Below are 115,033 nucleotides of genomic sequence, written 5' to 3'. Positions count from 1 at the left end.
AGGCCGGGCCGATCGGCGAGCGGCTGGAGCGGCAGGCGCGGGGACTGGAGATCGTGGTCGAGGTGGTCGGCACGCTCGACATCGCCGACGCCACCGTGCGGACCGCCATCCTGGAACGGGTCGGCGAGGTGCTCGGCGGCGTCAACCGCGCCCGCGCCACGCTGGACGCCCGGCGCGGGGAGCTGCTGGCCGGTGAGGGCAGGGCCGCCTTCGCCGCCGAGTACGCCCTGCTGGGGCAGGCGATCACCGGGGCGCTGGCGATGTCCGACACCCCCGAGCGCTGCGACGAGCAGCTGGGCCGGCTGATGCTCCAGCTGGAGAACCTGGAGTCGCGCTTCACCGAGTTCGACGACTTCCTGGGGCAGCTGTCCTCGAAACGGGAGGACGTCTACGAGGCGTTCTCCTCGCGCCGCCAGGCGCTGCTCGACGAACGGGCCCGCCGCGCCGACCGGCTGTCCGACTCCGCGACCCGGATCCTGTCGAGCGTACGGCGCCGCCTGGCCGGGCTGAAGTCGCTGGACGAGGTCAACACCTACTTCGGGTCCGACCCGATGGTGCTCAAGCTCAAGGGCGTGGTCGGGGAACTGCGCGCGCTGGGCGACCAGGTCCGCGCCGAGGAGCTCGAAGGCCGGGTCAAGTCCGCCCGTCAGGAGGCGGGCCGCGCCCTGCGCGACCGGCTCGACCTCTACACCGACGGCGGTGAGACCATCCGGCTCGGCCGCCATCTGTTCGCGGTCAACACCCAGCCGGCCGACCTGACCCTGGTCCCGCACGAAGGCCGGATGGCGTTCGCCGTCACCGGGACCGACTACCGCTCCCCGGTGCTCGACGCGGCCTTCGAGGAGACCCGGCCGTTCTGGAACCAGCTGACGGTCTCGGAGTCGCCGGAGGTCTACCGGGGCGAGCACCTGGCCGCCGCCATCCTGGCCGCCGCCGAGTCCGGCACCCTGAAACTGGGCGAGCGACAGGTCTCCCTGGACGCGCTGCACGAGGCGGCGGTGGCCGACGGGGAGCTGCTGGAGATCGTCCGCCGGGTGGCGGAGACCCGCTACGACGAGGGCTACGAGCGGGGCGTCCACGACCACGACGCCACCGCGATCCTGCAGGCGGCGCTCCGGCTGCACGCGGGCGCGGGCCTGCTCCGCTACCCGCCGGCGGCGCGGGCCGCCGCCCAGCTCTTCTGGACCTACGGCACCGACGAGGCCGCCCGCGCGACCTGGACCACCCGGGCCACCTCGCTGGCCCGGGCCCGGACCCTGTTCGGCCGGGTGGAGGCGGTACGGGAGACCCGTGCCGCCCTCGGCTCCGCGATCGCGTCCTTCAGCCGGGCTCTCCACGACCGTCCGGAGAGCCCGGCGGGCGCGCTCGCCGTGGCCGCCGCGAGCACGGCCGGGGCGCCCCAGACGGCCGGGACCCGCGCGCGGGAGGATGAGGGCGTCTTCGAACTGGCCGGGGAGTATCTCTTCGAGGAACTGGCCGGCAAGCCGTTCGGGTTCGTGACGAGCGCGGGGGCACGGGCGCTGCTCGACCGGTTCGACCGGGCGCTCGGCCCCGCGCGCCGGGAGTTCGAGGAGGACCTGCGAGCGCTCGGCGACGACCTCTCCGGGCGTCACCGCCTGGCCGAGGCATGGCTGTCCGCCTTTGACCTCTCGGCTGACCTCTCGACGCCGGACTCCGGGCCGGACTCGGCATCGGCCCCCGGATCGGCGGAGCTGGTGGAGGCTGTCGCCGTACTGCTCTGCGAGGTGGCGCGGCACGACTCGTCCGCGGCGCTGACCGCCACGGTCGAGGGGCTGCTCGGCGCGCACCCCCGGATCTCCGGGCGCGCGATCCGGCTACGGCTGGACGAGTTCCTGGCCAGGACCCGGCACTTCCGCGACCACCGCGTCCCCGCGTACCGCGCCTACCAGAAGCGGCGCAACGAGCTGGTCGCGGCCGAGCGGACGCGGCTGCGTCTTGAGGAGTTCCAGCCGAAGGTGATGACCGCCTTCGTCCGCAACCAGCTGCTCGACGAGGTCTACCTGCCGCTGATCGGCGACAACCTGGCCAAGCAACTCGGCGCGGCCGGGGATGCCAGGCGGACCGACCAGATGGGCATGCTGCTGCTCATCTCCCCGCCCGGCTACGGCAAGACCACCCTGATGGAGTACGTGGCCAACCGGCTGGGGCTGATCTTCGTCAAGGTCAACGGCCCTGCCCTGGGCCACCTGGTGACCTCGGTGGACCCGGCGCAGGCGCCCGACGCGACGGCACGGCAGGAGATCGAGAAGATCTCCTTCGCGCTGGAGATGGGCAACAACGTGCTGCTCTACCTGGACGACATCCAGCACACCTCCCCGGAGCTGCTGCAGAAGTTCATCTCGCTCTGCGACGGCCAGCGCCGGATGGAGGGCGTCTGGGAGGGCCGGACCCGCACCTACGACCTGCGTGGCAAGCGCTTCGCGGTCTGCATGGCGGGCAACCCGTACACCGAGTCCGGCAAGCGCTTCCGCATCCCCGACATGCTCGCCAACCGCGCCGACGTGTGGAACCTCGGTGACGTGCTGTCCGGCCGGGACGAGCTGTTCGCGCTGAGCTACATCGACAACGCGCTGACCTCCAACCCGGTGCTGTCCCCGCTCTCCACCCGCGACCGCGGCGACATCCGCCTGCTGGTACGGCTGGCGCGGGGCGAGGAGGGGGTCCGGGCCGACCAGCTCTCCCACCCGTACTCCTCGGTGGAGCTGGAACAGGTCCTCGCGGTGCTCCGCAGGCTGCTCCGGATCCAGAAGGTGGTGCTGGCCAACAACCAGGCGTACATCGCCTCGGCCGCCCAGTCTGACGCCTCGCGGACCGAGCCTCCCTACCAGCTCCAGGGCTCGTACCGGAACATGAACAAGCTCGCGGCCCGGGTCGTCCCGGTGATGAACGACGCCGAACTGGAGGCGGTGATCGACGACCACTACCTCGGCGAGGCCCAGACCCTCACCTCGGGGGCAGAGGCCAACCTGCTCAAACTCGCCGAGCTACGCGGCACCCTGACCGCCGGGCAGGCCGCCCGATGGACCGAGGTGAAGGCCGCCTACCTGCGCTCCCAGGCCCTCGGCGGCGCCGAGGACGACCCGATGACCCGCGCGGTCGGCGCGGTCGGCCTCCTCGCCGACCGGGTGAGCACCGCCATCGAACACGCCGCCGACCGGCTCTCCCCCGAACCGTGAAACCCGGTCACGGAGGCCAAGGGCGGCAAGGAACACTCTGGTGGCCCTCGCCCGCCCGGCCCCGTGACCGGTACCCGGTCGAGCTCGCCCCGCCGGCCACCGACGTCCGCCACCACCTGCGGCAGGTCTCCGGTGGCAACGGCGCCGACCACGAGGTCGACGTCACGCTGTCACCCGGCTGATCGACTCCGCCCGATGGCTGTCATCGCCGTCACCTGGGAATGACCAGGTCATGGCTAACGAACCAAAGGTAAGGGTGCGCCGGGTCTACGAGGAGCCGGAAGCCTCCGACGGTGCCCGGGTGCTGGTCGATCGGGTCTGGCCGCGCGGGCTGTCCAAGGAGAAGGCACATCTTCAGGAGTGGTGCAAGGCGGTGGCGCCCTCGACCGAGTTGCGCAAGTGGTACGGCCACGACCCGGCTCGGTTCGAGGAGTTCGGCCGCCGCTACCGGGCCGAGCTGAAGGACCCCGAGCGGGCCACCGCGCTGGAGCACCTGCGGGAGCTGGCGAGTCAGCGAACGGTGACGCTCCTGACCGCGACCAGGCAGGCCGACATCAGCGAGGCCGTGGTCCTCGCCGACCTGCTGCGGAGTTGACCGCGGCGTCCCACGTGAGCCTGGCACCGAGGGGAGCGCGCGGCCGGGTGAGTACCGCCATCGGGCACACCGCCGACCGCCTCTCCCCCGTGAGCTGTCAGCCAGGCGCGAGCAGGGTGAAGTCGGTGCGACCGGAGGCGACTCCGTTGACCTGGACTTCGACCGCGTGGGTGCCGGGGTGGTAGCGCCTGGTGGTGATCTCGCGGAACGAGTGGTCGCGCGAGAGATCGATGGTGTCGCCGGGTGCGAGGGTCCTGGTGGTGAGCTTGAAGGTCTTGCCGCTCTGGCTCCCGTTCGCCTTCCTGTGGTGAACGATGTAGTCGATCGCGAGCCGCACCGGCTCCTGCCCGGGGTTGGTGACGGAGACGGTGAATCTCAGCGTGCCGCCGAACGGCACGGTGGTGCCGGCGAGCTTCGGACCCACGATCTCGACAACCGTGCCCGGGGTGAACCCCATCAGTTCCAGTGCGCCGGGATGGCCTTTCTTGATCAGCGTCCGCAGTCCGTGCCGAACGACTCTCCGCGTGTTGCCGTCCGGATCGGCCAGCCAGGCGGCGGCGGTCTCGATCACCAGGTCGGGCCGCTCCCTGCTGAGGTCGTTGAGATGGTTGGCGACCGAGCGTCGTACGTACTCGCTCTCGTCCCGGTACAGGGCGCTGATGACCGGCACGGTCGACCGGGGGTTCGCGAGGATGGCCGGAACCCGCTTGGCCCAGGGCAGGAAGGCCCGGGTCCCCTCGGTCGCGAGACGGCGGACGTGCTCATCGGGATGAGCGGTCCAGTCGATGATCCGTGCCATCGCGCGATCGAGATCGCGTTCGAGCAGCAGGCGGATGGCGAACTCGGAGGTCAGGCGTGGAGTGAGCTCCGCGAGCGCGTCAAGGGCGTCATCGAACGCCTCGCCGCTCCCGTCCTCGATCGCCTTGGTGGCGACAGCACCGCTCACCGGCCAGATCAGCCAGCCGCTGAAGGGATGTCTCCCGTTCAGCGCGGCCCGGACCGTGCCCGCGAAGGACCCGTAGTCTCCGGGCAGGTCCCGCAGCAGGGCGTCACGCAGCAGGTCGGCACGCTCGCGCAGGGACAGGGGGCCGAGTTCGGAGGTCGCCGCTCGAAGTGCCGTGAGCCGGGCGTCCGGCACGACCGCCCCGACCGCCCGGGCCAGTGCGCGGGCGGTGTCGGGTCCGATGAGCTCGTCGGCGAAGGGCATGTGTGTTCTCCAATGGGACGTCATGGCGGCGGGCCCGCCGCCGCGATGGGGCACGGAGGTCCCTCCTGCTCGTCGTGCGGCCCCGCACGACGAGCAGGAGAGGCCGGGGCTTCCCGGGAGCGCCGCGAGTCGTGGATCCGCCGCCCCGGCCGGGAGGCCGCGTGATGGCACGGCCGTCTTCGGGGCGGATGCCCGGCGTCGGCCGGCTCACCTGCCGGAGGGGCGGGCGCGGATGTGCAGGCGTTCGCCCTGGGGGCCGAACAGGCTGAGTATCTCGGCGGGTTCCGGGCCGGGACTGCTGAACGCGTGCGGGATGTGGGTGTCGAACTCCGCGACCTCTCCGGGCATCAGGACGATCTTCTTCTCACCGAGCGACAGGCTCAGCCGCCCGGACAGGACGTAGAGCCACTCGTAGCCCTCGTGGACCCGCTGTTCCGGCCCGCAGCCGGGCCGGCTCGCCGGAATGATCATCTTGTACGCCTGCAGCCCGCCGGGCCTGCGGGTCAGCGGGATGAACGTCATGCCCTCACGGGTGATCGCGCGCTGGTGGACGCGCGGATCGCCGGTCTCCGGCGCGCCGACGAGCTCGTCCAGGGGGAGCTGGTGGGCTCGGGCCAGCAGGAGCAGGAGTTCCAGGGTGGGACGACGCTGGCCGGACTCCAGGCGGGACAGGGTGCTGACCGAGATCCCGGTGGCCTCGGAGAGCTGCGCCAGGGTCGCGCCGCGCTGCCGGCGCAGTGCCCGCAGGCGCGGGCCTACCGCGTCGATGGCCCTGTCGAGGGCCTCGTCCGGAGGGAGGGCGTCGTCGTTCATGCCATCTATTTGCCATCCCGGCAAAGGCATTTGTCAAATCCGCCACCTTGGGCGGATAGTCCAGCGACGAGACGGCCGCCGTGATCCCACTCCGGCCGTACCACGAGCGAAGGAGAGCACACGGTGGAGGAGAAGTACGACGTGGTGGTGGTCGGCGGCGGCGCGGCCGGTCTCAGCGGGGCTCTGACCCTGGGCCGGGCGCGCCGCTCGGTGCTGGTGGTCGACGCCGGTGCCCCGCGCAACGCCCCGGCCGGGCATGTGCACAACTACCTGGGCCGCGAGGGCACGCCCCCCGGCGAGCTGCTGGCCGTCGGCCGCGCCGAGGTGACCGGCTACGGCGGTGAGATCGTGACCGGCACCGTCACCTCGGTCCATCGGCTGGAGGGCGACGACGGCTTTCGCGTGCTGCTCGCCGACGGCCGACAGGTACGGGCTCGGCGGCTGCTGGTGACCACCGGCCTGGTGGACGAGCTGCCCGACGTTCCGGGGCTGGCCGAGCGATGGGGACGCGACGTCCTGCACTGCCCGTACTGTCACGGCTGGGAGGTCCGCGACCAGGCGATCGGCGTCCTGGCCGACAGCCCGATGGCCGCGCACCAGGCCCTGCTGTTCCGGCAGTGGAGTGAGCGGGTGACCCTGTTCCTGCACACCGCCGCCAAGCCCACCGATGAGGAGTACGAGCAGCTGGCCGCCCGGGGCGTCACCCTGGTGGAAGGCGAGGTCGCCGCCCTGGAGACGACCGGCGACCGGCTCGACGGCGTCCGGATGCGTTCGGGAGAGCTCGTCCCCTGCCAGGCCGTGGTGGTCGCGCCGCGCTTCACCGCCCGGGCCGACGTGCTCGCCTCCCTCGGGCTGGAGCCGGTCCCGCAGCTGGTCGGCGGCCACGTCGTCGGCAGCCACGTGCCCGCCGATCCCACCGGGGCCACCGCGGTGCCCGGGGTGTGGGTGGCCGGCAACGTGGCGGACCTGCGCGCCCAGGTGATCGTCTCCGCCGCCTCGGCACTGAACACCGCCGCGGCCATCAACGCCGACCTCATCGCCGAGGACACCCGCCACGCCGTCGCCGCTCACCGCCGGCGGCCCGAGTCCCTCTCCGGCCACGCCGAACGGGTGCCTGACGACCGGCACGGCCCCGCCACCGCGGCAGCACCGGACGCTCACCGGCACACCGACCAGGACGCCCTGGTCGAGGGCATGTTCAGCGAGCAGGCCTGGGAGGAGCGCTACCGTTCCCGTGACGCGGTCTGGAGTGGCCGGCCCAACCCCCAGCTCGTGGCCGAGACCGCCGACCTGCCCCCCGGCACGGCGCTCGACGTCGGTTGCGGCGAGGGGGCCGACGCCCTCTGGCTGGCCGAACGCGGCTGGCGGGTCACGGCGGCGGACTTCGCCACCGTCGCCCTGCGGCGCGGCGCCGAACACGCCGAGGCCCTCGGCGCGGAGGTGGCCGGGCGGATCGACTGGGTGCACGCCGACCTGACCGGCTGGGCACCCGATGAGGGCCGCTTCGACCTGGTCACCGCCCATTTCATGCACCTGCCGAAGGAGCAGCGCGAGGCACTGCACACCCGGCTGGCCGCCGCGGTGGCCCCCGGCGGGACTTTGCTCATCGTCGGCCACCACTTCTCGGACCTGGAGACCACGATGCCCCGGCTCAACGTGCCCGAGATGTTCTTCACCGCCGAGGAGGTCGCGCACTCCCTCGACCCCGACCTGTGGGACATCCTCGTCACCGACACCAGACCGCGCCTCGCCGACGACCCCGAGGGCCGCCAGGTCACCATCCACGACGCCATCCTGCGAGCCCGCAGGCGCCCGTGACCGGCCGCCCCGGTCACCGCTCGGGAAGCCTCGGGTCGGCGGACATCGCCTCGCGCGGCGACCGCGTCCCGAGGGCCGTCGGCCAGAGGGACCGCGAAACCCTCCCCCGGGCAGGTGAGGGGGTGCCCGGTTGCCAGGTCGTCGCCGGATGTCGAATACGGTGAGCAGGTGTCGGTCGGCGACCGGGTCGAGCAAAAGCTAAGGAAAGCAGTGAAGCTTCTTCATTCAGGGAAGGTCCGCGACGTCTACGAGGACCGCGGGGACATCATCCTCGTGGCGTCCGACCGGGTGTCGGTGTACGACGTGATCCTGCCCACGCCCATCCCCGACAAGGGGAAGATCCTCACTCGGCTCTCGCTCTGGTGGTTCGAGCAACTCGCCGACATCGTGCCCAACCACGTGATCTCGGCGACCGACGTACCCGCCGAGTTCGCGGGCCGTGCGGTGCGGTGCAGGAAGCTGGAGATGGCGAAGGTCGAGTGCGTCGCGCGCGGCTACCTGACCGGCGGCGGGCTGAAGGAGTACCTGGCGCACGGGTCGGTCTCGGGCGTGCCGCTGCCGCCCGGCCTGCTGGACGGCTCCAAGCTGCCCGAGCCGATCTTCACCCCGTCCACCAAGGCGCCGCTGGGGCAGCACGACGAGCCCATCTCCTTCGACGAGGTGGTCGCCCTGGAGGGCGCCGAGGTCGCCGAGGAGTTCCGGCGGATCACGCTGGAGATCTACCGGCGAGGCTCCGAACTCGCCGCGGAGCGGGGCGTCATCATCGCCGACACCAAGATCGAGCTGGGCTGGGACTCCGAGGGCACTCTCGTGCTCGGCGACGAGGTGCTGACCTCCGACTCCTCCCGTTTCTGGCCCGCCGACCGGTGGGAGCCCGGCCACGCGCAGTTCTCCTTCGACAAGCAGTACGTGCGTGACTGGGCGACCGGCACGGGCTGGGACAAGAAGGAGCCTGCCCCGGAGGTCCCCGCCGAGGTCGTGGAGGTCACCAGGGCACGCTACATCGAGGCGTACGAACGCATCACCGGCAGAACCTGGTAGGAGCCCGGCCCGGACCCGCCACATCGAGGCGTACGAACTCCGACTCCCCGACGCCCGGGTAGGCGGCCTGAGTCCCCTACAGGGAGAGTTTCCTCTCGACCGCGGCGCCCACGATGGTCGGTTCCACCGGGGCGGAACCGGTGGGCGCCCCGAAGTCGGCCACGATGCAGGTGATGTTGTCGGGGCCGCCGCCCCGGTTGGCGAGGTCGATGAGCCAGCGAGCCGCCTCGTCGGGATCGGAGATCTCGGTCAGCGTGTTGAACAGGGTCTCGGGGCCGACCACGGCGGTCAGGCCGTCGGAGCAGAGCAGGTAGCGGTCCTCCGGGTAGGCCTCGCGCAGCGACAGGTCCAGTTCGCCGTCGCCGGTGCCCTCAAGGACCCGCAGCACCATTGACCGGCGCGGGTGCTCGGCGGCCTGCTCAGGGGTGATCCGTCCCTCGTCCACCAGCGACTGGACCAGGGTGTGGTCATGGGTGATCTGGTAGAGGGCGCCGTCGCGCAGCATGTAGGCCCGGGAGTCTCCGACATGGGCCAGGGCGAAGGTGGCGCCGTCCCAGAGCATGGCGGTCAGGGTGGTGCCCATGCCGCGCAGCGTGGGATCCTGCTCGCTCATGTCGCGCAGTGTGTGGTTGACGTCCCTGGCGGCGCCCTTGAGCGCGGCGAGCAGGTCGACACCGTCGGCGGGAAGGGTGCCGTCCAGTGCCGCCATGGCGGTGACGGCAAGTGAGCTGGCGACCTCTCCACCCGCATGACCACCCATGCCGTCCGCTATGGCGAGCAGGCGCGCGCTCGCGTAGCCCGAATCCTCGTTCGCCTCACGGCGGACCCCCACGTCGGAGCGGGCCGCGTAGCGCAGTGCCAGTGGTTGGTTCAGTGCCATGAAGGCAGTAAATCATTGGTTGAAGCACTTCACAAGCAAAGACGTTGTAGACCGTTGCGGCACAGTCAACTACTGTGGCCCAACATGGAGGAGTCCCAGGAGATCACCGTGAACGCGGGCGACATCGCCCGGCTTGCCGGGGTCGGCAGGGCAGCGGTGAGCAACTGGCGCCGCCGCCACGAGGACTTTCCCCAGCCGGTGGGCGGTACCGCCTCCAGCCCACTGTTCTCGCTGCCGGAGATCGCCGGGTGGCTGCGCGCGAACGGCAAGTCCTTCGAGGTCTCGCTCGGCGACCTGGTCTGGCAGCGGATGCGCACCTCGGTCGACGACCTCAGACTGGGCGAACTGGTGGCCAAGGTCGGCGCCTTCCTGCTGTTCCTGCGCCGCGAGCCCACCGCCTGGCGTGATCATGGTACGAAGTCTCTCACCCGGATGGCAGAGGTGACGACCGATCTCCCCGGCTCCGCCGATCTCCGCCTGGACGATCTGGCCCTCGTCCGGCTGGTCGCCGAGCTGGCCGCCGAACGTGACCCGCTGGAGGTCTTCGAGTTCCTGTGCGAGCGCTACGTCGAGGCGCACTCCCGCCAGCTCTCGGTCACCAGGGACGATGTGGCCGAGCTCATGGTCCGGCTGGTGGTGCGGGAGGGGGACGTCGTCCTGGACCCGGCATGCGGTGTCGGAACGCTGCTGCTGGGCGCGGACAGCTCGACGGCCCGGCGGGGAAGCGCTTCGAACGGCGGGAAGACCATCCTGATGGGGCAGGAGATCAACGAGACGAACGCGCTGCTCAGCGCGGTTCGGGTGCTGCTGCGCGGGACCGAGGCGCGGATCGTCGCCGGTGATTCGCTCCGCGAGGACGGCCTGGCCGGTGACGTGGCCGACGCCGTGGTCTGCGACCCGCCGTTCAACGAGCGGGTCTGGGGGCACGAGGAGCTCGCCGGTGACCCGCGCTGGGAGTACGGCCTGCCGCCGCGCGGTGAGTCCGAGCTCGCCTGGGTGCAGCACTGTCTCGCCCGCGTGCGGCCGGGCGGCCTGGTGGCGATCCTGATGCCCACCGCCGCCGCCAGCCGTCGTCCGGGCAAGCGGATCCGCGGCAACCTGCTCCGGGCGGGGGCGCTGCGGGCCGTGGTGACGCTGGCGCCCGGCGGCCCCGACCTGTGGATACTCCGCAGGCCCGACGGTGGGCGTCCACCGTCCCAGCTGCTGGTGGTGGACGCCGGCGAGGACCTGTCGGTCGTGGAGCCCGCCTGGCGCGCGTACCTGGAGAACCCCGAGGCCGAGCCGTCCGGCGAGGGCCGCACGGTGCGCATCATCGACCTGCTCGACGACGAGGTCGACCTCGCCCCGGCCAGGCACCGCCCGCAGCACAGCGGCCTCGACTTCCCGCGCGACTTCACCGAGACCCTGGCCGGCTTCATGGGTGCCTCGGCCACGCTGTCGGAGGCCGCTCCCGCCCTGGAGTTGCTCGCCGAACGGCAGGACCTGCCGACCACCACGGTCGGCGAGCTGGCCAAGGCGGGGCTGATCACGATCCTGCAGGCGCCGCCGAGGATGTCGGCGGACGAGGGCCCTCTCCCGGTGCTGACCGCCGACGACACCGCGGCGGGCGCCTCACCCTCCGGCCGTACCACCCTCGACCCGGCACTGATCATGATCAGGCCCGGCGACGTGGTGACCACGGTGCTCGGCGCGGTCAGGGTGATCACCCAGAGCGGCGCGGCGCTCGGCCCGCAGCTCACGCTGTACCGGGTCGACCCGCAGCGGCTCGACTCCGGGTTCCTGGCCGGTTTCCTGCGCTCGGCCGACGCGGCCAGGGTCCATCCCTCATCCAGCCGCCTCGACGTGCGGCGGGCGAGGGTGCCCATGCTGCCGCTGTCCGACCAGCGGATGTACGGAACGGCCTTCCGCGAACTGTTCGAACTGGAGGACAGACTGCGCGAGACGAGGGCACTGGGGGAAACGCTGATCCGGCTAGGCTTTGACGGACTGGTCGACGGCCATCTCCGGCCATGCGACCAAGGGGCGTGATGCCCGCGCTTCCAGGGGAGGGTCGATGGTCATCGGCGACCGATACGTACTCGACGACCTCCCTCTCGGCCAGGGGGGCATGGGGGCCGTCTACGGCGGCCATGACAGGCATCTCGACCGCAGGGTGGCCGTCAAGTTCCTGAGGTTCCTCACCGGCCCCGACGAGGAGCTGAAGCGGCGTTTCCTGCGCGAGGCCCGCATCCTGGCCAGGCTGGAGCACCCCGGGGCACCGGTCCTCTACGACTTCGGCACCTTCGACCAGCGGCTGTTCCAGGTGATGCAGTTCATCGAGGGCGTCACCGTGGCCGACCTGGTCAGCGAGCACGGACCGCTCCCGGTGCCCTGGGCCGCGGCGATCGCCGCCCAGGCCTGCGCGGTGCTGACCGCGGCCCACGCGCTGTCCGTCTGCCATCGCGACCTGAAGCCGACCAACCTGATGCTCTGCCCCGACGGGAGCGTCAAGGTCCTCGACTTCGGCCTGGCCGTGCTCCGCGAGGCCGACTCGACGCAGTTCACCCGGGTCGGCCAGATTCTCGGCACCCCGTCGTACATGGCACCCGAGCAGATCCAGCGCGGCCTGTCCGGTCCCCGCAGCGACCTCTACGCCCTCGGGTGCGTGATCCACGAGATGCTGACCGGCCGCCAGCTGTTCACCGGCCCCACCGAGTACGCCGTGTTCGAGCGCCAGGTGAAGGAGCGCCCGCCCGAGGTTCCGGGGGTCCCCGCCGAGCTGAACCGCCTCCTCGCCGACCTGCTGGAGAAGGACCCGGAGAACCGCCCCGCGGGCGCCGACGTCCTCTACGAGCGGCTGCAGCCCTTCGCGGTGGACCTGCCGATGCTGCCGGGCTTCCTGCACCCGTCGTCGGTGCCGAGCCCGGGCCGGATGTACGCGCGAATGGTCGGCCGGGTCCTGGCCTGACGGCCCCTGCCCGGCGGTCACCGCGCGACCGTCCCGGCGGGGCGTGTCCTAGCGGTCGGCGGTCTCCCGGCTGGCCTCCGGTGGCCGGAGGCCTGCCCGCCGGAGCGTCCCGGGCGAGGGCTGCGGCCTCGATCAGCCCGGCGTCGGCGAGGCGGCCGAGCTCGCCGTAGAGCCGGCTCCGGGTGGCGGGCCGGAGGTTGGCGAGCGAGACAGCGAAGACCTTCATCGGGTCGTATCCGCTCGCCGGCCCCTCGGAGAGCAGGCCGGGCGGCGCACGTCGAAAGCTTACGGCCTCTTCCGACGTTCTTCTATTGACATGTCGCTCATGGGAGCTTTCTTTCGACATATCACCAGTGGAAGATCCAGGAGGGATCATGACCCCGTCCTATCTGCAGGGTGACCTCGCCCCGGTTCCCGACGAGATCGACGTCCACGATCTGACCGTCGAAGGGCTCCTCCCCGCCGAGCTGAGCGGACGCTACTTCCGCAACGGCCCCAACCCGCTGCCGGGGCAGGACCCCGGCCACTGGTTCGCCGGCCCCGGCATGATCCACGGTGTCCGCCTGCGCGACGGCCGCGCCGAGTGGTACCGCAACCGGTGGACCCGGACCACCCAGTTCACCGGCGACGCCCGGTTCCTGGGCCCCGACGGCATCGACCTGACCGCCGTCAGCGCCAACACCAGCGTGGTCCGGCACTCCGATCGGCTCTTCGCCCTGGTCGAGAACGGCCTGCCGTACGAGATCACCCCCGAGCTGGGCACCATCGGCGCCTGCGACTTCGGCGGCAGGCTGACCACGGCCATGACCGCCCACCCCAAGGAGGACCCACGCACCGGGGAACTGCTCTTCTTCGGCTACGGCTTCTTCCCCCCGTACCTCACCTACCACCGCCTGTCCGCCGGCGGCGAGCTGGTCGAGAGCCGGGAGATCGAGGTCCCGGGGCCGACCATGATGCACGACTTCGCGATCACCGAGAACCACGTGGTCTGGCTGGACCTGCCGGTGGTCTTCGATCTGGAGATGACGGACCACGGCATCCCCTACCGGTGGGACGACGCCTACGGCGCCCGGCTCGGCGTGATGGGACGCGCCGACGGGAAGACGCGCTGGTTCGACGTCGACCCCTGCTACGTCTTCCACGTCGGCAACGCCCACGAGGACGCCCTGGGCCGGATCGTCCTCGACGCGATCCGCTACACCCCCGGCAGCTTCCAGAGCGTGTGGGAGAGGGTCGGCAGCGGGGTGGACGAGGTCCCCGGCCCCGGCGCCGCGGGAAACCCGGAGCGGGGAGCGACCCTGCACCGGTGGACGCTCGACGCCAGGAGCGGTCTCGCCAAGGAGGAGCGGCTCGACGACCGCGCCGTCGAGTTCCCCACGATCAGCGGGGCGCGCACCGGACTTTCCAGCCGCTACCTGTACACCGTGACCGAGAAGGCGATCGTCAAGTACGACACGGAGACCGGCGCGAACGACGTCAGGGAGACCGGCGGTGCGACGGGCGAGGCGGTGTTCGTCCCGGCCGAGGGCGAGCGCGCCGAGGACGACGGCTGGCTGATGGCGGTCGTCACCTCGAAAGGCGACTCGGCACTGTGGGTGCTGGACGCCGGCACGCTGGAGTCCGTGGCGACGGTGCGGCTGCCACGCCGGGTGCCCACCGGCTTCCACGGCTCCTGGTTCGCCGACGCCTGACCGCCGCCACGGTGCCCCGTGACCGGCGATCGGGGAGAATACGCCCCGTGGAAGGGCGATGGGTCGAGGTGGCGGACCGGGTGCTGGTGCGGCGGTACGCCGAGCTGGACCTGTCGGTGGGGCTGGTCGTGGGCGACGGCGGCTGCCTGGTGGTCGACACGCGGGGAGACGAGCGGCAGGGGGCCGAGCTGGTCTCGGAGGTCAGGCGGGTGACATCCGCCCCGTGGGCGGTGGCGATCACCCACTCGCACTTCGACCACAGCTTCGGCACCCGGCCCTTCCTCGACTGCCCCGTCTGGGCGCACGAGGGCTGCCGGACCGACCTGGCCGACAACGGCGGCCGGGCCAGGGACGAGTGGGCACACCACTACCGGGATCGGGGGCGTGCGGACATCGCCGACGACATCGCGAGCACCGAGATCGTACTGCCGGACCACCTGGTGGCCGGCCGGGCGGAGCTGGTCGTCGGCGGTCGCCCGGTAGTCCTGGCCCACCTCGGCCGCGGCCACTCCGGCAACGACCTGGTCGTCCACGTGCCGGACGCCGGCGTGGTCTTCGCCGGGGACCTGGTGGAGAACGGCGCCCCGCCCGCCTACGAGGACGCCTATCCCCTCGAATGGCCGGCCACCCTCGCCGGGCTGCTCGACCTCCTCGGCGACAGCGGCGGCAGCAGCGGCGGCAGCGGCGGCAGCGGCGGCAGCGGCGTCGTCGTCCCCGGCCACGGCGACCCGGTCGACCGCGCCTTCGCCGCCGCCCAGCACGCGGAGATCACCGCCCTGGCCCGCCTGTGCGAGCGGGTGGCGGCGGGCCTGCTCTCCCCCGCCGACGCCGTGCGCCTGTCGCCGTACCCGGAGGAGACCACCAGGACCGCCCTCGGCCGCCCCTGTTGAGCGCGGCTCAGATCTCCTCCCGGAGCCCGGCCGTCGGGTCGAGCTGGCGCGGCTGGTTCGCGATCCTCGGGTGATGCAGGTCGAAGGCCGGCCGCTCCGAGCGGATGGTCGGGATCGAGGTGAAGTTGTGCCGGGGCGGCGGGCAGGAGGTGGCCCACTCCAGTGAGTTTCCGAACCCCCACGGGTCGTCCACGGTCACCCGCCGGGCATGGCGCGCGGTGTGCCAGAGGTTGTAGAGGAACGGCAGCGTGGAGGCGCCGAGCAAAAACGCGCCGAGCGAGGAGATCAGGTTGAGCGTGGTGAACCCGTCGATCGGGCTGTAGTCGCCGTAGCGGCGCGGCATGCCCTGCGCGCCCAGCCAGTGCTGGACCAGGAAGGTGGCCTGGAAGCCGATGAACAGCATCCAGAAGTGCAGCTTGCCCAGCCCTTCGTGCAGCATCTTGCCGGTCATCTTCGGCCACCAGAAGTAGAAACCCGCGAACATCGCGAACACCACGGTGCCGAAGACCACGTAGTGGAAGTGCGCGACCACGAAGTACGAGTCGTGCACCTGGAAGTCGAGCGGCGGGGAGGCCAGGATGACCCCGGTCAGCCCGCCGAGCAGGAAGGTGACCAGGAAACCGACGGCGAACATCATCGGTGATTCCATCGATATGTGCCCGCGCCACATGGTGCCGGCCCAGTTGAAGAACTTCACCCCCGTCGGGATGGCTATCAGGAACGACATGAAGGAGAAGAAGGGCAGCAGCACCTGTCCGGTGGTGAACATGTGGTGCGCCCACACGGTCATCGACAGCCCCGCGATGGCGATGGTCGCGCCGACCAGGCCGATGTAGCCGAAGATCGGCTTGCGGCTGAAGACGGGGATCACCTCGCTGATGATGCCGAAGAACGGCAGCGCGATGATGTAGACCTCCGGGTGGCCGAAGAACCAGAACAGGTGCTGCCAGAGCAGCGCTCCCCCGGTCTGCGGATCGTAGACGTGGGCGCCGTGCCTGCGGCTGGCCTCCAGCGCGAGCAGCGCGGCGGACAGCACCGGGAAGGCCATCAGCACCAGCAGGCCGGTCAGCAGCACGTTCCAGGTGAAGATCGGCATGCGGAACATCGTCATTCCGGGGGCCCGCATGCAGATGATCGTGGTGATGAAGTTGACCGAGCCGAGGATCGTGCCGAGACCGGCCATCACCAGGCCCACGATCCACAGGTCACCGCCGACCTGCGGGGAGTGGGGCGCCGTGGAGAGCGGCGCGTACGACGTCCAGCCGAAGTCGGCGGCGCCGCCGGTGGTGAGGAAACCGAAGATGACGATGACGCCGCCGAAGAGGAAGAGCCAGTAGCTCACCATGTTGAGCCGAGGGAACGCCACGTCCGGCGATCCGATCTGCAGCGGCATGATCACGTTGGCGAACCCGGCGAACAGCGGGGTCGCGAACAGCAGCAGCATGGCCCCGCCGTGCATGGTGAACATCTGGTTGTACCGCTCCAGGCTCACCACCTGCATGCCCGGCTGGATGAGCTCCGCCCGGATGATCATGGCCATGAGCCCGGCGAGCACGAAGAAGACGAACGCGGTGATCATGTACAGGTACCCGATCACCTTGTGGTCGGTGCTGGTCAGCCAGTTCACGACCAGTGAGCCCGGCACTCGGTTGCGCGGCGCCAGCGGTGAGGTCAGCGGCTCCTCACTTGACTGCTCGGAGGTCGTCACAGCCCACCCCCTCGGAAACCGGCTCGTCCATGAACCGGCCCATCCTCGAACCGGCGCGGCATCCGATCCCCGCCGCCTTCCATCCCGCCATCCCCAGGAAAAGTCACTCCCACTCGCTCCCTTCCGCCATCTTGCCCGCGCGCTGACCTGGCGATTAATCGCCCTCATCCGGACCTCGCCGGCCCGGGTGGGCGGCATGGGACGCCCCGCCGTGCTTGACCCGGGAGTGAAAAGGGCACTCCGCTGGAATACGGAGCGTCGAAAGGAACACCTCATGGCCCAGCGACAGCGAGTCGTCGTGATCGGAGGAGGGTTCGCGGGCTTCACCGCGGTTCGCACCCTTTCCAGGATGGCGAAGGGCGCGATCGAGATCGTCCTGATCAACCCGACCGACTACTTCCTCTACCTGCCGCTGCTGCCCGAGGTCGCGGCGGGGATCCTCGACCCGCGCAAGGTGGCGATCCCGCTGGCCGGAAACCACCCCGGCGTGCGGCATCTGCTCGCCACCGCGGACACCGTCGACATCGAGGCACGCCGCCTGAGGTGCACGGACGCCGAGGGCAACCCCCGCGAGCTGAGCTACGACCGCCTGGTGATCGCGGTCGGCAGCGTCAACAAGCTGCTCCCCATACCCGGTGTCGCCGAGCACGCCCACGGTTTCCGCAGCATCGCCGAGGCCCTCTACCTGCGCGACCACCTGATCCGCCAGATCGAACTGGCCGCCACCTCCTCCTCCCCCGAGGAGCGCAGGGCCCGATGCACCTTCGTGGTCGTGGGCGCCGGGTACACCGGTACCGAGGTGGCGGCCCAGGGACAGTTGCTCACCCTCGACATCCTCAGGAGGCTGCCGGAGCTGCGTGACCAGCCGGTCCGCTGGATCCTCGCCGACGTCGCCCCGCGCATCCTCCCCGAACTCGACGAGCGCCTGTCGCGGACCGCGCACCGAACGCTGTCGGAGCGGGGCGTGGAGATCCGCACCGGTACGAGCGTGGCCGAGGCGACGGCGAACGGCGTCGAACTCTCCGACGGGGAGTTCGTGGCGACCCGGTCGCTGATCTGGTGCGTCGGCGTGCGCCCCGACCCGATGGTGGAGTCACTGGGGCTGCCGACCGAGAAGGGGCGGCTGCTCGTCGACGAATACCTGCGGGTGCCGGGACACCCGGAGATCTACGCCTGCGGCGACGCGGCCGCGGTGCCGGACCTCACCCGCCCCGGCCGGTACACCGCGATGACCGCCCAGCACGCCGGCCGCCAGGGCAGACGTGCCGCCCGCAACATCGCCGCCTCGTACGGTCGCGGACGGCTCCGGCCGTACCGGCACAACGACCTGGGGTTCGCCGTCGACCTGGGCGGGGTCGCCGCCGCCGCGGACCCGCTGGGCGTGCCGCTGTCCGGCATGGTCGCCAAGGCGGTGACCCGGGGTTACCACCTGCTGGCCGTCCCGCACGGCCGGGCGCGCATCGCCGGAAGCTGGCTGCTGGACCTCGTGCTGCCCCGCCAGACCGTCCAGCTGGGCATGGTCAGCGGCGCGGAGGTCCCGCTCACCTCCACCACCCCCGAGCGCCCGCACGGAGTGAGCGCCCCGGAGCCCGAGCCGGCGAGGCGAGCCTGAGCGGATGAAGCGTAAAGGACGGCGAAATCTTCGACCCTCTCGGCGATGCCACACCGAAGCGGGGTAAGGGGCCGGGTATGGCAGAAATCGGTTACACGATGATGTGCGAGCAGACACCCGCCAGGCAGCTGGTCGAGGACGTCGCCACGGCCGAGCGGGTCGGCTTCGACTACGCGGTCATCTCCGACCACTACTTCCCGTGGCTGGAGGAGATGGGGCACTCCCCGTACGCCTGGTCGGTGCTCGGCGCGGCCGCGCAGGCCACCGCGCGACTGCCCCTGATGACGTACGTGACCTGCCCGATCATGCGCTACCACCCGGCGGTGGTGGCGCAGAAGGCGGCGACCATGGGAGTGCTGAGCGAGGGCCGCTTCACGCTGGGGCTGGGCGCGGGGGAGAACCTCAACGAGCACGTGATCGGGGAGGGCTGGCCGTCGGCCGACACCCGGCACCTGATGTTCAGGGAGGCCATACAGATCATCAGGGAGCTGTTCGAGGGCGAGTACGTCAACTATCGTGGCGAGTTCTTCGACGTCGACTCGGCCAAGCTGTTCGACCTGCCCGAGCAGCCCGTCCCGCTGGCGATCGCCGCCTCTGGCGGCCGTTCGGGGAACATCGCCGCCGAGTACGGGGACGCGCTGGTCGCGATCGACCCCGACGCGGACCTGGTGCGCGTGTTCGCCGACGCGGGCGGCGCGGGCAAGCCCGTCTACGGCCAGCTCGCGATCTGCTACGACCCCGACGTGGCGGCCGCCACGGAGCGGGCGCACCGGCTGTGGCGCTGGTCGGCGGCCGGCTGGAAGGTCATGGCCGAGCTCCCCGGGCCCGTCAACTTCGCCGCCGGCGCCCAGACCGTGCGACCGGAGGACATCACGGCGAAGGTGCCGTGCGGTCCCGACGTGGACGCCGTGGTGGAGGCGGTGCGCGCCTACACCGACGCCGGTTTCACGCACGTCGCCCTGGTCCAGATCGGCCACGAGCACCAGGGCATGTTCTTCGACTGGTCCGAGAAGGAACTGCTTCCCGCCCTGAGCCGCCTCTAGTGGCTCCCGGCGGGAAACGGGCGAGATGGTCCGGAGGCCGGGTCGATCCTCCCTTCGCGGGGAGCGACGGCCAGGCGGTTCCGCAGGAGCGCACAGGGAAGGTTCACCCGGGTGAATGACGTGTGGGATCTGGCGGTCGTCGGCGGTGGGCCCGCGGGGGCGGCGGCCGCGCTGCGCGCGAGGCAGCTCCGGCCTGACGCGCGGGTGCTCCTGCTCGATCGGGCCGACTTCCCCCGCGACAAGGCCTGCGGCGACGGCATCGCCGCCCACTGCCGTGACGAACTCGCCCTGCTGGGCATCCCCGACCTCATCGCCGACCACCGGCCGGCGCGGCGCCTGGCGGTGGTCTCCCCCGGCGGCGCGCGTGTCTCGGCCACCTCCGCCCGGCCCAACCATGTCGTTCCCCGCCGGGTCTTCGACGCCCGCCTCGTCGACGCCGCCCGTGCCCGCGGTGTCGAGGTCCGCCGCCACCACGTCCGCTCGCTCGCCGTCCTCGACGACCGCATCGTCCTCGACGGCACCGTCACCGCCCGCGCCGTCGTCGCCGCCGACGGGGCCAACTCGACGATGCGGCGCCTCATCGGCGTCTCCCCCGCCCCCGACAGGCACACCGCGATCGCCGTACGCGGCTACGCCGACGTACCCGCCGACGACGACGTGCAGTCCATCTTCATGCAGCAGGACGGATGGCCCGCGTACGCGTGGTCGTTCCCCATCGGCGACGGCACCGCCAACATCGGCTTCGGGATGCTCCTGCCCAGGCTGCGCGCCACCGGCCTGCCGGGCCGCGAGGTGCTGCACGGCCGGCTCGCCGAACTGCTGCCCCAGCTGAGCCCCCACGACCTGCGCGCCCACCACCTGCCCCTGTCCCCGGGGCGGCCGAGGCCGGGCTCCGGGCGGGTGATGCTCGCCGGCGACGCCGCCGGTCTCATCAACCCGCTCACCGGCGAGGGCATCTACTACGCCCTGGTCTCCGGCCGCCTCGCCGGCGAGGCGGCCGTGCGGGCCGCCGCCGATCCGCTGCCCGCCTACCGGCGCGAGCTGAGGAAGGCACTCGGACGGCACCTGCGCACCACGGACGTGCTCGCCCTCGCCGCCCAGTCACCCGGCTTCATCGACGCGGCGATCGACACGGCCGCCCGCCGCAAGGAGGTGTTCGACCTGCTGGTCGACGTGGGCCTCGGCGCGGGCACCGTACCGCTCCCGCTGGCACTGGCCGTGGTCCGCCGCTGGATCGCGAGCGGCGTCCGACGGCGCTGAACACCGCACACGCACGCTCCCCAGGTGACGGCACGGCGGTTTCTCCCGGCCACCTGAGAACCACCGGTCAACGACGCCGATCCGCGCCTCGTGGTCCTCATCGCGGTTAGAGGAAAGGGAGCGAGGAACGGCGGGACTCCGCCGTTCCTCGCGGGATCACCCGCCGGCGATCACCTTGTCCGAGCCCAGCGCCTCGGCGCGGGTCTTGAGGGTGGTACGGAGCGACGTGGCGTCGGCCTCGACCTTGGCGGTGTCGGCGCCCTCGTTCAGCCGGTAGGACTTCACGATGTCGTCGAGCAGCGTGGCGGCGGCTCCGCCTCCCAGGAGCCTCTGGTACAGGTTCCGGTACTGCTCCTCGTAGACCTTCTTGAAGGCGGGCGCCTTCAGGAACCTGTCTTTCAAGACGTGGCCCATCCGCGGCCCGCCCATCGGGCTGATCTGACGCGCGCCGCCCTCCCGGCTGACACCGCCCTGACCGGCACCGTCCTGACCGGCACCGTCCTGACCGGCACCGTCCTGTGGCTGCCCGCCTCGCGTCGGCTGAACCTGCGGCTGCCCGCTCCCGGTCGGCCGGGACTGGGACCGCGACTCCTGGGCCGGCTGAGCCTGGGACCCCGCCTCCTGCGTCGGGCCGCCCCTGCCGAACCCCATGCCGATCGTGTCGTTCGGTCCCGCCGTGGCGTTGCCGTTGAAGGCGAAGTTGAGGTCCCAGGCGATGACGGTGAACTTCTTGTCGTCCAGGTCGTACCACAGGTAGTAGTTACGCCCGGGACCGCTCATGTCGTCGAAGTTGACCGTCAGGTTCTGCAGGACGAGATAGCGGGCGAAGGACTCCACGTCCACCCGGTCGGCCAGCCCGGCGGCGAACTCCTCGTCGGAGGCCTGCTCCACCCACTTGACCAGGTCGATGATCGGCTGCAGGTCCTTACCTCCCACCTTGTTGACCTGCTTGAAGTCGGTGCCGTAGGCGGTCTGGTCCTCCCCCTTGTAGCTGAAGCCGCTTGAGGCGAGCGACTTGTACAGCACGCCGTCGCCGAGCCGCTCCGCGTATCCCTCGTCGAGATACTCCACCAGCAGACGTGGAGCCGAGGAGCGGCCGTTGACCGTGAACGAGCTGTAGGTGTACCGCTGGGTCGGCTCGCCGGCCGCGCCGACCAGCGAGATCGCCAGTGCCTCGTTCAGCAGGGTCGGGGACTGCCCGGTCGCGGGACGCACGGCCATCTGCGAGTGCCCCTGGTAGCGGCGCCCCTCCACGAACTCGTCGAAGCTGATCAGCCAGGGCAGGTTCTCGGGTTCCTCCGCCTTGAGCGCGGTCATGGCACCGCCCGGACCCCGCCCCAGCCCGCCACCCTCCGCACCGCCGTCCGGCGGCTGGAAGCCCTCCGGGGGTTGGAAGCCCTCCGGGGGTTGGAAGCCCTCGGGAGGTTGGAAGCCCTCCGGAGGCTGGAAGTTCCCCGGGCGCCCGCCGCCGGGGCCGCCGCCCCGCTCCCCGGTGCGGGACTTGCCGTTCCAGGTGAGCCCCCTCAACGTGGAGTTGCCCTTCAGCCGGATGCCCACGCTCGGCAGGGTGGTCCCGTCGATGACCAGGTCGGCCTCGACGTACTTCTTCTCCCCCTCCTTGAAGTACTCCTCCAGCATGTCCCGGTAGGCCCCGTCCTTGAACGTGATCTGGACGCTGTGCGAGACCGCGGTGTCGAAGATGTCCTGGTTGCCCGCGATGTCCTGGGTGACCGTCCGCGCCGCGGCGACCTGCCCGGTGGTGACGTAGGGCCGGATCGTCCCGGTGCCGAAGCCCGCACCCACCACCAGCAGGAACACGGCGAAGACGGCGACCACCCTCCAGTGGTGCCGGAGCCTGACCGGAATCCGGTGCCGCAGCCGCGGCCGGTTCTTGGGAATGGTCATGGCCGCCTACAGGTCGGTCTGGTCGTACCCGGTCAGGACCGTGACCGGCTGGCCGCTGTTGCGCTCCCGCAGGGCCGCGATCAGGTTCGAGGGCTCGCCACCCTTCTTGATCTTGACCGTGTACATCAGCTCGGTCAGCGCGCCACCGCGGATCGACTCCATGCTCACCAGTTCGAACTCGTCGGTGTGCCGGATCAGCACGTCCTGGATCGTGTGGGTGTAGTCCTCGTCCGAGGGCACCTGAACCTTGACCACCTGGCGCTGGACGTTCAGGTGGAACCAGTTGAAGCGATTCATGATCATGATGACCAGCGAGATCGCCACGGCGGCGACGGCGGCCAGGACGTAGAAGCGGGTGCCCACGGCCATGCCGACGGCCATCACCAGGAAGATGAAACCGACGTCCCGGGTCTCCTTGATCGCATTGCGGAACCGGACCACGGAGAGCGCGCCGACCAGCGCGAACGCGCGCGCGATGTTGGAACCGACGACCAGCATGATCAGCGAGATGATCATGCCGAGGATGACCAGCGTCTGGACGTAGGACTGGCTGTAGGAGACGTTGCGGTGCGTCGCCCGGTACACCCAGCCGATCATCACGCTGAGCACGAACGACAGCGACATCGCGATGGCGATGTCCATCACGCTGAAGGTGCCGGACAGGTCCTGGAAATCGAAGTTCATGGGGGTTACGCCTCCATCAGGCGGAGTGGGGGTCATGGTCGGGGACGTGGAAGATCGACCGAGGGGCCCGGCCGAAGGCCTCCACGCTCTGGCAGTACTTGGAGACCCGCACCACCTGCAGGTTCCGTTTGGCGGTCAGATCGGTGAGCCAGTAGGGAACCCGCTCGTTCGCCTTGACCTCGATGATCGATTTGGTGGGCGGGACGATGAACCGGTTCTGGGCGTCGGCGCCAATGTGGAAGTCCCGGTCGCGGCCCCGTACGCGCTGGTCGAAGGTGACCCGGAGGCCGACGTCGGCGTCCCGGCCCACATAGGCGTGCCGCTGGTAGCCGGTCATCGCGGTGGCCCGCAGGTCGAGCCTGCAGACCAGGTCCAGAACCTCCTCGACGAAGGGCCGCTCCGCCTCGGTGTGCTCGACCGGCTCGCGCCCGTCGCACAACCGCAGCGCGTCGGCGTACGGCAGGCAGACCCGGCGCTTCTGGGTGACCCGGTTGACCCGCTGCTTGATCTCGACGAACACCGGAGTGTCCGCGGTGACCTTGAAACGGTCGCCGTAGTGCCTGATCCGCAGCTTCCGCCGGAACTTCAGGCCCTCGATCTTCTCCCAGTAGAAGCGGAGCCCGCGGGTGTCGTAGTAGACACTCCAGATGCCGTACCCCTCGTCCCCGCTGTGCGCGTCACGGTCGAGCCGCCGCTCCATCTCGTCCCGGAGCCCGTCCACCAGACCGGTGTCGACCAGATACTTGATCTCGTAGCGGTTGAACGCGTGCAGCCTGCTCGGCGCACGCAGCGCGTGCCCGGAATCGGGCACCCGCCCGTCCCCGCCACCGTCCCCGGGATCCGCGGGGCTGTCCGCGATCGCGGACGACCTGCGAAGTCTGCGCAGCATGTTGCTCCATTCGAGAGAGCGTCGGCGGACATGTCATGGTGCGAACCCGGGAGCGAGGTGTCCGAGCCCCCGGCGCGGGACGCTCCGGACGCGCGCGTCCCGCGAGCGGCGGTCCGCACGGCGAGGCCGCCCGGCCTGAGTGTCCCGGACGGCGGCTCACGGATGTCGGGCCCGTCACCGGCGACCGGCGCCTTCGCCGCGACCGAACCGTTCATGACGTCGTTCTACGTGCCCTCGATGAGAGTCGTCTGAGAAGCGTGTCAACTTCCATTCATCCGGCGGACGAACGGCGGTAACCCGTCGTTAAACGCGGACCGCGAAAGGGGCCGGTCCTCGCCCCGCGACGGATACTCGGTCGCCATGTTTCATCTGGGGATTTCCATCTATCATCACAAAACTTGTGACTCTAATTCACAATATGTTTCACTGTGTTACAGCGCAGTGGCACCTCTTTACTTCCCCCATACCGAGGAGAGTGCGTTGAGTCAGCCCTCCAGTACCGAATTCACCGGAAACCCCGATGTCGTCAGGCTGTCGGCGAGCCTGCTCGACCGCCGGGACGGTGACTGCGGAGACTTCGCGGCGGTCAAGGCTCGCCCGAAACTGTGGCCGCGGGTCTCCGAAAGGCGCAGGTACGCGCCCTGGGAGACCTTTCCGCTCGGCCTGGTGATGGGCGTGCTCGACGCTGTCGAGTTCGAGGGCACCCCGATCGACGAGGCGCTGCCGAGGGTCCTCGGAAACGCCCGCGACACCGTGCATCCGGGAGTCGCCAACTGGATCGAGCACGCCTGCCACACCTACCTGGAGGTCTCCGAGAGCCTGGCCGCCACACTCGCCTCCGAGGGGGTGGAGCTCCGGCCCGAGCACCGGCCGCGGATCGTCCAGGGCGGCCGGTCCCCCGCGGAGATGCGGTCCCTCACCGTGTGGGGCCGGTGGTACGGCTCACCGGACGGTACGACGGTGGAGTTCCGGCGGATGCGCCTGCGCCGCCCCCTGGGCGGCACGGATGTTCCGTCCACCCAGGCGATGGCGTACGTGGCGGCGGTCGGCAAGCAGGTGACGGAGCCGTCGGAGCTGCATCGCGCCATCCCCGTCCCGGTGCGGCCCGTTCCCGCCCCCCGGCGAGTACGGGTGGTCGAGGTCGGGTTGACCACCGGCACGGAGCAGGTCCTTGTCGACACGGCGGATCTGGAGGGGATCCGCGGCGCCTACGCCTCGAACGTCAGACCCGCGACGGCCCGGCTGCTGGCCGGTGGCGGCCGGGCCCCGGGCCGGGACTGCGCCGAGTGCAAGGCACGGACCTCCTGCGGGGACCTCGCACACGCCCCCGGCCTGCTCGGCCTCGACGACCGGGGCACGCACCTGCGGACATGGTCGATCACGACGTCCCGCTACTACCAAGTCTGCCCGGCACAGGCTCACCTGCGAGAGCTCCGGCTGCCCGGCGACCGGGAGACGAGCCCGGCCGCCGAGCGCGGCCGGCACGCGCACGCGTGGCTTGAGGCCGCGCACACCCGTGGCAGGCCCTGCACCCTGGCGGACCTGCCGGAGTCGGGCGCCGATGACTGCGGCATCGCCGACGAGTTGATGGAGCGCCAGGAGTACCACCGGGCCCGGCCGTACCTGCTCCGGCATCTGACGGTATGCCCACTGCGCGGTCCGGGCGAGGTCACCGAGATCAGACCCGAGCCGAAGGTCGCCGCGTACGACGCGCGGGCCGATGTGCTGGTGCTCGCCCACCCGGATCTCCTCCGCCGGGTGGACGGACGCCTCGTCTACCGCGAGCAGAAGACGTCGGCCGTGCCGCGCGGCATCACCGTGGGAAACGCGTTGGAGATGGTCCCCCAGCTCGCCCTGGCGGTCCGCCTGATCGCCGCCGGCGTCTTCGGGGACACCGACGGGCTGGTCGAGCTGGAGCAGCTCACCCCGGACTCCGCCGAGGTGCTCACCTTCGACGCGACCGACCCGGCGACCGTCTCGACCGCCCAGGCGGTCGTCCTCGATCGGGTCCGGTCCTGGCATCGCGATGTCGTCTTCCGTGCCACCCCGGGAGCCTGGTGCCGGTTCTGCCCGGTGTCCCGCTGGTGCCCGGACGCCTCGGGTTCCGGCCTACCCGCGGTGGACGATCTCACCTTCGATCCCCTCACCGGGGAGGTCCTGGCGAGCCCCGGCCGGCTGGACGGTCACCTCGAAGCGCTCGCGGCCATCCTCGCCGACCCCGAACCCGACGACGAACCTCCGTTCTGAGCCGCTGGAGAGCAACGCCAGGAGGCCCCTGGGGCGTGTCCTGTGGATCTCCCTGTCGCGGGGAGATCCACAGGACACACCCCAGCGAGCGAGCAGGTCGATCACGCCCGTGGTGCCCTCATCGCCGTGGCCGTCAGCGAGGCGGCACTCCATCAGGGCCACGGCGACCGCGTGGAGGCCGGGGGCGTACGTCTGCGGAATCGACGAGGCGATACGGGATTACGAGCCGTAGTGGCTCCCCACGCCGGCGGTCCCGCCGCACCCCCCGTCCCCGGGAGTCACCGGTCGTCGAGTCGTTTCCTGGCCTGCGCCTCCCGCATGGCGTCCTCGATGCCGGCCTCCCGGGAGGCGTCGGCCATGCCCCGCCGTACCACGAGATCCTGACGGTGCGCGTCCAGGTCGTCGCGGTTGCGGCGGCGCCGCTTGGTCCGGCGCAGTTGGGTGTCGTGCGCGTCCGCCCGGTCGGACAGCAGCACCGCCAGCCGGAGGTCGTACATGGTCGGGCGGCTGAGCAGCTTGGTCAGCACCGGTGAGCAGTCGATAAGCAGGAACAGCAGGGTCAGGAAGATGTGCCCGAGCAGCACCGCCGGCTTCTCCGCCGAGAGTACGTTCAGCGTCTCGATCTTCTTCAGTAGGTCCGGCCTGGACGGACGATTACGCTGCTGCCGGGCGACCTCCTTCTCGGCCGCGGCGACCACGGCGGCGTCATAGTCCTTGCCGGAGTCACGCGCGGTGTCGGTGAGCCGCGCGATCTCCTCGTTCAGCGCGGCACGCCTGGCGTACATCTGCTGGATGCCGCTGCTCTGCTCGTAGTCTTCGGCCTCCCGGGTCAGCCGCGCGCATCGCGGCCCCTCCCCTACCAGGCCGGAGAACCCGCTCTCCGAGCCGCCCGCGCCCGCGCACTCCAGCCTGGCCAGCCGCTGTTTTCCGGTCCAGATGCCCTCGGTCCGCTTGATCGTGGTCTCCAGGCGGCCCAGCTCGCGCTGCTTGGTCGTCAGTGAGCCGGTGTCGTTCGGGGCGGCGACGGGCAGCCGGTAGTTCTCGCAGGCGATCGAGACGGCCCCGGGGGCCCCGGCGGGCGAATGGCAGGACAGGTACGCGCTGAGCAGGTCCTTGTCCGCCTTCTGCTGGTCCTCCCCGATCCGCTGGACGATGGTGGGCTCGAACACCCTGATGGTCAGCGGCTCCGCGATGATCACACCGACCACGGCCGAGATGAGGAGACGGGGAAGCAGCAGCCGCCTGCGGCCCCGCCCGGTCACCCCGTTGAGGCTGATGACCAGCCAGGAGTCGAGGATGCCGATGAGCACGCCCCACACCAGGGCCAGACCGGCGATCACCGGCCAGGGGGCGTCGAAGACGTCGAAGACGGCGTATCCCATCGACACCGCCGCCATCGCCGCAGTGGCCACGACGAGCGCGCCCTGCCGGGTGTACTTGGGCCGCTCCTCCGGAACCCTGTCCATGAGGTCCTCGTCCACCCCGACCACCGCGCGCAGGATCCTGCCCGCGCCCCTGCCGCGACCGCGGCCGGACGGCGGGATGTCGATCGGGCCCGTGACGGGATCGGCCGTGTCAATCGCCAAAGTCGTCCACCGCCAGTCCCTCGTGGTCCTCCGGCTCCGGCCGCCGGGGCCGGTCCCGCGGCGCCTCCGCGTCACCGGCGCCGGTCTCTGTCCCGCCCCGCTGCAGCGCGGCCCGCTCCCCGGTCCCGTCCGGGGCGCGGCCGATCGGCCGACGGTTGGCGGTGATGTCGCTCATCAGCTGCTTCATGAACTGGTCGAGCGGCATGTCGCTCCCGTGGCCCTGCTGGGTCAGCAGGCGCAGCACCTCCAGCTGCGCCTCGGCCTCGCGGTCCTCCAACTCGACCTTCCGGTGCCACTCCCGGTCCGCCCGCTCCAACCGCCACGCCCGTTCCCGGCTCTGTTGCTCCCGGTCGGCCAGCTCCCTCGTCTCCTGGGCCGCCTGCTGCGCCCTGAACCTCTCCGCGCTCTCCTCGTGCCGCCGCCGCCGCTCGCCGTCGGACCTGGCGAGCTGCTCGGACGCGGTCAGCTCGCCTTGTACGCGGGCCATCGCCTCCAGCTTCTCCGGGCCGTCCAGTCCCCTGCTCAGCGCCTCCACCTCCTCCAGGTCGAATGCACGCTGGCGGCGGTCGCGCAGCCTGCGCTGCGCGTCGTCCTCGTGCTGCCGCTCCCAGGTGAAGCGCTCCTCATCGACCTGCCGTTCCCGGCCGGCGCGCGTCCTGTCGTCCTCCAGGTCACGCTTGAGGGGTTCCAGGCGTCGCGTGTTCTCCAGCCGGGCCTCCTCCAGTTCGAGCTCCAGGCGCTCGATGTACTGGCGGTCCCTGATCCGCTCCTCCTCGGCCTGCAGCGCCTGCTCCCGCTCCTTGCGCGCCTTCTCCTCCTGCCGCCGCTCCTCGCGGAGCTCGTCGGGCGTCAGCAGTTCGAGGCCGCTCAGTTCGAGGTACATGCCGGGCACCACCAGCGGCCTGATCCGGCAGTAGTCGGAGAGCACGTCCAGCGCGTCGTCCTTGGCCGCCACGGCCCGCGTCACCTCGAAGGCCGCGCCCGCCCGCTGGAGCGCCTGGCATCCGGCGATGTACACCTCCAGCCGTCTCCGCATGTCCTCCGGCCCCGCCTCGACCACGCGCACCGGGTCTCTGACGGTGCACAGGAAGACGGCCCTGACCGTGAACTCGTCCACCCCGTCGGAGGGGATGCGCAGCTCCACGGTCACCGGCCGGTCCTGCGTGGTGTCCACGACGCAGTAGCTGGTGGCGTTGTCGAGGTCCTCCTGCCCGCGCCGCCCGCCGTCGTCGGCCCTGACCAGCCGGTCGCCGACCCGCAGGACCACCACCTCGCGGGGCAGGGGGCTCGGGACCGCGTTCGGCTCGCGCCGGTCGCCGCGGCGCAGGAACCTCCGCCGCCTGGTGACCGGTTCGAGCCGGTCCTGGCTGATTATCGGATATGTGACTGTCATCGACGCTCCGGGAGGGCAACAGGCGCCGGTGGCCTGAAGACGTTGAGCAGGATGGAGAGCAGGAGGCGGCCGGTGTCCCCACCGGCCCTTCTGCGGATCACGTAACGCTCGAACCCGGCGCGGAACGGCTCGCGCTCGTGCTCCGGCAGTGCCTCGTGCAACGCGTCGCCGATCATCCTGAGATGCTCCTCGGGCGTACGGCCGGCCGTGCCGACGGCGCACAGCAGGTCGTAGAGGACGCCGAACGCGGCGGAGCGCACGGGCCGGTGGCACAGCGCCACGGCCCACAGGGCCGCCATGTCCGGCAGGTCCTCGGCACGTGCCAGCAGGTGACGGGCCGCGGCGGGGTGGTCGCCGCTCACCCCGAACACCGCCATGACCAGGAGCAGCGTCTTCAGGATGCGCTCCCGCCTGTCGGCCGTCTGCCTGTGCGCGAGCCGTCTGCCGAGGTCGGCGAGGATCGCTCTGGCGTCGGCCGGAGCGATCTCCACGAGCAGGGCGTACAGTTGCGCGAGGGCCACCTGGGCCTCCCCCGGCTCGGGTTCCGTCGTGACGAGGTGCCACAGCCACTTCGTCGCGTCGGCCGGGTAGCGGACGCCCATCTCACCGGCGAAGGCCAGGCAGGCCGCCTGCCTGCGTGCCGGGTTGTTGCTGCGCGCCCACCGGATGGCCGTCCGCACCGCCATCGCGGCGATGGGGTCGTGGGCGCTCATCCACCACACCACCTTCGGCGCGGTCACCCAGGCCCGCGCCCCGTAGGCGCCTTCCGACCAGGGTTGCAGGAATCTCTCGCGAACCGTGTCGAAATGTCCGTAACTCGCGAGGATCGCCAGCCCCCGGGCGATCTGCATGCGGGTCTCGACGTCGGCGATCTGGACGGTCTCGTGCAACCAGGTGAAGATCGGCTCCCAGAAGCGCTCGCCGAACTGCAGGCTCAGCTCGGCCCCGACCCGCTCGTGCACGGCGGGCGACCTGAACACCAGGCATCGCCGCGGCGGACCCGGCACGTCCAGGTCCATGTCGGTGATCCGCTCCTCGACCTTGATGATGGAACGCGCGTCGCGGCGGGGCCGCCGCCCGTCCAGCAGTCGCCGCGCGGGAAGCGGCGTCCCCTGGTCACCGGCCCCCTCCTGCTCTGGAGCGGGGACACCGGCGGTGAGCCTGGCCAGGTGCGCCTCGAAGCGCTGCTCCGGCATGCCTTCGAGGAACAGCAGGGCGGCGGCCTCCAGCACCTCCTCGTCGGTGCGGCGCTCGTCGTCGAGCCAGCTTTCGATCTGCTCGGCCGCCCCCATGCCGGTACGGCCGAGCGCGTCCTCCAGTCCGGAGCCGGCGACGAGGTGCTCGGCGAGCCGGACCACGTCGCTCAGCGGCGTCGTCTCCCCTAGCCGTTCGGCCGCCGACTCGGCCAGCTCGGCGGCCACTCCGTGCGTGGTGAGGACCGCCACCGTCCCCGGACGCTCCCAACGGAAGTGCGGCACGGCCGCGGACCGGGGGTCTCCCAGGGCGGCCTGGCTGGTGATCACCAGCCAGGCTCCGGCCTCCTGGACGCGCAGGGCGAGTCTGCCGAGCACGAAGTCCGCCGCCTCGGCCTGAAGGTCACCGGCGGACAGTCCGCACAGCAGATAGCCGTTGCCCTCCCGGTAGACCTGGTCGGCGGCGAGCTTGTCCAGCGTCTCGGCGGGTGAGAGCGCCACCAGGGAGCGGGGGGCGGCGGCGTGCAGCATGTTGATCGCCGCGGTGCGGCGGCCGGTGCCGCCCTCGCCGTACAGCACGACCACGTGGTGGGCGCGCAGGCCGGCCATCGCCCGGGTGTGGAGGGCGGGAACGGCGTAGCGCCCCAACGCGGAGGCGATCTCCACGGCGGGGACGGGGCCGGTCATCCGGCGGCTTGCGGCCTTGGCGACGGGCTCGTCTCCGGCGTTCGCGACGCCGAGCGTCGAGCCGCCGGTGAGGAGCACCGGCCCGAAGAAGCGGTTGAAGACCTGCTGGTCCTGGCGGAGCCCCTGCTGGTCCTGCCCGTACTCCCGCCGGGCCTCCCTCGCCCCCTCGGGGGTTTCGTCCGAGCTCCTCGCGGTGGCCGGCGCCGGCCCGTCGACGGCGGTCAAGGCCGCCTCGGGCCGTTACTGATGCCGATCGTGCCCCCTCGCACGACGACTTCGTCGTTGAACACGTTGGAGACGGCCTGCTCGGCATGGAACTCCTGGATCAGGCGGGCGGCCGAAGCGTCCGTCGCGAGTTCGAGAAGGGTCTGGCAGAGTTCCTCCCTGTTCTCCGGCTCCTCGTTCTGGCCCCTGCCGGAGCGGTGGGCGCGGATGCGGTTCCAGAGGGCGAACAACCCCCTGGCGGCGCTCTCCGTACCCATCGCGCCGACTCGTTCGAGGCCACCGGTGGACACCGCGCTCCACAGGGCGTCGGCGACCTCGGGCAGGTTAGCAGCGCTCATGTCGATCCTTGCGGTGGTCAGCGGTTGTTGGAGATTCCGATGACGGAGCCGTCGGCTTGGACGGTCTCCCAGAACTGGTTGACGACGACCTGCCGCGGGGCGGCGCCCCTCGGGTCGGCGGGTCCGGCGTCGGCCGAGCCCTCGACCGCCGCTCGGGGGACGTGGATCCACGCCGACTGCTCGAACTCCTTGTGCCTGACCGTCACCTGCCGGAAGTCGTCCCCCGCGTAGGTGGTCAGGCCGTACTCGACGGTGTCCTCGTAGACGCGCTGGGAGACCATGAGCGCCAGGTTGGCGTCGGGCGTCGTCTGGAGGGCCTCGTGCAGCACGGCCGAATCCAGCATGCGGCTGACCTCCACGACGGCCTTGCCCGCTATGCCGTTGGCAGCGGGGCTGGTCATCCCGAAATGGACGGCGACCCGGAGTCGAAGTCTGAACGAGGGATCCGTCCCCTCGTTGTGGCGCCCCAGAAGAACGTTGAGATGGCGCACGAAATCGTCCACCACCTGCGGCTCGGAGCCGTCGTCGGGGATGACGGCGAGCTCGCCGTCGCCCGACGGCTGTCTGAGCCAGGTGTCCCTGTCGAGGCGCGCGCATGCCGCGGCCCCGCTCACGAGCTGCAGGAAAGCGCCCTGTACGGCGAACTGGCGGGAGGAGTCCCCTTTGCCGTAGCCTGCGACGTCGGCGCCCAGAAGCAGTCCCCGTCTGTTCAATCTGTTCATTGCGAATAATCCTCCGTCAAGCGGCAGAGGCGCGAAGTGGGGACAGTTTGCCATGGCCAAGATCCCCAGATGCCTGATTCGTACGGCATTCACGAGAGATATCGCAGCGAATTTCCCGACAAAATCTCCCATTCTCCTCATTCGCCATGAAAGCCGCGGAGAAGCAGCGGGTCGAAGACGATGATCTGCCGGTAGCCGACGCTCACGAGCCCTCTGCCCTTCAACGTCCGCAGAGCCTTGCCGACCGCGTCCTCACGCGCCCCGATGAGCTGCCCCAGCTCGTAGTGGGTCAGGCCGATGCCGAGGTCGTGGCCGCCCCCTGGGCGTCGCTGACCGTGCCGCTCCACGAGCTGGGCCAGGACATGGGCGAGGCGGGCCGTCACGCCGTGTTGGGCGATCTCCAGCCGGTGGTGGTTGGCGGAGGACAGCCGGTCAGCGATCATCCGCGTGACAGCGGACCACGCGACCGGGTTGCGGTCGAGGAAGGCCCGGAACACCTCACCGGGGATGGCCCGCGTCAACGTGGGCGAGCAGGCCACCACGGTGGCCGAGCGCGGCCGGTTCGACAGCGGCGCGAGCTCGCCGACCAGATCACCGCTCACCCTGATGCCGAGAAGGGTCTCCCCGCCGTCGGGCAGCGCGGCGACCACCTTGACGCACGCGGGACGCGAGACACGGGTGGACTGGAGAAGGTGGACGACATGGTCGCGGTCTTCACCCTGCCGGATCAGAATCTCGCCGACCGCGTACCGCCTGACGCCGCCGAGCGCCAGCAGGTCCGTGACGACGTTCGGAGGGAGCCGGTCCAAGAGCGTGTTCGCGGGCCAGGCCCCGCGCGATGACTGTACGGACACGGACACGGAGTCTCGCACGCGAGGACCGCCCCGGACCGCGTCCGCGGAGGCGGCCCATGGGTTCCGTCGCGCCCACGGCCGCGCCCGCCGGGTCGGCTCCCGTGTGTTCAAGCGCGGCCCGCAGGTGAGGTCGTCCCGCCGAGCGCGGAACGACACCGGCGCCGCCTGGCGACAGGATGCCGAGCCCCGATCATCGGCTCCCACCGCTCGCGCTCGCGGATTTTCAGACCGAACCGTCCCCGCCCGAAGGGCGAGCCGTTCACCTCAAGGGGTGACCTCAGGTCAAGTGTCCGGAGAACCGGGGGAGGCTCAGCTGACTAACGCCGGGCGCCATCTGCCGAACGGCATCTGCTCCACCTTCCGGCCGAGATGCTTGACACATGAAATCCTTCACTCTGGAGTCGCAACGCGGTGCGAGTGTCAGCCACAGCGCGGGCCTGCCGTACATCTGTAACCCGGCCACAGGTGCCGTTAGGCACATTCACCGGCAGCCGCCGGTTGCTCCGTACGCTCCTCGTACGTGATCATGGCATCCGGCTGCCATCGATGGCACACCCCGGAACGCGAAACGACCTGCGTTCCCGCAGGTCGCTGCCGGATTTCCCTGGTAGATCGCTGGTGCCCCCGAGAGGATTCTCGAGGTCACTCCGCGCGGGGTCGTGGCGGCGGAGGATGTGGCCGCGCCCGGGGATGTGGTGCCCCGCGAACTCACCGTGCCGCCATCGCCGTCGAGTTCCGCCTCAACGGCGACCCCTTGGGCGTCCCTACCGTGAGACGGGACGAACGGCGAGGCGGACACCCAGGTGGGCGTGCATGACGACCAGCCACACCCCGCTGACGTACACCGAGAAGGTGCCACCGCCAACGATGTCGGCCACTATGGACACCGGGAACCACATGCCGACCAGCAGCGGCAGCCACCGCAGCGCTCCCTGGTAGCGGGCCTTGACCGCGAGGATGATGCCCAGGACCAGCATGCCGATCTGGCTGAGCGGCCAGCAGGCGTCCATGATCATCAGCGGCAGCGGGAAATCCTCGTGCCTGGCGTAGCCGAAGGACAGCGCGTTGAGCAGGAACGCGCCGACGAACAGCACGAGCAGACCGGCCGGGACGATCCGGGCCCACCCGTCGCCGACGCCGCGGGTGGCCAGCACCGTCCAGACGAAGGCGAACATGCCCACGACGAACAGCATCCCGGTGATGGTGTCGAGGGTCTGGATGCCTTCCTTGATCTTTTCCCCGACGATGACGGTGCCGACCGCCCAGGAGACGGACCCGGCGGCCAGGAGCAGTCCAGCGATCCGGATCCACGCCGGGTTCGCGGTACGTCGGATCGCGACGGGCTCGGTGGGATTGACGTTGCTGGGCACGATGCGGCTGGACATTGGTGTTCCTCCGTTGCTTGTCGGTGGCAACACGATCCCGGCCGTGCGTCCCGGGCGCCCAGGGAGCGCGGCCATGCGCGCGGTCCCGAGTTGGCCCGGCGTGACCTGGGCCAGGCGTCCCGGGGCGGCGGGGACATCGCTCCCAGGCACGCGGAGCGGGCTGCGTGGGGCCGGCGTCGACCAACGCTCACTCACCCGTGCGTGGGCACCGCCCGCACGAGGCCGAGAACACGCCGGTCAGCGGCCAAGGCCGGCCTCGCGGGCCTGGATGATGGCCTGGGCCCGGTCGGCGACCTGAAGCTTGGTGAAAACGTTGGACACGTTGTTACGCACCGTCTTGGGCGCCAGCGACAGCCGCTCGGCGATCATCCGATTGGACAGGCCGGCCGCGATCAGGTCGAGTATCTCCCGTTCCCGGCCGGTGAGCTGGGGGAATGCCCCCTCTCGGGCCGGGCGGGCCACAGCCAGCCGGGCGAAGTAGCGCGTCACCCGCCCCGCGAGCGCCGGTCCGAAGATCACTTCCCCGCTGGCCACCGCCGTGATGGCGCGCAGGATCTCCGCCTGATCAGCCCCCTTGAGCAGGTAGCCGCGAGCGCCGGCGAGCATGGCGGCGAAGACACTCTCGTCGTCCTCGTGCATCGTGAGCACCAGCACGTGCGTATCCGGGCAGGTGGCGACGATCCGCTCGGTGGCCTGCACGCCGTCCATCCGGGGCATCCGCAGATCCATCACCACGACCTGGGGGCGCAGCCGGACGGCCTCGGCGACGGCCCTCTCCCCGTCCGCGACCGTGCCCACCACCTCGGCCTGGCCGGTCGAGGCGAGCATCATGCACAGACCGTCCCGGTACACGGGATGATCGTCGGCGATCAGTACGCGCGGCGTCACGAGGAGGTCACCGCCCCGGCGGGCAGGACGGCGTGGACCCGGGTTCCGCCGCCGCGGCCGGCCCCGACCGCGCACTGGCCACCCAACTCCTCCGCGCGCTCACGCATGCCGACCAAGCCCACCCCCACCACGGCGCCCGGCAGGACCCCGCGCCCGTCATCGGTCACCTCGACCTCCAACTTGTTCCCCGCCACGGCGACGCGCACGTGGCAGGTGTCCGCGCCCGCGTGCCGGGCGACGTTGGTCAGAGCCTCGCAGACGATCCGGTACGCCGCCACCTCGCTCGCGGCGGACAACTCCGCCAGGTCCCCCTCCGTCTCCACCCGCACGGCGAGCCCGCCGTTACGGAACCGGGCGGCCTCCTGCCGCAGCGCGCCGGCCAGGCCGAACTGGTCCAGAGCCGGCGGCCGCAGATCGTGCACGACCCGCCGCACGTCCCCCAGCATCGTGGCAAGATCCTTTCTCACCTGGTCCAGCGCCTCCCGGGCGGCACCGGGATCCCGGGCGAGCAGGTTGTGCGCCGCCTCCACCTTCAGCGCGGCGGCGGCCAGCGTGGGCCCCAGCCCGTCGTGCAGGTCCCGGCGCAGCCTGCGCCGCTCCTCGGCCACGCCGGTGACCAGACGCTCGCGGCTGTGCTGCAGTTCCTCGGTCAGCGCGGTCGCCCGCACGGCTGCGGCAGCCTGCCGTACCACGTCGGCCAGCAGTCGCTGGTCGGATTCGGCCGGCCACGCACTCGCGCGCAGTACCAGGACAAGCCGCCCGATCGACGCGTCCCGGTAGGCGAACGGCAGCACCACAACGTCCTCGCGAGGCGTGCCGTGCTCCACCACGACGGTCTTCCCGTCCGCTCGGTCCAGCTCGACCCGCACGTACGGCGAACGGAACGCCGCCGACACCGCTTTCGCCACCTGCAGCAACAACTCCTCCGGCCGCACGGACTCCTCAAGCCTCCGGGCAAGGACCGAGACCACCTCGTACGGCTCCGTCCGCCCCATCAACACCCGGTTCACCCACCGCCGGACCCGCTCCCGTAGCGGCGCGTAGACCATGCCGACCAGGACCGCCGCCAGAACCGCCGCCACCGGCTCGTCGATGATCGCCCCCAGCCCCACGAAGACCGGCACGTCGATCGCCACGACGGCGACCGCGAGCCCGCCGTACAGGAGGGTCCAGCCGAGCACCGGGTCGATGTCATAGAGCCGGTACCGGCTCACCGCCACCATGACCGCCGCTGCGAGCACCACCAGGGAGACGACGAACGACAGGTCCTGCGGCAACCCTTCCAGCAGGGCGGAAGCCAGGATCAGCATCGCGTTCAGCAGCGCCGCCATCAGCATCCAGCGAAGCTGCGCCCGCCGAACGCCCGCCGAACCCCGGAACCGCCAGGCGAAGGCCGCCACCGCCACCAGCAGGCCCACCACCAGCAGCGCCGGCGCCGTCACCAGTGCCGAGCGCCACACCGCATCCGGAAGTGGCGGGAACGGCGGATCAAGTCCCGGCCAGTTCATGCCCGGCGATTCGATCCGCCACGGGACGGTGAGGAACAGCACGACCGTCAGGCCCGTAGTGCCCAGCGACAGCCACGCGGCCCAGCGCCACCTCGGTGACGGCAGCCGCCCATCAGGAAAGAACAGCAGCACCAGCAGCGGAAACAGGTTCAAAAGCGGCCCCAGCCGCGCCCCGGCGTAGACCGCGGCCGGGGTCAGCGGCAGTACGCCACCGTGGCGGGTCAGCGACAGCACCGCGTAAGCGGCGGCCAGGCCGTTCACGGCGGCGACGACGCCTCCGGCGATGAGCAGCCAGGTCATGAGGTGGCGGGGCAGGCGCACCGCCAGCACGGTCCCGGCGATCGTGAAGGCCACGCCGGGCACCGTCGAGGACCACACCGCCCAGTTCAGTGGCTCGGGCCGCGTCACCGTCCCGGTCACCACGTCAAGCCAGGTGGCGGCCCCGTAGGCCACGACGCACAGCGCGGCGAGAGCCACCGCCCCAACCGCCAGGCGCCGATCCATGGCAGAGGCACCACCGACCGTGGAGACAGCATGGCCGCCGGAGGAGTGCCCCGGCGGGGCCTGGACGCGACCGGCGAGAGAAGGGTCGGGCACATCGCCCAGAGTGCCATATAGCACCCAGTCATGCAGGAGTGACATCCCGGCCGGGATCCGCGTCCTGCCTGGAATGGACACAGCCGGGCTTGCCGATGGTTCGCCCCATCACGCGGAACTACGCCACTTGCCGGATTTCTTTACCTTCCACCGTCACGAGACGGCGAGACCGGAATCCGGCCCGATCAAGCAGACAGCCAGGCCGGACCCTGTCCGACCTGGCTGTTGAGAAGTGCCCCCTGCAAGATTCGAACTTGCGCTCCCGGCTCCGGAGGCCGGTGCTCTATCCCCTGAGCTAAGGGGGCCAACGCGTCATTACATTACCAGCATCCTGGGGTTGACCGACACTCACTTCGGGGAGCGGGCGATCTTCGGGGAGAGCTCGGGGACGAAGGATCATCCGGCGGGCCGGCTCGGGGAGGGTCGGACGGCGCCCCGGTAGCGGGAGAGGTGGTAGGCCGAGGCGGCGAAGTCGGTCGTCCTGACGACGTCACCGGTCCCCGGGGCGTGGACCATGACGCCGTCCTTCACGTAGACGCCCACGTGGGTGGGGTCTTTGACACCTCCGCCGAAGAAGACCAGGTCTCCCGCTCGGAGCTGCGAGAACGGCACCCGGCGGCCCTGCCTGAACTGGGCTCCGGTGTAGTGGGGGAGCCTGGCCCCGGCCCTGGACCAGGCGTGCAGGGCGAGCCCTGAGCAGTCGAAGCCCCCACCGGTCGGGCCGGCGCTCGAACCGCCGCCCCAGACGTACGGCCTGCCGACCTGGCGGAGCGCCGCGACCGCTGCGATCTGTCCCCGCGAGGGCGCGCCGCGTCCACGCGAGACCGCCGCCTGCCCGCGTGCGGACGCCGCCCGCCCCCTGAATGGGGCTTTCCGGCCGAGTGAGGGCGCCGCCCATCCGCCGGATGGCGTTTCCCACCCGCGTGGGGGGCGCTGTGATCGCTCGGCGAGCGCTCGCGAGGGCTCCGGCCGGGAGGAGGCCCGAGGAGCCCTCCGCTTCGCCGAGGGGGCGGAGGCGGAACTCGAACCGACAGGAGGATCCACCGAAGCACCGGCGAGGGGACCTGTGGCGGTCCTGGCAGAGGAACCCGGAGGGGTGACGAGCCGTCGGACGCGGCGGGAGTGGTCACCTCCCTGAGGGCTGTCGCTTCCCGGCCGTTCGTCATGCTCCCCCTGGGAGCCCTGGGAGTAGACCGTCAGTCCGCCGTCAGGACTTCGAGGGGCGCCCGTCCACTCACCGTCCTCGTCCGAGAGGTCCACCGGCCGGCTGCCGTCCGGATCCGAGAAGGTCGTCTGCCGGTCGCCGTCCATGCCCGGAAGGACGGTGCCGGGCAGTGTCGGCGCGGGGCGGTCCTTCAGGGCTCCCGTGTCCTGGAGAACGGGGCGCCGGACCTCGCAGGCGGAGGTGAGGACGGTGCGGATCTCCTCCGGCAGCCGGCGCGGGGCGGCCGTGGAGAGCAGGCCGGCCCAGATGTCGCAGGCTTCCGGGGAGAGGCGGGGCGCGGGGAACTGGAGGCTCCCCACGAGGGTCGCCGAGAGGATGGAGACGGTGACGAGTGCGGTGATCACGCACGCCCTCCTTGGGCTCGCTGAAGGATCGAGGCCCCAGAATCGGCGGGAGAGGGTGATCCCCAAGGAGCCGAACAGGATTCTGTGGAAAACCTGTCGCCTGTGGACAACTGTGCGTACACATCCGCGGAAACCCGCGCGGGGACGGGAAAGAGGAGTTAGCCTCACGCCGTGGGAGAGGTTCTGGGCAGAGTTCTGGTAGTGGATGACGACGACGTCATCCGGCAGCTCATCGCGGTCAACCTGACCCTGGAGGGGTTCCAGGTCGACACGGCCTCCGACGGGCAGGACTGCCTGGACCGGGTGCTGGACGTGATGCCCGACGTCATCACGCTGGACGTCATGATGCCCAGACTGGACGGCTGGATGACCGCCACCAGGCTGCGGGGCGACAAGGGGACCAGGCATATCAAGGTGGTCCTGATCACCGCGCGGGCGCAGGAGGACGACAAGCGGCGGGGGCTCGGGATCGGAGTCGACGCCTACCTGACGAAACCCTTCGACCCCGCCGAGCTGATCCAGGTCGTCCGCGATCTGGCCCTGACCGCGCGCAGCGGTTAGCGCGAGTCCTGCCTCGGCGGCCGATCAGGGCGAGCCCGGCCACACCGGACGGGTCGGGACAGGCTGGAATCGCCTGGCCGATCAGAGTGGGCTCTGACCGCCAGGCGGCACGGAGTAGGCCCCGATCACGCGAATCCGGCCACGGCGGGTCGTGATCGCACCGCCGATCGGAACGAGCCCGGTCCGGCGACCACGGTGGCGGGGTGAGTCAGAGCAGGCCGTCCCTGCGGGCCACCGCGGCGGCCTGGGTGCGGGATGAGACGCCCAGCTTGGCGAGAATGTTGGAGACGTGCACGCTCACCGTCTTCTGCGCGATGAACAGCCGCTCGCCGATCTCGCGGTTGGGCAGCCCCTCGGCCACCAGGGCGAGCACCTCCTGCTCACGAGCCGTGAGCAGGGCCGACGACGCGGAGACGAAGCGCGCCCTGCGGCCCAGCTCGGCCAGGGCCGTGGCGAGCGGCCTGGCGCGCAGTGACTCGGCGACCTCGACGGCGAGTTCCCATTCCTTCAGGGCAGCGGCGCGCTCGCCCGCGGCGAGCAGCGCCTCGGCCAGCCGCCACCGCGAGCGCGCGACCTCGTAGACGAATCCGAAGTCGAACGCCTCGACCACCGCGCGCCACGCCGCGACGTCGAGGCGGCCGTGCGCCCGGCGCCACTCGGCCTCGGCCCTGGCCAGCCAGGCCAGCCCTTCGGGGCCCATCGACCCCCGGCGTACGGTGCCGGGCCCGACCTCGGCGGGCACCCTGGCCCGTTCCAGCAGGGCGTCGGCCCCGTCGGTGCGTCCCAGGTCCGCCAGCGCCCACAGGGCGATGCTGCTGAGCCGGATCACGGCCGGGTCGTCGGGAGCATGGGCGTCGAGTCCCGCGAGGGCGTGTTCGAGCGCGCTCTCCGGGTCGCCGCGCCACAGCGCGTGCTCGGCCGCCAGGCCGCGGCCCATGGAGGTGATCGTGACGTCGGCGGGCCAGAAGGGCTCCAGCCAGGACAGGCGCTCCTCGACCCTGGGCAGCCCCCTGGCCACCTCGACGAAGAGCGCGAAGGACGACAGCAGCGCCTCGGCCGGGGTGCCGACGCGGACGCCGAACCCGGAGGCGACCTGCTCCGCCTGGTCCCACTCTCCCGCGACGTAGTGGATCAGAAGCCGCAGGAAGCGCAGGTCGGTGCCGAAGGTGCTCCAGTTGAGCCCGGTCTCCTGCGCCAGCCGGACCCCCCGGCCGGTGGTGACCGCCGCCTCGGCCAGGTCTCCGTTCTCGTACTGGAGGCGGGCCTGGTTGAAGATGGCCCGCAGGTCGATGGCGAGGTTGCCCGAGCTCTCCGCGGTGGCGCAGGCGAGCAGTTCCTTGGCCCTGGGGATGTCGCCGGCGAGGGCCGCGAGGGTCGCGAGGGTGATCAACGCGCTGGTCTCCGCGTCGGTGGCGCCGCTCCTGCGGGCCGTCTCCAGGGCCCGGCCCGCCAGCGCCTCGACCTCGTCGTGCCGCTCGCTCCAGTAGAGCGAGCGGGCGTAGGTCGCGAGCGCGCGGGCGAGCACCGGCCCCTCCGGCGCCGCCTCGACGGCCGCGTGCGCGGCGGCGATCGCGCCCTCCAGGTCGTCCGTGTCGATGAGGACGTACGCGAGCCGCTCGTTGACCTCCGCCGAGGGCGGAAGGCGCCGGAGCTGGGAGATCGCCCGGTGGTTGTCGCCGCTGTCGGCCGCCGCGTCGGCGCTGCGCCTGGCGAGGCCGACGTGGTCGATCCCGGCCAGTCGCTCGGCGTCCGGGACCCGGTCCCAGAGCCCGAGCGCCCGGTCGAAATGGCGGTGCGCCTCGGCCGGGGCGCCCAGCCGCTCGGCCCTCCGCCCGGCCTCCACCGACGCCGCCAGCGCCCCCGGCAGGTCGTGGCCCGCCAGGTAGTGGTGGGCGAGTTCGGCCGCGGAACCACCTCGGGCGGTCAGCAGGCGGGCGAACTCGGCGTGCGTCCTGATCCGCTCGCCGGGCAGCAGGTCGGTGTAGACGACCTCCTGCAGGAGCGCGTGCCGGAAGGCGTAGCCGTACTCCCCGTCGAGGCGGAGCAGGCCGCGCGAGACGATCTCCCGCATGGCCTCGTCGAAGGCCAGGTCGTCGAGGCCGGAGGCCTGCTGGAGCAGGTCGTGGTCGGCTCGGCGGCCCGCGACGGCCGCGCTGCGGAGCACCCCCTGCGCGGGGTCGGAGAGCAGTTCCGCGCGGGAGAGCAGCAGGCCGGCCAGACCGTCGGGCATCGAGCAGCCGGCGGATACCGCGTCCAGCAGCTCCTGGGCGTAGAAGGGGTTGCCCTCGGCCCGGTCGACCACCTCCCGCATCACGCGGGCGTCGGTGCCGCCGAGCGTGGCCAGATAGTCGGTCATCTCGTGAGGGTCGAGGGGTTCCAGCTCCACGGACGTCACCGAGGGGAGCCGCTTGAGCTCGGCGAGGACCCGGCGCAGCGGATGGCGGCGGTGCAGGTCGTCGGTGCGGTAGGTGCCGACGAGGCAGACGGCCTCGGTCTGCAGCATCCGGCTGAGGAAGACCAGCAGGTCGCGGGTGGACTGGTCGGCCCAGTGCAGGTCTTCGAGCACCAGTAGCACCGGCCGGACACCCAGGAAGCCGAGCATCGAGCCGAAGAGCTGCTGCTGCGTCAGGCCCGATGTGCTCTCCCTGCCCGGGTCGGTGCCGCCGGGCAGCAGCCTGCCGAGAACCGGCCGCGCGTCGAGTTCGGCGCGCAGTTCCCCGCGCACGGAGCGCAGCGCGTCGGCGAGCGGGAGGTACGGAAGGGCATCGCCGAGTTCGGCGCACTGCCCGACGAGCACGGCGAATCCGGCGGCCTCGGCCCGCTCTGCCAGCTCGGTGACCATCCGGGTCTTGCCGATGCCCGCGTCACCTCCCAGCAAGGCGACTCCGGCCTGCCCCGCCGCGGCGGTGTCGAGTACGACGGTCAGCCGACTGAGTTCTGTCGCCCGCCCAATAAGAACGTTTTGCACGCTTTCCTCCCCCCGTCGGCGAGTATCGCACGTGACACCGACCGGAACGGGTGGCCGACGTCGCATCGGCTCGGGGACCGATCGCCCGAGACCTCTCGTACGGGGCACCGGCGGAGCCGATTCCGGCCGGCTCCGCACCGCGGTCGCCATCGCGTCGCCGTCGCGTCGGTGCCGGAATCGATCGCCCGGCCGGAACGACCCGCAAGGCATCGGCGGGGCCGGTTCCGGCCGGCGCGGGGACCCGATTGGTCCCCCGCGAGGCCCGCGCATTGGCCCTGACGACGGAGAACCGGGCGACCCTAAGGTCGGAGCATGGTCTCCCCGTCCACATTGCTGATCTTCTCGGCCGCGTCACTGGCACTGGTCCTGGTGCCGGGCCCGAACCACATCTACATCGTCACCCGCGCCGTCTCGCAGGGCCGCGCCGCCGGTGTGGCGAGCGCGTTCGGCGTGGAGGTCGGCACGCTGGTGCACATCGCCGCGGCGGCGGCCGGTCTCTCGTACGTGATCGCACAGTCCGCGACCCTGTTCAACGTGATCAAGTGGGCCGGTGTGGCCTACCTGGTCTACCTGGGTGTCCGGGCGCTGACGAGCAGGCAGGAGCTCGCAGCCCGGGAGACGGCCCGGCAGCCACTGCGGGCGATCTTCCTTGAGGGCGTGGTCGTCAACCTGCTCAATCCCAAGGTCATCCTCTTCTTCCTGGCGTTCCTGCCGCAGTTCGTGGAACCGGAGGCGGGTGCGGTGCCGCTGCAGATCGCCATCCTGGGCACGACCCTGCTGCTCCTGGGCCTGTTCTCCGACCTGATCTACGCCATGGCCGCGGGCCTCCTCGGCAGCCGGCTGAGGATCAGGTCGACCCTGCTCGGCCACTTCAGCGGGGTCGTCTACCTCGTCCTCGGCGTCGCGACCGCACTCTCCGGCCGCTCTTCCTGAACGTACGAAGTCCGAACGTACGAACCCAGCTGGTCGCACAGGTCCCCCGCCAGGCGGGCCAGCGGTCCGGGGGCCGCCAGCACACCCAGGTGCCCCCGGTGGGGGATCAGGATCAGGCGCCCGTTCCGGCAGGCCCGGAGAAATTCGCGCTCGTTCGCCCGGAACGGATCCCGGGCGCCGTTGACCAGCCAGACGCGTCCCGGGTAGGCGGCCAGCGCCGCGAGCTGGTCGTGACCGGTGACGGCCTCGACGACCTGGGGCATCACCTCGCAGGAGAGCCCACCCGCCACCATCGCCTCTCCAACGGGACCCGGCAGGAGTCGGCGGAGGCCGTAGGAGCTGATCCGGTTCGCGAGCGAGGGGTTCCTGGCGGCGAGCGAGGCGGCGAACCGGTAGGTTCCGGCCGCCGCCGGGCCACGGGCCGTACATCCCATCGCCATCAGCCCCGCCACCCGTCCGGGGAAGCGTTCGGCGGTGGCGATGCCGACGTACCCGCCGAGCGAGAGACCGGCCACCAGCGCCCGACCGCCCAGCGCGTCGACGGCGTCGGCGACCGCCGACGTCGCCGCGTCCATGGTGAACGGCTCGCCGGAACGGGTGCCGTGGCCGGGCAGGTCGACCGCCATCGCGGGACGGTCGAGGTGGGAGATGACGGGGCCCCACATGGTCGCGCTGAGCCGGATGCCGTGAACGAGAACGACGGGGAGCATGAGGTCTCCAGTTCGAAGAGGTGTCCCGATTAAAACACAACGCACCGTTGCGTTGCTATGGTTGGGCGTATGGCACCCCGTAAGGAACAGCAGATCTTCCAGGCGACGCTCGAACTGCTCGCGGCCAAGGGCTACGAGGGCCTGACCGTGGAGGGGGTGGCCGAGCGGTCGGGGGTCAACAAGACCACGATCTACCGCTGGTGGCCGTCGAAGGCGGCGCTGCTGGCCGCCGCCCTGGTCGAGGCCGACCTGCTCGCGATGGAGCCGCCGGACACCGGCGACCTCAGAGGGGATCTGGAGGCCCTGGTCGAGGGGGTGGCCGCGCTGCTCACCCGTCCCCCGGCCTCCGACGTCGCGGTGGCCGCCCTCGGCGCCGCCGTCCACCACCCCGAGCTGGCGGAGGCGACCCGGCGCTTCTTCGCCGACCGGTTCGCGCGGGAGGCGGCCGTCTTCGAGCGCGCGCGGCGGCGCGGCGAGCTGTCCGCCGAGGCCGACCCCATGCTGATCGTGGACCTGCTCGCCGGGGCGGTCTGGCTGCGCGCGGTCTTCCGCGCCCTCCCCCTCGACGAGGACTTCGCCGCCCGGGCCGTGAGCGCCGTCCTGGACGGCTCCCTCGCCCGGTGAGGTCAGGTGAGGTCAGGCGGAGAGCGCGCCCGGGATTCGGTCCAGGATCGGGTAGGGCATGAGCCCGTACGCGTAGAAGTCGACCGCGTCCGCCCCCGAGGCCCGCACGGCGCGGACCTTGGCCGCGAGGCGCTCGGCCGAGTCGGTGTCGGGGAGGCCGGGCCGGAGGACGACCCGCAGTTCCCTGTCCTTGCCCGTCGAGCGGCGGTAGGCGACCACGTCGTCCGCCACCCTGCCCGCGTCGCGGGCGTAGGCGAGCACGCCGAGCGAGGGCACCAGGTCGCCGAGGGCGACCAGGTCGACGCCGAGTTGCCAGGAGTCGTGCGCGGCGAGCCCCGGCGAGGGCAGACCGTCGCGGTAGCCCTTGACGGAGCCGGTGGCGTCCAGGAAGACCAGTCGTGAGCCCTCGGCGGTGACGGCGGTGGAGACGTCGGAGACCAGCGAGGTCACCACCTCGGAGCGGGCCCGCGCGTAGGCGACCACCTCGGGACCCGCGTACGCGGTCAGTGCCGCGCGGGTCACCTCGCCCTGGGCGGGCGGGGCGCCGTCCAGGACGGCCCCCACGATCCTGGTGCACTCCTCACGTGCCACCTCGGCGTTGACCCCCAGGCCGGCCGCTCCGCGCATGCAGAAGTCACAGAAGCAGAGGCCGAGCAGGAACGCGTCCATCGGCCCGAGCGGGACGAAGCCGCACTCGTGGTGGCCGAGGCCGAACGTCGAGAAGTGCAGTGCCTCGGCCACCACGCTGTCGACGCCCTGTCTGGCCACCGCCCTGCCCAGCGCGACCGCGTACCGCCGGACGTCGGGGTGGGAGGGGCACAGGTCCGCGGGCGAGCTCCGGTCACCGAAGCAGTCGCGTACCGTCACGTCCGGATTGGCCAGGCCGAGCGTGGTGTTCTGCAGGAAGACGGTCCAGCCGTGCAGCGCGAGTCCCCGCTCGGCGGTGGCCAGGCGGAGCGCGGCCAGCGGCTCCTCTTCCGCGCCCTCCTGGACCGGCGGGACCAGCCGCAGCTCGCCGAACAGGTCGGCGGGCGGCGTGAAGTGCGCGCCGTCGCTGCGGAGCGTCACCCGGGATCGGCCGTGCGGGGTGACGTCGCGGGCGCGGCGGTATGCCGCGGCCACCGTCATCCCCGTCAGGCCGTATCCGGTGATCCGGTCAAGGACCGCCTCCATGCCCTCCCCGCGTACGTCCTCGACGTAGACGTATAGCGAGCTGTCCAAGCCGCCGCCCTCCCATGAAGTCGGTCAGACTCTAACGCGGCTTGTAGGCCACGAAGTCGATCTCGACAAGGATGTCCATCAGGTCGGAGCCGACGGTCGTACGGACGGGATAGGGGCGGGTGAAATAGGACTTGTACGCCTCGTTGTAGGCGGCGAAGTCACGCTTGAGGTGCTGCAGGTGCACCGTCGACTTCACCACGTCGTCGAAGCCGAGGCCGTGCGCCGCGAGGATGGCGCCGAGGTTGCGCATCACCTGATGCGTCTGCTCGGCCACCTCGGTCCCGACGACCTCTCCGGTCTCGGGGCTCAGCGGTCCCATGCCCGAGGTGTAGACGAAATCGCCGACCACGAGGCCCTGCGAGTACGCCCCCACGGGCGCCGCGCCCTCGTCGGTACGCAGCTCCTGCTTGCCGCTCATCTCGCCACTCCTCAAAAGGGGAAAAAGGGGGATCAGAAGAAGGTGTTTATCAGATCGACGACGACGTACTCCTCGTCGACCACCGGCATGACCCGCCACTTGTCGAAGGCGGTGCACGGGTGGGAGATGCCGAACGACACCAGGTCTCCCGGCTTCACCGGTGATCCCGGCGCCAGTCCCAGGATCGTGTGCTGGTCTGAGACCTTGAGCACCGTCGCGTCCGCGACGGCTCCGCGTGGGATCGGCAGCCCCTCGTCGAAGGGGGCGTCGCGCTTGCCGAATCCGACCACGGCCAGGCCGGGCTCGGGAACGCTCAGCACATGTGCCCAGATCTCCAGCGCGGCGCGCAGTTCCCCGTCCATCCGGGTGTACGGGGTGCGCTCGCGGTAGTAGCCGTCGTCGTGGGAGACGTAGGCGCCGCTGCGCAGCATGACCCTGGCCCGGCAGGTGGCGAGCTCACGGCCGATCACGTCGAACCACTGGCTGCCGCCCACGGACAGGATCGGGTCGCGCACCCGCAGGTGCTCCAGCGCCTCCAGCAGCCGGTGCAGGTAGGCCCGCACCTCGCCGGCGGAGCCCAGTGAACCCTCGTACCCGGCGACGCCGGCCAGTTGCACGCCCTCGGCCGCCTGCGCCGCCGAGGCGACCTCCAGCAGCTCGGCGAGAGTACGGCTGCCGCCCCGGCCGCCCTCATGGCCCAGCTCCGCCAGGACCCGGAACGGTCTGGCCCCGGCGTGCCGGGAGAGCGTCTCGACCCCGGCAGGCGAGTCGACGAAGCAGAGGAACTCGAACGCGGGGTCCTCCGCCAGTTGCGCGGCGAGTGCGTCCAGGCCCGCGAGGTCGAAGACCTGGTTGGCGAGGACGATCCTTGCGACTCCGAACTCGCGCAGGGTGAGCGCCTGGCTGGGGGTGGCGACGGTCATCCCCCACGCGCCCGCCTCCAGCTGCGCCCTGACGAGCTCCGGCGACATGGTGGTCTTGGCGTGCGGGGCGAAGACCAGCCCGTACGCCCCGGTGAAGGCCGCGAGCGTCGCGATGTTGTGCTCCAGTGCGCTCGCGTGGGCCACCATCACCGGGAAGGTGAACGCCCCGCCGAACAGCGAGGCCCCCAGCGCCCCCTCGGGATCCACGATCCCCTTCACGTCCCGGCCCTTCCTGTGGTCACCTATGCGGATTTAGCGGGCCATCTGCCGTTGAATCCGGGCGTGGGAGATCACATCCCCGTTGGTCGCCCTGAGGACCCTATCCTCCTGGCGCCCTCTCCGGTGCCGTGTTGTCAGAGCCGCAGCTCGTCAGGGCCGCGGCTTTCAGGGCCGCGGCTTTCAGGGGCGCAGCGCCCTGCCGGGGGTGGCGCCGGTGAGCCGGCCTCCGGCGAGGACCGGGACCCCGGAGACGAGGACGTCGTCGATCCCGGTGGCCGGGGTGCGCGGAGCGGCGTAGGTGGCCAGGTCTGCGACCGCTCCCGCGTCGAGGACGACCAGGTCGGCGACCTGCCCTGGGCGGACGAGCCCGCGCCCGTCGAGGCCGAAGCGGCGTGCCGGGTGCGAGGCGAGGTGGACCGCCGCCTGCTCCAGGGTCCAGTCCCCGGTCTGGCGGACGTGGCGGCCGAGCATCCTGGCGAACGCCCCGTAGCCTCGGGGATGGGGGTGGCCGCCCACGTAGATGCCGTCGGAGCCGCCGGTGTGCGCCGGGTGGCGCAGGATCGCGCGGACCGACGCCTCCCCCTCGGGGCCCTCGTCGGGGCGGGCCACCACGCATCCGGCCTCCAGCCGGGTGTCGATCAGGATCCGGCGGCAGAACTCTCCCGGCTCCAGCCCCGCCTCGTCGGCGGCCTCGGGCAGCGTCAGTCCCTCGGCCCACTCGGCACCCGGCACGTGGGAGAGGGTGACCCTCGGCCAGAGCCGCTCGTCCCACTCGATCCGTTCGGACTCCAGCGTCTCCAGCGCCCGGTCGGCGTCGGCGGCCGGGACCCACGAAGGCAGCGCGACCATCGCCAGGATGGTGCTGCCCCGCAGGTAGGGGTAGGTGTCGAAGGTGACGTCCAGCCCCCGGAGCCGGGCCTCGTCGACCAGTGGCAGGAGGGTCGCGGCCGGGCCATGGTAGTGCGAGACGTGCACCGCGACGCCCGAGCGCCGGGCGATGTCGGTCGCCTCGGCCATCCCCTGCGGGGCCGCCGCCCCGTACCCGCGCATGTGCGTCACGTACGGCAGGCGGCCGAGCGGCGCGCAGAGCGCGGCGAGCTCGGCGGCGTCGGCGTAGCGGCCGGGGGCGTACTCCAGCCCGGTGGAGAGGCCGGCCGCCCCCTCGGCCAGGCCGCGCTCGACGCGGTCCAGCATCGCGGCCAGCTCGTCGGGGGAGGCGGCCCGTTCGGCGGCGCCCATCACGTCGTACCGGATCGTGCCGTGCGGCAGCAGGTAGGCGGTGTTCAACGCGGTCGCCCGGTCGTAGCCGTCGAGCAGTTCCCCGACGCCGATCGGCCCGTCGGCCGAAGGGTGGACCCCGTTGACCGCCGCGAAGTAGCGGGTGGCGTAGGCGAAGGTCTGCGGGGTGGTGGAGGGTGCGAAGGAGAGCCCGTCCTGGCCGAGGACGAAGGTGGTCACCCCCTGCCGGAGCGCGGCGAGCTGCACCTCCTTGTCGAGGACGAGCGCGTCGCCGTGCGCGTGGCAGTCCACGAGGCCGGGCATGACATGGCGCCCGGCGGCCTCGACCACCGTGGTGGCCGCCGCCGCGTCCAGGCGGCCCACCGCTGCGATCCGGTCACCGGTGACGCCGACGTCGGCCCGGCAGGCCGGGGCGCCGGTGCCGTCGAGCACCCAGCCATCCCTGATCAACACATCAAACGACATGCCCGGATTCAATCACCGGGAAGGTGTTCGAGGCACCCGACACCTGTCTACGTTCTCCCTGGATTTCCCCCGCATCGCAGGTAACCGGGAATTTGGGCCCCCTGCCCTCTTGACCGTGACGCGTCATGGATGGTGGCATCTTTTCCTAGTTAGGAACCTTTCCTAACTAGATGATCGCAGAGAGGGCACCCCCTGTGCATGCGAGACCGCGTCTCCAACGCCCCTCGACCGTCCTCGTCCTGGCACTGGCGTCGGCACTGATCGCATCGGTGTTCGTGCTGGCGGCTCCACCCGGCTTCGCCGCCGACTCCCTGCTGTCCCAGGGCCGTCCGGCCACCTCGTCCTCCAACGAGGACGCCACGTTCCTCCCATCGGCCGCCTTCGACGGCAACACCGGCACCCGCTGGGCCTCCGCCGAGGGCCACGACCCCGAGTGGCTCCGCGTCGACCTCGGCGGCTCCGCCACGATCTCCCGGGTCAAACTGACCTGGGAGGCCGCGTACGGCAAGTCGTACCGGATCGAGACCTCTCCCGACGGCAACGCCTGGACCTCCGTCTACTCCACCACCTCCGGCGACGGCGGCGTCGACGACCTGACCCTGTCCGGCACCGGCCGCTACGTACGGATGTACGGCACCGCGCGCGGCACCGTCTACGGCTACTCGCTGTACGAGATGGAGGTCTACGGCAACACCGGTGGCAGCACCCCGAGCCCCACCCCGACGATCACTCCCGGCGGCCCCGGTGTGCCGTTCGGCTCGCACGCGATTCCCTACGCGGCCGGGATGCTGCGCCCCAGCGGTGCCCAGGCCACGCTCGACCAGAAGGTGATCGACTACTACCAGCGCTGGAAGGCCGCCTTCGTCAAGCAGAACTGCGGCAACGGCTGGTACCAGATCATCTCCCCCGACGCCGACCATCCGTACGTGGCCGAGGCGCAGGGCTACGGCATGGTCATCACGGCCACGATGGCCGGGGCCGACCCGGACGCGAAGAAGATCTTCGACGGCCTGGTGAAGTACGTGCTGGCCCACCCGTCGTCGATCACCCCCGGCCTGCTCGCCGCCGAGCAGAACACCGCCTGCCAGAGCGTCAACGGCAGCGACTCGGCCACCGACGGCGACCTGGACGTGGCCTACGGCCTGCTCCTGGCCGACCGGCAGTGGGGCAGCACGGGCACCTACAACTACAAGCAGCTCGCGATCAACCACATCAACGCGATCAAGGCCGGTGAGGTCAACCCGACCACCAAGCTGATGAAGCTCGGCGACTGGAGCAGCTCGGGCGACCAGTACTACTGGATCAGCCGCTCCTCGGACTGGATGATCGACCACTTCAGGGCGTTCCGCAAGGCCACCGGCGACACGACCTGGGACACCGTCCGCACCAACCACCAGAACCTGATCGCCTCCCAGCAGTCGACCTACGCGGCGAGCACCGGCCTGCTGGCCGACTTCGTGGTCAACACCAACACCACCCCGAAGCCGGCCACCGGCCAGGTCCTGGAGGACCCCAACGACGGCAAGTTCTGGTGGAACGCCTGCCGTGACCCGTGGCGGATCGGCAACGACGCGGTGACCAGCGGCGACGCCAAGTCCCTGGCCGCCGCGCGCAAGCTCAACACCTGGATCAAGAGCAAGACCGGCGGCAACCCGAACAACATCGCGGTCGGCTACTCGCTCAACGGCACCCAGATCTCCAGCGGCAGCGAGCCGGCCTACTTCGCCCCGTTCGCGGTGGCGGCGATGACCGACTCCGGCAGCCAGGCCTGGCTGGACGCCCTGTGGACCAAGATGCTCAACACCCCGTTCACCGCCACCGACTACTACTCGACCAGCGTCCAGCTCCAAGTCATGATCACCGTAACCGGCAACCACTGGGTGCCCTGACCCTCACGCGTACCAGTGCGGCTCCCACCTTCGGTCGGGGCCGCACTTTCGTACCCGTAACCGTACTCAGGCGACTTTCACGGAGTGGTCCCCAAAATCGGCCACTATGTCCAGTGTTCCCCCCAGGGCGACGACATAGGAGCGCAAGGTGTCCAGACCACCGATCTGGCCGTGCTCGATCTGGGACACGCGCGCCTGAGTGATGCTCATCCGTTCGGCGAGGAGCTTCTGGGAGATGCCCAGACGCTTGCGCATCTCGGCGAGTTGGACACCGCGAAGCTCTGCCCGCAACTGCTCGCGGCTGCTCTCCCGGGCGGCGACTCGCTCGGGGGAGTCCCGATCGGGATCGATCTCACGGATCTTGGCCTTGGTGTCGGACCACTTCACGAACTCACTCATCGCCCTTCCTCCTCCTTCTCAGCGCGGTATGCCGCGTAACGCTCCTCCGCCAGGGGAATCGCCGTGCGATACCACCGACTCCATTCCCCGGCCTTGTCTCCGGCGACCAGCACGATCGCCTCCCGCGTCGGGTCGAAGACGAACAGCAGGCGGATCTCCGCCTCCCCGGGCACTCGGGGCCGTAGCTCTTTGAGGTTGTGCAGGACACGGGAATGGTGGATCCGGTCAACCAGTGGACGACCGAGTTTCGGCCCCTGCAACGCGAGCTCGTCCAATGCTTCTTCGATCTTCTCTGCGGTGGCGAGATCGTTCTTGCAGATGTCGAGAAACCAGGCGTTCACCTCGGCGTGCAGCGTGATCTCCCAGGTCATACGGTCAATATAACGGATCCTTATATCCTTCCGAAGGCTGTTGCCGGAAGTATGCGGCACCTGCGTGATGCGACAGCCTCTTCCAGACCGAGCTGGCTGAACGCACCGGCTTGAGGCAGCCGGCGGTGGCACGCTTCGAGGCGGGCGGGACGATGCCGACCATCCCGATGCTGGAGCGGCTCGCGGAGGCTCTGGAGATGCGGTTGAGCGTCCAGTGGTACGAGGCCAACGCATAAGCAATCAGCGCCGCCCGTTTCCCTGCTTGACCGAAATGACGGACAAGACGAACACAAAGTTCCGATCAAGCTGGCCGAAGCGTTGAAACAGAGGCTCTGGAAATGCGGTTCCTGTTACGCGGGCTCCAGGTTTCCCACGAACCGGTAGGAGAATCCCTTGCCTGTGGGGGAGGAAGCCTCGATGTCCTGATAGCCGCCCGTGGCGGTCACCGGGATGCGCAGCAGCAGGTCGTCGCCGACGATGTCGTCCTCCCACACCTCAATGGTGAACGAGCCTCCGGCGACGGTGGTCTGGCTCTTGTACGATCCGGCGGCGCGCTCTGTGGAGCCGGGGGTGCACATCGAATACTCCCATACCCAGCAGGTTCCGGCCTTGGTGTCGGCCTCGTCACCGTTGGTGGGCCAGCCGAGGTACTCGGCGCCGTTCTGACCTATGATCCGCACACGGATCTCGTCCTCGCCGCTCTCCTCCAGATCGAAGGCCTGAAGCGAGCCGAACACAATCTTGAGCAGGGGTCCGGCGGCGGCCGTATCGACGCCGAGAGCAGGGGGCTCGGCGGCCTGGGCCGGGGACACGAGGGCCGCGGCGAGTGCCAGCCCGGCGGCCAGAGTGCCCACCCTCGACAGGACGTTGTTCATGCGCTCCTCGTTTTCCGTTGACAGGCGGGCTCCAGGCGGAAATTGAGCCTGTGGTGGTAGCCGTTCACGTCGCCCCTGTGAGTGGTGATGACGTTCGCCATAGAGCCTGTCGGGGGTGTCTTGTCGATGGCTTGGAGCCTGCTGGTGGGGATCCGACATCAAGCTCACGCCCCCGGGCGGATCACCGTCGGTCACCTGCGGTCGTGACGGCATGAACCACGGGCGCGAAGCCCTCCACCTGGACGGCGGCCAACAAGGTCACCCCTGTGCTCTTCACTGAGCGCGCCGATGGCTTCCCCGATCACTCTGCCCTGCCCGCTGTCATGGATCCGGTATGGCCGACCCAGGCGTCGCAGGAACGGCGGTTCGGATCGGGTTGTTGCCGCGACCTGCCCAGCGCCAGATGAGGAAGTAATAGGCCCAGTAAGCGAGCAATGCCATCAGAAGCAAGCTGGAAACAAAGACCCCCAGCACGATCCCAAAGAATCACGGGTGGGCACGCTCACCCGGCCTGCCCGCGTCGCCCACGCAGAAGCCCCCAAATATCCGAAAACGACGTCTCGGAAGACGGCCTCGGCACCGCGAGAGGGGTGATTTCTGTGATCTGGGTGACGAGGCATGTCCACAGCGCGCAACGTTGACCCGCGATGGACCGGTCTGATGCTCCGCCTCCGAGGCCGGTTCGTACGACAACAACGGAGCAAAAAGGAGGATCGTGACTGAGAACGAACCGAACGCGCGGGACATCGCCGCGATGGACGAGGCGGAGCGCGCCCAGTGGTTCTACGACAACCGCGAGCAGGTCGCCGAGGAGTCCACCCCTGCCGTCCTTGATCGTGCCGTATCAGTGCGGGTCAGCCCCGATGACCTCGGCTTGCTGACCGAGGCCGCGACAGCGGTGGGCATGAAACCGAGCGCGTGATTGCACAAGGTCGGACTGGAGGCCGCGGCGATGGCATCTGCTGCCCCGCCTGCGGCAGTGCTGTCAGGGGAGGAGACTCGGCAACTCCAGGATTCGGTCCTGAACATCGTGGAACTGCTGGAGCGCAGTGGCATCAGGCTTGACACGGCAGCAGACGAACGCGATCGATCGCTGGTTCTGAAGTCGCTACGCCGCACGCGAAAGAAGAAAGTCAAGAGAGGTAGGTGGCCGCATCGATGAGCAAGGCGACCCGCACGTCGGCGACGTCCATGAGGACACCGGCGATGGGAGGCCCCAGTAACATCCCCATGTTCGCGGACATGGACATCCGAGCCTGGGCCTTACTCAGTAACGCGTCCGACGTCGAGCTCGCCACCGCTTTCCGGGTCGTCGGCAACACCACATGTCGTGTTTGACGCCACTGCTGGACGGGTGCCTCCAGGGTGACGGTGGCGCGGGCAGTCAGTTGATGTCGTTGAGTCGTGCGCCGATGAGATCGAGTGCGTGTTGCTGCGTGCTGTTGAGAACATCTGTTGTGTGTTCGGTGAAGAGTCCAGCAACTCCGGTGAGGTCTATGTCCGACTCTGTTTCGTTGAGTTCTCGCACGATCGGCGCGAAGGTTGCGACGAACTCGTCAACGAACCGGTCAAGTTCATCGTCGCCGGTGTGGGGTCCCAGGCTTTCGAACTGTGCGATCACGGTTGTGATGGCGGGCAGGAGACCGGGGTCGCTGATCCGTTCGTAGTACCCGACGAGGTAAGGCATGCCGTCGGCGCCGACCAGGTGGGCGAGGAGAACGGTTTGATCCCGGTCGATTCGTGCCATCGCCGGGGAGAGCCCGCCGGCCGCAAAGGTGGTGAGAAACCGCGCGAGCTCGGGCGGGATGTCCGGCGCTGCTTTCTGTTCCCGGAGCCGGGCGATGAGATCGCGCTGCGTGGTGAGCCGGTCGATCTGGGCGGCGAGTTCTTGATCGAGCCGATCAAGAAGCCCTATGGCCTGATCGCCGGTCTCATCGAGAAGGGCGGGCATCTGCTCCAGTGGTATTCCGAGGGCGGCGAGACGTTTGATACGTAGGACTCGGATCAGATCGTGCACGTCGTACTGCCGGTAGCCGTTGGGTCCGCGGGGCGGCTCGTCGAGGACGCCGACCTGATGGTAATGGCGGAGTGCTCGGACGGTGACTCCGGCGAGCGAGCCGAGTTCGCTACTGTTCACCGCTGGCCACCCGCGCCTCGTTCGTCATCATTCGCCCTGGGTTCTCTGGTTCCAGTCTACGAAGCGACCGTGCGGTCAGTGCGAGGACGAAGGCGGCGGTCCATACGGCTGCGAGTGCGAGAGCTGCGACATTGACGCTGATGTACTCGGTGAGCATGGCCGCCAGCACGATGCCGGCCGGTGGGGCGGCGGTCATCATGGCGTTCTGGGTGCCCATGATCCGTCCTAGCATCGTCTCGGGTATCCGCTCGATCATGAGCACGCCGATCAGGCTGCCGAACAGTCCACTGGAGAATCCGACGACGAACGCCCCAGCGAACACCACCCATACGGACGGTAGCGCGGCGATGAGGGCGATCCCGGCTGTTGTTCCGGCGAGACCGGTGACGAACCAGGCTCGGCGGGCACCGCGCGTGCCGGCTGCGGCGTAGCTCGCGCCGCCGAGGAGCATCCCGAGGGCGAGGGCGCTCAGCACGAAACCGAGGAGGCCGGACCGGTTCTCCTGGGTGAAGAACACCGGCAGCACGAGCCCTTGCATCGCCCCGAGGACCAACACCGATGCCAAGCCGATCATGGTGACCACGAGTAGGAAGCGACTGCGGAACAGGGCCCGCCAGCCGTCACGCAACTGTGACCACCCGGTACCGGTCGGAGCCGCCGCGATACCGTCCTCCGACACGATCGTGCCGACGTGCCGCGGAATCAGGAGCGTGATCAGCGCGGCCACCAGCGACGTAGCGGCGGTGATCCACAACACCGTTGAGCCGTCGAAGAGGATCATGAGAGTCCCTGCCGCCGCCGGCCCCAGCAAGATCGCCACCGCACCCAGAGTCTCTCGCACCCCCATCAGTCGTTCGGCACTGACGCCCCCGTGGCGAACGACCGCGGGAAGCAGCGCCTCCCGTGCCGTCGCACCGGGCACGTCGCCGAGCGAGCCGATGATGCCGAACAGAATGAACCACCCCAGGTTGAGCCCCGACACCAGATCGACCAGCGGCAACGCGGCGATCGACGCGGCGGAGACGAGATCGGTGATCACCGAGGATGTGCGCCGGTTGATGCGGTCGATGACCACCCCCATCAGCAACCCCGCGAGAACGGCCGGGACGGCGGTCGCTGCGGCGACCGCTCCTGCACCAAGCGCACTCCCTGTGGTCTGTAACACGATCAACGGCAACGCGATCCCCGCGATCGAGTTCCCGAGCAGGGACAACACGTATGAGGCGAGATATGCGACAGGAACGAGCTTCATGTCTCAAGCACAAACTATGACGTAGGGGCGGAGTCAAACTCACCGCAGAACGCAGGGCGGGGGCCTACATCCCGATGCCGTGCTCGTGCTGTGGACCGTGTCGCTGTTGCGGGTCGTGGTTCGACGCGGCGAGTTGTGCCTGTCGTCCGGCGCGGGCACGGAGAAAGGCACCCGTACGGCGCGTGACACGAGTGGGCGGAACCATCCGGCGCACCACCGTCCACCCCGGCATGCCCGACTTCCGCGCCGGCGCCGGTCGGCGCGGCTCAACCGGCTGACTCCGGGAGAGCCGCGAATCGACGTCAGGCTACCTTGACGTCAAGGTAGCCTGACGAAATACTCGAACCATGTCCACTCCCGACGAACTTGAACGTCAGTTCACACTCCTGACCGCGGCCGCGCGCTACGACGCGCTACGCACCCGTGACGTCCTGGCCGCACCGGCCGATGAGGACGACCCCGCGCTCACACCGCCCGACCCCGGCGCGGAGCCCCTGACCCGGGGCGAGGCGCTGGAGCTTCTCGCGCTGGGCGAGGTGATCGCGCGGAAGGCGGGCTACGGACGTCAGCTCTCCGTGCGCTCCGCCCGCCGGGCCGGCGCCTCGTGGTCGCAGATCGGTGCCGCCCTGGGAACCAGCAAGCAGGCGGCGTGGGAGGCCCACAACCGATGGATCGACGAACAGGCCGTGGAACGCGACGGTCACTGGGGCTGGGACGAGAACGACCTGGCGGCCGCGCGCGTGCTCGCCGGCACCCCCGAAGGCGAGGACACGAAATGAGCGAGCACGCCGGGACCGCCGTCCACCCCTTCGTCCTCGACATCGCGCAGGCCGACCTGGACGACCTGACCGACCGCCTGGCCGCGACCAGATGGCCGGATGAGCAGGCCGGTGCGGGCTGGTCCCAGGGCGTGTCGATGGCCTACCTCAAGGAACTGACCGCATACTGGCGCACCGGCTACGACTGGCGGGAACACGAGGCACATCTCAACCGGTTCCCCCAGTTCACCACCAGGATCGACAACGCCGACATCCACTTCCTGCACGTCCGTTCCCCCCAGGCCGATGCGCTGCCGCTGCTGATCACTCACGGCTGGCCCGGATCCATCGTGGAGTTCCTCGACGTCATCGGGCCCCTGAGCGACCCCCGGGCTCATGGTGGCGACCCGGCCGACGCCTTCCACCTGGTGATCCCCTCCATCCCGGGATACGGACTGTCCGGACCGACTCGCGAGGGCGGCTGGGATGTGCACCGGGTCGCGAAGGCCTGGGCCGAGCTGATGCGGCGCCTGGACTACCACCGCTACGGCGCGCAGGGCGGCGACTGGGGCCACGCGATCACCCTGGAGCTGGCCGCCGTCGACACCGGCCGTGTCGTCGGAATCCACCTCAACACCCTGCTGACGCCGCCTCCCAGTGACCCCGCCGAGGCCGCCGAGCTTACCGATGACGACAGGGCACGGCTCGACCGGCTGGTCAGCGCGGAGCCGGAGATGTCGGGCTACGCGAAGATCCAAGGCACCCGGCCGCAGACACTGGCCTACGCGCTCACCGACTCCCCCGTCGGGCAGCTCGCCTGGATCGTCGAGAAGTTCAAGGAGTGGACGGACTGCGCGGACGTGCCCGAGGACGCGGTCCCCCGCGACCGGCTCCTGACCAACGTGATGCTCTACTGGCTCACCGCGACCGCCGGGTCGTCGGCCCGCCACTACTGGGAGGCCTTCCATCCCTCCCGGCCGCCGCGTACCGGGCCGTCGGCGACGCCCACCGCGGTGGCGGTCTTCGCCGCCGACGTGGCCCGCCCTGTCCGGCGGCTCGCCGAACGCGACAACAACATCGTCCACTGGTCGGAGTTCGACCGAGGCGGCCACTTCGCCGCGATGGAGGAACCCGACCTGTTCACCGACGACGTCCGCGCGTTCTTCCGCCGGTTCCGCTGACGGGCTCTGGAGCGAACCCGATACCGGCGCGGCACGCTCGGAATCACGGCGACTCAAGATTTTCCCCTCACATTCCGTGAGCACGCGGCCCCGGGGAGGCTGCCCGGTAACCCGACATCAGTCCGGTTGAGCACCCCGGTGCGGGCCGCCCGCGGACGAGTCGTCCGGCCCGGCGGCCCTCGACGTCGCTCAGTCCTGGTCGGGGATCTCCAGGCGGGAGAGCGTCTGCGAGCACGAGGCGTTCCTGATCGCCGGTCGCCGGGCCAGGAGTTCCCGCGCCTCGCGGCGGGCCAGGTTCCAGCCGTTCCACGGGTCGGGCCCGGCCAGGTCGTTGGCCGCGATCACGTCCAGCAGGACGCAGCTGCGGGACGGTTCCGGCAACCGGTCCAGTGCGGGGACCGCCTCGGCGCCGAGGTCGCCCAGGTAGTCGAGGTCGATCCGGTTCACGCCCCGTACCGCGATCTGCGTCTCCGCGACCCGCAGGTCGGGGTTCCACACCGCGAACGCCAGCAGCGAGGCGCTCGTCATCAGCACCAGGGTCCTGGGCAGCCAGCGCGCGTGCCCGCGCCTGGTGAGCCGGGCCGCGCCCGCCATGAGGACCAGCGCGAAGACCCCGCCCAGCCACCAGATGGTCGCCGCCACCGAGGCCCGCAGCCGGGAGAGCCCGTAGACCTCGGTGTACAGGTCCAGGCGGTGCAGCGCGGAGAAGAGAATCACCAGGGTCAGCACGCAGAGCAGGCCGAGCAGCCCGGCCATCAGCCACCGGTCGAAGCCCTTGAGATCCAGCGTCCCCGAGGCGACCGCGACGATCGCCAGCACGAACACGCTGACGACGACGAGCTGGAAGAACCCCGAACGCGCGTACTCGGCGTAGGTCAGCCCGGTGGCGGAGGCCACCCACCGGGTGGTGCCGAACAGCACGGTGAGCTGCATCCCCACGAACGTGGCGAACAGCAGGTTGAGCGCCGTCAGCGGGGTCACCCAGAGAGCGCGGCCGGCCGTGATCTTCAGGTCGGGGGCCTTCGGCTCGGCCACCGGCCGCAGGCCGACCAGCACCGCGGAGGCCACCACGACCGCGAAGACCACGAAGAGCAGGATCCGCAGCGGCAGCGACTCGGCCCAGTCCTGCGCGCTGAACAGCTGCTCGACGGCCTCGGCGAAGACCGCGTCCGCCGAGGCGAACAGCGCCCCGAACACCGCCAGCAGCACGACGGTCAGCCCGCCCCCCAGCAGCAGGGGGACCATCTTCCTGGTGTTCGTGAGACCCTTCAGCCGCGCGCCGAGGAACCACGGCACCGGCAGCAGGCCGAGGAGCACCGACGCGCCTCCCCTGAGCACCCCGAACCAGCCGCGCCCGGCCCCCGACAGAGCGAGCGCGGCCAGCAGGAACCCGGCCAGCAGGACCATCCCGACCAGCCAGTCGGCGTCCCTGAACAGCACCGTCGCGACCAGCCCGTAGGCGATCGCCCCCATCCCGGCCGACCACGGGGTGATCCTGCCGCGCACCGCCGGAATCGCCGCCGCCCCCATGGCCGCGGAGACCAGCACGAGCCCGAGCCCCGCCCTGCTGTACGGCACCGCGATCGCGGCGAGCAGCCCGACGGCGACGGAGACCGGCAGCACCCACCGGGGGGTGTCCGGCAGGTCGGGCCGGGGGAAGAGGGGCGGCGCCTCGTACCCGCCGGGGCCTCCGGGGCTTCCCTGTGGCCGAACAGCCGGCCGGTACTCCTCCCGGACCGGCGCGAAACCTCCCGGGGGTCCCACCGGTTGCGCCGCTCTCTCCTTCTCCCGGACCTCCGGTACGGTGACGCGCTGCGCGACGGGTCCCCGCGCGGGAGGCCGCTCCGGGAGCGGTTCGCCGCCGGACCAGATCTCGTTGGTGGGCGTGGTGGCGCCGATGACCGTGCCGACGAACACACCGATCATGAAGATGACGGCACCGACGAAAGCGGCCAGCAGGGCGTCGAAGCCCGCGAGGCCGATGCCCATGATCACCGCGCAGACCAGTCCGGCGACACCTCCGAGGAAGAGGCCGAGGAACGCCCCGGGCCAGTTCCGCACCACGACCTGTTCCCGGCGCCCGTCCCCGGCCCGCCTGTCCCGGACGAGGACCGGCCGGGGGGGAAACGGCTGCGTGGGCGGAGGAGGTGGCCCGATGGGCGCCTCGGAGTCCGTGGGGGTGGAGACGGGCACGGACCCAGGCTCCCCGGCGGTGACCTCCCGTCGAGGAGCACCGGTCGCGGCCGGCCCCAAGGCTCCGGCCGGTTCACCGGAACCGGAGTCGATCCCGGCGGTCTCGCCAGGATCCGGCTGCCGAGCACCCCCTGAGATCTCATCAGGTTCCCGAGCACTCCCGGTGACCTCGTGACGCTCGCCGATCCCTGTTCGCGTACCGCTCACCTGCGGGACGGAAGGCGTGGATGCGGTGAGATCTTCGGGGGCCTTGTCCGGGACGGAAGGCGTCGAGACGGCGGGATCCACGGGGACCTCGGGCACAGTGGACGGGGCGGACACGGGAGGGGCCTTGTCCGGGGCGGAAAGCGCGGAGGCACCGGAAGGCACCGAGGTCTCGGGATCCACAGGGACCTTGCCCGGGACGGTGCCGTGCACCTCCGGGGAATTCACCCCGGAGGAGGAAGGCTCCTTGGCGGGCGAGGACGGGGTGGTCATCTCAATCCTTTCCGGAAGGTCGGTCACGATGTGGCAGCCGGGGCCGTCTGCGACGTGGATGGAGCCGCCGTGCAGCTCGACGATCTCCTTGGTGATGGCCAGGCCCAGCCCGGCGCCGCCGTCGTCGGCGGCCCGTCCGGCGTCCAGGCGGGAGAAGCGCTCGAACGCCCGCGCCCGGTCCTCGGCCGCGATCCCCGGCCCCTGGTCGCTCACCCGGAGCCGGACACCCTCTCCCCCGGCCGCCGCCGCCAGCACCACGGTCCCGCCGTCGGGACTGTGCCGCACCGCGTTGTCCAGCAGGTTGGCGAGGACCTGCGCGAGCAGGTCGGGGTCGGCGCGTACGCTCAGTCCTTCCGGAACCTCGCAGCGGGCCGTCACGCCCTCCCTGGCCAGTACGGCCTCCCGGAGGGCCTGCTCGCAGAGCGGGCGCAGCTCGACGTCCTCACGTTCGATCAGCCGGGCACCCGACTCCAGCCGGGACAGGTCGAGCAGTTGCGCGACCAGCCGGCCCAGCCGCTCGGTCTGGGCGAGCGCGGTGCCGAGGGTGACGGGATCGGGCTCCGAGACCCCGTCGACCACGTTCTCCAGTACCGCCCGGAGCGCGGTGATCGGCGTGCGGAGCTCGTGGCTGACGTTGGCCACCAGATCCCGCCGCTGCCGGTCCACCTCGCCCAGGTCGGCGGCCATCGCGTTGAAGGCCCGGGCGAGCTCGCCGACCTCGTCACGGGAGGTCGCGGTGACCCGCAGGCCGTACCGGCCCTTGGCGATGGTCTGCGCGGCGGCGGCCATCTCGCGGAGCGGTTTGGTCATCCCCCGCGCGAGCAACTGCACCATGATCAGCGCGAACACCGCGGCCACCGCGACGCGCACGTCGCGCGAGTAACCGGCGTTGAGGCCGACCTCGTTGACGACGAACGCCGCCACCACGGCCAGCAGGATCACCATGCCGAGCTTCGCCTTGATCCGGCCAAGGAAGTCGAGAGGTCTCAAGGGTCGGCGCATCCCGGTGTCGGAGGGAAGGGGCATACAGGGGTTGAGTGCCGGGGAGGGCGATCGGTTCGCGCCGGAGGCTCCCGGCCGTAACGGAACCCGCGTCGACGGCGTGTGCTCCGTTCCGCGGCGGAGGTCGCGAGCACGTGGCCGCGGACCCGGGGTCGCCGGGACGTGCGTTCACTGCCGCACCAGGGCGTAACCGACGCCGTGGACGGTACGGACGACGCCGGGGCCGAGCTTGCGGCGCAGGGCGCGGACGTGGCTGTCGACGGTACGGGTGGCCGCGGCCTCGGAGAAGCCCCAGATGTCGGCCAGCAGCCGCTCCCGCTCGAAGACCTGGCCGGGGCGCTCGGCGAGGCGGCAGAGCAGGTCGAACTCGGTCCTGGTCAGCTGGGCCTCGTCGCCCCGCACGTAGACCCGCCGCTCGGCGGTGTCTATCTCGACGTCGGCGACGCGGATGACCGTGTCGGCCACGGCCAGCTGGGAGGCCCGCTCGACCCGGCGGAGCAGGGCGTGCACCCGGGCGACCAGCTCGCGCATGCTGAACGGCTTGGCCATGTAGTCGTCGGCCCCGACCCCGAGCCCCACCAGCAGGTCGGTCTCCTCACCCAGCGCGGTGAGCATGAGCACCGGGACCGGCCTGGCCGCCTGCATCCGCCGGCACACCTCAAGGCCGTCGAGTCCGGGCAGCAGCCGGTCGAGCACCACCACGTCGGGTGCCGTCTTCGCGTAGGCGGCCAGCGCCGCCTCCCCGTCCCCGACGACGCGCACGTCGAAGCCCTCGGCGGCCAGCCTGTGGCGTACGGCCCGCGCGATCGTCTCGTCGTCCTCGACCACGAGGACACGTCGTTGCTGAGGGGTTGCCATGCCCGGCAGCGTAGACCGGAGCCGTGCAGAAGACCTGTGGTGAATTGTGAAGGTTCTGCGCACTCACCGGGTGCGCCGTCTCCGGTGAACACGGATGGACGACACCGCATCCGGCGATCGCGGGTCCCCTCCGTCCGGTCGCGTCCACGGAGGTGTGGTGGGGGCCGGGACCGCTCGACCGTCCGGACCCTACCGCCCCGGATGAGGGTCTCGCTGCGGGGTGGGTAGGAGGTCAGCGGGCCGTGATCCGATACCCCACCCCTGGCGTCGTGGTGATGGCCGGGGGCTCGCCGAGTTTGCGGCGCAGGCGGCCGATGGTGACCGTGACGGTATTGGTCAGGGGGTTGGCGTGTTCGTCCCACACCTGTTCGAGCAGGTCCTCGGCGCTGAGGAAGGCGGGGACGGCGCGCAGGAGGGCTTCGAGCAGTGCGAACTCCTTGACCGACAAATCCAGATGCCGGCCGTCGCGGGTGGCGGTACGGCGCAGCGGGTCGAGCTCGATGCCGGCCACGCGCAGCGTGCGGGGCCGGGCGGTGGGCCGGCGGCGGGCCAGGGAGCGGATGCGCAGCACCAGCTCGGGGAAGTGGAAGGGCTTGGCCAGGTAGTCGTCGGCCCCCAGGGTCAGGCCGGTGACTCGGTCGACGGGCGAGCCGGCGGCGGTCAGCATCAGGACCATGACGCGGTCGTCGCGTTCAGTGATCATCTGGCAGAGGGTGTCGCCGTGGATGCCCGGCAGGTCTCGGTCGAGGACGACCACGTCGTAGGCGTTGAGGTCCAGCTTGGCGGCGGCCTCCAGGCCGTCGTAGGCCACGTCCACGGCCATGCCCTGATCGCTCAGACCTTCGACGAGTACGTCGGCGAGGGAGCGGGTGTCCTCCACCACGAGCACCCTCATGCCGGAACCTCCGCCGGCACGGCCGCCAGGGGCAGCGAGACGGCGACCCGGAGGCCGCCCTCTGGCCGGGCCCGCAGGTCGAGGGCGCCGCCGTGTGCGGCGGCGATGGCTGTGACGATCGAAAGGCCGAGCCCGGAGCCGTTGCCGGAGTGGGTACGGTCGGCGCCGAGTCGCTGGAAGGGCTGCGCCAGTCGGTCGACCTGCTCCTGGTCGAGGACGCGTCCGCCGGTCTCGACGACGAGCTGGGCTGTTGTGCCGTCGGTGGTGGTGGCCAGGCGGATCCAGCCGCCTGGCTGGTTGTGGGTGATGGCGTTGTCGATGATGTTGTCGATCATTCGGGTGAGGAGCGTCCTGTTTCCCTGTGCCCACGCGCTGTCGTCGACGGCGTCCGTGGAGTGGACGGTGAGGTTCTTGGTGGTGATGTCGGCGGCCCGGGCGCCCAGGGCGACGGTCACCAGCCGGCGGAGCGAGAGCGTCGTGCGGTCGGCCAGGGCGCCGTGCTGGGTGCGGGCGAGCACGAGGAAGTCTTCGAGTAGCCGGTCGACCTGGTCGAGCTCGGTGCGGAGCCGGTCGGCCAGCGCGGCGGTCTGCTGAGGTACGGGCTCCGGCTTGGCCAGGGCCACGTCCAGGGACGCGCGCATGGTGGCCAGCGGAGTGCGGAGCTCGTGGGAGGCGTTGGCGACGAACCGGCGTTGCGCGGCGAACGAACTCTCCAGTCTTTCCAGCAGCTCGTCGATGGTGTCGGCGAGGTCTTTGACCTCGTCGGCCGGGCCCTGCGCGGCCAGCCGCTCGTGCAGGTTGTCGGCGGAGATCCGGCGGGTGGCCGCAGTGATCATCCGCAGCGGGCGCAGCACCCGGCCGGCGACGACCCGGCCCAGGATGACCGACACCGCGCCCATGACCACCAGTGCCACCGCCGAGCCGATCAGGAGTTGGCGGGACTGGGCCGCGTGGGTGTCCGACAGCTGGGTCTGGAGCCAGGCGATGCGATCGTTGGCGGCGGCGAGCGTGGCCGGCTCCACCGGCGGGGTGCCAGAAGGTGCGGATCGACTGGTCCGCGTCCCTCCGAGTCCCACGAGATTGGTGATGACCAGCAGCCCGACGCCGGACAGCAGGAACATGGCACCGTACAGGACGGTGAAGCGCAGTCGTACGGTGCGCGCCGGTCGTCGCCACTTTCGCATGCGTTCCAGGATGCCGTGCCGGACCTAACAGCGGTGTGACAGCCTCTGTTCGGCCCGTGTTAGGGCCGGGTCCGTACAACCGATCGCATGCGAGCAACCATCGAAGTCAGCGGGCTGCGCAAACGGTTCGGCCCGACCCTGGCGCTGGACGGCATGTCGTTCACCGTGCAGCCCGGCCAGGTCACCGGGTTCGCCGGCCCCAACGGGGCGGGCAAGTCCACCACGATGCGGGTGATCCTCGGCCTGGACGCGGCCGACGAGGGCCACGCGCTGATCGGCGGACGGCCGTACACCAGCCTGCCCAACCCGCTCACCCACGTCGGCGCGTTGCTCGACGCCGGTGCGCTTCAGCCCGGCCGCACCGCACGCAACCACCTGCTGTGGCTGGCCCACTCCCAGGGCCTGGACGGCAGGCGGGTCGACGAGGTGCTCCAACAGGTCGGGATGCGGTCCGCAGCCCGGCGCAAGGCGGGCGGCTTCTCGCTGGGCATGCGCCAGCGGCTCGGTATCGCGGCCGCGCTGCTCGGGGACCCGCCGGTGCTCATGCTGGACGAGCCGGTCAACGGCCTGGATCCCGAGGGCATCGTGTGGATGCGCGGCTTCCTGCGGTCGCTGGCCGGCGAGGGGCGGGCCGTGCTGGTGTCCAGCCATCTGATGAGCGAACTGGAGGACACCGCCGACCATCTCGTGGTGGTGGGCAAGGGCCGCGTCATCGCCGACACCAGCGTGGCCGACCTGATCGCGGCCGCCTCCCGCGGCCGGGTCACACTGCGTACGGCGGCGCGCTCGGAGGCGATGTCCGCGCTGGGTCACGCCGGCGCCACGACGGCCGCGGCCGATCGCGACACGATCGTCGTCTCAGGGCTGCCGTCGGAGCACATCGTGGCGGTACTCAACGCCAACGGGGTGCCGTTCTCCGAGGTGGCGACGGACCGGGTGACGCTGGAGCAGGCATACATGGACCTCACCGCCGATGCGGTCGAATACCGGGGAGCGGCACGATGAGCGCCCCTCCACACCGCTCCGCACACCGCTCGGAACCGCAGGCCGGCCGCGGAGGCTTCGGGCGGTTGCTGCGCGCCGAGTGGACCAAGTTCAGGACGGTACGCGGCTGGGTGGTCACCATGACCGCGGCGGCGCTGGTGACCGTGCTGTTCGGACTGCTGTCCGCGGCCGGCAACCACGCCTCGTGCGGTGCCGGTCCGATCGAGGTCGCCTGTCCCCCGCCTCTGGTCGGCCCGGGCGGCGAAGCGGTGGACGACAAGTTCTATTTCGTGCACCGGCCGCTGGCCGGGGACGGCGGCATCACCGTCCGCCTCACCTCCATGACCGGCCAGATCCGTAAGCCCGATGTCATCCCGGGGCAGCGCAACGTGGTGCCCGGGGTCGTGCCATGGGCGAAGGCCGGAGTCATGATCAAGGAGAGCACCAGGCAGGGCTCCGCCTACGCGGCGGTGATGATGACCGGCGAGCACGGGGTGCGGATGCAGCACGACTTCACCCACGACGTGGCCGGTCGGCCGGGCGGCGTCTCCCGACAATCGCCGCGATGGCTCCGGCTGATCCGCTCCGGCGACACCCTCACCGGGTACGAATCCGCCGACGGCACCGAGTGGGTCCAGATCGGCACCGCGACCCTGACCGGACTACCGCAGACCGTCCAGGTCGGCATGTTCGCCGCCTCTCCCGGCGACCTCACGGTCACACGGGGAGATCTTGGCGGGTCCGGCTCTGCGGCCCGCTTCACCGAAACCACCGGCGAGTTCGACCAGGTCATGCTCCAGGGCAACGCGTCCGGCGCGTGGCGCAACGACGACATCGGTGTCATCGTCGCGCCTGACGGGTCGGCGCACCACCCGGGCCGCGCCGGCCGGTCTGGCGGCACCTTCTCCGTAACCGGCGTCGGCGACATCGCGCCGACCATCGAGGGCACCACCCCCGAACGTTCCCTCAGCAGCGCGCTGATCGGCCTGATCCTGGTGATCGTGGTGGCGGTCATGTTCATCACCGCCGAGTACCGGCACGGCCTGATCCGCATCACCCTGCTGGCCGGCCCGCGCCGCGGCCGGACGCTGGCGGCCAAGGCACTGGCGCTCGGCCTGGTCACCTTCGCCGCCGCCCTGCCCGCCATCGCGATCACGTTCACGGCCGGCGGGCGGATCCTGCGCGACAACGGCAACACCGTCCTCCCGGTGTCCCTGCTCACCCAGATGCGCATCGTGGTCGGCATGGCGGCGCTGTTCGCACTGGCCGCCGTGCTCTCCCTCGCCCTCGGCACGCTGCTGCGGCGCAGCGTCGCGGCGGTCATCACCGCCATCGCGGTGATCGTGGTCCCGCACGTCCTGGCGACCACCTCGGTCCTGCCCGACAGCGCCGCGCGATGGCTGCTGCGCCTCACCCCGGCGGCCGGCTTCGCCATGCAGCAGAGCATCCCGCAGTACGCGCACGTGCTCGGCCACTACGCGCCCACCGCCGGGTTCTACCCGCTGCCGCCGTGGGCCGGTCTGGCCGTATCGGCCGGCTATACCGCGCTCGCCCTCGGCTTGGCCGTCCACCGGCTCCGCCGGAGGGACGCATGAGACATCCCCATCGGGACCTCTCCTGGTGCCGCGGGAGGAGTGCGTGACAGAGCTCCTGCATGCGGAATGGACGAAACTCCGTACCCTGGCCGGCACCGGCCGGCTGCTGCTCGCGATCGTGGTGCTGACCGTCGCCGGCAGCGTCGCGGCCTCCGCCGTCGTGTCCTGTGCCTCGGAAGGCTGCGGCTACGACCCCGCCAGGATCAGCCTCTTCGGGGTCCAGGTGAGCCAGGCGGTCGTCGCCGTCCTGGCCGTCCTGACGATCACCGGCGAATACGGCACCGGCATGATCCGCCTCACCCTGACCGCCATGCCGCGCCGGACCGGCGTCCTGGCCGCCAAGGCGATCATTCTGGTCGGCTTGACCCTGATCGCCGGGAGCGTCGCCGTGCTCGCCTCCGCGCTTGCCGCGCCGCGCATCCTGCTCGGCAACGGCTTCCCCGCCGAAATGCTCATCCTCACCAGCGGTCCCATGCTGCGCGCCGCCGTCGGCTCGGTCCTCTACCTGGCGCTGATCGCCCTGTTCAGCCTGGGGGTCGCCACCGCCGTACGAGACTCCGCCACCGCCATCGGGGTGGTGCTCGGCCTGCTCTACCTCTTCCCCGCCCTGATCCTCATGATCGCCGACGATGGCTGGCAGCGGCTTCTCTGGCAGATCTCCCCGATGAATGCCGGGCTCGCCGTACAGGCCACCACCAACCTCGCCACCCTCCCCCTCAGCCCGTGGGCCGGCCTGAGCGTACTCGCCGCATGGGCCACCGCGGCGCTCCTGGGCGGCGGGCTGCTCCTACGGATGCGCGACGCATAGCCGCCAGCCGGATCTCGGGCGACAAATGGGGCCGGACGCCCCGGGCAGGCACCGCCATCATCACCGACGCCGTGCCCCTGCTACCCGCGCCAAGACCCAAGGCGGGGCCGTCGGGAAGCACCGGGCGGGGCCTCCGCGAGGGCGAAGGCCCCGCCCGGTTCTCACCGTCAGGCGAGGATCAGGCGGCGGCCGGTGATCCGGTAGCCGATCCGGGCGAACGATGCCGCCATGGGCCTGTTGCCCACATCGGTGTTGTCGTTCACCTCGGGCTCACCCTCGGCGCTGAAGATGTGCAACGCCTCGATGGCCAGGTCGTCGGCGTAACCGCGACCGCGGTGGGCCGGGTCCACCCCGAGATAGCCGATCGTGGCGCACCTGGAGTTGCGGGTGGGCATCACGACGCCGACGAGCTCACCCGAGGCGTCACGGGCGAGCCGCCACCGGTCGCGTCCGCCCGGCATGTCCGCGATCTCGGTCACGGTCTGCTCGGCCGTCGCCCGCGCGCCCTGCTCCGCGAGGTGGCGCCGGTCCCAGTCGTCGAGGCTGCCCTCTTTGACGCGTGCCAGCAGGTCCAGCACCGTCTCGTCGTCGTCGACCGGGGCGAAGGTGAGCCGGCCGGGCCTGGGCGGCAGGCCGTACTCGGGAGACCAGCGCAGGTTGAGCCGCTCGACGGACTGCCGCAACCCGGCCCGCTCGGCGGCGGCGATCCGGTCGGAGGCGTCGGCGAGCGCGTCGGGACGCTCCCGCCAGTCGGCGGGCAGGAACAGGTGGTAGTCGGGCCGGGCGCCGGACGGTGTGGCGTACCCGGGCGTGACCAGCTCCGCGTACGCGGCCCGCAGCAGGGCGGCGCCCACCTCGACCCGGTCGGGCCCGAACCCGGGGTCGAACCAGTCGAGGCTGAAGGGATGCTCGGAGCCGGGAGGCCCCCAGAATCCGGCCCTGGCGACGACCTCGTCGCCGCGCAGCGCGACCCAGACCCATCCGGACCGGTAGTCGAGCTTGTCGAAGGGCAGGCTGCGGGCGCCCACGCCGGAGGCGGGCAGCGGGCCGTAACGGTGGAACAGGTCGAACTCGTCCGCGTCGAGCGGGCGGAAAAGCAGATCGGACAAGGGAAACTCCAGAAAGCGGGTGCGCTTCCCGGTTCTCAGGCGGCCTGTCGCCCGAGGCGGGAGCGCGTGACCAGGGTGGCGAACATGTGCTCCTCACCTCCTCGCGCTCGAAGGGACGGCCAGGCTACCGATGTGCCCGTCCCGCCCTCAACCGGATAAACCCGGCGGGGCCGGCGGCCGGGATGACCGGCGCCCCTCGTATCGCGGCGCCGGGCACCGTACCTGACCTCGCCGGACGCGCCACGAGCCGGTATCGCTAGATCTGTGACCGTCCCGGCGTTACCTTGACGGAGTGATCGATGTCACCGCGTACCTCCGCAGGATCGGCGTCAGGGTCGACGGGCCCCCGAGCGTGGAGTCGCTGCACCTGCTGCACCGGGCACACGTGCAGCGAGTGCCGTACGAATGCCTGGAGATCTGGCTGGGCCGGCCGACGACCGTCGACCCCGCGGAGTCGGCCGCGCGGATCATCGGGGGCCGGGGCGGCTACTGCTACCACCTCAACGGGGCGTTCTCCCTGCTGCTGGAGGCGCTCGGCTACCGGGTGAGGAGGCATGTGGGCGGAGTGCAGGGCAAGGCCGAGGGGCCGCCGAACATAGACGGCGGCCATCTCGTGCTCACCGTCTCCGGCCTGCCCTGCCCGGACAACCCCGGCGGTGAGTGGCTGGTCGACCAGGGCCTCGGCGACGCGATCCACGACCCGCTCCCGCTCGTCGAGGGCACCTACCGGCAGGGCCCCTTCAGCTACGGCCTGCGCGCCTCCGAGGTGGAGCCCGGAGGATGGCGGTTCGACCATGATCCGCGCGGCGGCTTCCTCGGCATGGACTTCCGGATCGGACCCGCCGAGATGTCGGAGTTCGCGGTGATGCACGAGTTCCTGTCCACCTCCCCCGAGTCGGGCTTCGTCCGGGTGGCCACGGTCCAGCGGCGCGACGCGAGCGGTGTCGACGCGATGCGGGGCCTGGTCCTCACCCGGGTCGGCGACCGCGAGCACACCCTGGTCGCGCAGAGCGAACGTGACTACTTCGAGATACTGGCCGACGTCTTCGCCCTCCATCTGTCCGACGTCACCTCTGCCGAACGCGCCAAACTCTGGCAGCGCCTGTGGACCGCCCACGAGAGATGGTCTGATTTCCAGTGATCCAAGGGGCGGCTCGGCCGAACCGGGAGGCATGACCTCCCCCGCCCGTACAGGCGCCTGACCTCGGCTCCAGGCTGCCGGCGGCTTGGGACGCGCGGGCGCCTGCCCTCGGCTCCATCGCGTTGTGCGGATGCCCATGGCACCGCGTAAGCGGAAACCAGGGCTCAATGCGGCATGCGGAATCCCTTTTCATTGGTTCATGTGCCACTAAGTGACTATGTTGCTGTCCGCGATGGGATAGCGAACGGGGTGAGCAGGATCGACACTCAAGTGCTGGCGGACCGCTATCGGCTGCTCAACCCTCTCTCCGAGGGTGGGGCGGGCACGGTCTGGCTCGCCGCCGACGAGATGCTCGGCCGTGACGTGGCGGTGAAGGAGGTGCGGCTCCCGCCCGACCTCGATCCCGCCAGGCGGCAGGAGGTCCTCGCCGCGGCGCTTCGCGAGGCCAACCTCGCCGCCCGGCTCAGGCATCCCTCGATCGTGACCGTCCACGACGTGGTCGTCGACCAGGAACGGCCCTGGCTCGTCATGGAGCTGCTGTCGGGCGCGTCCCTGGAGCAGACGGTCCGCGACCGGAGCCCGCTGCCGGTGCACCAGGTGGCCAGGATCGGCGTGGGCATCCTCGGCGCGCTCGGCGCCGCCCACACCGCCGGGGTGTTCCACCGTGACGTGAAACCGGGCAACGTCTTCCTCACCAGGACCGGCAAGGCGGTCCTCACCGACTTCGGCGTCGCGGTCGTCGACGGCGAGGTCACCTCGGGCCGGACCGGCCACCTGATCGGCTCGCCCAACTACATCGCGCCGGAACAGCTGCGCGGCGAGCGCGGCGGCCCCGCCTCCGACCTGTGGTCCCTCGGTGCCACGCTCTACTTCGCCGTCGAGGGGATGCCGCCGCACCCGGCGGAGACCCCCATCGCGGCGATCGGCCGGGTGCTCACCGAACCGCCCAGGCCGCCGGAGCGCGCGGGCGGGCTGGGCCCGCTGCTGATGAGCATGCTCGACCCGGCCCCCGAGGCCCGGCCGTCGTTCGACGCCGTCGCCCGCTCCCTGGCGGAGCTGGCCACCGGCCAGCCGGCCGCCGGGGTCGGCGGGGTCGGCGGGGTCGGCGGGGTCGGCGGGGTCGGCGACACCGCCGGGGTCGCCGGGATGCCGGCCGCCGCATCGCCCCCCTCTCCGCCGCCCGCGATCCCCGCCGTCCCTGCCGTCACCGACCCCGTTCCCGCCCCGGTACGGCCGCCCGCGCCGGGCCGGGGGCGTGCGCTGCGATGGGCCGCCGCCGAGATGGCCGGGATCGCGGTGGTCATCGGGGTCACCTTCGGGGTGACGTTCCTGCTGACCTCGGGCCCGACCGCGGCCGAGCAGGTGGTCAGGCTCAGCGAGAGTCCCGGTGCCTTCAGCACCCCGGTGGACGTGTGCAAGCTCATTCCCGCTACCAGGGCCAGGCAACTGCTGCCCGCGCCGGCGGGCGAGGGCAAGCCCACCAACGACGGGGGCTGCCAGTGGCCGGCCAAGGGCATGGGACTGGAGGTGCGTCTCCCCGGTACCGGCAAGCAGTGGGGCAAGAGCCCCCGGCAGGCCCACGAGCTGTTCGTGAACCAGCGCCAGAGCACCATACCGAGCGGGGAGAACGCCTGGAGCTGGCCGGAGATCCAGGCCGGTGTCCGCTCCGCCCGATCCACCGCGCCGAGGGCCGTGGCCCCCGTCGGGGAGGAGTCGTTCGGCTACGACGTCTACGAGAACCGCATGACAGGCAGGCTGGAGCAGAGCTACGTGATCATCCGCGTGGACAGCCTCGTTCTGGAGGTCGGTTACGCCGTGGTGGACGGCAGCAAGGACGGTCCGGCGATCCAGGCAGGCGCCCACACAGCCGCGACATGGGTCGCGAACGCGTTGAACAACCAGAAAGCGGGCGAATGAACCATCCAGACGTCCCCCTATCGCAGGGCAGGCACGCGGGCGGGCACACCGCTCCCGCGCCGGGGCCGGGGATCGCCGGAGCCGGGGTCCCGCCCATGCTTGACCAGAGCTCGCTGGAGCAGGTGATCGCCCGGTTCGGGCCGATGTCCCCGCAACGGGTCGCGGTGGTCGGCTTGGCCGTGCTGGACCAGCTCGTGGTGATGCACAGGCAGGGCATGCTGCACGGGGATGTGCGACCGAGCTCGGTGCTGCTCGGCCCGTACGAGCAGATCATTCTCGCCGCGCCTTCCCTGCCGTCCTCGCTCTTCACCTCTCCCGAGGGCGTGACCAGCCCCGCCGCCGACCTGTGGTCGCTCGGCGCGACCCTCTACACCGCCGTCGAAGGCCGCCCGCCGTCGCCGGGCGGCTCCCTGGACAACGCGGGCCCGATCGCGCCCGTGCTGTTCCGGCTGCTCGCGGGCGACCCCTCCCAGCGGCCCGACCCCGACACCCTGCGCAAGATCCTGCTCGACATCTCCCAGCACCGTCCAGAATCTCCCGCCGCACCACTCCCCGTGGGCGCGCCCTCCCAGGTCTCCGGCCCTGCGGGCCCCGCGGCCTCCGTCCCCTTCACCCCCGGGGCCCCTGCGGCCTTCGGGCAGGCGACCCCCCAACCGCAGAGGAGCCCCGGACAGGAGGGCGGGACCGTTCCGGTCACCGAGGCGGAGGTGACCGCGCCCTTGAGAAAGAACCTGACCGAGCAGATATCCGCCGTCACCGCCGGGCTCACCCTCCAGGACGTCCCGGCCCCTCAGCAGGCCGCGCCCCCTCCCTCGAACGCGCCGACCGCCTGGCAGGGCCCGATCCCTCCCCTGGACACACCGTCCGCCTGGCAGAGCCCGCCTCAGGGCCCGCCTCAGAGCCCGCCTCTGGGCCCGCCCCAGGGCCCGCCCCACCCTGGCGTGCCCTTCCAGCACGGTTCCCCGCCGCCTCACTCGAACCCTCCGGACGCGCCCACCTCGGTTGAGCAGGTCCCCGTCCCCGACGCGGTGAGGGAGGCGGCGGACGAGCCCACCGAGCGCTCCACCCGGGCGACGGGGATACTCGTGCCCCGGCCGGTCGTGGCGCTGACCGGGGTGCTGCTCTTCGGCATGGCGGTCAGCATCGGCATCCTGCTCACCTCGGTGCTCGCCAACGCGGACGACGACGTCTCCGCCGAACCCTCCGGGGCCAAGGGGCGCTTCGCCGCGGCGCCCCGGGCCTGCGGCCTGCTCGACGACAAGCAGGTGAACCAACTGGTGCCGGGATTCAACAGCTCGGAGGTCGAACACTCGGCGTGCGACTGGCTCAACCGGTACGACTGGCGCAAGCCCAACGTGGAGAAGTACGACCTGCGGGTCCGGCTGATCGCCCAGAAGCAGAACGGGTCGGAGGTCGCCAGAGCGAAGGAGTACCTGGCCGGCAAGAAGAAGGACATCCTCGACAAGGGCCAGTTCGCCACCCCCAAGCCGCTCCCGCCCAAGGACCTGCGGGGGATCGGCGAGGAGGCGTTCACCTCCGGCGGGCACAACTCCATCAACCTGTACGGCGGGTCCTACAAGGCGACCGTGGTCTTCCGGATCAGCAATCTGATCGCCGAGGTCGACTACGAGCGGGGCGGCGTCAAGGAGGACCCGGACGGCAAGATCGCCGAAGGCGCGTTGCAGGCGGCGCGCTGGCTCGCCGAGTCCCTGAAGACCGATGGCTGATCCGGTGGCCGGCCCGCTGCCCGTGCTGGCGGGCCGCTACCGGGCGCTCGCACGGCTCGGCGCGGGCGGGATGGGCGTGGTGTGGCGGGCCCATGACGAGCTCCTGCACCGCGAGGTGGCGATCAAGGAGGTCATTCTCGCTCCGCACCTGTCCCAGGAGCACCGCGACGAGATGCGGGAGCGCACCATGCGCGAGGCCCGCGCCGCCGCCAGGCTCGGGCACCCGTCCATCGTGGCGGTCCACGACGTCATCGCCCAGGACGGCCGCCCGTGGATCGTGATGGACCTGGTCAGGGGTCGTTCACTGGACGACGCGATCCGCGCCGACGGGCCGTTGCCACCGCACCGGGTGGCCGCGATCGGCCTGGCCGTACTGGACGCGCTGGCCCTCGCGCACAGCCGGGGCATCATGCACCGCGACGTCAAACCGGCCAACATCATGCTCGCCCAGGACGGCGGGGTGCTGCTGACCGACTTCGGCATCGCCACGGTGGAGGGCGACGCCCAGCTCACCTCACCGGACGCGCTGGTCGGCTCCCCCGGCTACATCGCCCCCGAGCGGCTGCGCGGCACCGGCGACGGCCCGTCCGCCGACCTGTGGTCCCTGGGCGCGACCCTGTACGCGGCGGTCGAGGGCCAGGGGCCCTTCCGGCGCGACACGCCGGTCGCCACCATCGGGGCGGTACTCACCCAGGAGACCCCCTTCCCCTCCCGGGCCGGGGAGCTGGCTCCCGTACTGCTGGCCATGCTGGCCAAGGATCCCCGGCAGCGGCCGGGAGAGTCGGGGCTGCGCGCCGCGCTGCGACAGGTCGCCCAGGGACTGCCGCCAGGACCGCTCTCCCCGGCGACCGCGCCGCAGGTACCGCCCCAGGCCGCGGCCCCCCAGTCCACGGCACCGGCGCCGGCGCCGGCAGGACCGCGGCGTACCGGACTGATCGTCGGCGCCGTGCTGGCCGTGGTCGCGACGGCGGTGACCGGTACGGTGCTGCTGACCATGAGCGGGCCGGACACCCCCGAGACACCGTCGCGGGCGGCGAACGCCGGGCGGTTCGCCACCGCCCCCGACCCGTGCACGCTGCTGACCGGGCCCCAGGTCAAGGTCGCGGTGCCGAGCGCGTCGCCGCTGTCCATGGAGGCCACCCAGAACAGTGAGCCCTACTGCAGCTGGGACGACCCCCTGGGTGGCAGCCGTACCGACCGCAGGTTGCGAGTCGCGGTCGGTCACAAGGCCCCCACCCCCGGCAAGAGCGGCCCCGACACCGCCCACGCGTTCTTCGTCGCCGAACGCACCTCGGTCGTCGCCGACCAGGGCAACGGCCTCCTGGGTTCCACCGGCCCGCTCAGGAACATCGGCCGGGTCGGGGCGGAGGCGTTCTCCTACGACGTGGTCGCCCTGGACCGGGTCCACTCCGTGATCCGGTTCCGGGTGAGCAACCTGCTGGTCGAGGTCAACCTGTCGGAGGTGGGGAAGCGTGCCGGAACCGCACTGCGGCAGGATGCCCTGAAGATCGCACGCCAGGTCTCCGAGGAGCTGAACAGCCGTGACTGAGAAACGCGCCGCGACGGAAGGGTTCGCGTGACCGATCCCAGCCTCCTGGCCGGGCGCTACCGCATGCTGGAGCGCCGCGACCGCGCGGGGACGAGCTGGCGCTCGCGCGACGAGCTGCTCCGCCGCGACGTCACGATCTCCGAGGTGCCGCTGCCGCCGCCCGGGCCGGCCCGCGACCGCCTCCTCGACCAGATCCGCGCGGCCGCGGGCCTGCGGCACCCCGGCGTCACCGCCCTGCACGACGTGATCTCGGGTCCCGACCGGCTGTGGCTGATCATGGAGTCGGTCGAGGGGCGCTCGCTGCTCCAGCACGTCCGGGCGGACGGCCCGCTCCCCGCCGAGCGGGCGGCCGAGATCGGGCTCCGCGTGCTGGACGCGCTGGCCGCCGCCCGCGAGCTGGGCGTCCATCTGGCCGCCGCTCCCGACAGCGTGCTGCTCGCCCCCGACGGGCGGGTGGTGCTGACCGGCGTCGCCGCCCTCGGGTCCACCGACGAGCTGCGCGATCTGGGCAGCACCCTGTTCACCGCCGTCGAGGGCCGGGCTCCGCACACCGGTCCCCGCCCGGCTCCACTGATGGTGGGCGGTACGCCACTGGCCGAGCCCGGCAGCGGTCCGGCGGCTTCCGGCCCGCTGGCCCCGCTGGTCGAGGAACTGCTCACAGCCGGGCCCGGCCACCGGCCCGACGCCACCTCGGTACGGCTGACCCTGGAGCGGTTCCTCCCCCGGCCTACCCACAGCGGACACGGCGGGGAGCCCGGAGCCGGCGGCGGCCCCCGCAGGACGTCTCTCCTCGCCGTCGCCGTCGCCGTCGCCGTACTCCTCCTGGGCGCCGCCTACTGGTTCTGGCCTCGCCCCACCGAATCCACGACGGAATCCACGCCGGTCGCACTGCCCACCGCCTTTGCACGCACGCCCGACCCCTGCTCGCTCATCTCCACCAAGCAGGCGGACGACCTGGCACTGGACACCACTCCCACCAAGGACGGCAAAGAGTGCAAATGGGTGACCAATGACTCCGGGCAACCGCCGAACCTGAAGTACACCCTGTGGATCTCCGCCTTCGGCTTCACCTCCGACGAGGCGGCCCGGCGTAACTACGCGAGGTTCCTCAAGAAGACCCGCGAACGGACCAGGACGGACGTGGGGGCCGCCCTGACCCACGTCAAACCGGTGGAGGCACTGGCCGGGATCGGTTCCGAGGCCTACCGCAACGAGGTCACCAACGGGCTGACCCGCAGCAGCTCCGTGGGCTTCCGCGCGGCCAACCTCGTGATCATCGTCCAGTACCAGCGCGGCGTCCCCGAAGACCCCAACGGCACCACCGGCGAGGGAGCACTCAAGACCACCCGGTGGATCCTCGAAAGGCTCAGCCGCGAGAGCTGAGCCCCGGTCCTGACCTCGGCCGGGCAGCGGGAGCTCGTTCCGGCCGTCGGCGAAACCGCCGATCCACCACGGTCACGGAACGCGCCGGGGCGCTCAGGGCACTGGCGGAACAGCGGGAATCACGATATATCTCGGTTGGAACCGCGCGGCGGGTCCACACGTTGGACTGGCGACGCACAATGAAAACAGACGGGGCATCCGCCCCGCGTTCGGAGGATGTTGAGGATGTCGCCAATCCAGAAGTACGCGATCGGCGCCGGAGCAGTGGTGTTCCTGTCGTGGCTGTTCCTGCCGGGTTTCCTGACGCTGCTGATCCTCCTGGGCGTCGTCGCCGCCCCGGTCGTCGGCTACCTGATGCTCGACCCGTCCCAGCGCGAGCGGCTCAAGCGCGCCCGGCGCCGCGGTCTCGGCCGCTGACGCGAAGACCGTCCCACCCGTCGAGGCCCGGCCTCGCGAGCCCGCGTCTCGGGGCCGCGACCGCCGGGCCTGCGGGGGAACGCGTGGGCCCGGCCGGTCAGGCGATGGCGGTCAGGCGGTGGCGGTCACCAACTCCGCTTCCACCCGGCGGGTGACCTTGCGCTCGAACACGAACGAGAGCAGCGGCACGGTGCCGGCCAGCATCACCCCGAGAATGTACGGCCACGTCCAGCGCGCCTTCATGCCCAGGTTCATCGCGGCCACCAGATAGAGCATGTAGAGGAAGCCGTGGATCGGGGAGACGACCTTCGAGGGCTCCTCGATGCCGAAGCCGTACCTGAGCACGATGCAGGTGACCAGGACGAGCAGCATCACGCCGACGATGTACGCCAGGATGCGAAAGGGCTTGAGAGCGGATTCCACGGTCGGTTACCTCGGTCTTGGGGTTCGGTTCACGGGACGGTGCGAGCTGGCAGAGCGGGGGTTTCCGGAGCGGCGGGCTCAGTACCGGAATCGGGGCCGGGGGCGTCCTTCTGCGCGCGGCCGCGCAGCGCGTCGCGTACGAAGTGCCACCACATGAAGACCGCGAACAGCCCGAAGATCCACCACTGGGCGGCATAGGCGAGGTTGCGCCAGGTGAGCACCCCGGACTCGGTCGGCGGAGAGACGTTCACCGGCTTGGCCGCGACCGCGGGAGCCGGTGACTGCTCGGCGGCCACCACGAAGCCGTTGCGCAGCTTCGTGTCCCGCCAGAGATTGATCAGTTCGGCCGACGACACGGTCAGCACCTGCCCCTGCGGCAGCTGCCGGGTCCGGCGCTGGACGCTGTCGGTGGCCTCCGAGGGCTGCAGCCGTCCGCCGACGGTCACCCTGCCCTCGGGCACGGCCGCCACGGCGGGATCCTGCGCCGTGGCCACCCAGCCGCGCACCACGGGGACGTAGGTTCCGTCGCCGAGATCGAACGCCGTGAGCAGCCACAGGCCCCCGTCGCGCTCGGCCACCAGCAACTGCTTCGAGGCGTCGAAGGTGCCTTCCGCGATCACCCTGCGGCCGGCCTCGTCGGCCGTTATGTGCTCTCCGGGCGCGGTGAGGGTGGCGACCGCCACGGGGGCGGGGTCGACCAGTGCCCGGGGCCCACCGGACTCCTCGAAAACGCCGAGCTGCCACCTGCCCAGCAGCCCGCACACGACGAGGGCTCCGATCGCGAGCAGGTGGAGCACCACCACGCGGGCGGAGAACAGGATGCGGAGCATGACACCACGCTATCCGCCCCGGTAGGCGGTCCGGTCCTCAGTACCCGCCTCGGCCCGGCGCGGGAACGAGCTTCCCGGGAAAGTGGACAAATCAGTGTTGGGGAGGCATCCGATATCGCTAAAGTCATCCCCATGTCTGATCCTCAGCAGATTGACCCCGCGGGCAACACCCAGGCGTTCCGCGCGTTCGCCCAGCGTAAGGACCCGGAGGCCGCCCCCGAGAAGCGGTCGCTGGCACTGCCGATCACAGCGGCCGTGGTGGTCGCGGTGCTGGTCATCGTCGTTGTGGCCGCATACCTGCTGCTCTAGCAACCGGACAGTTTGAAGCGCCGACGGCATCGCCCTCGGCGCTTTTCGCGTTCCCTGACGACGGGAGCGTGCCGACCGGTCGGTGTGAGGTGGCTCACCGTGCCGCGCGTATGGACGGCGCGACCGTCGCTCATTAAATTAGACGAAGAATCTAATAGCAACGAGCGCGGAACGCTCTCATCGCCGCAGCCGGAACCGGCGGGAAGCCCGTGCCGCCCGAGAGGTCACCGACGACAGAGGTCAGCAAGGAGATCGCATGAGCACGCATCCCGGGATCACGATCATCGGCACCGGCTTCGCCGGCCTGGGCATGGCGATCAAGCTCAAGGAAGCCGGATACCACGACTTCGTCATCCTGGAGAAGGCCGACGACCTGGGCGGGACCTGGCGGGACAACACCTACCCCGGCTGCGCCTGCGACGTCCCCTCGCACATGTACTCCTTCTCCTACCGGCTCAACCCCGGCTGGTCTCGGATGTTCGCCCCCCAAGCCGAGATCTGGGACTACCTGCGGGCCTGCGTCGACAAGTACGACCTGACCCCGCACCTGCGGTTCGGCAAGGAGGTCGTCGGACTGGAGTACGACGACGCGACCCGCGACTGGCGGGTGAGCGTCGCCGGGGAGGAGACGTTCACCACCAACGCCGTGGTCTCGGGCATCGGCGCGCTGCACGTGCCCTCGCTGCCCGCGATCCCCGGCCGCGAGAGCTTCGCGGGCGTCTCCTTCCACTCGGCGGAGTGGGACCACTCGGTGGACCTGACCGGCAAGCGGGTCGCGGTCATCGGCACCGGCGCCTCGGCCGTCCAGTTCGTCCCGCAGATCGCCGGGAAGGTCTCCAGCCTCCACGTCTTCCAGCGCACGCCCCCCTGGATCCAGCCCAAGCCCGACTTCCCCTTCTCCTCCCGGGCGAGACGGATCCTCGGCCTGCCCGGCGCCGCCAGGGCGCTGCGCACCTCGATCTACTGGGTGCTGGAGACCCGCGCGCTGGGCTTCACCGTCGACCCGCGCCTGATGAAGGTCCACGAGAAGATGGCCCTGAACCACCTCGCCAAGCAGGTCCCCGACCCGGCGCTGCGTGCCAGGCTCACCCCCGACTACACGATCGGCTGCAAGCGCATCCTGATCTCCAACGACTACTACCCGGCACTGGGCAGGGAGAACGTCGAGCTGATCACCGACGGGGTGCGGGAGATCCGGGAGAACTCGATCGTCGACTCCACCGGCAGGGAGATCGAGGTCGATGTGATCATCTACGGCACCGGCTTCAAGGTCGTCGAGGCGCTGGACGAGCAGCGGATCATCGGCAGGAACGGTGTGAAGATCCAGGAGGCCTGGCAGGACGGCGTGGAGGCCTACTACGGCATCACCACCGCCGGGTTCCCGAACCTGTTCTTCCTGCTCGGCCCCAACACCGGCCTGGGCCACAACTCGGTCGTCTTCATGATCGAATCCCAGGTCCGGTACGTCCTCGACTGCCTGCGCCTGCTGTCGAGGACGAAGGCCAGGGCCCTCGACGTACGCCCCGAGGCGCAGCGCGACTACAACGACCGCCTCCAGAGCCGGCTGAACCACCTGATCTGGAACGAGGGCGGCTGCGACAGCTGGTACCTCGACGAACACGGCGTCAACAGGACCATCTGGCCCGGCTTCAGCTTCGAGTACTGGGCACGCACCCGGAGGCTGAGGCCGGAGGCCTACGAACTGATCCGCTGAAGGGGCCCGGCGGCCCGTTCCCACTGATTCGACAACGCCGACGGCACTGCCCTTCGGCGTTCTCGGCGTTCCTGGACCGGGGGACACGCCCGTCACGTCGATGTGAGGTGCGTCATATTCCACCGGTATGGACCGTACAAGATCGGCCCTCCATCATGAACAAGGCCTCCGACAGCGTGAACCGCAGCTGGATGCCAACTCTCGGTCGTGCCGCACGCGTCCGCGCCTCACCCGTCCTGTCCGAACTTCGCGAACCGCGCCGCCGGAGAACCCGGCACCGCGGAAGGACCGGCGCCGCCGGAAACCCAGCAAGGAGACGCATGAGCACGCGCCCCGGCATCACGATCATTGGCTCCGGCTTCGCCGGACTCGGCATGGCGATCAAACTCAAGGAAGCCGGATACCACGACTTCGTGATCCTGGAGAAGGACCAGGAGGTGGGCGGCACCTGGCGGGACAACACCTACCCGGGCTGCGCCTGCGACGTCCCCTCACACCTCTACTCCTTCTCCTACGAGCTCAACCCGAACTGGTCTCGGATGTTCTCCGGCCAGGCCGAGATCTGGGACTACCTGCGGGCCTGCGTCGCCAAGTACGACCTGACCCCGCACCTGCGGTTCGGCACGAAGGTCAGCGAACTGGAGTACGACGACACGGCCCGTCACTGGCGGGTGAGCGTCGAGAACGGGGAGGCCTTCACCACCAACGCGGTGGTCTCAGGCGGCGGCGCGCTGCACGTGCCGTCCTTCCCCGCGATCCCCGGCCGCGAGAGCTTCGCGGGCGTCTCCTTCCACTCGGCGGAGTGGGACCACTCGGTGGACCTGACCGGCAAGCGGGTCGCGGTCATCGGCACCGGCGCCTCGGCCGTCCAGTTCGTCCCGCAGATCGCCGGGAAGGTCTCCCGACTCCACCTCTTCCAGCGGACGCCGCCCTGGATCCAGCCCAAGCCCGACCTCGTCTTCTCCACACGCGCGAAGAGGCTCCTCGCCCTGCCTGGAGCCGCACGGACGCTGCGCACCTCGATCTACTGGGCGATGGAGAGCCTCGCCATGGGCTTCGCCGTCGACCCGCGCCTGATGAAGGTCCACCAGCGGGCGGCCCTGTACCACCTGAACAGCAAGGTCTCCGACCCCGTACTGCGTGCCAAGCTGACCCCGGACTACACGATCGGCTGCAAGCGCATGCTGCTGTCCAACGACTACTACCCGGCGATGGTCAGGGACAACGTCGAGGTGATCACCGACGGGGTGCGGGAGATCCGGGAGAACTCGATCGTCGACTCCACCGGCAGGGAGACCGAGGTCGACGTGATCATCTACGGCACCGGCTTCAAGGTCACCGACACCCTGAAGAACCAGCGGATCATCGGCAGGAACGGTGTGAAGATCCAGGAGGCCTGGCAGGACGGCGTGGAGGCCTACTACGGCATCACCACCGCCGGGTTCCCGAACCTGTTCTTCCTGCTCGGCCCCAACACCGCCCTGGGCCACAACTCGGTCGTCTTCATGATCGAATCCCAGGTCCGGTACGTCCTCGACTGCCTGCGCCTGCTGTCGAGGACGAAGGCCAGGGCCCTCGACGTACGCCCCGAGGCGCAGCGCGACTACAACGACCGCCTCCAGAGCCGGCTGAGCCGGCGAGTCTGGAACGAGGGCGGCTGCGACAGCTGGTACCTCGACGAACACGGCGTCAACAGGACCATCTGGCCCGGCTTCAGCTTCGAGTACTGGGCACGCACCCGGAGGCCGAAGCCGGAGGCCTACGAACTGATCCGCTGAGAGGTCCAGCGACCCGTTCCCGGCCGGCGACGGAACGGCCACCTGGTCGCTCAATCGCTCGCTCGGTCACCGAAACCGGCGGCGCGGCCGAAGCCGCGCCGCCGGGCGTCCGTGCGTACCGCCGCGAGCGGCTACCTTCGCTCGCTCACCACCAGCGCGCTACCGCCGCCGCGCCGGGTCGGTTCCGCCACAGCCTGGAGCCTCCCGTGCCGCAGGAACTCGACGGCCGTGGCCGCGCCGATCTCGGGGTTCAGCACGAGGCTGTGCCCCCGGCGCGTGAGCTCGGCGCCGTAACGATCGATGAACGCCTGCTCGGCCTGGGTCTGGGCGGTGTTGCGCTGCGTGGCCCGGGGGGCGGCGAGCGCCTCGGGCAGCGACATGCCGAGGTCCCAGCGGTTGAGGAGGATCTGCAGCACCGTGGTGATGATCGTCGAGCCGCCGGGGGACCCCAGCGCGAGCAGCGGCCGGTCATCGTCCAGGACGATCGTCGGCGCCATCGAGGAGCGGGGGCGCTTGCCCGGCCCGGGCAGGTTCGGGTCACCGGGGGCGGGACCGAAGGTGAAGTCGGTCAGCTCGTTGTTGAGCAGGAAGCCCCTGCCGGGGACGACGATGCCGTTGCCGCCGGTCGACTCGATGGTGATGTTGTAGGCGACCACGTTGCCCCACCGGTCCGCGACCACCAGGTGCGTGGTCTCCGGCCCCTCCTTCGCCGCCTCGGTGGCCTCCGCGGACGGCGCCCCCGGGCACGGCCCGTACATCCCGTCGGGGTCGCCGGGCGCGGCCGGGTGCGGCATCGCCCGCTCGCCGATCAGGCAGGCGCGCTCCTTGGCGAACCCGTCGGAGAGCAGTTCCTTGAGCGGGACGCCGGGGATGTCCCCGACGTACTTGCCCCGGTCGGCGAAGGCGAGCCTGGACGCCTCCAGGTATTCGTGCTCGCCGACCTTGGGCAGGGCCTCAAGGATGTTGAGCGCCTCGCCGACCGTCGAGCCTCCCGAGGACGGCGGCGCCATGCCGTACACGTCCATGCCCTTGTACGTCATCTTGGTCGGCGGCCGTTCGAGCGCCCGGTACGCCTTCAGGTCGGCCAACTCCATCAGCCCCGGCCGCACATTACGGGTGGATCCGGGGGTGACCGGCGGCTTCTTGACCGTGGCCACGACCTCGGCACCGAGGGCACCGCCGTACAGCCACTCCCCGCCCAGCCTGCCGAGCCTGCGGTAGGTGTCGGCCAGCTCGGGGTTGCGGAAGGTGGAGCCGACCGGCGGCGGGGCGCCGCCCGGCAGGTAGAGCTTGGCCGTTGAGGTGAAGTCCTTGAAGCGGGCGGCGTTGGCGGCGGTCTGGTCGTAGAAGGTCTGGTCGACCCTGAACCCCTTGGTGGCGACGTCGATCGCGGGTTTCAGCGCCTGGCGCAGCGAGAGTGTGCCGAATCTGCGCAGCGCCAGCTCCCACTGGGCCACGCTGCCGGGCACCCCCGCCGAAAGTCCGCTGGTCACGGCGTCGTCGAACGGGATGCCCTCCAGGGAGGCCGGGCCCATCGCCTTCGGCGCGGCCTCCCGGCCGTCGATGGTGTGGACCTTCTTGCGGCGCGCGTCGTAGTAGACGATGAACCCTCCGCCGGCCAGTCCCGCCGAGTAGGGCTCGGTCACGCCCAGGGTGGCGGCCGCGGCGACCGCGGCGTCCATGGCGTTGCCGCCCTCGCGCAACACGCCCAGCGCGGCCTTGCTGGCGTCGAGGTCGACGGTCGAGACCGCGCCACCGGATCCCTCCGCGACAGGTTTCTTCTCCGCCTGCGAGACCGGTGGAGACACCGCGGACGGGGACAGCGCCGGTGGAGACGCCAGCGCGGGCTGGACAAGCAGTAAGGAACTTCCCACCAGGATCCCCGCCAGGGGGGTGATGCGACGACTGATCATGATGACCTCCCGCAGACAGCTTGACTCAGCCTGTGAGCCTTGTCAGCCCCTTCCCTCACCCGAAGGGTGTAGTGCCACATACATCACTGAAGGGACGCAAACGCTGCGAAAGCGCACGTAAAGTGCTGAGCGTGCGTGCCGAATCCCGCCGGGTCGACCTCCTCCTCCCACTGTTCGTGGGGACCCTCCAGGTCGTGGGCACACTCGGTGTGCAGTGGTGGCAGGTCCACGACACCGGCATGCTCCGCGTCCCGCTCGGTCCACTGGGCTACGCGCTGCTGCTGGCCGGGCCGCTGGCCCTGACCGTCCGGCGCCGCCACCCGGCGCTCAGCGTGATCGTCTCGGTGGACGCGACCCTGCTCTTCATCGGCCTGGGCCACGCCTACGGCCCGGTCTTCCTCAGCCCGATCATCGCGTTCCACACCGCCGTGGTCGGCGGCCACCGGCGGGTGGCATGGCCGCTGTGGGGCCTGGCCTACGTGTTCTTCGTGGTCTACCTGTCCTGGTTCGCCCCCGCCCCTCCTCCCGGCTGGTTCCACAACGTCGCGATGGCCGCGCTGATGGGCCTGGTGCTGGCGGTGGCGGAGTTCTCCCGGGCCAGGAACGAGCGGCAGGCCGAGCACAAGCGGGTGGAGCGGGAGGAGGTGCGGCGGCAGGCCAGCGAGGAGCGGCTGACCATGGCGCAGGAGCTGCACGACGTGCTCGCGCACAACATCTCCCTCATCCACGTCCAGGCCTCCACCGCGCTGCACCTCATCGAGGACCATCCCGAGCAGGCGAAGACCGCGCTCACCACGATCAAGCAGGCCTCCAAGGACGTGCTGACCGAGATGCGCTCGGTGCTCAACGTGCTCCGGGACGGCGCGCCCCGCTCCCCGACCGCCGGTCTGGACCGGCTGGACGAACTCATCGAGCGCAGCGGGCTGCGGGTCGTCAAGAACGTCATCGGCGAGGTCAGGCCGCTGCCTCCCGGGGTCGACCGGGCCGGTTACCGTATCGTCCAGGAGGCCCTGACCAACGTCACCAGGCACGCCCCGGGCGCCTCGGTCACGGTCGCCCTCGACTACGGCCCCCGCGCGCTGACCCTTCAGATCACCGACTCGGGCGGCAACGCCCCCGGCGAGAGTCTCGGCAGCGGCAACGGCGTCCCCGGCATGCGGGAACGGGCCTCGGCCCTCGGGGGAACGCTGACCGCCGCACACCATGGAAGGGGCTTCCGCGTCGAGGCCCGGCTGCCGATCCCGGAGGAGTCCGAATGATCAAGATTGTCCTCGCCGACGACCAGGCCCTCGTCAGGGCGGGGTTCCGGGCCCTGCTGGACGCGCAACCGGGGATGACCGTGGTGGCCGAGGCAGGCGACGGGGCCCAGGCCCTGCGGCTGGCCGCCGAACACGAGCCGGACGTGGTCCTGATGGACATCCGCATGCCCGGCATGGACGGGCTGACCGCCACCAGGAAGATGCCTCCCGGGCCGAAGATCATCATCTTGACCACCTTCGAGCTCGACGAGTACGTCTTCGAGGCCCTCCGCAACGGCGCCAGCGGCTTCCTGGTCAAGGACACCGAACCGGCCGAGCTCATCCAGGCCGTCCGGGTGGTGGCCGGAGGCGACGCGCTGCTCTCCCCCAGCGTGACCCGCCGCCTGATCGCCGAGTACGCCAGCCGCGCCAAGGAGCCGCACCGCAGCCGCGATCTCGACCTGCTCACCGACCGCGAGCGCGAGGTCCTCGCCCTGGTCGGCACCGGGATGACCAACGACGAGATCGCCGGCAAGCTCTTCATGAGCCCCGCCACCGCCAAGACCCACGTCAGCCGGACCATGATGAAACTCCATGCCCGCGACCGCGCCCAGCTCGTCGTCATCGCCTACGAATCCGGCCTCGTCCGCCCCGGCTGGGTCTGACGGCTCAGATCCCGGTAAAGGCTCCCGCCCGCTCGGCCCACTTGCGATACTCGGCGTGTTCACCAGAACACGAAGGGACATATTTTTATGGTCATGACATCGCGACGGAGCCACGCCCACCTGCGCCCCTCCCCCGAGACCTCGTCCCAGCCCCTGCCGAGTACGGCGCGCGAGCTCTTCGACGCGCTCCCGCAACTCCCCGGACTGCGGACCGAGATCATCAACGGGAGACTGATAGTGAGCCCAGTGGGTACCCCCGAGCACGGCTGGCTCGCCATGCTGCTCGCTTACGAGCTACATCCGCTGATCACGAGAAATGGTTGGCGTTCGTACACGGGAAACGTAGACGTCTGTATCGACGGACCTCGCGACCCCGTCGAACCCGACTTCGTGCTGGCCCGGGTCGACTGCCCGCGCTGGGGCGCCCGCGAGCTGCTCTCCTCCGGCCTGCTCATGGTCGCCGAGATCGTGTCACCGGGAAGCGTCATCGAGGACCGTGACCGCAAGCCCGACATCTACGCCTCCGGTGGCGTCCCGTTGATGCTCCTCGTCGACCCCGTGGCCACCCCCGCCACCGTGACGGTGCTCAGCGACCCCAAGGAGGGGGCGTACCGGACCTCCACCCGGGTCGAGATGGGCTCGCACCTGCACATCCCTGAACCGGTCGACTTCACCCTCGACACGTCGATCTTCGCGAACATCCAGGACGCGACATGACAGATGGGCGTACGCCCCGTACAGCGGGGTGACTCGCGGCGGGAGCGGCCTGGGCGTCGCATCCCCACCGGAGAGCGCCGGGCGTCCAGTAAGGGCGATGTGAGCACTGGGTAAGGAAATGTCACTGTCGGTTGACCTCCGGCGGGATTAGGTTTGCTCCGTGGGGATCTGGAGTGGCACCGGAGACGTCCGCTGAGCGCGGGGGCGGCCACGCTGTTCGCCGGAGGGTTCGCCGCGGGGCTGGTGGCGGGCACCACCTCGTGCGCGGCCGTGCAGGGCGGCCTGCTCACCGGACTCTCCTCAGGTGGCCGATCGGCCTGCTCCGGCGGGCGCGGCGGGCTCGCCCCGGGGCCGTCGAGCCCGGCGGCCGTCGCGCTCTTCCTGGCCGGGCGCGCCGGCTCCCACCTGGCGGCCGGGACACTGCTCGGACTGGCGGGGTCCGCCGTACAGCTGGGACCTCAGCTCAGGGCCGCGCTGCTCGTCGTGGCCGGGATCGCGGTCATGATCTTCGGAGTCCGCGCGTTCGGCCGCGAGCGGGACCCGGGACCCGGCGGGCACGGCTGCGAACAGGCGCCGCGAAGCGGCGAGCCGGACGGCGGCTGCGGACCTGACGGGGCCGACGGGGCCACGGACGGGCGCGTCTCCTGGCGCGGCACCTTCTCCCGGATCACCGCTCCCCGGCCCAGGGCGGTGGCGCTGGGCGCGGCGACGGTCCTGTTGCCGTGCGGGGTGACGCTCAGCGTCGAGATGGTGGCGGTCTCCAGCGGATCCGCGCTGGGCGGGGCCGCGGTGATGGCGGGGTTCGTGGCCGGGACGGCACCGGCGTTCGCACTGCTCGGACTCATCCTGCGGCGGGCCGCCACCACCAGGCTGGCGGCGCTGGCGGGGGTCGTCGCGCTGGCGGCGGGCCTGTGGACCGTCTCCTCGGGGCTGCGCCTGGGAGGCTGGCTCCCCGGATCCGGCGGCCCGGCACTGGCGGCGGGCCTTCCCGCACCGGGGACGGACGGCCCGGCGGAGGCGGCGGGCGGCCGGACGGGGCGGACGGCGGCCGATCCGGCGGGAGCGGCCACGAGCTCCGGCGGCGTGCGGCGGATCGAGATCTGGGCCACCCGCGACGGCTACCGTCCCGGCGTGGTGACCGCCCGCGCGGGAGTGCCCACCGAACTCGTCTTCCACCTCGGGGGCGACCCGGGCTGCACCCGGACGCTCACCATCGACGGCCGCGACGTGGCGCTCCCCGCCACCGTGCGACTCGGCGCGCGGGACGCGGGCTCCCTGCGTTACAGCTGCTCGATGGGAATGTACGTGGGGTTCGTGAACTTCGTCTGAGCCGGACGCGAGACGGAACTCCAGGATTACCCTCCGCGATCGAGCGGTTACATGGCACCCTGTGATCTGTCGGCTGCGTGCCGTCGGCAAGGAGGGGACATGGGGTGGTGGCCTGACGACCCGGAGGCGAGCGCGGGGCTGATACCCACCCCCCGGAGCACTGAGCACGAGAACGACACGGACGGCGAGACGGAGCTGCTGCTCTCCGCGCACGGCGGTGACGTGCAGGCCGCTCACCTGCTCGGCCGCCACTTCGCGCAGCGGGGCGACCGCTCGGCGGCGCGGCACTGGTGGGAGCGCGCGGCGGCCGCGGGCAATCTCGACAGCGCCTACAACCTGGGCGTCTGGCACGAGAAGCACGGCACCCCCGCGGAGGCCGCGAGGTGGTACGAGCTGGCGGCCGACGCCGGCGACGTCGAGGCCGCGGTGAACCTGGCGACGCTCCTGCTCGACCAGCACGGCGACGTTCCGGCCGCCCGGCGGTGGTACGAGACGGCGGCCAGGGCGGGCTCCCGTGCCGCGGCCAGGAGGCTCGCGCTGCTCTGCGAGGACGCCGGGGAGACGAAGTGCGCCGGGGAGTGGCACCGCAGGGCCGCGCTGGACGGCGATCTGGCCTCGGCCCACGACCTGGGCTTCCTCTCCTACGCCTCCGGCGAGGACGACGAGACGCTGCGCTGGTGGGAGCTGGCCGCCCGGGGCGGCCACGCCGACGCGGCCTACCACCTCGGCCTTTTCCTGCAGGCCAACCGCGATCCGGAGGGGGCGGAGGCGTTCTACCGGCTGGCCGCCAGGAACGAGCATCCCGGAGCCGCGTCCCAGCTCGGCGGGATCGCGCTCTCCCTCGGCGACCTGCGCACCGCTCGCGCCTGGTTCGAGCGGGCCGCCTGCACCGGCAGGATCGACGACCAGCGGACCGCGGGGTTCGTGTGCGTGGAGATGAGCGACGCTCGGGGGGCCAGCCACTGGTTCAGCCGGGCCGCGGCGGGTGGCGATCCGGAGGCCGCTTTCAATTTCGGTCTGCTGCTCATCGCCGAGCACAGCGACCTGCGTGGCGGGCAGCACTGGTTCCGTCAGGCGGCACAGGCCGGGCACCACAGGGCGGCGGTCGAGCTGGCCGCGCTGCTGTCGGCCGCGGGTTTCTCCCGTGAGGCGGAGCGGTGGCTCGCCGATCCTCCGTCCCCGCTCTGGGATCGGAGCACCGAGCCCGAGCTCGTCGCCCGCGCCGAGCTGGCCGCGGCCGCCGTGGCCCGGCGGGGCGGCACCCCGCTGAGGGTCGGCGACCTGACCGAACTCCTCGGCACCTGGGATCTCGTCACCCGGCCACTGCGCGACCATACCGACGTCACGGCCTGGCTGACCGCGCGGAGCGGGCTGCCGCCGGACGCGATCGAACACCTGGCGTCCATCCGGGCCACGCTGCTCCGCCCCGGCGGCGCCCCCTGGCCGGCCCCGGCGGAGGTCGAGCAGGCCCTGGCCACCGCCCGCGCCCTGCGCTCCACCTGGTCCCCGTGACCGACACGGCCCGCGTCCCGATCGGTTGGGACGCGGGCCGTGCGGCGCCCGGATCAGGCGGCGACGACCTCGGAGACCGGCACGAAGGGCAGGTCGAGGGCGATGGCGACCTGCTCGTTGGTGAGCCGTCCCGCGTGGGTGTTGAGGCCCAGCGCGAGGGGGGCGTCCTGGCTGAGCGCGTCCTTCCAGCCGAGGCCGGCCAGCTTGACCGCGTAGGGCAGCGTGGCGTTGGTCAGGGCGTAGGTGGAGGTGTTGGCGACCGAGCCCGGCATGTTGGCCACGCAGTAGAAGACCGAGTCGTGGACCCGGTAGGTCGGCTCGGCGTGCGTGGTCGGCCGGGAGTCCTCGAAGCAGCCGCCCTGGTCGATGGCGATGTCGACGAGCACGGAGCCCGGCCTCATGGAGGAGACCAGCTCGTTGGAGACGAGGGTCGGGGCCTTGGCGCCGGGGATCAGCACGGCCCCGATGACCAGGTCGGCCGCCAGGACCTCCTTCTCGATCGCGTACGAGGTCGAGACGAGGGTCTTGAGACGGCCCTGGTAGACGGCGTCGACGAAGCGCAGGCGGTCGATGTTGAGGTCGAGGACCGTGACGTCCGCGCCCATGCCGACCGCGATCTGCGCGGCGTTGAGCCCGGCCACGCCGGCCCCGATGACGACGACCTTGGCGGGAGCCACACCCGGCACGCCACCGGGCAGCACGCCGCGCCCGCCGTTGAACCGCATCAGGTTGTAGGCGCCGACCTGCGGGGCCAGGCGGCCCGCGACCTCGGACATCGGGGCGAGCAGCGGCAGGGTGTTGCCGACCTGGACCGTCTCGTACGCGATGGCGGTGACCTGCCGCTCCAGCAGGGCCTCGGCGCACTCGCGACCGGCCGCGAGGTGCAGGTAGGTGAAGAGCACCTGGCCGGGGCGCATGCGGTGGTACTCCTCCGCGATGGGCTCCTTCACCTTGAGGATCATCTCCGCCTGACCCCACACCTCGTCGGCGGCATCAAGGATCTTGGCTCCGGCGGAGACGTACTCCTCGTCACCGAGGTGCGAGCCGATGCCCGCGCCGCGCTGGACGTAGACGTCGTGGCCGTGCCGGACAAGCTCGTACACACCTGCCGGGGTCGCGGCGACACGGTACTCGTGGTTCTTGACCTCGGCAGGTACGCCGATCCTCATGGGAGTTCCTTTCGGGGTTTCGACGGGATGTCACAGTGAGCCTCGGTGAGCCTCGCGCGGCCGCTCGCGCTCAGAGTCGGCTCCACGCCTCCTTCAGCACCGAGCGCAGGATGGACTCGATCTCGTCGAACTCCCTGGGTCCGCAGATGAGCGGCGGGGCGAGCTGGATGACCGGGTCGCCCCGGTCGTCGGCGCGGCAGTAGAGACCCGCCTCGTACAGGGCGCCGGAGAGGAAGCCCCTGATGAGGCGTTCCGACTCCTCGGTGTTGAAGGTCTCCTTGGTGACCTTGTCCTTGACGAGCTCGACGCCCCAGAAGTAGCCGGAGCCGCGCACGTCGCCGACGATCGGCAGGTCTCGGAGGCGCTCCAGGGTGGAACGGAAGACCGGCTCGTTGCGGGTGACGTGGCCGAGCAGGTCCTCCCGCTCGAACAGGTCGAGGTTGGCCAGCGCGACGGCGGAGGAGACCGGGTGGCCGCCGAAGGTGTAGCCGTGGGCGAACATCTCGGTGCCGTTCTTGAACGGCTCGAAGAGGCGATCGGAGGCGATCATGGCGCCGATCGGCGAGTAGCCGCTGGTCATGCCCTTGGCACAGGTGATGATGTCGGGGACGTAGTCGAACTTCTGCCCGCCGAACATGGTACCGAGGCGGCCGAAGGCACAGATGACCTCGTCCGAGACGAGCAGGACGTCGTACTCGTCGCAGATCTCACGGAGGCGCTGGAAGTATCCGGGCGGCGGCGGGAAGCAGCCGCCGGCGTTCTGCACCGGCTCGACGAAGACGGCGGCCACGGTGTCGGGGCCCTCCATCTCGATGGCGCGGGCGACGCGCTCGGCGGCCCAGTGGCCGTACTGCTCCGGTGTCATGCCGGGCACGCCGGTGATCTCGTCGGCGCGGTAGTGGTTGGTGTTGGGCACCCGGACCGAGCCGGGGACCAGCGGCTCGAACATCTGCTTGAAGGCGGGGATGCCGGTGATCGACAGGGCGCCCTGCGGGGTGCCGTGGTAGGCGATCTGGCGGCTGATGACCTTGTGCTTGAGCGGCTTGCCGATCAGCTTGAAGTACTGCTTGGCGAGCTTCCACGCGCTCTCGACGGCCTCGCCGCCGCCGGTGGTGAAGAAGACCCGGTTGAGGTCGCCGGGGGTCTCGGCGGCGAGGCGCTGGGCCAGCTCGACCGCCTTGGGGTGCGCGTACGACCAGAGCGGGAAGAACGCCAGTTCCTGGGCCTGCTTGGCGGCGGCCTCGGCCAGCTCGCTGCGGCCGTGTCCCGCCTGGACCACGAAGAGCCCGGCGAGGCCGTCGAGGTAGCGCTTGCCGTGCACGTCGTAGATATAGGAGCCCTCGCCCCTCACGATCATCGGCACCTCGGCGCCCTCATACGAGCTGTGCCGGGTGAAGTGCATCCACAGGTTGTCCTGCGCGGCCTTCATGAGTGAGGTCACGTCGGTGTTTTCAGGGTGCTTCATCACGATCTTCCCTCGTTTAGCTGAGCCCTCAACAGTCTGCCTGCCAGAACCGCTCTTGCCAAGTGAAAACGTGGTATTGAAGTGTTTAGAGCGTCGAAATCCGCAAAACATATATACAAGAACGACGAAATCCGTCATCGGATGCCGGTACCCGACACCGGCGCCGGAATCTTACCCAACCCCCTGTCCCACTTGGCGGAACCCTGGCGCGCCGACGCCATGTGCGAGCGCCTCCGCGTCGGCGGCTGTGATCCAATAGGGCGGACCAGATATTCAGATGCGAGGGAAAGTCGTGACTCCTGACGAGATCGAGAACGCCGTCACCGCCGGCCTGCCCCAGGCGATCGCGGACCTCAAGAGGCTCGTCGCCATCCCCTCCGTGGCCTTCCCCGGCCACCCGGAGGAGCCTGTGCACGCGGCCGCCGCGCTGACCGAGGAACTGCTGCGGAGCACCGGCCTGCCCCGTGTCCAGCAGATCCCCGTCGAGGGGAGCTTCCCCGCCGTCTACGCCGAGGCCCCCGCCCCGCCCGGCGCGCCGACCGTCCTGTTGTACGCGCACTACGACGTGCAGCCCACGGGCGACCTCGTGCTCTGGCGCACCCCGCCCTTCGAGCCGACGGAGATCGATGGCGCGATCTACGGTCGCGGCGCGGCCGATGACAAGTCCGGCGTCATCTCCCATGTCGCGGCGCTCCGCACCTTCCAGGGCCGCTTCCCGGTCGGTGTCAAGGTCATCATCGAGGGCCAGGAGGAGTACGCCGGCGAGCGCCTGGAGTCCTTCGTCGAGCGCAACCCCGAACTGTTCCGCGCCGACGCGATCGTGGTCGCCGACACCGGCAACCCCCGGGTGGGCGATCCGTCGGTGACGACCTCGCTGCGCGGCATGGGCGCCTTCACCATCGAGGTGCGCACCCTCAGGGAGTCGCTGCACAGCGGCTCGTTCGGCGGCGCCGCCCCGGACGCCCTCGCGGCACTGATCCGGATGCTCGCCGCCCTGCACGACGACCACGGCGACATCCGCGTTCCCGGCCTGCCGCGCGGCAGCTTCCTCGGCTCCGGCCCGTCGGAGGAGGACTTCCGGTCCACCGCGGGCGTGCTCGACGGCGTCTCCACCATCGGCTCGGGCTCGCTGGCCGACCGGCTGTGGGCCTCGTACGCGATCACGGTCACCGGCCTGGACGTGCCGCCGGTCTCCGGCGCCGTCAACGCGGTCCAGGCCGTCGCCAGGGCCCGGGTGACAGTGCGGGTGCCCCCGGCCGGCGACCCGAAGACGACGATCGAGGCGGTCGTCGACTTCCTGCGGCAGGTCGCGCCCTGGGGCGTCCAGGTGGAGGTCGGCGACTACACCATGGGCTCCGGTTATCTCGCCGACACCGGTGGCGCGGCCCGCTCCGCGTTGAACCGGGCCATGGAGCGCGCCTTCGGCCGCCCGCCGCGCGACGTCGGCGCCGGCGGCTCGATCCCGCTCGTCTCCACCTTCGCCAGGCAGTTCCCCGCCGCCGCGATCCTGCTCTTCGGCGCCGAGGACGACGACGCGGCGATCCACGCCCCCAACGAGCGGGTGAACATCGAGGAACTCCGCCGCACCGCCACCGCCGAGGCGCTCTTCCTCCAGGAGTACGGCTCCTCGACGGCCTGACCGTCCAAGGTCCCGGCACGACACCCACGGGTTCGTGCCGGGCTTTCTCCTCGTGCGACCGCGCGATCACCTGGCGGGCGGGCCCCGTCTTCTCCGGCTTTCCAGGGGGCTACCGTCCGGCGAAGAATCGCCGTTGGTCGTACGATCACCTCGTGGTCTACCCCCTGCAGGACTCCGCCGGCGTGTCCTGCCGTACCTGCTCGCCGGGCTGCGCTGGTACTTCAGCGGTGGCCCGGGGGCGAGCCGAACGGGCCCAGCGCCTGTTCCGGCGAGTCGACGCAGATCAGGGTGGCGTCCTCGCAGGACAAGATCTGGATCCTGCGCGAGGTCGCGAAGGACTACAGCGGCCGTAGCGTGGCCGGGCGCTGCGCCGACGTGGTCGTCGACGAGGCCAACTCCGGCACCGCGATGCGGGCGCCGGCCAAGGGGTGGGACGAGAGGACCGACGGCAGGCGGCCGGACGTCTGGTCCCCCGCCCCGTCGGCCTGGGTGACGCTGCTGCGCCAGCAGGCCTCCAACACCGACGGCACCGTACCGGTCGCCGACGGCAGACAGAACCCGATCGTCACCGCTCCCCTGGTCTTCGCGATGCCCAAGCCGATGCCCAAGCCGATGGCCCAGGCACTGGGCTGGCCCGGCAAGGCGATCGGCTGGTCGGAGCCGGCCGAGCTGGCGGCCGCCCCGCAGGGTTGGGCGAAGTACGGCCACCCCGAATGGGGCCGGTTCAAGCTGGGCAAGACCAACCCCAACTTCTCCACCAGCGGCCTGAACGCCACCATCGGCGCCTACTTCGCCGCCACCGGCACCACCTCGGACCTGACGGCCCGTGACGTGGCCGACCCGAAGACCCGGCGGTTCGTCCAGGGGGTGGAACAGTCGATCGTGCACTACGGCGACATCTCCATGACGTTTCTGGGCAACCTGCTGCGCGCGGACGACCGGGGCGAGTCGATGGCCTACATCTCACCGCGGCGACTTTTGACCGTGGCGAACTCCGAAGGCGGTTCATTCGTCGGATAAGTACAGACATCCCCCGGGAGGCAGGGTTGTACCAGCAGCCGCAGCGACGGCGTAGGAACTTCGCCCCGTTCATCGTCGCGATCATTCTCGCCGGAGCTCTGATCGTCGCCCTGCGGATCTTCGTCGGCGCGAACGAACCCGGAGGGCCGGGCGCGTCGGAGGCCGGCGAGCGGCCCAAGGCGTGCGACGACGGCGTCACCCTGACCGTCGCCGCCTCGTCGGAGAAGGCCGAGCTGCTCAGGAAGATCGCCTCCGGCTACAACGGCAGGACCGTGGAAGGGCGCTGCGCCGACGTCGTCATCGAGACCAAGGCGAGCGGCGGCGCGCTGCAGGCCCTGGCCAGGGGCTGGGACGAGCGGCAGGACGGCCCCCGCCCCGACGTGTGGTCACCCGCCAGCAGCGGCTGGGTCACCCTGCTCCAGCAGCGCGTCGCGGGAAAGGACACCGGTTCCCTGGTCGCCGCCGAGAACCCGTCGATCGCCAAGACGCCCCTGGTCGTGGCGATGCCCATGCCGATGGCCCAGGCGCTGGGCTGGCCGGACAAGAAGCTCGGCTGGTCGGACCTGCTCGCCGTGTCGGCCGGGTCGTGGGCGAAGTACGGTCACCCCGAGTGGGGCCGTTTCAAGCTTGGCAAGACCAACCCCAACTTCTCCACCAGCGGCCTGAACGCCACGGTCGGCGCCTACTTCGCGGCGACCGGCCTGTCCGGCGACCTGTCGGAGAAGAACGTGGCCGACGCCAGGACCAGGGACTTCGTCCGGGAGGTGGAACGCTCGATCGTGCACTACGGCGACACGACGCTGACGTTCCTGTCCAACCTCCAGCGGGCCGACGACGCGGGCGCGGGCCTGAGCTACATCTCCGCGGTGGCGGTGGAGGAGAAGTCGGTCTGGGACTACAACCAGGGCAACCCGACCGGTGACCCCGCGACGCTGGGCAAGCACGCCAAGCCCAAGGTGCCGCTGGTGGCGATCTATCCCAAGGAGGGCACGCTCTACTCCGACAACCCGTACGCGGTGCTGACCGCCTCGTGGGTCGACGACGCCAAGCGGGCGGTGGCGGCCGACTTCCTGGCGCACCTGCAGGCTCCCGAGCAGCAGGAGCGGTTCGCCGAGTTCGCCTTCCGCTCCCACGACGGCAAGGCGGGCAAGCTGATCACCCAGGCGAACGGGCTGCTGCCCGCCGAGCCGAAGACGACCCTCAGCCCGCCCGCGCCGAACGTGCTCGACAAGGTGCTCACCAGCTGGGCCGACCTGCGCAAGCCCGCGAACGTCCTCATGGTCATCGACGTCTCCGGCTCGATGGGCGCCACCGTGCCCGGCACCGGCAAGAGCAAGCTCGACCTGGCCAAGCAGGCCGCGATCAACGCGCTGCCCCAGTTCGCCTCGCACGACAGGGTCGGGCTGTGGATGTTCTCCACCAAGCGGGACGGCGACAAGGACCACCTGGAACTGGCCTCGCTCTCCGCCGTCGACGACGCCCAGCGCAAGAAGCTGCGCGCCAGGCTTGACGGCCTGACCCCCGATGGCGGCACCGGCCTGTACGACACCGCCCTCGCCGCCCACGAGCGGGTACGGAAGCTGCGGAACGGTGACGCGATCAACGCGGTGGTCTTCCTGACCGACGGCAAGAACGAGGACCCCGACAGCCTCGCCCTGGAGAACCTGCTGCCCGAACTGCGCACCGAACCCGGCCAGGAGACGGTGCGGATGTTCACCATCGCCTACGGCCAGGACGCCGACCTCGACGTGCTGCGCAAGATCTCCGAGGCGACCAGCGCCGCCGCGTATGACTCTCGCAAACCTGGAAGTATCGACCAGGTGTTCACCGCAGTGGTATCCAACTTCTGATGGCACGCTTCGTCGACGAACTCAAGGACCCCTGGGGCCTGCTGCTGGCCGCGACCGCCGGCGGCGCCGCGTGGGCCGTCAGCGTGCACCCGGTCGCCGCCGGGTTCGTCGGCGTCGTCGTCTGGCTGGTCAAGGCCGGGATCTCGGCGTTACCGGAGCGCGGGAGCCGTGACCGGCCGGCCGTCACCGCCGGCAGCCAGGAGGAGTACTGGCTGAGACGGGCGGGATCCGCCGCCTACGGCTTCGCCGAGCTGAGCGCCTCGATGGGGCAGGGCCCGCTGGCCGAGCGGATCGCGCTGATGCGCCCCCAGGTGGACGACTCGACGGCCACCCTGGAGCGGCTGGCCGAGCAGGCCTCGCTCACCAGCACCGCGCTGGCCAGGTTCGATCTCGACAGGCTCGGCCACGAGCAGGCCCGGCTGACCCGAGCCCGCGCGGAGGCCAGGAAGGACCTGGTCGCGGACCTCGACCGCGCCCTCGCCTCGCTGGCCTCCCAGCGGGCCGTGGTCGACCGGCTCGCCTCGGCCCGCGAGCAGGTGCTCGCCCGGATGGAGTCGAGCGCCATCAGCATCGAGGAGCTCCTCGCCCGTGTGGTGGAGCTGTCGGCGGTGTCGGCGAACGGCCGGCTGGAGCCGACTCGGGTACTGGACGAGCTCGCCGACGCCCTTGAAGGAGTCCGCCAGGGCCTCCACGAAACCGAGCAGATCACGCGCGACGCGCTGGATCGATAAGGAGCCCCATGTTCAAGGTCATCCGTAGGGCCTGGCGTTACCTGGTCTTCGCCCTCTCCGGGCGGCTGGACGAGCTGTCCGACCCCCGCGTCCAGATCGAGCAGGCCATCGCGGAGGCCAAGGAGCAGCACCAGCGGCTGAGCCAGCAGGCCGCCTCGGTCATCGGCAACGAGCGCGAGATGGAGATGAAGCTCGCCCGCTCGATGGAGGAGACCGGGAAGCTCCAGGCCAACGCCCGCCAGGCCCTCCTGCTGGCCGAACAGGCGCGGTCCGCGGGCGACGAGCGCAAGGCCCTGTCGTACGAGGACTCGGCCCGGGCCTTCGCCTCCCGCCTGGTGGCGGCCGAGGCCGCGCAGCAGGAGTCGCAGCTGACGTACGAGCGGGCCAGGCAGTTCTCCGCCCAGGCGCGCGCCGCGGTCGAGAACAACGCGATGGCCCTGCAGAAGAAGATCGCCGAGCGGATGCGGCTGCTCTCCCAGCTCGACCAGGCCAAGGTCCAGGAGGAGCTCAACAAGGCCATGGGCGACCTGTCCGGGCTCACCCCCGCCGGTGAGACGCCCACCTTGGACCAGGTCCGCGACAAGATCGAGAAGCGCTATGCCCGCGCACTCGGCGAGGCCGAGCTGACCTCGGGCTCCGTCGAGGCCCGCATGATCGAGGTCGAGCGCGCCGCCATCGACGTCGAGGGCGCGGCCCGCCTGGAGGCCATCAGGGAGAGCCTGAACACCGACAGGAAGCCCGAGATCGGAAAGTAGGCCCCGCGGTGAATCGACCGCCGCCCGGCCCTCGGCGGACCGGGTTCCCCGCTCCGCCGACACGCCCCTCGGAGGGGCGCACCCGGCGGGACGGGGTGGGCCACGGACCCGCTCGCCGAACCTGCCTCGCGGCGAACGTACGACCGGGGCGAGGGTGCCCGCTCCCGGCGTGGTTCAGCGGACGGGCAGGTCGTAGACGCGCCGCACGCTGGTGGGGGCGGCACTGAGGTCGGCCCCGTAGATGTGCAGCGAGATGGCGGTCTCGTCCCCCGTGTTGTGGACGCGGTGGATGTCGCCGGGCGGGGCGAAACCGCTGACCTCTCCGGTCTGGTTGGCGGTCCTGCCGATCTCGGCCAGGTGGTCGCCGTGGTCGCGGTAGAGGGTCTCGTACTCGACACCCCGCAGCACGCCGAACACGCACCAGGCGATGTGGTCGTGGATCGCGGTCCGCTGACCGGGCCGCCAGACCACGGCCACGATCGAGAAGCCCTCCTCGGCGTGGAGGGTGTGGCCGATGTAGCCGTCGGGGTCGCCGAGGCGCTCCTCCTCGGTGAGGATCTCGGGGGACGGCAGCCGTTCGCGCAGCAGGTCGGCCACCGCGAAGGCGGTCGCCCTGGGGTCGGCGGATGGATCGACGAGTTCCCTGACCCCCTCGACGATCTCGGCCAGGCCTGGACGGGTGCGCGTCAACGTCTTCATGGCCCCAGGATGCGCCGAGGGGATACATAACGTCTAATGCCCATTTTTCCGTTCATTCATCGATAAAGTTGATACATGCTCGATATCGTGCGGCTTCGTGTCCTCGCCGCGGTGGCCAGACACGGCTCGGTGACCGCGGCGGCCAGGGAACTGCACTACTCCCAGCCCTCGGTCAGCCACCATCTCGCGAAGCTCGAGGCCGAGACCGGGGCCAAGCTGATCCAGCGGGCCGGCCGGGGCATCCGGCTGACCGAGGCGGGCCGTCTGCTGGCCGAGCGGGCCACCGAGATCATCGGCCGCCTGGACTCCGCCTCCGCCGAGTTGTCGGCGCACGTGGGCCTGCGCGCCGGACGGGTCAGGCTGGCCGCCTTCCCCTCCGCCCTGGGCACGTTCGTGCCGCAGGCCGCCGCCGCCCTCGCCCGGGAGCACCCCGGCCTGGAGTTACGGCTGACCGAGACCGAGCCCCCTGACGCGCTGCGCATGCTCCGGGCGGGCTACGTGGACGTGGCGGTCATCTTCCGCTTCGAGAACACCGACCCGGAGGACGACGGGATCCGCCTGCTGCACCTGCTGGACGACACCAGCTACCTGGTCACCTCCGGCCAGAGTGGCGACGGCGGCGATCTGGCCTCGCACCGCGACTCCCGGTGGATCGGCGGCTGCGACCGGTGCCGCAGCCATCTGCTGGAACTGTGCGCCAGGGCGGGCTTCGAGCCGGAGATCGCCTTCACGACCGACGACGCCGTCGCGGTCCAGGCCCTGGTCGCCGCCGGGATCGGGGTGACCGCCCTGCCGAGCCTCGCCCTGCGGGCCCACCGGAACCCGGAGGTCACCCTGACCGAACTGCCCGGCTCGACCCGCCGCGTCTACGCCGCCACCTACGGCGAGCCTCCCGACCCCCCGGCCACCGCCGCCCTGCTGGCCACCCTGACCTCGGTGACCCGCCCTTAGCCGCCGGCCGTGGCCGACCCGCCCGGCCCGCGCCCGCCGGCTCCGGGGACTCAGCGGAAGCGGTAGGTCGTGGTGGAGGTGAACTCCTCGCCGGGGCGCAGGACCGTGGAGGGGAAGTGGTCCTGGTTGGGCGAGTCGGGGAAGTGCTGGGTCTCCAGGCAGAGGCCGGCGTGCCTGCCGTACGCGGTGGCGATGCCGTCCAGCATGTTGCCGGAGTAGAACTGCACGCCGGGCTCGGTGGTGGAGACCTCCATGACGCGCCCGCTGACCGGTTCGCTGACCTCGATGCCGCCGCGCAGCACGTAGCAGTGGTCGTAGCCGCCCCCCAGCAGCGGATCGTCGATCCTGTCGCCGATCTCCCGCGGGGTCGTGAAGTCGAACGGGGTGCCCGCCACCGGGGCCAGCTCACCGGTCGGAATCTTGGTGGAGTCGACGGGGAGGTAGCGGTCGGCGTCGATCCGGATCACGTGCTTGAGGATGTCGCCGCCGCCGGCGAGGTTGAAGTAGGAGTGGTTGGTCAGGTTCAGCACCGTCGGCGCGTCGGTGAAGGCGCGGTAGTCCAGCCTTAGCGCGTCCTCGGTCAGCGTGTAGGTGAGCGAGGCGGTCAGTATGCCCGGATAGCCCTCCTCGCCGTTGAGGCTGACATATTCCAGCGTGATGGCCGAGGTGGAGACCTCGGTCACCCGCCACACCCGGTTGGAGAAGCCGCCGGGGCCGCCGTGCAGGCTGTTGGGGTCGTTGTTGACCGGCAGTTCGTGGTCACGGCCGTCGAGGGTGAAACGCCCGTTCGCGATGCGGTTTCCGTACCGGCCGACCACGGCGCCGAAGTAGCGGCTGCGCGTCAGGTAGTCGTCGAGGCCGGTGTAGCCGAGGACCACGTCGACGCCGTGGACCTCCAGCGACTGCAGGATCGCCCCGTAGCTGAGGATCGAGGCGCGCATCGGCCCGTTCGACAGCACGTGCCGCTCGACATGCTCCCCCGTCGGGGTGATTCCGAAGTTCATCAAAAACCTCCAGCGTGGAGACCTGGGGGCTCAGCCCCGGGGGAAAAGCGCGGCACGGTCTGTGGATTCGCGGACGACCAGGTGGGTGTCGAGGGTGGCCAGGGTGGGGGTGGCGCCCTCGTCGAAGGACTGCAGCAGCAGGTCCACCGCCATCCGCCCGGCGGCGGCCGTGGGCATGGCCACGCTGGTCAGCTTGGGCCGGTTCAGCCGCCCGGCCACTATGTCGTCGACGCCGACCACGCTGATGTCGTCGGGGACGCGCACGCCCCGTTCGTACAGCCCCTCGATGAGCCCGATGGCCACCAGGTCGTTGTAGGCGAGCACACCGGTCACGCCGGAGGCGATCACCTCCTCGGCGACGGCGAGGCCGCCCCGCTCGGTGGGCGCGTTCGGGCCGAGGATCACCAGCTCGACACCGTCCATCGCGGCCGCCGCGGCACGCATCTCGCCGCTGGTCCACGAGCCGCTCGGCCCGGACAGCAGGGCGATCCTGCGGTGGCCGAGCCCGGTCAGGTGCTCGATGGCGAGGCGGGCGCCCTGGCCCACGTCCATCAGTATCGTCGGCATGCCCTTCACCCTCCGGTTGACCACCACGAACGGCACCTCGGCGTGGAGACGTTCTATGACCCGGTTGGAGAGCCGCGGGCTGCAGAGCAGGACCCCGTCCACCTGCTTGGCGAGGGTCTGGATCAGTTCCTCCTCGACCTGTGGATCCTCGTCGGTGTCGGCGACGAACACGTGGTAGTCGCGGGCTCTGGCATGCGCCTGGGCGGCCTTGATCAGCGGCGGGAAGAACGGGTTGGAGATGTCCGCGACGATGAGGCCGATGTTGTGGGTCCTGCCGGTGGTGAGTGCCCGCGCGGCGCGGTTGGGCCGGTAGCCGAGGTCCTCGGCGACCGCGAGCACGCGATTGCGGGTCTCGGCGTTCACCAGGTGCGGCGCCGAGAAGGTGCGGGACACCGTCGAGACGTGCACTCCCGACGCCCGCGCCACATCTCTGATCGTCGCTGCCACCGTGCTCCTCCGTCATGGCCCTTCACCGGCCCCTGAGCACATTAGTGCAAGCGGTTGCGTAACTGTCAACGCCGGAACCGGACCGGGATCGGGCCCCGCGGCAGGGGGCGCGGGGCCATGAAAGTTGCAAATAACGAAAAATCCGCAAATGAGCGGTGGTTTGCGAAATTGGGCCCTTGACGTTGCTGGGATATGTCCGCCATGTTTCATGCAACCGGTTGCAGCCCCTGACGCCGACTCGGAAGGAGTTGCCGGCGATGGCAATCACCACGGCGAATCCCCGGATACGCCGCCGCCTGGGCCCCGCGGCCAGGACCCCCTACCTGCTGATCGCCCCCGCGGTGATCGCGATGCTCGGCTTCCTCGTCTACCCGATGGCCAGCGTCATCTACTACAGCCTGCAGACCTACAACGTCACCAAGCCCTGGGACAACGGCTTCGCCGGCCTCGACAACTTCCGCAGGCTGCTGTTCGAGGACCCGCTGTTCTGGCAGAGCCTCGGCTTCAGCCTCAAGTGGGTCGGCGTCGAGGTGTTCCTGCAGCTGGTGTTCGGGCTGGTCCTGGCGCTGATCGTGAACGAGACCTTCGTCGGCCGCGGCCTGGCACGGGCGACCGTGTTCTCCCCCTGGGCGGTCTCCGGGGTGCTGACCACCGGCATCTGGATCCTGCTCTACAACCCGACGACCGGCGTCTCCCGCTACCTCGCCGACCTCGGCCTCATGCAGTACGGCGCCGCGCCGCTGGCCAACCCGGACACCGTCTTCTGGGCGGCCGTGCTCGCCGAGCTCTGGCGCGGGGTGCCGTTCTTCGCGATCCTGCTCCTGGCCGACCTGCAGAGCATCTCCAAGGAACTCTACGAGGCGGCCTCGGTGGACGGTGCCTCGCGGGTGCGGCGGTTCGTCCACATCACGCTGCCGCACCTCAAGGACGCGATCATCCTGTCCACGCTGCTGCGCTGCGTGTGGGAGTTCAACAACGTCGACCTGCTCTACACGCTGACCGGCGGCGGCCCGGCGCACGCGACCACCACACTGCCGCTGTACGTGGCGGCCAAGGCCGTGCAGTCCCACGACTTCGGGTACGGCTCGGCGCTGACCACCGCCGCCTTCCTGATCCTGACCTTCTTCTCGATCGCCTACCTGCGGCTGAGCAAGTTCGGAGCGAAGTCATGACACTCCAGACGGCCGAACGGCCGCGCCTGGCCCCGTCCGCGCTCGCGCCGCGTACCGGCCGCAGGGAGAAGGGGAAGGTCGGCCGCTGGGAGATCTGGGTCCCCCTCGGGCTCTACCTGCTGTTCACGCTGGTCCCCTTCTACTGGATGCTGGTCTTCGCGTTCCGGCCCAGGGGATCGACCTCGCTGCTGCCCTGGCCGATCACGTTCGACAACTTCGCGACGGTCTGGAACGACCTGAGCTTCGCGGTCTTCTTCAAGAACAGCCTGATGGTGGGCGTCGCCTCCCTGGTCATGACGACCGTGGTCGCGCTGGCCGGCGGTTACGCCCTGGCCAGGTACGAGTTCCGCGGCCGGAAGCTGTTCATGGTCGGGATGCTCTGCACCCAGTTCATCCCCGGCGCGATGATGCTGATCCCGCTCTTCGAGATCTTCCGCGTCCTCGGCCTGGTCAACTCGCTGTGGAGCCTGGTGATCGCCGAGACGGTCTTCCAGCTGCCGCTCTCCCTCATCCTGATCAGCGGCTTCATCAGGAACGTCCCGGTGGAGCTGGAGCAGGCCGCCTGGGTGGACGGCTGCGGCCGGCTGCGCGGCTTCTTCGCCGTGGTGCTGCCGCTGCTGCGCCCCGCCCTGGTCGCGGTCGGCTCGTTCGCCTTCATCCACAGCTGGAACAACTTCCTGTTCGCGCTGATGTTCGTCAGCGAGCAGGAGAAGTTCACGGTGCCCGTCGGCCTCGCGTACACCCTGGGCGAGTTCAGCGTGGACTTCGGCGCCCTGGCCGCGGGCGGCGTCGTCGCCGCCGTACCGGTGGTGCTGGTCTTCGCGGTGATTCAGCGCTATCTGGTACAGGGCATGTCCGCCGGGGCGGTGAAGGGATGAGTCCCCTGGCGGCGAGTCCCATGTCGACTAAGGAACGGTGAGCGACCAATGACACGAACTCTCGTCACCGGGAGCGCCGGGCGGCTGGGCCGGAGCGTGGTCACCGCGCTGGCAGACGCCGGGCACGAGGTGATCGGTGTGGACACCGCGCCGGGCACCCCCTCGGCGGCCACCGCGGTGCTCCCCGCCGACCTGACGGATCTGGGGGAGTCCTTCGAGGTGATGACCAGGTTCCGGCCGGACGCCGTGGTGCACCTGGCCGCGATCGCCACCCCGTTCAGCAGGACGGACGCCTTCACCTACCGGGTCAACACCCAGCTGGCGTTCAACGTCTGCGAGGCGGCCGCCGGGGTCGGGGTCGAGCGGATCGTGGTCGCCAGCAGCCCCACGGTCATCGGGTACGGCACGGAGGGCTGGGTCCCCTCCTACCTGCCGCTCGACGAGGACCATCCGGTCGCGCCGTGGAACGCCTACAGCCTGTCCAAGCTGGTCGCCGAGCAGGTGATGGCCACGTTCGCGCGCAGTTCGAAGGCGAGGTTCGCGGCCGTGCGGCCCTGCTTCGTCGTCGCCCCCGAGGAGTGGGCGGGCGCGCCCACCCAGTCGGGGCACACGATCGCCGAGCGGCTGGACCGGCCGGAGATCGCGGGGACGTCGCTGTTCAACTACATCGACGCCCGTGACGCCTCCGACATGGTGCTGGCCCTGCTGGACAAGCTGCCCGGACTGCCGAGCGGCGAGGTGTTCTTCGCGGGCGCGGCCGACGCGCTGGCCCGCGAGCCACTGGCCGAACTCCTCCCCCGGGTCAACCCCGCGACCGCGGGACTCGCGGAGAAACTGACCGGCTCGACGCCTGCCTTCTCCTCGGCCAAGGCCGGGCGACTGCTCGGCTGGCAGGCGAAGCGGAGCTGGCGCACCGAGATTGGAGCCCTGTGATGAACCTCAGCGGAGTGCTGTTCTTTCCCGTCACCCCGTTCCGCGCCGACGGCTCGGTGGCCGGTGACGTACTGGCCGAGCATGTGGGGCGCGGACTGGAGCACGGTCCCGGCGGGGTCTTCGTGGCCTGTGGGACCGGCGAGTTCTCCGCGCTGTCGGAGGCGGAGCACGCCCAGGCGGTGCGGATCGCGGCCGAGACCGTGAACGGCCGGGTGCCGGTGCTGGCGGGAGCGGGAGGACCGATCGGCGCCGCGCTCGCCCAGGCCAGGGCGGCCAGGGACGCGGGCGCCGACGGGCTGCTGCTCATGCCCCCCTACCTGGTGAACGGTACGCGCGAGGGCTACTCGGCGTACGTCTCGGCGGTCGCCGGGGTGCTGCCCACGATCATCTACCAGCGCGGCTCGGTGGTACTGGCCCCCGAGCAGGCGGTCGAGCTGTCCCGGATCCCCGGTGTGATCGGGATCAAGGACGGCGTCGGCGACATCGACCGCATGCAGCGGACGGTGCTGGCGGTGCGGGAGGAACGGCCCGACTTCCTGTTCTTCAACGGCCTGCCGACGGCCGAGCTGACCATGCCGGCCTACCGTGGCATCGGGGTGGAGCTGTACTCCAGCGCGGTCTTCTGCTTCGCCCCCGAGATCGCCACCGCCTATCTGGGCGGCGACGAGCGGCTGATCAGGGAGTTCTACGCCCCCCTGGTCCGGCTCCGCGACCGGGTTCCCGGTTACGCGGTCTCGCTGGTCAAGGCCGGGGTACGGCACCGCGGCCTGGATGTCGGCGGGGTACGGCCGCCGCTGGTCGACCCCTCCGCCGAGCACGTGGAGGAGCTCGCCGGGCTGATCAAGTCCGGCCTGGCCCTGGTCGGGCGGTGAGCGGCCGATGACCGCGCGGCCAGTGATCACCTCCCTGGAGACGACGCTGCGGACCGTGGCGCTGCCGCGGCCGTGGGGTGCCGACGTGCCCGCCAACCACGTGGTCGTCGTACGGCTGACGCTGGCCGACGGACGGAGCGGGACCGGGTTCTCCTGGACCCCGCAGATCGGGGCCCGGGCGGTGCGGGCCCTGCTGGACGGCGAGATCGGCGAGGCCGTCGTCGGCCTTGAGCCGCATCCGGAGGTCGTCTGGGACCGGCTCTGGCGGCACCTGCGCGAGGCGGGCGGCGGCGGGCTCACCACGATCGCGATGGCCGGGGTCGACCTGGCGCTGTGGGACCTGCGCTGCGGCGAGGCGGGGCTGGTCGACACGCTCGGGCGGCGCCGTGACAGCGTGCCGGTGTACGGCAGCGGCGTGAACCTGCACTACTCGATGGAGGAGCTCGTCGCGCAGGCCGGGCGGTGGCGGGCCGCGGGCCACCCGGCGGTCAAGGTCAAGGTGGGCCGCGACTCGCTGGCCGAGGACGTGGCGCGGGTCGCCGCGGTCCGCGAGGTGATCGGGCCGGACACGCTGCTCATGGTGGACGCCAACCAGCGCTGGGACCTGCCTCGGGCCCGGCGGGCGATCTCCGCCCTGGCGGAGTACGGACTGCACTGGGTGGAGGAACCGCTGCCCGCCGACGACGTGACCGGGCAGGCCCGGCTCCGCTCCTGCGTCGAGGTCCCGATCGCCGTGGGAGAGAGCGCCTACTCCGTCTACGACTTCCGGGACCTGCTCCTCGCCGGGGCCTGCGACGTCCTGCAGCCGAACGTGGTGCGGGTCGGCGGGATCACCCCGCTGCTCAGGATCGCCGAGCTGGCCAGGACGTTCGGGGTGCCCGTCTACCCGCACCTGCTGCCGGAGATCTCCGGGCAGCTCGCCCTGGCCCTGCCGCTGCCGTGCATGACCGAGGAGGTCGAGGACGCCTCCTTCGCGGCGCTCGGCCTGATCGAAGAGCCCTACCCGGTCTCGGTGGAGAAGGGCGAGCTGCGTGCCGGAGACCACCGGGGCCTTGGACTGCGATGGAGGTGACCTGATGAAACCGGTTCGCGTGGTGCTGGCCGGGGCGCACGGGCACGGCTGGTGGCACCTGTCGAACGTGCGGCGGCTGACCGAGGCGGGGCTGGTCGAGCTGGTCGGGGTGTGCGACGTGCGGCCGGTCGACGACCTGCCCGCCGGGGTGGAGTTCTCCGGCGACCTGGCCGGGCTGATCGGGCGTGCCTCCGCCGAGGTGACGATCCTGTGCACCCCCATCCACACCCACGCGGAGCTGGCGGAGCGGGCACTGCGCGCCGGCTCGCACGTGCTGCTGGAGAAGCCGCCCGCCGCGACCTACGCCGGCTACGAGCGGATCGCCGCGGTGGTCGCCGAGACCGGGCTCGCCTGCCAGGTGGGATTCCAGAGCCTGGGCTCGGCGGCGATCCCCGCGATCCGGCGGATGGTCGCCGAGGGAGCGATCGGCCGGGTCACCGGGATCGGTGCCGCGGGCGCGTGGGAGCGCCCCTACACCTACTACAGCCGGGTGCCGTGGGCCGGCAGGCGCGAGGTCGACGGGGTGCCCGTGGTGGACGGCGCCCTCACCAACCCGCTCGCGCACGCGACCGCGACCGCGCTGGCCATCTCCGGGGCGGAGGTGGGAGACGTCGAGGTCGAGCTCTACCGGGCCAACGCGATCGAGGCGGACGACACCTCATCCGTGCGGATGCGGATGGACGACGGGACCGTGGTGACCGTCGCGGTCTCGCTCTGCGCGGATCGGCGGCACGAGCCGTACCTGATCGTGCACGGCGAGGAGGGACGGATCAGGCTGACCTACACCGAGGACCGGGTCGAGTTCGACGGGACCTCGGCCGTGCACCCGAGGACCGACCTGCTGGAGAACCTCGTCGCGCACCTCCGCGACGGCACGGAGCTGCTGGTACCGCTGGAGCGGACCCGGGGTTTCATGCGCGTCCTGGAGGCGGTCCGGCTGGCGCCCGAGCCCACCGCCATACCGGACGTGTTCCAGGAGGTCGGTGCGGAGCGCCGGGTGCTGCCCAGGATCGCCGAGGTGACGGCGTCGAGCGCGGAGCGGCTGGCGCTCTACTCGGAACTGCGGGTGCCCTGGAGCGGGCGCCTCCGCCGCGCGGGGGGAGCCGGCGCGGGACGGACGGTTCCCGGCCCGGGCGACGGGGCGCGGAAACCGCTCCGGGGCGACGCCTTGCGGCCGGTGCTCGTGGCGCACGGGCGCCAGGTCGCCGAGTACGTCGTGGCGCCTGAGCTGCCGCCGACGTCGTCGCCCCGGCCGTACCTGCACCCGGTGCGCACCCTCGGCGGCACCACCGTGACCGAGGTCGCGCCGGAAGACCACGTGCACCACCTGGGAGTGAGCATCGCGATCTCCGACCTGGGCGGGGGCAACTTCTGGGGCGGGCGCACCTATGTCCGCGACGCCGGTCCCACCTGGCTCGGCGACCACGGCACGCAGCGGCATCTCGGATTCTCCTGGCGCGACTCCTCCGGGTTCGGGGAGTCACTGGCCTGGGAGGGGCCCGACGGCGTCGAGACGGCCCGCGAGGCGCGGAGCGTACGGGTGGTGGAGCTGGGTGGTTGCTGGGCGCTCGACATGTCGTTCGAGCTGACGAACCTCACCGGCGAGCCGCTGCCCGTCAGGAGTTCGGCCACCAAGGGCCGCGCGGGGGCCGGGTACGGCGGTTTCTTCTGGCGGGCGCCGGGGACGGCCGCCGGACGCCAGGTCTTCACGGCGGACGCCGAGGGCGAGGACGCGGTGCACGGGTCGACGGCCCCGTGGCTCGCCATGGCCTCGGCGGACTGGACCCTGGTCTTCGTCCAGCGGGACGACCCCTGGTTCGTCCGGGTCGTGGAGTACCCGGGCGCCGGCCCCGCCCTCGCCTGGGACACGCCGCTGCTCATCGAGGGCACCCTGAGGCGAAGGATCGTCACCGTCGTCGCGGACGGCCGGCTGGACCCCGGCGACGCGGCGGCGCTCGCCGCGGAGGTCGCCCGGTGACGGGCCAGGGGCGATACGGCATCTCACGCGATGTGACCAACCCGGGACAGCAGAGCGCCTCGGGCGGAGTTCGGCACCCATACGGTCAAGCAATGTCGGGGGACACGACACAGAGAGGCAGAGAGCAATGACTTCACCCTCAAAGCGCCTGGCGATCCTGGCCACGGCCTTGACGCTCGGCACCGGGCTTGCCGCGTGCGGCGCGGAGGAGCCGGAGTCCTCCGGCGGGAAGACCACGATCACCTTCTGGGACGACAACGGCGGCCCGGCGCGCACCCCGGTGTGGCAGCACATCATCGCCGAGTTCCAGAAGGCGAACCCGTCCATCGAGGTGAAGTACGTCGGCATCCCGATCGCCCAGGCGCAGCAGAAGTACGACACCGCGATCGCCGGAGGCGGCCTGCCCGACGTGGGCGGTGTCTCCACCGCGATGCTGTCGAGCCTGGTGGCGCAGAAGGCGCTGGAGCCGGTGGACGCCCGGATCTCCGGTGGCGCGCTGAACGGCAAGCTGAACGAGCAGGTGGTGAGCACGGTCAAGGGCACCGTGCCCGACGGCAAGACCTACCTGGTTCCCATGTCCACAAATATGGGTGTTTTCTGGTACCGGACCGACTGGTTCAAGGAGGCCGGCCTCAAGACGCCCACGACCTGGAACGACTTCTTCACCGCCACCGAAAAACTGACCGACACCGCCAAGAACCGCTACGGCTTCACCATCCGCGGCGGGGCGGGCTCGATCGCGCAGATGCTGGAGGTGGTGTACGGCCAGTCCGGCATCACCGAGATCTTCGACGCCTCGGGAAAGGCGACGGTCAACGACCCGAGGAACGTGGCGGCCCTCACGAAGCTGGCCGGGCTGTACAAGAAGGTCACTCCCGAGGCCGACATCAGCAACGACTACACGAAGATGGTCGCCCAGTTCGACGGCGGCAACATCGCGATCATGCAGCACAACCTGGGGTCGTACCAGGACCACGTCAAGACGATCGGCGCGGGCAACGTGGCGGCCATGCCCGTACCCAAGTCCGACGGGGGCGTCCAGGCGATCCTGTCCAACCCGGTCTCGGGCATCGGCGTGTTCGCCTCCGGCGAGAAGAAGGACGCCGCGTACAAGTTCGCGGAGTTCGCCGCCTCCAAGGAGATGAACAGCTACTGGTCGGAGCAGACCGGCGTGCTCCCGGCCAACACCGACGTCAACGACGAGCCGTGGATCGCGGGGCTGCAGCACATCGCCGCGGCGGTCAAGGTGCTCAACGACCCGGCGACGAAGATCGTGCAGATGCCCTACCACCTGCCGGAGTTCAACGCGATCACCAAGACCGACATGGAGCCGGAGTTCCAGAAGGTCCTGCAGGGCGCCCTGTCCCCCAAGGACTTCCTGGACGCGTTCGCGGCCAAACTGACGGAGGCCCAGGCGTCGTACAAGCAGCGTAACGGCGGCTGAGCCTGACCATCGGGGCGGGCGCGCCCATCCCTGACCTGGGCGCGCCCGCCTTCGCCATTCCGGAAGGCTCCCGAGGTTCTCACGGAGCCTCCCCTCCCACCTGACCTGTGGAGGAACCACCATGAAACGAGCCGTCGCGCTCACCGCCCTGCTCTCCCTGGCGGTTCTCGCCGCCCCGGCCGCATCCGCCGCCGTCCCGGAGACCCCCACCGCCTCACCCGCCGGACGGAAGGCCGACCTCGGCCGCCAGACCCTGCCCGCGAACGACGGCTGGGCCGCCGAGGGCACCGGAACCACCGGCGGCGCCGCCGCGCCGGCGTCGAACACGCACACCGTGTCCACCCGGGCCCAGCTCGCCGCCGCGCTCGCCGCACCCTCGCCGAAGATCATTTATGTGAAGGGCACCATCGACACCGACAGGACCTGCGCGGACTACGCGACCGGCGGCTACACGCTGGAGGCCTACCTGGCCGCGTACGACCCCGCGGTGTGGGGCAGGGACACCGAGCCCTCGGGCCCGCTGGAGGACGCGCGGGCCGCCTCGGCCGCCAGGCAGACCGCCAACATCAAGCTCAAGGTCGGTTCCAACACCACGATCGTCGGCCTCGGCAAGGACGCGCGCATCCGGGGCGTCAACCTGCACATCGACAAGGCGGACAACGTCATCGTCCGCAACATCGACTTCGAGGACACCGCCGACTGCTTCCCGCAGTGGGACCCGACCGACGGCGACGAGGGCAACTGGAACTCCCTCTACGACAACATCTCGGTGACCGGCTCGACGCACGTGTGGGTGGACCACAACACCTTCACCGACGGCGACAACCCGGACTCGAACCAGCCGCTGTACTTCGGCAGGCCCTACCAGGTGCACGACGGGCAGCTCGACATCACCAGCGGCTCCAACTACGTGACGGCCTCCTGGAACCGGTTCGCCGACCATGACAAGACGATGCTGATCGGCTCGACCAACAACCCGGCGACCGACGCGGGCAAGCTGAAGGTCACCGTCCACCACAACCACTTCGACAACACGCTCCAGCGGCTGCCCCGGGTGCGCTTCGGCCAGGTGCACGTCTACAACAACTACTACGAGATCCCGGACGCCTCGACCTTCGTGTACGCCCTCGGCGTGGGCGTGCAGTCGCAGATCTTCGCCGAGAACAACTTCTTCCGGCTGAGCCGGGCCGTGTCTCCGGCGAGCCTGCTCTACAACTGGGGCGGCACGTCCCTCACCGCCAGGGGGAACGTGCTCCGCGTCGGCGGGCCCGTCGTCCCCCTCGACCTCGTCGCCGCCTACAACGCCGCCCACGACCCCGACTTCGGCACGGACGCGGGCTGGACCCCCACCCTGCACACCGCGATCGAACCGGCCCCGGAGGTACGCCGGTCCGTCTCCCGGCACGCGGGCTCAGGCAAGATCGGCTAACGCTCCGTACCCGCGTGGAGATCGCGAACGCGCGGTCGGAAACCTGAACGCGGTGAGCGGCTTCTGCGGCGGCCCCCAGGGGCGCCCGGCAGACCGAACGGGCCGGTCACAGCCGCCCCGCAACATATCGAAAGGTGCCGGACACCTACCAACGTGTCCGGCACCTTTTCGACTGGGAGACTCCGTGACACAGCGAGATCGCTCCGATCGTGAGTTCAGACCGTTTCGGCGCCATGACCGGCGGCGATCACGTCAATGTGGCGGGCGAGTTCGAAGTCCTTGGCTGTGAGGCGATTCCCGGCGTCGTGAGTAGTGATCACGAATCGGATCCGCTGCCAGGTGATGTGGATATCAGGGTGGTGGCCGACTTCGCGAGCCTTGGCCGCGACGTACATGGCCAGATGTACGCACTCGTGATAGGCATGCTTGAACGTCCGGGCCATGGCCTGCCCCTCACGCTCCCACCCTGGCAGCTCGGCCAGATGGGCGACGATCTGCTCTTCGGACAACGGCTGAGGGGTCATCGGTATCTCCGCGTCATGCAGTCAGTTGAACTGGGAGATGATCTCATTCAGTTCTCTGCCAGACGAGGTGCTTGCCCAAGCAGTCGCGCGGCGAGGGATTTCCCTCAGCTCCTGACACAGTCGAGCCGATCCCGTGCCCTCGACGATCGCCGCAGTGGCTGACACGATCTGGACAACCCGTTCCGGTTCAGGAACTGCGGCCAGAGCGCTTGCCTGACGCGCCCAGAACACCCCGTTGTCACGCCCGGTCGGGCAGGAACGAGGTCATCGACGGGTCGTCGGCGACCGCCCTAAGCCACGGACCTCGCATGCGGCTCCGCGGCCTGCTCGTCCAGCAGGTCGCGGAGCCGTGTCGGGCGAGGCGGGTCCTGCCGTTCGCCGGTGGCCCGCCCACGCAGGGGGCGCAGGCCACCGGGCAGGTCGGACGGGCCGGAGGAGCAGCGGCCGAAAGACGACCCGCGTCTAGGAGACGACCCCGTCGACCCGGCGGGGGATGCCGAGGGGGTTGTCGTCGCGCAGCTCGGGCGGGAGGAGCTCGGCCGGCCAGTCCTGGTAGGCGGTGGGGACCAGCCACCTGCGGATCGCGGCGGCGCCGACCGAGGTGTGCGCGGCGGCCGTGCTCGCGGGCCAGGGGCCGCCGTGGTGCATGGCCCAGCGGACCGCGACACCGGTCGGCCAGCCGTTCCAGATCAGCCGGCCCGCCTTCCTGAGCAGCACCTCGGCGCTCTCCCGCGCCTCGCCGGGGTCGGTGGCGTGGATCGTGGCGGTCAGCGAGCCGTCCAGCCTCTCCAGTACGGCGGGCAGCTCCGCCGCGTCGTCGTAGACCACGACGACGGAGGCCGGGCCGAAGCACTCCTCGGCGATGTCGGGCAGGGCGCCGGCGAACGACGCCAGGTCGGTGACGAACACCTGCGGCGCCACCGCGAAGGCCCCCTCGCCCGGCCGCCCCTCGGCCAGGGTGGTGAGCTTGCCGAGCCTGGCCAGCCCGTGCAGGAAGCCGCCCCGGATCCGCTCGGTGAGCATCGGCCCGCCCGCGGTCGCGGAGACCGCCTCGGAGATGGCGGTCAGCAGCTCGGCGTCGTCGGGGACGAAGACCAGTCCGGGGTTGGTGCAGAACTGGCCGGTGCCGAGGGTCAGCGAGGCGGCGAACCCCTGGGCGAGTCCTTCGCGGTCGGCCGAGGGCAGCACGACGACGGGGTTGACGCTGCCCAGCTCGCCGTAGAAGGGGATGGGGTCGGGACGCTCGGCGATGAGAGCCTGGACGGCCTTACCGCCGGGGATGGAGCCGGTGAACCCCACGGCCACCACGGAAGGGTGCGTGGCCAGCCGCTTTCCCGCGTCGAGCCCGCGGACCAGGCCCAGGAGTGCCGGATCGGGCAGCGCGCTCTGGATGATCTTCTGTGACAGCTCCGAGGTGCGCGGGTGCCCGTCGTGCGCCTTGACCACCACCGGGCATCCGGCGGCCAGTGCCGAGGCGGTGTCACCGCCCGCGACCGAGAAGGCGAACGGGAAGTTGCTCGCCGCGAAGACGCCGGCCACGCCGGGCAGCGGGTGGTTCATCCGCCGCAGGTCGGGGGCCGGTGGCTGGGCCGTCGCATGGTCGATCACCGCCTCCACGTGCCCGCCGTCCCGCAGCACCTGGGCGAAGAGCCGGAACTGGCCCGCGGCCCGCCCCACCTCGCCGCGGAGCCGGGTCTCCCCGAGCGCGGTCTCGGCGTCGGCGGCCCGCCAGAGCTCCTCGACGCCTCCCTCCAGTGCCGCCGCGACCGCCTCCAGCACCGGCGCCCGGTCGGCGGAACGCCAGGCGGGCCCCGCCGTGTGGGCGGCTCCGACGACCGCGTCCACCTCGCCGTCCGAGGTCAGGGGGTAGGGGTCCCCGGCGAACTCGCCGGTCCTGGGGTCAATTGAGTGGATCAACACGGAGCCTTTCCTCGGTGGAGCCTGTCATGGCTCGCTGGGCCACCCTCCTACGGTAAGCGCTTTCCGCAACAGCGGCCACCCCGCGGACCGGCGCTAGGGAAGCTCCGCCTCCCAGCCGGCGATCAGCGTCCGGCCCCCGACCAGCACCGCCACCTGTTCCCCGGCCGCGCCCAGGGCGGTCCGCAGCGCCTTCGCCTCCTCTCCCCGGTACGTCCGGGAGGAGGGGTTCCCGGAAGCCTGGTCCAGCACCGGCGCGAGGACACCCTCGGGCCAGCTCGCCTGCCGGACGGGCCGGACACCGCGGCCCTCGTACAGCGTCACGGTGATCGGCG

General features: G+C 70.9%; 97 protein-coding genes and 1 tRNA gene (2 of these 98 cut by a window edge). 53 read left to right on the top strand and 45 right to left on the bottom strand.

The genetic code is table 11. The annotated features are described in order from the left end of the window. The 3 genes in view from AB0K21_RS03885 to AB0K21_RS03875 are tightly spaced (at most 50 nt apart) and all read left to right on the top strand, a layout consistent with a single transcriptional unit that may run on beyond the window. A protein-coding gene (locus AB0K21_RS03885; protein WP_364147591.1) for a DNA repair ATPase crosses the window boundary here: on the top strand, positions 1 to 3,197 show its 3' portion. It extends 1,864 nt beyond the left edge of the window; the window shows 3,197 of its 5,061 coding nt (coding positions 1,865–5,061); the start codon falls outside the window, past its left edge; it ends in the stop codon at positions 3,195 to 3,197. After that, positions 3,194 to 3,379 carry a hypothetical protein gene (locus tag AB0K21_RS03880; protein WP_364147588.1) on the top strand — a complete coding sequence of 62 codons (186 nt, stop codon included), beginning with the start codon at positions 3,194 to 3,196 and terminating at the stop codon, positions 3,377 to 3,379. The genes AB0K21_RS03885 and AB0K21_RS03880 overlap by 4 nt, the downstream gene beginning before the upstream one ends. A 50-nt stretch (positions 3,380 to 3,429) precedes the next feature. Further along, positions 3,430 to 3,792: a DUF488 family protein gene (locus AB0K21_RS03875; protein WP_364147586.1), complete on the top strand. Its 363-nt coding sequence runs from the start codon at positions 3,430 to 3,432 to the stop codon at positions 3,790 to 3,792. 97 nt (positions 3,793 to 3,889) lie between these two features. Here the strand turns inward: AB0K21_RS03875 and AB0K21_RS03870 are convergent, their stop codons facing one another. Both AB0K21_RS03870 and AB0K21_RS03865 read right to left on the bottom strand, forming a co-directional pair. Then, positions 3,890 to 4,999 (bottom strand): DNA alkylation repair protein, encoded by a 1,110-nt coding sequence (locus AB0K21_RS03870; RefSeq protein WP_364147583.1) that lies wholly within the window; start codon positions 4,997 to 4,999, stop codon positions 3,890 to 3,892. 207 nt (positions 5,000 to 5,206) lie between these two features. After that, on the bottom strand, positions 5,207 to 5,812 hold the full coding sequence (locus AB0K21_RS03865) for an XRE family transcriptional regulator (protein WP_343975839.1): 606 nt from the start codon (positions 5,810 to 5,812) through the stop codon (positions 5,207 to 5,209). A 123-nt stretch (positions 5,813 to 5,935) separates the two neighbouring features. On the opposite strand from AB0K21_RS03865, the gene AB0K21_RS03860 reads away from it, so the two are divergent. Both AB0K21_RS03860 and AB0K21_RS03855 read left to right on the top strand, forming a co-directional pair. Further along, a complete protein-coding gene (locus AB0K21_RS03860) occupies positions 5,936 to 7,630 on the top strand; it encodes a bifunctional NAD(P)/FAD-dependent oxidoreductase/class I SAM-dependent methyltransferase (protein WP_364147579.1) in 1,695 nt (564 codons plus the stop codon). A gap of 210 nt (positions 7,631 to 7,840) precedes the next feature. Further along, a complete protein-coding gene (locus AB0K21_RS03855; RefSeq protein ID WP_343975845.1) occupies positions 7,841 to 8,671 on the top strand; it encodes a phosphoribosylaminoimidazolesuccinocarboxamide synthase in 831 nt (276 codons plus the stop codon). A 76-nt stretch (positions 8,672 to 8,747) separates the two neighbouring features. Here AB0K21_RS03855 and AB0K21_RS03850 read toward each other — a convergent pair whose 3' ends face one another. After that, positions 8,748 to 9,551, bottom strand: coding sequence for a protein phosphatase 2C domain-containing protein (locus AB0K21_RS03850; protein WP_343975848.1), 804 nt, complete (start codon positions 9,549 to 9,551; stop codon positions 8,748 to 8,750). An 84-nt stretch (positions 9,552 to 9,635) separates the two neighbouring features. Between AB0K21_RS03850 and AB0K21_RS03845 the strand changes: the two genes are divergently transcribed. From AB0K21_RS03845 to AB0K21_RS03830, 4 genes are all read left to right on the top strand, one after another. Next, on the top strand, positions 9,636 to 11,579 hold the full coding sequence (locus AB0K21_RS03845) for an N-6 DNA methylase (protein WP_364147574.1): 1,944 nt from the start codon (positions 9,636 to 9,638) through the stop codon (positions 11,577 to 11,579). 25 nt (positions 11,580 to 11,604) lie between these two features. Continuing rightward, entirely contained in the window at positions 11,605 to 12,498 is an 894-nt protein-coding gene (locus AB0K21_RS03840; protein ID WP_364147572.1) for a serine/threonine-protein kinase, read from the top strand. Positions 12,499 to 12,872: 374 nt separating this feature from the next. Continuing rightward, positions 12,873 to 14,189, top strand: a complete 1,317-nt coding sequence (locus AB0K21_RS03835; protein WP_364147569.1) for a carotenoid oxygenase family protein — start codon at positions 12,873 to 12,875, stop codon at positions 14,187 to 14,189. A gap of 47 nt (positions 14,190 to 14,236) precedes the next feature. Continuing rightward, on the top strand, positions 14,237 to 15,079 hold the full coding sequence (locus AB0K21_RS03830; protein WP_364147566.1) for an MBL fold metallo-hydrolase: 843 nt from the start codon (positions 14,237 to 14,239) through the stop codon (positions 15,077 to 15,079). 7 nt (positions 15,080 to 15,086) lie between these two features. Here the strand turns inward: AB0K21_RS03830 and ctaD are convergent, their stop codons facing one another. Next, the gene (ctaD, locus tag AB0K21_RS03825) at positions 15,087 to 16,754 is read right to left on the bottom strand and encodes a cytochrome c oxidase subunit I (protein WP_364147617.1); all 1,668 of its coding nucleotides are present in this window, start codon (positions 16,752 to 16,754) and stop codon (positions 15,087 to 15,089) included. 307 nt (positions 16,755 to 17,061) lie between these two features. Here ctaD and AB0K21_RS03820 point away from each other — a divergent pair, with 307 nt between their 5' ends. The 3 genes from AB0K21_RS03820 (at position 17,062) to AB0K21_RS03810 (ending at position 20,702) form a co-directional block, all read left to right on the top strand. Further along, positions 17,062 to 18,399, top strand: a complete 1,338-nt coding sequence (locus AB0K21_RS03820; RefSeq protein ID WP_364147563.1) for an NAD(P)/FAD-dependent oxidoreductase — start codon at positions 17,062 to 17,064, stop codon at positions 18,397 to 18,399. Positions 18,400 to 18,476: 77 nt separating this feature from the next. After that, the gene (locus AB0K21_RS03815) at positions 18,477 to 19,442 is read left to right on the top strand and encodes a TIGR03557 family F420-dependent LLM class oxidoreductase (RefSeq protein ID WP_343975869.1); all 966 of its coding nucleotides are present in this window, start codon (positions 18,477 to 18,479) and stop codon (positions 19,440 to 19,442) included. Positions 19,443 to 19,553: 111 nt separating this feature from the next. Beyond that, entirely contained in the window at positions 19,554 to 20,702 is a 1,149-nt protein-coding gene (locus tag AB0K21_RS03810) for a geranylgeranyl reductase family protein (RefSeq protein ID WP_343975872.1), read from the top strand. A 156-nt stretch (positions 20,703 to 20,858) separates the two neighbouring features. Here the strand turns inward: AB0K21_RS03810 and AB0K21_RS03805 are convergent, their stop codons facing one another. From AB0K21_RS03805 to AB0K21_RS03795, 3 genes are read right to left on the bottom strand one after another with little or no spacing between them, the layout of a single operon-like run. Continuing rightward, on the bottom strand, positions 20,859 to 22,607 hold the full coding sequence (locus tag AB0K21_RS03805) for a CotH kinase family protein (protein ID WP_364147560.1): 1,749 nt from the start codon (positions 22,605 to 22,607) through the stop codon (positions 20,859 to 20,861). A 6-nt stretch (positions 22,608 to 22,613) separates the two neighbouring features. Continuing rightward, on the bottom strand, positions 22,614 to 23,291 hold the full coding sequence (locus AB0K21_RS03800; RefSeq protein WP_343975878.1) for a DUF4956 domain-containing protein: 678 nt from the start codon (positions 23,289 to 23,291) through the stop codon (positions 22,614 to 22,616). A 16-nt stretch (positions 23,292 to 23,307) separates the two neighbouring features. Continuing rightward, complete coding sequence (locus tag AB0K21_RS03795) at positions 23,308 to 24,180, bottom strand: polyphosphate polymerase domain-containing protein (protein WP_343975881.1); 873 nt, start codon at positions 24,178 to 24,180, stop codon at positions 23,308 to 23,310. A 57-nt stretch (positions 24,181 to 24,237) separates the two neighbouring features. Here AB0K21_RS03795 and AB0K21_RS03790 point away from each other — a divergent pair, with 57 nt between their 5' ends. Beyond that, positions 24,238 to 24,432 (top strand): hypothetical protein, encoded by a 195-nt coding sequence (locus AB0K21_RS03790; RefSeq protein WP_364147556.1) that lies wholly within the window; start codon positions 24,238 to 24,240, stop codon positions 24,430 to 24,432. 228 nt (positions 24,433 to 24,660) lie between these two features. Continuing rightward, on the top strand, positions 24,661 to 26,427 hold the full coding sequence (locus AB0K21_RS03785; protein WP_364147553.1) for a PD-(D/E)XK nuclease family protein: 1,767 nt from the start codon (positions 24,661 to 24,663) through the stop codon (positions 26,425 to 26,427). Positions 26,428 to 26,705: 278 nt separating this feature from the next. Here the strand turns inward: AB0K21_RS03785 and AB0K21_RS03780 are convergent, their stop codons facing one another. The 11 genes from AB0K21_RS03780 to AB0K21_RS03730 all read right to left on the bottom strand — a co-directional run bounded on the left by AB0K21_RS03780 (position 26,706) and on the right by AB0K21_RS03730 (position 39,372). Then, positions 26,706 to 28,013 (bottom strand): DUF4407 domain-containing protein, encoded by a 1,308-nt coding sequence (locus tag AB0K21_RS03780; protein WP_364147550.1) that lies wholly within the window; start codon positions 28,011 to 28,013, stop codon positions 26,706 to 26,708. Continuing rightward, the gene (locus AB0K21_RS03775) at positions 28,003 to 29,406 is read right to left on the bottom strand and encodes a hypothetical protein (protein ID WP_343975890.1); all 1,404 of its coding nucleotides are present in this window, start codon (positions 29,404 to 29,406) and stop codon (positions 28,003 to 28,005) included. The genes AB0K21_RS03780 and AB0K21_RS03775 overlap by 11 nt, the downstream gene beginning before the upstream one ends. Further along, complete coding sequence (locus AB0K21_RS03770) at positions 29,403 to 31,511, bottom strand: hypothetical protein (RefSeq protein ID WP_343975893.1); 2,109 nt, start codon at positions 31,509 to 31,511, stop codon at positions 29,403 to 29,405. Before AB0K21_RS03770 ends, AB0K21_RS03775 begins: the two co-directional genes overlap by 4 nt. Continuing rightward, positions 31,508 to 31,849: a hypothetical protein gene (locus tag AB0K21_RS03765; RefSeq protein ID WP_364147546.1), complete on the bottom strand. Its 342-nt coding sequence runs from the start codon at positions 31,847 to 31,849 to the stop codon at positions 31,508 to 31,510. The genes AB0K21_RS03770 and AB0K21_RS03765 overlap by 4 nt, the downstream gene beginning before the upstream one ends. A 17-nt stretch (positions 31,850 to 31,866) precedes the next feature. Further along, positions 31,867 to 32,571, bottom strand: a complete 705-nt coding sequence (locus AB0K21_RS03760; protein ID WP_364147543.1) for a hypothetical protein — start codon at positions 32,569 to 32,571, stop codon at positions 31,867 to 31,869. 137 nt (positions 32,572 to 32,708) lie between these two features. After that, positions 32,709 to 33,425, bottom strand: a complete 717-nt coding sequence (locus AB0K21_RS03755) for a Crp/Fnr family transcriptional regulator (RefSeq protein WP_343975902.1) — start codon at positions 33,423 to 33,425, stop codon at positions 32,709 to 32,711. Positions 33,426 to 34,189: 764 nt separating this feature from the next. After that, positions 34,190 to 34,810, bottom strand: a complete 621-nt coding sequence (locus AB0K21_RS03750; RefSeq protein ID WP_343975905.1) for a hypothetical protein — start codon at positions 34,808 to 34,810, stop codon at positions 34,190 to 34,192. Between the two features lie 237 nt (positions 34,811 to 35,047). Beyond that, positions 35,048 to 35,698, bottom strand: coding sequence for a response regulator transcription factor (locus AB0K21_RS03745; RefSeq protein ID WP_343975908.1), 651 nt, complete (start codon positions 35,696 to 35,698; stop codon positions 35,048 to 35,050). Then, positions 35,695 to 37,710, bottom strand: a complete 2,016-nt coding sequence (locus tag AB0K21_RS03740; RefSeq protein ID WP_364147538.1) for a histidine kinase — start codon at positions 37,708 to 37,710, stop codon at positions 35,695 to 35,697. Before AB0K21_RS03740 ends, AB0K21_RS03745 begins: the two co-directional genes overlap by 4 nt. A gap of 326 nt (positions 37,711 to 38,036) precedes the next feature. Then, positions 38,037 to 38,108: transfer RNA gene (locus AB0K21_RS03735), tRNA-Arg, on the bottom strand. A gap of 91 nt (positions 38,109 to 38,199) precedes the next feature. Beyond that, the gene (locus AB0K21_RS03730) at positions 38,200 to 39,372 is read right to left on the bottom strand and encodes an NlpC/P60 family protein (RefSeq protein ID WP_364147535.1); all 1,173 of its coding nucleotides are present in this window, start codon (positions 39,370 to 39,372) and stop codon (positions 38,200 to 38,202) included. Between the two features lie 183 nt (positions 39,373 to 39,555). On the opposite strand from AB0K21_RS03730, the gene AB0K21_RS03725 reads away from it, so the two are divergent. Next, positions 39,556 to 39,933 (top strand): response regulator, encoded by a 378-nt coding sequence (locus AB0K21_RS03725; protein WP_343976011.1) that lies wholly within the window; start codon positions 39,556 to 39,558, stop codon positions 39,931 to 39,933. A 208-nt stretch (positions 39,934 to 40,141) separates the two neighbouring features. Here the strand turns inward: AB0K21_RS03725 and AB0K21_RS03720 are convergent, their stop codons facing one another. Beyond that, complete coding sequence (locus AB0K21_RS03720; RefSeq protein WP_364147532.1) at positions 40,142 to 42,901, bottom strand: AAA family ATPase; 2,760 nt, start codon at positions 42,899 to 42,901, stop codon at positions 40,142 to 40,144. A 312-nt stretch (positions 42,902 to 43,213) separates the two neighbouring features. Here AB0K21_RS03720 and AB0K21_RS03715 point away from each other — a divergent pair, with 312 nt between their 5' ends. After that, complete coding sequence (locus AB0K21_RS03715) at positions 43,214 to 43,834, top strand: LysE family translocator (RefSeq protein ID WP_343975918.1); 621 nt, start codon at positions 43,214 to 43,216, stop codon at positions 43,832 to 43,834. On the opposite strand, the gene AB0K21_RS03710 is transcribed toward AB0K21_RS03715, so the two are convergent. Continuing rightward, on the bottom strand, positions 43,786 to 44,544 hold the full coding sequence (locus AB0K21_RS03710) for an alpha/beta hydrolase (protein WP_343975921.1): 759 nt from the start codon (positions 44,542 to 44,544) through the stop codon (positions 43,786 to 43,788). The genes AB0K21_RS03715 and AB0K21_RS03710 overlap by 49 nt on opposite strands. A gap of 69 nt (positions 44,545 to 44,613) precedes the next feature. Between AB0K21_RS03710 and AB0K21_RS03705 the strand changes: the two genes are divergently transcribed. Beyond that, complete coding sequence (locus AB0K21_RS03705; protein WP_364147528.1) at positions 44,614 to 45,168, top strand: TetR/AcrR family transcriptional regulator; 555 nt, start codon at positions 44,614 to 44,616, stop codon at positions 45,166 to 45,168. A gap of 12 nt (positions 45,169 to 45,180) precedes the next feature. On the opposite strand, the gene AB0K21_RS03700 is transcribed toward AB0K21_RS03705, so the two are convergent. From AB0K21_RS03700 to AB0K21_RS03685, 4 genes are all read right to left on the bottom strand, one after another. After that, positions 45,181 to 46,389 (bottom strand): hypothetical protein, encoded by a 1,209-nt coding sequence (locus AB0K21_RS03700; protein WP_343975927.1) that lies wholly within the window; start codon positions 46,387 to 46,389, stop codon positions 45,181 to 45,183. Between the two features lie 31 nt (positions 46,390 to 46,420). Then, entirely contained in the window at positions 46,421 to 46,807 is a 387-nt protein-coding gene (locus tag AB0K21_RS03695) for a Rid family detoxifying hydrolase (RefSeq protein WP_030906870.1), read from the bottom strand. A gap of 32 nt (positions 46,808 to 46,839) precedes the next feature. After that, a complete protein-coding gene (locus AB0K21_RS03690) occupies positions 46,840 to 47,949 on the bottom strand; it encodes an alanine racemase (protein WP_364147523.1) in 1,110 nt (369 codons plus the stop codon). A gap of 180 nt (positions 47,950 to 48,129) precedes the next feature. Next, positions 48,130 to 49,653 carry an amidohydrolase family protein gene (locus AB0K21_RS03685; protein WP_364147520.1) on the bottom strand — a complete coding sequence of 508 codons (1,524 nt, stop codon included), beginning with the start codon at positions 49,651 to 49,653 and terminating at the stop codon, positions 48,130 to 48,132. Positions 49,654 to 49,847: 194 nt separating this feature from the next. Here AB0K21_RS03685 and AB0K21_RS03680 point away from each other — a divergent pair, with 194 nt between their 5' ends. Further along, the gene (locus AB0K21_RS03680; RefSeq protein WP_343975939.1) at positions 49,848 to 51,542 is read left to right on the top strand and encodes a glycosyl hydrolase family 8; all 1,695 of its coding nucleotides are present in this window, start codon (positions 49,848 to 49,850) and stop codon (positions 51,540 to 51,542) included. 66 nt (positions 51,543 to 51,608) lie between these two features. Here AB0K21_RS03680 and AB0K21_RS03675 read toward each other — a convergent pair whose 3' ends face one another. Together AB0K21_RS03675 and AB0K21_RS03670 are read right to left on the bottom strand one after the other, a co-directional pair. Continuing rightward, complete coding sequence (locus AB0K21_RS03675) at positions 51,609 to 51,941, bottom strand: helix-turn-helix domain-containing protein (RefSeq protein WP_343975942.1); 333 nt, start codon at positions 51,939 to 51,941, stop codon at positions 51,609 to 51,611. Beyond that, on the bottom strand, positions 51,938 to 52,312 hold the full coding sequence (locus AB0K21_RS03670; protein ID WP_343975945.1) for a type II toxin-antitoxin system RelE/ParE family toxin: 375 nt from the start codon (positions 52,310 to 52,312) through the stop codon (positions 51,938 to 51,940). The genes AB0K21_RS03675 and AB0K21_RS03670 overlap by 4 nt, the downstream gene beginning before the upstream one ends. A gap of 92 nt (positions 52,313 to 52,404) precedes the next feature. On the opposite strand from AB0K21_RS03670, the gene AB0K21_RS03665 reads away from it, so the two are divergent. Next, positions 52,405 to 52,548 (top strand): helix-turn-helix transcriptional regulator, encoded by a 144-nt coding sequence (locus AB0K21_RS03665; protein WP_343976014.1) that lies wholly within the window; start codon positions 52,405 to 52,407, stop codon positions 52,546 to 52,548. A 114-nt stretch (positions 52,549 to 52,662) separates the two neighbouring features. On the opposite strand, the gene AB0K21_RS03660 is transcribed toward AB0K21_RS03665, so the two are convergent. Continuing rightward, positions 52,663 to 53,187 carry a hypothetical protein gene (locus AB0K21_RS03660; protein WP_343975948.1) on the bottom strand — a complete coding sequence of 175 codons (525 nt, stop codon included), beginning with the start codon at positions 53,185 to 53,187 and terminating at the stop codon, positions 52,663 to 52,665. A gap of 715 nt (positions 53,188 to 53,902) precedes the next feature. On the opposite strand from AB0K21_RS03660, the gene AB0K21_RS03655 reads away from it, so the two are divergent. Further along, entirely contained in the window at positions 53,903 to 54,109 is a 207-nt protein-coding gene (locus AB0K21_RS03655; RefSeq protein WP_030906909.1) for a hypothetical protein, read from the top strand. A 462-nt stretch (positions 54,110 to 54,571) separates the two neighbouring features. Here the strand turns inward: AB0K21_RS03655 and AB0K21_RS03650 are convergent, their stop codons facing one another. Together AB0K21_RS03650 and AB0K21_RS03645 are read right to left on the bottom strand one after the other, a co-directional pair. Continuing rightward, the gene (locus tag AB0K21_RS03650; RefSeq protein ID WP_343975954.1) at positions 54,572 to 55,324 is read right to left on the bottom strand and encodes a MerR family transcriptional regulator; all 753 of its coding nucleotides are present in this window, start codon (positions 55,322 to 55,324) and stop codon (positions 54,572 to 54,574) included. After that, positions 55,314 to 56,576, bottom strand: coding sequence for an MFS transporter (locus AB0K21_RS03645; RefSeq protein ID WP_364147513.1), 1,263 nt, complete (start codon positions 56,574 to 56,576; stop codon positions 55,314 to 55,316). The genes AB0K21_RS03650 and AB0K21_RS03645 overlap by 11 nt, the downstream gene beginning before the upstream one ends. Positions 56,577 to 56,923: 347 nt before the next feature. On the opposite strand from AB0K21_RS03645, the gene AB0K21_RS03640 reads away from it, so the two are divergent. Further along, positions 56,924 to 57,355, top strand: coding sequence for a hypothetical protein (locus AB0K21_RS03640; protein ID WP_364147510.1), 432 nt, complete (start codon positions 56,924 to 56,926; stop codon positions 57,353 to 57,355). Then, complete coding sequence (locus AB0K21_RS03635; RefSeq protein ID WP_030906920.1) at positions 57,352 to 58,515, top strand: epoxide hydrolase family protein; 1,164 nt, start codon at positions 57,352 to 57,354, stop codon at positions 58,513 to 58,515. Before AB0K21_RS03640 ends, AB0K21_RS03635 begins: the two co-directional genes overlap by 4 nt. A 189-nt stretch (positions 58,516 to 58,704) precedes the next feature. Here the strand turns inward: AB0K21_RS03635 and AB0K21_RS03630 are convergent, their stop codons facing one another. The 4 genes from AB0K21_RS03630 to AB0K21_RS03615 form a co-directional block, all read right to left on the bottom strand. Beyond that, positions 58,705 to 62,175, bottom strand: coding sequence for a DUF4153 domain-containing protein (locus AB0K21_RS03630; protein WP_343975965.1), 3,471 nt, complete (start codon positions 62,173 to 62,175; stop codon positions 58,705 to 58,707). A gap of 180 nt (positions 62,176 to 62,355) precedes the next feature. Further along, positions 62,356 to 63,045, bottom strand: coding sequence for a response regulator transcription factor (locus tag AB0K21_RS03625; protein ID WP_030906926.1), 690 nt, complete (start codon positions 63,043 to 63,045; stop codon positions 62,356 to 62,358). 232 nt (positions 63,046 to 63,277) lie between these two features. Continuing rightward, positions 63,278 to 63,940, bottom strand: a complete 663-nt coding sequence (locus AB0K21_RS03620) for a response regulator transcription factor (RefSeq protein ID WP_364147506.1) — start codon at positions 63,938 to 63,940, stop codon at positions 63,278 to 63,280. Beyond that, positions 63,937 to 65,124, bottom strand: coding sequence for a HAMP domain-containing sensor histidine kinase (locus tag AB0K21_RS03615; RefSeq protein WP_343975972.1), 1,188 nt, complete (start codon positions 65,122 to 65,124; stop codon positions 63,937 to 63,939). The genes AB0K21_RS03620 and AB0K21_RS03615 overlap by 4 nt, the downstream gene beginning before the upstream one ends. Positions 65,125 to 65,211: 87 nt before the next feature. Between AB0K21_RS03615 and AB0K21_RS03610 the strand changes: the two genes are divergently transcribed. Genes AB0K21_RS03610 through AB0K21_RS03600 form a run of 3 tightly spaced genes read left to right on the top strand, consistent with a single transcriptional unit; the run spans position 65,212 to position 68,511 of the window. Next, complete coding sequence (locus AB0K21_RS03610) at positions 65,212 to 66,129, top strand: ATP-binding cassette domain-containing protein (protein ID WP_364147503.1); 918 nt, start codon at positions 65,212 to 65,214, stop codon at positions 66,127 to 66,129. After that, positions 66,126 to 67,703, top strand: a complete 1,578-nt coding sequence (locus AB0K21_RS03605; protein ID WP_343975978.1) for an ABC transporter permease subunit — start codon at positions 66,126 to 66,128, stop codon at positions 67,701 to 67,703. The genes AB0K21_RS03610 and AB0K21_RS03605 overlap by 4 nt, the downstream gene beginning before the upstream one ends. Positions 67,704 to 67,746: 43 nt before the next feature. Next, positions 67,747 to 68,511: an ABC transporter permease gene (locus AB0K21_RS03600; RefSeq protein ID WP_364147500.1), complete on the top strand. Its 765-nt coding sequence runs from the start codon at positions 67,747 to 67,749 to the stop codon at positions 68,509 to 68,511. Positions 68,512 to 68,678: 167 nt separating this feature from the next. On the opposite strand, the gene AB0K21_RS03595 is transcribed toward AB0K21_RS03600, so the two are convergent. Continuing rightward, the gene (locus tag AB0K21_RS03595; RefSeq protein WP_343975984.1) at positions 68,679 to 69,620 is read right to left on the bottom strand and encodes a GNAT family N-acetyltransferase; all 942 of its coding nucleotides are present in this window, start codon (positions 69,618 to 69,620) and stop codon (positions 68,679 to 68,681) included. Positions 69,621 to 69,912: 292 nt separating this feature from the next. Here AB0K21_RS03595 and AB0K21_RS03590 point away from each other — a divergent pair, with 292 nt between their 5' ends. The 6 genes from AB0K21_RS03590 to AB0K21_RS03565 all read left to right on the top strand — a co-directional run bounded on the left by AB0K21_RS03590 (position 69,913) and on the right by AB0K21_RS03565 (position 77,754). Next, a complete protein-coding gene (locus AB0K21_RS03590; protein ID WP_343975987.1) occupies positions 69,913 to 70,761 on the top strand; it encodes an arylamine N-acetyltransferase in 849 nt (282 codons plus the stop codon). A gap of 249 nt (positions 70,762 to 71,010) precedes the next feature. Beyond that, the gene (locus AB0K21_RS03585; protein WP_364147496.1) at positions 71,011 to 72,678 is read left to right on the top strand and encodes a serine/threonine-protein kinase; all 1,668 of its coding nucleotides are present in this window, start codon (positions 71,011 to 71,013) and stop codon (positions 72,676 to 72,678) included. Then, a complete protein-coding gene (locus AB0K21_RS03580; RefSeq protein WP_364147494.1) occupies positions 72,675 to 74,405 on the top strand; it encodes a hypothetical protein in 1,731 nt (576 codons plus the stop codon). The genes AB0K21_RS03585 and AB0K21_RS03580 overlap by 4 nt, the downstream gene beginning before the upstream one ends. After that, a complete protein-coding gene (locus tag AB0K21_RS03575; RefSeq protein ID WP_364147491.1) occupies positions 74,398 to 75,954 on the top strand; it encodes a serine/threonine-protein kinase in 1,557 nt (518 codons plus the stop codon). Before AB0K21_RS03580 ends, AB0K21_RS03575 begins: the two co-directional genes overlap by 8 nt. Positions 75,955 to 75,981: 27 nt before the next feature. Continuing rightward, positions 75,982 to 77,337, top strand: a complete 1,356-nt coding sequence (locus AB0K21_RS03570; RefSeq protein ID WP_364147488.1) for a hypothetical protein — start codon at positions 75,982 to 75,984, stop codon at positions 77,335 to 77,337. Between the two features lie 225 nt (positions 77,338 to 77,562). Next, positions 77,563 to 77,754, top strand: a complete 192-nt coding sequence (locus AB0K21_RS03565; protein ID WP_326636344.1) for a hypothetical protein — start codon at positions 77,563 to 77,565, stop codon at positions 77,752 to 77,754. Between the two features lie 111 nt (positions 77,755 to 77,865). Here the strand turns inward: AB0K21_RS03565 and AB0K21_RS03560 are convergent, their stop codons facing one another. Together AB0K21_RS03560 and AB0K21_RS03555 are read right to left on the bottom strand one after the other, a co-directional pair. Continuing rightward, complete coding sequence (locus AB0K21_RS03560) at positions 77,866 to 78,177, bottom strand: DUF3817 domain-containing protein (RefSeq protein ID WP_343972492.1); 312 nt, start codon at positions 78,175 to 78,177, stop codon at positions 77,866 to 77,868. 29 nt (positions 78,178 to 78,206) lie between these two features. After that, positions 78,207 to 79,007: an SURF1 family protein gene (locus AB0K21_RS03555; protein WP_343972495.1), complete on the bottom strand. Its 801-nt coding sequence runs from the start codon at positions 79,005 to 79,007 to the stop codon at positions 78,207 to 78,209. A 132-nt stretch (positions 79,008 to 79,139) separates the two neighbouring features. On the opposite strand from AB0K21_RS03555, the gene AB0K21_RS03550 reads away from it, so the two are divergent. The 3 genes from AB0K21_RS03550 to AB0K21_RS03540 all read left to right on the top strand — a co-directional run bounded on the left by AB0K21_RS03550 (position 79,140) and on the right by AB0K21_RS03540 (position 82,808). Next, a complete protein-coding gene (locus AB0K21_RS03550) occupies positions 79,140 to 79,316 on the top strand; it encodes a hypothetical protein (protein WP_169750083.1) in 177 nt (58 codons plus the stop codon). Between the two features lie 256 nt (positions 79,317 to 79,572). Then, the gene (locus AB0K21_RS03545) at positions 79,573 to 81,030 is read left to right on the top strand and encodes an NAD(P)/FAD-dependent oxidoreductase (protein ID WP_364147483.1); all 1,458 of its coding nucleotides are present in this window, start codon (positions 79,573 to 79,575) and stop codon (positions 81,028 to 81,030) included. A 320-nt stretch (positions 81,031 to 81,350) separates the two neighbouring features. After that, complete coding sequence (locus tag AB0K21_RS03540) at positions 81,351 to 82,808, top strand: NAD(P)/FAD-dependent oxidoreductase (protein ID WP_364147480.1); 1,458 nt, start codon at positions 81,351 to 81,353, stop codon at positions 82,806 to 82,808. A 131-nt stretch (positions 82,809 to 82,939) separates the two neighbouring features. Here the strand turns inward: AB0K21_RS03540 and AB0K21_RS03535 are convergent, their stop codons facing one another. After that, complete coding sequence (locus AB0K21_RS03535) at positions 82,940 to 84,721, bottom strand: gamma-glutamyltransferase family protein (RefSeq protein WP_364147477.1); 1,782 nt, start codon at positions 84,719 to 84,721, stop codon at positions 82,940 to 82,942. Between the two features lie 131 nt (positions 84,722 to 84,852). Here AB0K21_RS03535 and AB0K21_RS03530 point away from each other — a divergent pair, with 131 nt between their 5' ends. The 5 genes from AB0K21_RS03530 to AB0K21_RS03510 all read left to right on the top strand — a co-directional run bounded on the left by AB0K21_RS03530 (position 84,853) and on the right by AB0K21_RS03510 (position 90,182). Beyond that, positions 84,853 to 85,980, top strand: a complete 1,128-nt coding sequence (locus AB0K21_RS03530; protein ID WP_343973520.1) for a sensor histidine kinase — start codon at positions 84,853 to 84,855, stop codon at positions 85,978 to 85,980. Beyond that, on the top strand, positions 85,977 to 86,624 hold the full coding sequence (locus AB0K21_RS03525; protein ID WP_343973523.1) for a response regulator transcription factor: 648 nt from the start codon (positions 85,977 to 85,979) through the stop codon (positions 86,622 to 86,624). The genes AB0K21_RS03530 and AB0K21_RS03525 overlap by 4 nt, the downstream gene beginning before the upstream one ends. Before the next feature lie 93 nt (positions 86,625 to 86,717). Next, positions 86,718 to 87,341, top strand: a complete 624-nt coding sequence (locus AB0K21_RS03520; RefSeq protein ID WP_364147473.1) for a Uma2 family endonuclease — start codon at positions 86,718 to 86,720, stop codon at positions 87,339 to 87,341. 153 nt (positions 87,342 to 87,494) lie between these two features. After that, positions 87,495 to 88,670: a sulfite exporter TauE/SafE family protein gene (locus AB0K21_RS03515; protein WP_343973528.1), complete on the top strand. Its 1,176-nt coding sequence runs from the start codon at positions 87,495 to 87,497 to the stop codon at positions 88,668 to 88,670. A gap of 99 nt (positions 88,671 to 88,769) precedes the next feature. Then, complete coding sequence (locus AB0K21_RS03510; protein ID WP_343973531.1) at positions 88,770 to 90,182, top strand: tetratricopeptide repeat protein; 1,413 nt, start codon at positions 88,770 to 88,772, stop codon at positions 90,180 to 90,182. Between the two features lie 53 nt (positions 90,183 to 90,235). On the opposite strand, the gene ald is transcribed toward AB0K21_RS03510, so the two are convergent. Both ald and AB0K21_RS03500 read right to left on the bottom strand, forming a co-directional pair. Further along, positions 90,236 to 91,351, bottom strand: coding sequence for an alanine dehydrogenase (gene ald / locus AB0K21_RS03505; protein WP_343973534.1), 1,116 nt, complete (start codon positions 91,349 to 91,351; stop codon positions 90,236 to 90,238). Between the two features lie 70 nt (positions 91,352 to 91,421). Continuing rightward, a complete protein-coding gene (locus AB0K21_RS03500) occupies positions 91,422 to 92,816 on the bottom strand; it encodes an aspartate aminotransferase family protein (protein ID WP_343973537.1) in 1,395 nt (464 codons plus the stop codon). Between the two features lie 292 nt (positions 92,817 to 93,108). Here AB0K21_RS03500 and AB0K21_RS03495 point away from each other — a divergent pair, with 292 nt between their 5' ends. From AB0K21_RS03495 to AB0K21_RS03475, 5 genes are all read left to right on the top strand, one after another. Further along, positions 93,109 to 94,455 carry a M20/M25/M40 family metallo-hydrolase gene (locus AB0K21_RS03495; protein ID WP_343973540.1) on the top strand — a complete coding sequence of 449 codons (1,347 nt, stop codon included), beginning with the start codon at positions 93,109 to 93,111 and terminating at the stop codon, positions 94,453 to 94,455. 288 nt (positions 94,456 to 94,743) lie between these two features. Beyond that, entirely contained in the window at positions 94,744 to 95,475 is a 732-nt protein-coding gene (locus AB0K21_RS03490) for a substrate-binding domain-containing protein (protein WP_364147469.1), read from the top strand. A gap of 26 nt (positions 95,476 to 95,501) precedes the next feature. Continuing rightward, entirely contained in the window at positions 95,502 to 97,325 is a 1,824-nt protein-coding gene (locus AB0K21_RS03485) for a substrate-binding and VWA domain-containing protein (RefSeq protein WP_364147467.1), read from the top strand. Then, entirely contained in the window at positions 97,325 to 98,056 is a 732-nt protein-coding gene (locus AB0K21_RS03480) for a hypothetical protein (protein WP_364147464.1), read from the top strand. The genes AB0K21_RS03485 and AB0K21_RS03480 overlap by 1 nt, the downstream gene beginning before the upstream one ends. An 8-nt stretch (positions 98,057 to 98,064) precedes the next feature. Further along, the gene (locus AB0K21_RS03475; protein WP_343973552.1) at positions 98,065 to 98,811 is read left to right on the top strand and encodes a PspA/IM30 family protein; all 747 of its coding nucleotides are present in this window, start codon (positions 98,065 to 98,067) and stop codon (positions 98,809 to 98,811) included. 174 nt (positions 98,812 to 98,985) lie between these two features. Here the strand turns inward: AB0K21_RS03475 and AB0K21_RS03470 are convergent, their stop codons facing one another. Further along, positions 98,986 to 99,510: a cysteine dioxygenase family protein gene (locus AB0K21_RS03470; protein WP_343973555.1), complete on the bottom strand. Its 525-nt coding sequence runs from the start codon at positions 99,508 to 99,510 to the stop codon at positions 98,986 to 98,988. A gap of 75 nt (positions 99,511 to 99,585) precedes the next feature. Between AB0K21_RS03470 and AB0K21_RS03465 the strand changes: the two genes are divergently transcribed. Continuing rightward, positions 99,586 to 100,461 (top strand): LysR family transcriptional regulator, encoded by an 876-nt coding sequence (locus AB0K21_RS03465; RefSeq protein ID WP_343973558.1) that lies wholly within the window; start codon positions 99,586 to 99,588, stop codon positions 100,459 to 100,461. Between the two features lie 50 nt (positions 100,462 to 100,511). Here the strand turns inward: AB0K21_RS03465 and AB0K21_RS03460 are convergent, their stop codons facing one another. Further along, on the bottom strand, positions 100,512 to 101,465 hold the full coding sequence (locus AB0K21_RS03460) for an aldose epimerase family protein (RefSeq protein ID WP_343973561.1): 954 nt from the start codon (positions 101,463 to 101,465) through the stop codon (positions 100,512 to 100,514). 30 nt (positions 101,466 to 101,495) lie between these two features. Then, positions 101,496 to 102,479, bottom strand: coding sequence for a LacI family DNA-binding transcriptional regulator (locus AB0K21_RS03455; protein WP_364147459.1), 984 nt, complete (start codon positions 102,477 to 102,479; stop codon positions 101,496 to 101,498). A gap of 257 nt (positions 102,480 to 102,736) precedes the next feature. Here AB0K21_RS03455 and AB0K21_RS03450 point away from each other — a divergent pair, with 257 nt between their 5' ends. The 8 genes from AB0K21_RS03450 to AB0K21_RS03415 all read left to right on the top strand — a co-directional run bounded on the left by AB0K21_RS03450 (position 102,737) and on the right by AB0K21_RS03415 (position 112,257). Further along, a complete protein-coding gene (locus tag AB0K21_RS03450; RefSeq protein ID WP_343973567.1) occupies positions 102,737 to 103,651 on the top strand; it encodes a sugar ABC transporter permease in 915 nt (304 codons plus the stop codon). Beyond that, positions 103,648 to 104,529 (top strand): carbohydrate ABC transporter permease, encoded by an 882-nt coding sequence (locus AB0K21_RS03445; protein ID WP_343973570.1) that lies wholly within the window; start codon positions 103,648 to 103,650, stop codon positions 104,527 to 104,529. Before AB0K21_RS03450 ends, AB0K21_RS03445 begins: the two co-directional genes overlap by 4 nt. 48 nt (positions 104,530 to 104,577) lie before the next feature. Next, positions 104,578 to 105,462 carry an NAD(P)-dependent oxidoreductase gene (locus tag AB0K21_RS03440; RefSeq protein WP_343973573.1) on the top strand — a complete coding sequence of 295 codons (885 nt, stop codon included), beginning with the start codon at positions 104,578 to 104,580 and terminating at the stop codon, positions 105,460 to 105,462. Then, complete coding sequence (locus AB0K21_RS03435; protein WP_364147454.1) at positions 105,462 to 106,334, top strand: 5-dehydro-4-deoxyglucarate dehydratase; 873 nt, start codon at positions 105,462 to 105,464, stop codon at positions 106,332 to 106,334. The genes AB0K21_RS03440 and AB0K21_RS03435 overlap by 1 nt, the downstream gene beginning before the upstream one ends. 7 nt (positions 106,335 to 106,341) lie before the next feature. Beyond that, on the top strand, positions 106,342 to 107,406 hold the full coding sequence (locus AB0K21_RS03430) for a mandelate racemase/muconate lactonizing enzyme family protein (RefSeq protein WP_343973580.1): 1,065 nt from the start codon (positions 106,342 to 106,344) through the stop codon (positions 107,404 to 107,406). 4 nt (positions 107,407 to 107,410) lie between these two features. After that, on the top strand, positions 107,411 to 109,384 hold the full coding sequence (locus AB0K21_RS03425; RefSeq protein WP_364147451.1) for a DUF6807 family protein: 1,974 nt from the start codon (positions 107,411 to 107,413) through the stop codon (positions 109,382 to 109,384). Between the two features lie 127 nt (positions 109,385 to 109,511). Next, on the top strand, positions 109,512 to 110,828 hold the full coding sequence (locus AB0K21_RS03420) for a sugar ABC transporter substrate-binding protein (protein WP_343973586.1): 1,317 nt from the start codon (positions 109,512 to 109,514) through the stop codon (positions 110,826 to 110,828). 121 nt (positions 110,829 to 110,949) lie between these two features. Next, a complete protein-coding gene (locus AB0K21_RS03415; protein ID WP_364147448.1) occupies positions 110,950 to 112,257 on the top strand; it encodes a pectate lyase in 1,308 nt (435 codons plus the stop codon). A 215-nt stretch (positions 112,258 to 112,472) separates the two neighbouring features. Here AB0K21_RS03415 and AB0K21_RS03410 read toward each other — a convergent pair whose 3' ends face one another. The 3 genes from AB0K21_RS03410 to AB0K21_RS03400 form a co-directional block, all read right to left on the bottom strand. Then, positions 112,473 to 112,781: a 4a-hydroxytetrahydrobiopterin dehydratase gene (locus AB0K21_RS03410; protein WP_364147445.1), complete on the bottom strand. Its 309-nt coding sequence runs from the start codon at positions 112,779 to 112,781 to the stop codon at positions 112,473 to 112,475. A gap of 462 nt (positions 112,782 to 113,243) precedes the next feature. Next, the gene (locus AB0K21_RS03405; protein ID WP_364147442.1) at positions 113,244 to 114,701 is read right to left on the bottom strand and encodes an aldehyde dehydrogenase (NADP(+)); all 1,458 of its coding nucleotides are present in this window, start codon (positions 114,699 to 114,701) and stop codon (positions 113,244 to 113,246) included. Between the two features lie 93 nt (positions 114,702 to 114,794). Further along, a protein-coding gene (locus AB0K21_RS03400; RefSeq protein ID WP_343973598.1) for a hypothetical protein crosses the window boundary here: on the bottom strand, positions 114,795 to 115,033 show its 3' portion. The gene runs 496 nt beyond the window's last position; 239 of the gene's 735 nt are visible here — the last part of the coding sequence; its start codon lies off the right edge, out of view — the gene reads right to left on this strand; its stop codon occupies positions 114,795 to 114,797.

It is taken from the genome of Streptosporangium sp. NPDC049248, assembly GCF_040678965.1.
GTDB lineage: Bacteria > Actinomycetota > Actinomycetes > Streptosporangiales > Streptosporangiaceae > Streptosporangium > Streptosporangium fukuiense.
This window is presented reverse-complemented; position numbering and strand designations above follow the sequence as displayed.

What these genes read in the sequence shown, in the direction of transcription:
- AB0K21_RS03875 (WP_364147586.1), top strand. Translation starts at nt 3,430, where the DNA reads ATGGCTAACGAACCAAAGGTAAGGGTGCGCCGGGTCTACGAGGAGCCG.
- AB0K21_RS03870 (WP_364147583.1), bottom strand. Translation starts at nt 4,999, where the DNA reads ATGCCCTTCGCCGACGAGCTCATCGGACCCGACACCGCCCGCGCACTG.
- AB0K21_RS03865 (WP_343975839.1), bottom strand. Translation starts at nt 5,812, where the DNA reads ATGAACGACGACGCCCTCCCTCCGGACGAGGCCCTCGACAGGGCCATC.
- AB0K21_RS03850 (WP_343975848.1), bottom strand. Translation starts at nt 9,551, where the DNA reads ATGGCACTGAACCAACCACTGGCACTGCGCTACGCGGCCCGCTCCGAC.
- AB0K21_RS03845 (WP_364147574.1), top strand. Translation starts at nt 9,636, where the DNA reads ATGGAGGAGTCCCAGGAGATCACCGTGAACGCGGGCGACATCGCCCGG.
- AB0K21_RS03840 (WP_364147572.1), top strand. Translation starts at nt 11,605, where the DNA reads ATGGTCATCGGCGACCGATACGTACTCGACGACCTCCCTCTCGGCCAG.
- AB0K21_RS03835 (WP_364147569.1), top strand. Translation starts at nt 12,873, where the DNA reads ATGACCCCGTCCTATCTGCAGGGTGACCTCGCCCCGGTTCCCGACGAG.
- AB0K21_RS03820 (WP_364147563.1), top strand. Translation starts at nt 17,062, where the DNA reads ATGGCCCAGCGACAGCGAGTCGTCGTGATCGGAGGAGGGTTCGCGGGC.
- AB0K21_RS03815 (WP_343975869.1), top strand. Translation starts at nt 18,477, where the DNA reads ATGGCAGAAATCGGTTACACGATGATGTGCGAGCAGACACCCGCCAGG.
- AB0K21_RS03805 (WP_364147560.1), bottom strand. Translation starts at nt 22,607, where the DNA reads ATGACCATTCCCAAGAACCGGCCGCGGCTGCGGCACCGGATTCCGGTC.
- AB0K21_RS03800 (WP_343975878.1), bottom strand. Translation starts at nt 23,291, where the DNA reads ATGAACTTCGATTTCCAGGACCTGTCCGGCACCTTCAGCGTGATGGAC.
- AB0K21_RS03795 (WP_343975881.1), bottom strand. Translation starts at nt 24,180, where the DNA reads ATGCTGCGCAGACTTCGCAGGTCGTCCGCGATCGCGGACAGCCCCGCG.
- AB0K21_RS03775 (WP_343975890.1), bottom strand. Translation starts at nt 29,406, where the DNA reads ATGACAGTCACATATCCGATAATCAGCCAGGACCGGCTCGAACCGGTC.
- AB0K21_RS03765 (WP_364147546.1), bottom strand. Translation starts at nt 31,849, where the DNA reads ATGAGCGCTGCTAACCTGCCCGAGGTCGCCGACGCCCTGTGGAGCGCG.
- AB0K21_RS03760 (WP_364147543.1), bottom strand. Translation starts at nt 32,571, where the DNA reads ATGAACAGATTGAACAGACGGGGACTGCTTCTGGGCGCCGACGTCGCA.
- AB0K21_RS03750 (WP_343975905.1), bottom strand. Translation starts at nt 34,810, where the DNA reads ATGTCCAGCCGCATCGTGCCCAGCAACGTCAATCCCACCGAGCCCGTC.
- AB0K21_RS03740 (WP_364147538.1), bottom strand. Translation starts at nt 37,710, where the DNA reads ATGGATCGGCGCCTGGCGGTTGGGGCGGTGGCTCTCGCCGCGCTGTGC.
- AB0K21_RS03715 (WP_343975918.1), top strand. Translation starts at nt 43,214, where the DNA reads ATGGTCTCCCCGTCCACATTGCTGATCTTCTCGGCCGCGTCACTGGCA.
- AB0K21_RS03710 (WP_343975921.1), bottom strand. Translation starts at nt 44,544, where the DNA reads ATGCTCCCCGTCGTTCTCGTTCACGGCATCCGGCTCAGCGCGACCATG.
- AB0K21_RS03705 (WP_364147528.1), top strand. Translation starts at nt 44,614, where the DNA reads ATGGCACCCCGTAAGGAACAGCAGATCTTCCAGGCGACGCTCGAACTG.
- AB0K21_RS03695 (WP_030906870.1), bottom strand. Translation starts at nt 46,807, where the DNA reads ATGAGCGGCAAGCAGGAGCTGCGTACCGACGAGGGCGCGGCGCCCGTG.
- AB0K21_RS03685 (WP_364147520.1), bottom strand. Translation starts at nt 49,653, where the DNA reads ATGTCGTTTGATGTGTTGATCAGGGATGGCTGGGTGCTCGACGGCACC.
- AB0K21_RS03675 (WP_343975942.1), bottom strand. Translation starts at nt 51,941, where the DNA reads ATGAGTGAGTTCGTGAAGTGGTCCGACACCAAGGCCAAGATCCGTGAG.
- AB0K21_RS03670 (WP_343975945.1), bottom strand. Translation starts at nt 52,312, where the DNA reads ATGACCTGGGAGATCACGCTGCACGCCGAGGTGAACGCCTGGTTTCTC.
- AB0K21_RS03660 (WP_343975948.1), bottom strand. Translation starts at nt 53,187, where the DNA reads ATGAACAACGTCCTGTCGAGGGTGGGCACTCTGGCCGCCGGGCTGGCA.
- AB0K21_RS03645 (WP_364147513.1), bottom strand. Translation starts at nt 56,576, where the DNA reads ATGAAGCTCGTTCCTGTCGCATATCTCGCCTCATACGTGTTGTCCCTG.
- AB0K21_RS03640 (WP_364147510.1), top strand. Translation starts at nt 56,924, where the DNA reads ATGTCCACTCCCGACGAACTTGAACGTCAGTTCACACTCCTGACCGCG.
- AB0K21_RS03635 (WP_030906920.1), top strand. Translation starts at nt 57,352, where the DNA reads ATGAGCGAGCACGCCGGGACCGCCGTCCACCCCTTCGTCCTCGACATC.
- AB0K21_RS03625 (WP_030906926.1), bottom strand. Translation starts at nt 63,045, where the DNA reads ATGGCAACCCCTCAGCAACGACGTGTCCTCGTGGTCGAGGACGACGAG.
- AB0K21_RS03620 (WP_364147506.1), bottom strand. Translation starts at nt 63,940, where the DNA reads ATGAGGGTGCTCGTGGTGGAGGACACCCGCTCCCTCGCCGACGTACTC.
- AB0K21_RS03615 (WP_343975972.1), bottom strand. Translation starts at nt 65,124, where the DNA reads ATGCGAAAGTGGCGACGACCGGCGCGCACCGTACGACTGCGCTTCACC.
- AB0K21_RS03610 (WP_364147503.1), top strand. Translation starts at nt 65,212, where the DNA reads ATGCGAGCAACCATCGAAGTCAGCGGGCTGCGCAAACGGTTCGGCCCG.
- AB0K21_RS03605 (WP_343975978.1), top strand. Translation starts at nt 66,126, where the DNA reads ATGAGCGCCCCTCCACACCGCTCCGCACACCGCTCGGAACCGCAGGCC.
- AB0K21_RS03580 (WP_364147494.1), top strand. Translation starts at nt 72,675, where the DNA reads ATGAACCATCCAGACGTCCCCCTATCGCAGGGCAGGCACGCGGGCGGG.
- AB0K21_RS03575 (WP_364147491.1), top strand. Translation starts at nt 74,398, where the DNA reads ATGGCTGATCCGGTGGCCGGCCCGCTGCCCGTGCTGGCGGGCCGCTAC.
- AB0K21_RS03565 (WP_326636344.1), top strand. Translation starts at nt 77,563, where the DNA reads ATGTCGCCAATCCAGAAGTACGCGATCGGCGCCGGAGCAGTGGTGTTC.
- AB0K21_RS03555 (WP_343972495.1), bottom strand. Translation starts at nt 79,007, where the DNA reads ATGCTCCGCATCCTGTTCTCCGCCCGCGTGGTGGTGCTCCACCTGCTC.
- AB0K21_RS03550 (WP_169750083.1), top strand. Translation starts at nt 79,140, where the DNA reads ATGTCTGATCCTCAGCAGATTGACCCCGCGGGCAACACCCAGGCGTTC.
- AB0K21_RS03545 (WP_364147483.1), top strand. Translation starts at nt 79,573, where the DNA reads ATGAGCACGCATCCCGGGATCACGATCATCGGCACCGGCTTCGCCGGC.
- AB0K21_RS03540 (WP_364147480.1), top strand. Translation starts at nt 81,351, where the DNA reads ATGAGCACGCGCCCCGGCATCACGATCATTGGCTCCGGCTTCGCCGGA.
- AB0K21_RS03535 (WP_364147477.1), bottom strand. Translation starts at nt 84,721, where the DNA reads ATGATCAGTCGTCGCATCACCCCCCTGGCGGGGATCCTGGTGGGAAGT.
- AB0K21_RS03525 (WP_343973523.1), top strand. Translation starts at nt 85,977, where the DNA reads ATGATCAAGATTGTCCTCGCCGACGACCAGGCCCTCGTCAGGGCGGGG.
- AB0K21_RS03520 (WP_364147473.1), top strand. Translation starts at nt 86,718, where the DNA reads ATGACATCGCGACGGAGCCACGCCCACCTGCGCCCCTCCCCCGAGACC.
- AB0K21_RS03510 (WP_343973531.1), top strand. Translation starts at nt 88,770, where the DNA reads ATGGGGTGGTGGCCTGACGACCCGGAGGCGAGCGCGGGGCTGATACCC.
- ald (WP_343973534.1), bottom strand. Translation starts at nt 91,351, where the DNA reads ATGAGGATCGGCGTACCTGCCGAGGTCAAGAACCACGAGTACCGTGTC.
- AB0K21_RS03500 (WP_343973537.1), bottom strand. Translation starts at nt 92,816, where the DNA reads ATGAAGCACCCTGAAAACACCGACGTGACCTCACTCATGAAGGCCGCG.
- AB0K21_RS03480 (WP_364147464.1), top strand. Translation starts at nt 97,325, where the DNA reads ATGGCACGCTTCGTCGACGAACTCAAGGACCCCTGGGGCCTGCTGCTG.
- AB0K21_RS03475 (WP_343973552.1), top strand. Translation starts at nt 98,065, where the DNA reads ATGTTCAAGGTCATCCGTAGGGCCTGGCGTTACCTGGTCTTCGCCCTC.
- AB0K21_RS03470 (WP_343973555.1), bottom strand. Translation starts at nt 99,510, where the DNA reads ATGAAGACGTTGACGCGCACCCGTCCAGGCCTGGCCGAGATCGTCGAG.
- AB0K21_RS03465 (WP_343973558.1), top strand. Translation starts at nt 99,586, where the DNA reads ATGCTCGATATCGTGCGGCTTCGTGTCCTCGCCGCGGTGGCCAGACAC.
- AB0K21_RS03460 (WP_343973561.1), bottom strand. Translation starts at nt 101,465, where the DNA reads ATGAACTTCGGAATCACCCCGACGGGGGAGCATGTCGAGCGGCACGTG.
- AB0K21_RS03450 (WP_343973567.1), top strand. Translation starts at nt 102,737, where the DNA reads ATGGCAATCACCACGGCGAATCCCCGGATACGCCGCCGCCTGGGCCCC.
- AB0K21_RS03445 (WP_343973570.1), top strand. Translation starts at nt 103,648, where the DNA reads ATGACACTCCAGACGGCCGAACGGCCGCGCCTGGCCCCGTCCGCGCTC.
- AB0K21_RS03440 (WP_343973573.1), top strand. Translation starts at nt 104,578, where the DNA reads ATGACACGAACTCTCGTCACCGGGAGCGCCGGGCGGCTGGGCCGGAGC.
- AB0K21_RS03435 (WP_364147454.1), top strand. Translation starts at nt 105,462, where the DNA reads ATGAACCTCAGCGGAGTGCTGTTCTTTCCCGTCACCCCGTTCCGCGCC.
- AB0K21_RS03430 (WP_343973580.1), top strand. Translation starts at nt 106,342, where the DNA reads ATGACCGCGCGGCCAGTGATCACCTCCCTGGAGACGACGCTGCGGACC.
- AB0K21_RS03425 (WP_364147451.1), top strand. Translation starts at nt 107,411, where the DNA reads ATGAAACCGGTTCGCGTGGTGCTGGCCGGGGCGCACGGGCACGGCTGG.
- AB0K21_RS03420 (WP_343973586.1), top strand. Translation starts at nt 109,512, where the DNA reads ATGACTTCACCCTCAAAGCGCCTGGCGATCCTGGCCACGGCCTTGACG.
- AB0K21_RS03415 (WP_364147448.1), top strand. Translation starts at nt 110,950, where the DNA reads ATGAAACGAGCCGTCGCGCTCACCGCCCTGCTCTCCCTGGCGGTTCTC.
- AB0K21_RS03410 (WP_364147445.1), bottom strand. Translation starts at nt 112,781, where the DNA reads ATGACCCCTCAGCCGTTGTCCGAAGAGCAGATCGTCGCCCATCTGGCC.